This window comes from Arthrobacter sp. SX1312 (assembly GCF_002929295.1).
In the GTDB taxonomy this organism is placed as follows: domain Bacteria; phylum Actinomycetota; class Actinomycetes; order Actinomycetales; family Micrococcaceae; genus Arthrobacter_D.
On record NZ_PJIM01000001.1, the window covers coordinates 57459 to 172801 of the forward strand.

99 protein-coding genes, 1 tRNA gene and 2 pseudogenes (2 of these 102 cut by a window edge) are annotated in these 115343 nt (G+C 70.3%); 67 read left to right on the plus strand and 35 right to left on the minus strand.

Features of this window, described 5'->3' with window-relative positions; genetic code table 11:
* From CXQ92_RS00260 to dnaE, 19 genes are all read left to right on the plus strand, one after another.
* A protein-coding gene (locus tag CXQ92_RS00260; RefSeq protein WP_104164243.1) for a hypothetical protein crosses the window boundary here: on the plus strand, nt 1-305 show its 3' portion. It extends 292 nt beyond the left edge of the window; 305 of the gene's 597 nt are visible here — the last part of the coding sequence; the start codon falls outside the window, past its left edge; the stop codon is at nt 303-305.
* A 48-nt stretch (nt 306-353) separates the two neighbouring features.
* Entirely contained in the window at nt 354-2141 is a 1788-nt protein-coding gene (locus CXQ92_RS00265; protein WP_258069607.1) for a penicillin-binding protein 2, read from the plus strand.
* 57 nt (nt 2142-2198) lie between these two features.
* The gene (locus CXQ92_RS00270; RefSeq protein WP_104164245.1) at nt 2199-3800 is read left to right on the plus strand and encodes a UDP-N-acetylmuramoyl-L-alanyl-D-glutamate--2,6-diaminopimelate ligase; all 1602 of its coding nucleotides are present in this window, start codon (nt 2199-2201) and stop codon (nt 3798-3800) included.
* Between the two features lie 6 nt (nt 3801-3806).
* Nucleotides 3807-5324, plus strand: coding sequence for a UDP-N-acetylmuramoyl-tripeptide--D-alanyl-D-alanine ligase (gene murF, locus CXQ92_RS00275; protein WP_104164247.1), 1518 nt, complete (start codon nt 3807-3809; stop codon nt 5322-5324).
* Complete coding sequence (mraY, locus tag CXQ92_RS00280; protein WP_104164249.1) at nt 5321-6421, plus strand: phospho-N-acetylmuramoyl-pentapeptide-transferase; 1101 nt, start codon at nt 5321-5323, stop codon at nt 6419-6421. The genes murF and mraY overlap by 4 nt, the downstream gene beginning before the upstream one ends.
* On the plus strand, nt 6418-7998 hold the full coding sequence (gene murD, locus CXQ92_RS00285) for a UDP-N-acetylmuramoyl-L-alanine--D-glutamate ligase (protein WP_104164251.1): 1581 nt from the start codon (nt 6418-6420) through the stop codon (nt 7996-7998). Before mraY ends, murD begins: the two co-directional genes overlap by 4 nt.
* On the plus strand, nt 7998-9383 hold the full coding sequence (gene ftsW / locus CXQ92_RS00290) for a putative lipid II flippase FtsW (protein ID WP_104164253.1): 1386 nt from the start codon (nt 7998-8000) through the stop codon (nt 9381-9383). Before murD ends, ftsW begins: the two co-directional genes overlap by 1 nt.
* Nucleotides 9384-9408: 25 nt before the next feature.
* Nucleotides 9409-10530: an undecaprenyldiphospho-muramoylpentapeptide beta-N-acetylglucosaminyltransferase gene (murG, locus tag CXQ92_RS00295; RefSeq protein ID WP_104164255.1), complete on the plus strand. Its 1122-nt coding sequence runs from the start codon at nt 9409-9411 to the stop codon at nt 10528-10530.
* A complete protein-coding gene (murC, locus tag CXQ92_RS00300) occupies nt 10527-12074 on the plus strand; it encodes a UDP-N-acetylmuramate--L-alanine ligase (RefSeq protein ID WP_104164257.1) in 1548 nt (515 codons plus the stop codon). Before murG ends, murC begins: the two co-directional genes overlap by 4 nt.
* Before the next feature lie 26 nt (nt 12075-12100).
* The gene (locus tag CXQ92_RS00305) at nt 12101-12931 is read left to right on the plus strand and encodes an FtsQ-type POTRA domain-containing protein (RefSeq protein ID WP_104164259.1); all 831 of its coding nucleotides are present in this window, start codon (nt 12101-12103) and stop codon (nt 12929-12931) included.
* A 222-nt stretch (nt 12932-13153) separates the two neighbouring features.
* The gene (gene ftsZ / locus CXQ92_RS00310; RefSeq protein ID WP_104164261.1) at nt 13154-14353 is read left to right on the plus strand and encodes a cell division protein FtsZ; all 1200 of its coding nucleotides are present in this window, start codon (nt 13154-13156) and stop codon (nt 14351-14353) included.
* Nucleotides 14354-14356: 3 nt separating this feature from the next.
* Nucleotides 14357-15106, plus strand: a complete 750-nt coding sequence (locus CXQ92_RS00315; RefSeq protein ID WP_258069608.1) for a polyphenol oxidase family protein — start codon at nt 14357-14359, stop codon at nt 15104-15106.
* Entirely contained in the window at nt 15103-15867 is a 765-nt protein-coding gene (locus CXQ92_RS00320; RefSeq protein WP_104166553.1) for a YggS family pyridoxal phosphate-dependent enzyme, read from the plus strand. The genes CXQ92_RS00315 and CXQ92_RS00320 overlap by 4 nt, the downstream gene beginning before the upstream one ends.
* Nucleotides 15868-15962: 95 nt before the next feature.
* Entirely contained in the window at nt 15963-16484 is a 522-nt protein-coding gene (locus tag CXQ92_RS00325; protein ID WP_104164263.1) for a cell division protein SepF, read from the plus strand.
* Between the two features lie 57 nt (nt 16485-16541).
* Entirely contained in the window at nt 16542-16832 is a 291-nt protein-coding gene (locus CXQ92_RS00330; protein WP_104164265.1) for a YggT family protein, read from the plus strand.
* 147 nt (nt 16833-16979) lie between these two features.
* The gene (locus tag CXQ92_RS00335; protein WP_104164267.1) at nt 16980-17612 is read left to right on the plus strand and encodes a DivIVA domain-containing protein; all 633 of its coding nucleotides are present in this window, start codon (nt 16980-16982) and stop codon (nt 17610-17612) included.
* A gap of 282 nt (nt 17613-17894) precedes the next feature.
* The gene (lspA, locus tag CXQ92_RS00340; RefSeq protein ID WP_104166557.1) at nt 17895-18434 is read left to right on the plus strand and encodes a signal peptidase II; all 540 of its coding nucleotides are present in this window, start codon (nt 17895-17897) and stop codon (nt 18432-18434) included.
* Nucleotides 18424-19359 carry an RluA family pseudouridine synthase gene (locus tag CXQ92_RS00345; protein ID WP_104164269.1) on the plus strand — a complete coding sequence of 312 codons (936 nt, stop codon included), beginning with the start codon at nt 18424-18426 and terminating at the stop codon, nt 19357-19359. Before lspA ends, CXQ92_RS00345 begins: the two co-directional genes overlap by 11 nt.
* Before the next feature lie 71 nt (nt 19360-19430).
* Nucleotides 19431-22970, plus strand: coding sequence for a DNA polymerase III subunit alpha (dnaE, locus tag CXQ92_RS00350; RefSeq protein ID WP_258069610.1), 3540 nt, complete (start codon nt 19431-19433; stop codon nt 22968-22970).
* A gap of 41 nt (nt 22971-23011) precedes the next feature.
* Here dnaE and CXQ92_RS00355 read toward each other — a convergent pair whose 3' ends face one another.
* Entirely contained in the window at nt 23012-23542 is a 531-nt protein-coding gene (locus CXQ92_RS00355; RefSeq protein WP_258069611.1) for a flavin reductase family protein, read from the minus strand.
* Between the two features lie 86 nt (nt 23543-23628).
* Between CXQ92_RS00355 and CXQ92_RS00360 the strand changes: the two genes are divergently transcribed.
* The 3 genes from CXQ92_RS00360 (at nt 23629) to nrdR (ending at nt 26229) form a co-directional block, all read left to right on the plus strand.
* Nucleotides 23629-24156 carry a hypothetical protein gene (locus tag CXQ92_RS00360; protein WP_104164273.1) on the plus strand — a complete coding sequence of 176 codons (528 nt, stop codon included), beginning with the start codon at nt 23629-23631 and terminating at the stop codon, nt 24154-24156.
* A 68-nt stretch (nt 24157-24224) separates the two neighbouring features.
* Nucleotides 24225-25589 (plus strand): histidinol dehydrogenase, encoded by a 1365-nt coding sequence (gene hisD, locus CXQ92_RS00365; protein ID WP_258069612.1) that lies wholly within the window; start codon nt 24225-24227, stop codon nt 25587-25589.
* 139 nt (nt 25590-25728) lie between these two features.
* Nucleotides 25729-26229 (plus strand): transcriptional regulator NrdR, encoded by a 501-nt coding sequence (gene nrdR / locus CXQ92_RS00370; RefSeq protein ID WP_104164275.1) that lies wholly within the window; start codon nt 25729-25731, stop codon nt 26227-26229.
* Nucleotides 26230-26337: 108 nt separating this feature from the next.
* Here nrdR and ppgK read toward each other — a convergent pair whose 3' ends face one another.
* Together ppgK and map are read right to left on the minus strand one after the other, a co-directional pair.
* The gene (ppgK, locus tag CXQ92_RS00375) at nt 26338-27150 is read right to left on the minus strand and encodes a polyphosphate--glucose phosphotransferase (RefSeq protein ID WP_104164277.1); all 813 of its coding nucleotides are present in this window, start codon (nt 27148-27150) and stop codon (nt 26338-26340) included.
* A gap of 91 nt (nt 27151-27241) precedes the next feature.
* The gene (map, locus tag CXQ92_RS00380) at nt 27242-28120 is read right to left on the minus strand and encodes a type I methionyl aminopeptidase (RefSeq protein WP_104164279.1); all 879 of its coding nucleotides are present in this window, start codon (nt 28118-28120) and stop codon (nt 27242-27244) included.
* A gap of 97 nt (nt 28121-28217) precedes the next feature.
* Here map and CXQ92_RS17715 point away from each other — a divergent pair, with 97 nt between their 5' ends.
* Nucleotides 28218-28382: an SPOR domain-containing protein gene (locus CXQ92_RS17715; protein WP_146067326.1), complete on the plus strand. Its 165-nt coding sequence runs from the start codon at nt 28218-28220 to the stop codon at nt 28380-28382.
* 17 nt (nt 28383-28399) lie between these two features.
* Here CXQ92_RS17715 and panB read toward each other — a convergent pair whose 3' ends face one another.
* Nucleotides 28400-29269, minus strand: coding sequence for a 3-methyl-2-oxobutanoate hydroxymethyltransferase (gene panB, locus CXQ92_RS00385; RefSeq protein WP_104164281.1), 870 nt, complete (start codon nt 29267-29269; stop codon nt 28400-28402).
* Nucleotides 29270-29548: 279 nt separating this feature from the next.
* On the opposite strand from panB, the gene glnA (CXQ92_RS00390) reads away from it, so the two are divergent.
* Complete coding sequence (gene glnA, locus CXQ92_RS00390) at nt 29549-30889, plus strand: type I glutamate--ammonia ligase (RefSeq protein WP_104164283.1); 1341 nt, start codon at nt 29549-29551, stop codon at nt 30887-30889.
* A gap of 33 nt (nt 30890-30922) precedes the next feature.
* Nucleotides 30923-33931 carry a bifunctional [glutamine synthetase] adenylyltransferase/[glutamine synthetase]-adenylyl-L-tyrosine phosphorylase gene (locus tag CXQ92_RS00395; RefSeq protein ID WP_104164285.1) on the plus strand — a complete coding sequence of 1003 codons (3009 nt, stop codon included), beginning with the start codon at nt 30923-30925 and terminating at the stop codon, nt 33929-33931.
* An 84-nt stretch (nt 33932-34015) separates the two neighbouring features.
* Here CXQ92_RS00395 and glnA (CXQ92_RS00400) read toward each other — a convergent pair whose 3' ends face one another.
* Nucleotides 34016-35440: a type I glutamate--ammonia ligase gene (glnA, locus tag CXQ92_RS00400; protein ID WP_104164287.1), complete on the minus strand. Its 1425-nt coding sequence runs from the start codon at nt 35438-35440 to the stop codon at nt 34016-34018.
* A 251-nt stretch (nt 35441-35691) separates the two neighbouring features.
* Between glnA (CXQ92_RS00400) and CXQ92_RS00405 the strand changes: the two genes are divergently transcribed.
* The gene (locus CXQ92_RS00405; RefSeq protein WP_104164289.1) at nt 35692-36129 is read left to right on the plus strand and encodes an RDD family protein; all 438 of its coding nucleotides are present in this window, start codon (nt 35692-35694) and stop codon (nt 36127-36129) included.
* An 87-nt stretch (nt 36130-36216) separates the two neighbouring features.
* Here CXQ92_RS00405 and CXQ92_RS00410 read toward each other — a convergent pair whose 3' ends face one another.
* The 4 genes from CXQ92_RS00410 to CXQ92_RS00425 all read right to left on the minus strand — a co-directional run bounded on the left by CXQ92_RS00410 (nt 36217) and on the right by CXQ92_RS00425 (nt 39209).
* Nucleotides 36217-36969 carry a DUF4191 domain-containing protein gene (locus tag CXQ92_RS00410; protein ID WP_104164291.1) on the minus strand — a complete coding sequence of 251 codons (753 nt, stop codon included), beginning with the start codon at nt 36967-36969 and terminating at the stop codon, nt 36217-36219.
* 70 nt (nt 36970-37039) lie between these two features.
* Complete coding sequence (gene lipA / locus CXQ92_RS00415) at nt 37040-38041, minus strand: lipoyl synthase (RefSeq protein ID WP_104164293.1); 1002 nt, start codon at nt 38039-38041, stop codon at nt 37040-37042.
* A complete protein-coding gene (gene lipB / locus CXQ92_RS00420) occupies nt 38038-38766 on the minus strand; it encodes a lipoyl(octanoyl) transferase LipB (protein ID WP_104164295.1) in 729 nt (242 codons plus the stop codon). Before lipB ends, lipA begins: the two co-directional genes overlap by 4 nt.
* Before the next feature lie 65 nt (nt 38767-38831).
* Complete coding sequence (locus CXQ92_RS00425) at nt 38832-39209, minus strand: hypothetical protein (protein WP_146067327.1); 378 nt, start codon at nt 39207-39209, stop codon at nt 38832-38834.
* Nucleotides 39210-39343: 134 nt separating this feature from the next.
* On the opposite strand from CXQ92_RS00425, the gene CXQ92_RS00430 reads away from it, so the two are divergent.
* Nucleotides 39344-41479, plus strand: coding sequence for a serine/threonine-protein kinase (locus CXQ92_RS00430; RefSeq protein WP_146067328.1), 2136 nt, complete (start codon nt 39344-39346; stop codon nt 41477-41479).
* A gap of 18 nt (nt 41480-41497) precedes the next feature.
* On the opposite strand, the gene CXQ92_RS00435 is transcribed toward CXQ92_RS00430, so the two are convergent.
* The 5 genes from CXQ92_RS00435 to CXQ92_RS00455 all read right to left on the minus strand — a co-directional run bounded on the left by CXQ92_RS00435 (nt 41498) and on the right by CXQ92_RS00455 (nt 48275).
* Nucleotides 41498-42394, minus strand: a complete 897-nt coding sequence (locus CXQ92_RS00435; RefSeq protein ID WP_104164301.1) for a TIGR01777 family oxidoreductase — start codon at nt 42392-42394, stop codon at nt 41498-41500.
* Between the two features lie 143 nt (nt 42395-42537).
* Entirely contained in the window at nt 42538-42969 is a 432-nt protein-coding gene (locus tag CXQ92_RS00440) for an OsmC family protein (protein WP_104164303.1), read from the minus strand.
* Between the two features lie 136 nt (nt 42970-43105).
* Nucleotides 43106-44920, minus strand: a complete 1815-nt coding sequence (gene sucB, locus CXQ92_RS00445; protein WP_104164305.1) for a 2-oxoglutarate dehydrogenase, E2 component, dihydrolipoamide succinyltransferase — start codon at nt 44918-44920, stop codon at nt 43106-43108.
* 153 nt (nt 44921-45073) lie between these two features.
* On the minus strand, nt 45074-46456 hold the full coding sequence (lpdA, locus tag CXQ92_RS00450) for a dihydrolipoyl dehydrogenase (RefSeq protein WP_104164307.1): 1383 nt from the start codon (nt 46454-46456) through the stop codon (nt 45074-45076).
* 271 nt (nt 46457-46727) lie between these two features.
* Entirely contained in the window at nt 46728-48275 is a 1548-nt protein-coding gene (locus tag CXQ92_RS00455; RefSeq protein WP_104164309.1) for a leucyl aminopeptidase, read from the minus strand.
* A 173-nt stretch (nt 48276-48448) separates the two neighbouring features.
* Between CXQ92_RS00455 and CXQ92_RS00460 the strand changes: the two are divergent.
* The 4 genes and pseudogenes from CXQ92_RS00460 to CXQ92_RS00475 form a co-directional block, all read left to right on the plus strand.
* Nucleotides 48449-49342 (plus strand): annotated as a pseudogene (locus CXQ92_RS00460) (proteasome assembly chaperone family protein); the annotation flags it as partial.
* Nucleotides 49343-49550: 208 nt separating this feature from the next.
* The gene (locus CXQ92_RS00465; protein ID WP_104164313.1) at nt 49551-50882 is read left to right on the plus strand and encodes a nitrate/nitrite transporter; all 1332 of its coding nucleotides are present in this window, start codon (nt 49551-49553) and stop codon (nt 50880-50882) included.
* Between the two features lie 78 nt (nt 50883-50960).
* The gene (locus CXQ92_RS00470; RefSeq protein ID WP_104164315.1) at nt 50961-52361 is read left to right on the plus strand and encodes a DUF4192 domain-containing protein; all 1401 of its coding nucleotides are present in this window, start codon (nt 50961-50963) and stop codon (nt 52359-52361) included.
* A 378-nt stretch (nt 52362-52739) separates the two neighbouring features.
* Nucleotides 52740-53882 (plus strand): RNA polymerase sigma factor, encoded by a 1143-nt coding sequence (locus CXQ92_RS00475; RefSeq protein WP_258069614.1) that lies wholly within the window; start codon nt 52740-52742, stop codon nt 53880-53882.
* A gap of 175 nt (nt 53883-54057) precedes the next feature.
* Here CXQ92_RS00475 and CXQ92_RS00480 read toward each other — a convergent pair whose 3' ends face one another.
* Complete coding sequence (locus CXQ92_RS00480; protein WP_104164319.1) at nt 54058-54279, minus strand: hypothetical protein; 222 nt, start codon at nt 54277-54279, stop codon at nt 54058-54060.
* Nucleotides 54280-54521: 242 nt separating this feature from the next.
* Between CXQ92_RS00480 and CXQ92_RS00485 the strand changes: the two genes are divergently transcribed.
* Complete coding sequence (locus CXQ92_RS00485) at nt 54522-56627, plus strand: type IIA DNA topoisomerase subunit B (RefSeq protein ID WP_104164321.1); 2106 nt, start codon at nt 54522-54524, stop codon at nt 56625-56627.
* A gap of 7 nt (nt 56628-56634) precedes the next feature.
* Here the strand turns inward: CXQ92_RS00485 and CXQ92_RS00490 are convergent, their stop codons facing one another.
* Nucleotides 56635-57627 carry a M56 family metallopeptidase gene (locus tag CXQ92_RS00490; protein ID WP_104164323.1) on the minus strand — a complete coding sequence of 331 codons (993 nt, stop codon included), beginning with the start codon at nt 57625-57627 and terminating at the stop codon, nt 56635-56637.
* Between the two features lie 8 nt (nt 57628-57635).
* A complete protein-coding gene (locus CXQ92_RS00495) occupies nt 57636-58004 on the minus strand; it encodes a BlaI/MecI/CopY family transcriptional regulator (protein WP_104164325.1) in 369 nt (122 codons plus the stop codon).
* Between the two features lie 224 nt (nt 58005-58228).
* On the opposite strand from CXQ92_RS00495, the gene CXQ92_RS00500 reads away from it, so the two are divergent.
* The 5 genes from CXQ92_RS00500 (at nt 58229) to CXQ92_RS00520 (ending at nt 67086) form a co-directional block, all read left to right on the plus strand.
* A complete protein-coding gene (locus tag CXQ92_RS00500) occupies nt 58229-59803 on the plus strand; it encodes a cytochrome ubiquinol oxidase subunit I (RefSeq protein WP_104164326.1) in 1575 nt (524 codons plus the stop codon).
* 105 nt (nt 59804-59908) lie between these two features.
* Nucleotides 59909-60931, plus strand: coding sequence for a cytochrome d ubiquinol oxidase subunit II (cydB, locus tag CXQ92_RS00505; protein ID WP_104164328.1), 1023 nt, complete (start codon nt 59909-59911; stop codon nt 60929-60931).
* Nucleotides 60928-64608: a thiol reductant ABC exporter subunit CydC gene (gene cydC, locus CXQ92_RS00510; protein WP_104164330.1), complete on the plus strand. Its 3681-nt coding sequence runs from the start codon at nt 60928-60930 to the stop codon at nt 64606-64608. Before cydB ends, cydC begins: the two co-directional genes overlap by 4 nt.
* A 97-nt stretch (nt 64609-64705) precedes the next feature.
* Nucleotides 64706-65755, plus strand: coding sequence for an N-acetyltransferase (locus tag CXQ92_RS00515; protein WP_181033505.1), 1050 nt, complete (start codon nt 64706-64708; stop codon nt 65753-65755).
* Between the two features lie 179 nt (nt 65756-65934).
* Nucleotides 65935-67086 carry a TerC family protein gene (locus CXQ92_RS00520; RefSeq protein ID WP_104164332.1) on the plus strand — a complete coding sequence of 384 codons (1152 nt, stop codon included), beginning with the start codon at nt 65935-65937 and terminating at the stop codon, nt 67084-67086.
* Nucleotides 67087-67244: 158 nt separating this feature from the next.
* Here CXQ92_RS00520 and CXQ92_RS00525 read toward each other — a convergent pair whose 3' ends face one another.
* From CXQ92_RS00525 to CXQ92_RS00545, 5 genes are all read right to left on the minus strand, one after another.
* Nucleotides 67245-67664, minus strand: a complete 420-nt coding sequence (locus tag CXQ92_RS00525) for a metalloregulator ArsR/SmtB family transcription factor (RefSeq protein WP_104166565.1) — start codon at nt 67662-67664, stop codon at nt 67245-67247.
* A 47-nt stretch (nt 67665-67711) separates the two neighbouring features.
* Nucleotides 67712-69031: an MFS transporter gene (locus CXQ92_RS00530; RefSeq protein ID WP_104164334.1), complete on the minus strand. Its 1320-nt coding sequence runs from the start codon at nt 69029-69031 to the stop codon at nt 67712-67714.
* A gap of 93 nt (nt 69032-69124) precedes the next feature.
* On the minus strand, nt 69125-70744 hold the full coding sequence (locus CXQ92_RS00535) for an ABC transporter permease (RefSeq protein WP_104164336.1): 1620 nt from the start codon (nt 70742-70744) through the stop codon (nt 69125-69127).
* Entirely contained in the window at nt 70741-71694 is a 954-nt protein-coding gene (locus CXQ92_RS00540; protein ID WP_104166567.1) for an ABC transporter ATP-binding protein, read from the minus strand. Before CXQ92_RS00540 ends, CXQ92_RS00535 begins: the two co-directional genes overlap by 4 nt.
* Before the next feature lie 61 nt (nt 71695-71755).
* Nucleotides 71756-74353: a DNA topoisomerase (ATP-hydrolyzing) subunit A gene (locus CXQ92_RS00545; RefSeq protein WP_181033506.1), complete on the minus strand. Its 2598-nt coding sequence runs from the start codon at nt 74351-74353 to the stop codon at nt 71756-71758.
* A gap of 120 nt (nt 74354-74473) precedes the next feature.
* Between CXQ92_RS00545 and CXQ92_RS00550 the strand changes: the two genes are divergently transcribed.
* The 5 genes from CXQ92_RS00550 (at nt 74474) to CXQ92_RS17720 (ending at nt 80151) form a co-directional block, all read left to right on the plus strand.
* Complete coding sequence (locus CXQ92_RS00550) at nt 74474-77296, plus strand: bifunctional GNAT family N-acetyltransferase/acetate--CoA ligase family protein (RefSeq protein ID WP_104164338.1); 2823 nt, start codon at nt 74474-74476, stop codon at nt 77294-77296.
* A gap of 65 nt (nt 77297-77361) precedes the next feature.
* Nucleotides 77362-78039, plus strand: a complete 678-nt coding sequence (locus tag CXQ92_RS00555) for a DUF5998 family protein (protein WP_104164340.1) — start codon at nt 77362-77364, stop codon at nt 78037-78039.
* A gap of 6 nt (nt 78040-78045) precedes the next feature.
* The gene (locus CXQ92_RS00560) at nt 78046-79254 is read left to right on the plus strand and encodes an alkaline phosphatase family protein (RefSeq protein ID WP_104164342.1); all 1209 of its coding nucleotides are present in this window, start codon (nt 78046-78048) and stop codon (nt 79252-79254) included.
* Complete coding sequence (locus CXQ92_RS00565) at nt 79247-79987, plus strand: thymidine kinase (protein WP_104164344.1); 741 nt, start codon at nt 79247-79249, stop codon at nt 79985-79987. Before CXQ92_RS00560 ends, CXQ92_RS00565 begins: the two co-directional genes overlap by 8 nt.
* 2 nt (nt 79988-79989) lie before the next feature.
* Nucleotides 79990-80151, plus strand: coding sequence for a hypothetical protein (locus tag CXQ92_RS17720; protein WP_146067329.1), 162 nt, complete (start codon nt 79990-79992; stop codon nt 80149-80151).
* A gap of 32 nt (nt 80152-80183) precedes the next feature.
* Here the strand turns inward: CXQ92_RS17720 and sepH are convergent, their stop codons facing one another.
* Nucleotides 80184-81554, minus strand: coding sequence for a septation protein SepH (sepH, locus tag CXQ92_RS00570; RefSeq protein WP_104164346.1), 1371 nt, complete (start codon nt 81552-81554; stop codon nt 80184-80186).
* Between the two features lie 200 nt (nt 81555-81754).
* Here sepH and CXQ92_RS00575 point away from each other — a divergent pair, with 200 nt between their 5' ends.
* Complete coding sequence (locus CXQ92_RS00575) at nt 81755-82060, plus strand: DUF4193 domain-containing protein (protein WP_104166571.1); 306 nt, start codon at nt 81755-81757, stop codon at nt 82058-82060.
* A 3-nt stretch (nt 82061-82063) separates the two neighbouring features.
* Here CXQ92_RS00575 and CXQ92_RS00580 read toward each other — a convergent pair whose 3' ends face one another.
* Nucleotides 82064-82540, minus strand: a complete 477-nt coding sequence (locus CXQ92_RS00580; protein WP_104164348.1) for a DUF3093 domain-containing protein — start codon at nt 82538-82540, stop codon at nt 82064-82066.
* A gap of 154 nt (nt 82541-82694) precedes the next feature.
* Here CXQ92_RS00580 and dut point away from each other — a divergent pair, with 154 nt between their 5' ends.
* The 4 genes from dut (at nt 82695) to CXQ92_RS00600 (ending at nt 85262) form a co-directional block, all read left to right on the plus strand.
* On the plus strand, nt 82695-83192 hold the full coding sequence (gene dut / locus CXQ92_RS00585) for a dUTP diphosphatase (protein ID WP_258069617.1): 498 nt from the start codon (nt 82695-82697) through the stop codon (nt 83190-83192).
* Between the two features lie 77 nt (nt 83193-83269).
* Nucleotides 83270-84112 (plus strand): DUF3710 domain-containing protein, encoded by an 843-nt coding sequence (locus CXQ92_RS00590; protein WP_104164350.1) that lies wholly within the window; start codon nt 83270-83272, stop codon nt 84110-84112.
* Between the two features lie 5 nt (nt 84113-84117).
* On the plus strand, nt 84118-84462 hold the full coding sequence (locus CXQ92_RS00595) for a hypothetical protein (protein WP_258069618.1): 345 nt from the start codon (nt 84118-84120) through the stop codon (nt 84460-84462).
* Between the two features lie 11 nt (nt 84463-84473).
* Nucleotides 84474-85262 carry a DUF3159 domain-containing protein gene (locus CXQ92_RS00600; protein ID WP_104164352.1) on the plus strand — a complete coding sequence of 263 codons (789 nt, stop codon included), beginning with the start codon at nt 84474-84476 and terminating at the stop codon, nt 85260-85262.
* Between the two features lie 46 nt (nt 85263-85308).
* Here CXQ92_RS00600 and CXQ92_RS00605 read toward each other — a convergent pair whose 3' ends face one another.
* On the minus strand, nt 85309-86049 hold the full coding sequence (locus tag CXQ92_RS00605) for an alpha/beta fold hydrolase (protein ID WP_104164354.1): 741 nt from the start codon (nt 86047-86049) through the stop codon (nt 85309-85311).
* A gap of 73 nt (nt 86050-86122) precedes the next feature.
* Between CXQ92_RS00605 and CXQ92_RS00610 the strand changes: the two genes are divergently transcribed.
* Nucleotides 86123-86821: a YafY family protein gene (locus tag CXQ92_RS00610; RefSeq protein ID WP_104166577.1), complete on the plus strand. Its 699-nt coding sequence runs from the start codon at nt 86123-86125 to the stop codon at nt 86819-86821.
* A 30-nt stretch (nt 86822-86851) separates the two neighbouring features.
* On the opposite strand, the gene CXQ92_RS00615 is transcribed toward CXQ92_RS00610, so the two are convergent.
* Nucleotides 86852-87523 (minus strand): TrkA family potassium uptake protein, encoded by a 672-nt coding sequence (locus tag CXQ92_RS00615; RefSeq protein WP_104164357.1) that lies wholly within the window; start codon nt 87521-87523, stop codon nt 86852-86854.
* Nucleotides 87520-88194 carry a TrkA family potassium uptake protein gene (locus tag CXQ92_RS00620; protein WP_104164359.1) on the minus strand — a complete coding sequence of 225 codons (675 nt, stop codon included), beginning with the start codon at nt 88192-88194 and terminating at the stop codon, nt 87520-87522. Before CXQ92_RS00620 ends, CXQ92_RS00615 begins: the two co-directional genes overlap by 4 nt.
* 102 nt (nt 88195-88296) lie before the next feature.
* Between CXQ92_RS00620 and CXQ92_RS00625 the strand changes: the two genes are divergently transcribed.
* The 17 genes from CXQ92_RS00625 to CXQ92_RS18835 all read left to right on the plus strand — a co-directional run bounded on the left by CXQ92_RS00625 (nt 88297) and on the right by CXQ92_RS18835 (nt 107114).
* Entirely contained in the window at nt 88297-90273 is a 1977-nt protein-coding gene (locus CXQ92_RS00625) for an APC family permease (protein WP_104164361.1), read from the plus strand.
* 10 nt (nt 90274-90283) lie between these two features.
* Nucleotides 90284-91690 (plus strand): class I SAM-dependent RNA methyltransferase, encoded by a 1407-nt coding sequence (locus CXQ92_RS00630; RefSeq protein WP_104164363.1) that lies wholly within the window; start codon nt 90284-90286, stop codon nt 91688-91690.
* A 143-nt stretch (nt 91691-91833) separates the two neighbouring features.
* Nucleotides 91834-93807, plus strand: a complete 1974-nt coding sequence (gene dxs, locus CXQ92_RS00635) for a 1-deoxy-D-xylulose-5-phosphate synthase (RefSeq protein WP_104164365.1) — start codon at nt 91834-91836, stop codon at nt 93805-93807.
* A 411-nt stretch (nt 93808-94218) separates the two neighbouring features.
* Nucleotides 94219-97695: an Rne/Rng family ribonuclease gene (locus CXQ92_RS00640; RefSeq protein ID WP_258069620.1), complete on the plus strand. Its 3477-nt coding sequence runs from the start codon at nt 94219-94221 to the stop codon at nt 97693-97695.
* A gap of 366 nt (nt 97696-98061) precedes the next feature.
* A complete protein-coding gene (rplU, locus tag CXQ92_RS00645) occupies nt 98062-98370 on the plus strand; it encodes a 50S ribosomal protein L21 (RefSeq protein ID WP_043444935.1) in 309 nt (102 codons plus the stop codon).
* Nucleotides 98371-98428: 58 nt separating this feature from the next.
* Nucleotides 98429-98689, plus strand: coding sequence for a 50S ribosomal protein L27 (gene rpmA, locus CXQ92_RS00650; protein WP_028280075.1), 261 nt, complete (start codon nt 98429-98431; stop codon nt 98687-98689).
* Nucleotides 98690-98804: 115 nt separating this feature from the next.
* Nucleotides 98805-100388, plus strand: coding sequence for a GTPase ObgE (obgE, locus tag CXQ92_RS00655; protein WP_104164367.1), 1584 nt, complete (start codon nt 98805-98807; stop codon nt 100386-100388).
* A 6-nt stretch (nt 100389-100394) separates the two neighbouring features.
* Nucleotides 100395-101552, plus strand: a complete 1158-nt coding sequence (gene proB, locus CXQ92_RS00660) for a glutamate 5-kinase (protein WP_104164369.1) — start codon at nt 100395-100397, stop codon at nt 101550-101552.
* Between the two features lie 47 nt (nt 101553-101599).
* On the plus strand, nt 101600-102919 hold the full coding sequence (locus tag CXQ92_RS00665; protein WP_104164371.1) for a glutamate-5-semialdehyde dehydrogenase: 1320 nt from the start codon (nt 101600-101602) through the stop codon (nt 102917-102919).
* 106 nt (nt 102920-103025) lie between these two features.
* Nucleotides 103026-103262 carry a hypothetical protein gene (locus tag CXQ92_RS00670; RefSeq protein WP_104164373.1) on the plus strand — a complete coding sequence of 79 codons (237 nt, stop codon included), beginning with the start codon at nt 103026-103028 and terminating at the stop codon, nt 103260-103262.
* 86 nt (nt 103263-103348) lie between these two features.
* Nucleotides 103349-104014 (plus strand): nicotinate-nucleotide adenylyltransferase, encoded by a 666-nt coding sequence (nadD, locus tag CXQ92_RS00675; RefSeq protein ID WP_258069782.1) that lies wholly within the window; start codon nt 103349-103351, stop codon nt 104012-104014.
* Between the two features lie 79 nt (nt 104015-104093).
* Nucleotides 104094-104885 carry a hypothetical protein gene (locus CXQ92_RS00680; RefSeq protein ID WP_146067330.1) on the plus strand — a complete coding sequence of 264 codons (792 nt, stop codon included), beginning with the start codon at nt 104094-104096 and terminating at the stop codon, nt 104883-104885.
* Between the two features lie 27 nt (nt 104886-104912).
* Complete coding sequence (gene rsfS / locus CXQ92_RS00685; protein WP_043444948.1) at nt 104913-105323, plus strand: ribosome silencing factor; 411 nt, start codon at nt 104913-104915, stop codon at nt 105321-105323.
* Nucleotides 105320-106000: a histidine phosphatase family protein gene (locus CXQ92_RS00690; RefSeq protein WP_104164377.1), complete on the plus strand. Its 681-nt coding sequence runs from the start codon at nt 105320-105322 to the stop codon at nt 105998-106000. The genes rsfS and CXQ92_RS00690 overlap by 4 nt, the downstream gene beginning before the upstream one ends.
* 94 nt (nt 106001-106094) lie before the next feature.
* Nucleotides 106095-106167, plus strand: a tRNA-Ala gene (locus CXQ92_RS00695).
* Nucleotides 106168-106232: 65 nt separating this feature from the next.
* The gene (locus CXQ92_RS18830; protein ID WP_146067408.1) at nt 106233-106505 is read left to right on the plus strand and encodes a recombinase family protein; all 273 of its coding nucleotides are present in this window, start codon (nt 106233-106235) and stop codon (nt 106503-106505) included.
* Between the two features lie 231 nt (nt 106506-106736).
* A complete protein-coding gene (locus CXQ92_RS18835) occupies nt 106737-107114 on the plus strand; it encodes a VOC family protein (protein WP_104164381.1) in 378 nt (125 codons plus the stop codon).
* Between the two features lie 116 nt (nt 107115-107230).
* Here the strand turns inward: CXQ92_RS18835 and CXQ92_RS00710 are convergent, their stop codons facing one another.
* From CXQ92_RS00710 to CXQ92_RS00725, 5 genes and pseudogenes are all read right to left on the minus strand, one after another.
* Nucleotides 107231-108208, minus strand: a complete 978-nt coding sequence (locus CXQ92_RS00710; RefSeq protein ID WP_104164383.1) for an HAD family phosphatase — start codon at nt 108206-108208, stop codon at nt 107231-107233.
* Nucleotides 108209-108239: 31 nt separating this feature from the next.
* Entirely contained in the window at nt 108240-108494 is a 255-nt protein-coding gene (locus CXQ92_RS18785; protein ID WP_306738354.1) for an SUMF1/EgtB/PvdO family nonheme iron enzyme, read from the minus strand.
* A gap of 56 nt (nt 108495-108550) precedes the next feature.
* A pseudogene (locus tag CXQ92_RS18790) lies at nt 108551-109099 on the minus strand (SUMF1/EgtB/PvdO family nonheme iron enzyme); the annotation flags it as partial.
* A 65-nt stretch (nt 109100-109164) separates the two neighbouring features.
* Nucleotides 109165-110706, minus strand: a complete 1542-nt coding sequence (locus CXQ92_RS00720; protein ID WP_104164385.1) for an arylsulfatase — start codon at nt 110704-110706, stop codon at nt 109165-109167.
* A 54-nt stretch (nt 110707-110760) separates the two neighbouring features.
* The gene (locus tag CXQ92_RS00725; RefSeq protein WP_104164387.1) at nt 110761-111165 is read right to left on the minus strand and encodes a PLD nuclease N-terminal domain-containing protein; all 405 of its coding nucleotides are present in this window, start codon (nt 111163-111165) and stop codon (nt 110761-110763) included.
* 440 nt (nt 111166-111605) lie between these two features.
* Between CXQ92_RS00725 and CXQ92_RS00730 the strand changes: the two genes are divergently transcribed.
* Nucleotides 111606-112280 (plus strand): response regulator transcription factor, encoded by a 675-nt coding sequence (locus CXQ92_RS00730; RefSeq protein ID WP_104164389.1) that lies wholly within the window; start codon nt 111606-111608, stop codon nt 112278-112280.
* 88 nt (nt 112281-112368) lie between these two features.
* On the opposite strand, the gene CXQ92_RS00735 is transcribed toward CXQ92_RS00730, so the two are convergent.
* Nucleotides 112369-112767, minus strand: coding sequence for a hypothetical protein (locus tag CXQ92_RS00735; RefSeq protein ID WP_104164391.1), 399 nt, complete (start codon nt 112765-112767; stop codon nt 112369-112371).
* A gap of 521 nt (nt 112768-113288) precedes the next feature.
* Complete coding sequence (locus tag CXQ92_RS00740) at nt 113289-114083, minus strand: SGNH/GDSL hydrolase family protein (RefSeq protein WP_104164393.1); 795 nt, start codon at nt 114081-114083, stop codon at nt 113289-113291.
* A gap of 469 nt (nt 114084-114552) precedes the next feature.
* Between CXQ92_RS00740 and CXQ92_RS00745 the strand changes: the two genes are divergently transcribed.
* Entirely contained in the window at nt 114553-114702 is a 150-nt protein-coding gene (locus CXQ92_RS00745) for a M23 family metallopeptidase (protein ID WP_104164395.1), read from the plus strand.
* On the opposite strand, the gene CXQ92_RS00750 is transcribed toward CXQ92_RS00745, so the two are convergent.
* Nucleotides 114699-115343: the 3' portion of an MFS transporter gene (locus tag CXQ92_RS00750; protein ID WP_104164397.1), read on the minus strand. Its footprint extends 618 nt past the window's final position; the window shows 645 of its 1263 coding nt (coding positions 619-1263); the start codon falls outside the window, past its right edge; the stop codon is at nt 114699-114701. The genes CXQ92_RS00745 and CXQ92_RS00750 overlap by 4 nt on opposite strands.

Here is a 115343-nt window from a genome sequence, read left to right on the forward strand (position 1 = left end):
CCCTGAGCCAGGAGAACGAGGCGCTCGTGCTCGCCATCGAGGCGAGGGAAGCCCCCCAGAACCTGGCCGCCGCCGCGACGAAACTCGGCATGGTGTCCTCCCCGACCTTCGGGACCATTGAGCTAGATTCGATGAAGGTGACCGGCACGCCGGAGCCCGCGACCGAGGGCCCCGAACCCGAGGTCCTCATCCCTGCGCCGAACCTCGGGTCGGACCCGACCGGTCCCGCGACGGACGGGGACGCGGCGGCGAGCAGCGGGTCGGGAACGATCCCCGGTCCCGAGCAGCTCGGCTCCGGCCAGTAGCAGAACGGTTCCAGAACTTCGCCCCAGACCGATCGACAAGGATTCTCCGTGACCCCTGCACGCCTCGGCAGCCCCGACAGCATGCGTCTGGCCCTGGGCTCCAGGCGGCTCCGCGTGGGGCTCGCGTTCGTCCTCGTCCTCCTGATGGTCCTCGGGGTGCGCCTCTTCCAGTTGCAGGCCCTCGATCTCGACGGCATGGCACAGGCCGGTCTGTCCAAGCGGCTCACGACCACCGCCGTGCAGCCCGTGCGCGGTTCGATCGTCGACATGAACGGCAAGTACTTCGCACGGAGCGTGGAGCGCTACGACCTCGTGGTCGACCAGCGCCTGAGCGACGTGGAGGAGTTCCGCCGCTTCAACGACGACCTCGAGGAGTGGGAGGTCATCCCCATGGACCAGGCGGTCTCGGAGCTCTCCGCCGTCATCGGCATCGATGGGGAGACGCTGAGGGGCGCCGTCCTCGGTGACAAGAGCTTCAACTACATCCTCAAATCGGTGACACCCGAGGTCAAGAACCGGGCCCTCGCCGTGAAGATCCCCGGTGTCTACGCCGACGAGACCAGCGTGCGGACCTATCCGGCGGGCGCCGTCGGCGGGTCGATCATCGGCTTCGTGTCCGAGAACGGCGAGCCGCAGGAGGGCCTCGAGTACTCGCTCAACGATGCGCTCGAGGGCACTGCCGGTAGCAGGACCTTCGAGATCGGCGGGGACGGCATCCGCATCCCGTACGCCACGAACGAGGACGTCCCGGCGGTCGACGGCCAGAACGTGCGGCTCACCATCGATCAGGACCTGCAGTGGTTCGCGCAGCAGACGATCGCGTCGCAGGTCGAGGAGTACGACGCCGAGTGGGGGAACATCGTCGTCGTCGAGGCGGACACGGGCGCCATCCGCGCGATGGCCGAGTCCACGACGCCGGACCCCAACGACCCGACCGCGACGCCGGCCGAGCAGCGCCGACCCAACTCCGTCAGCGCGTCCTTCGAACCGGGTTCCACGACGAAGGTCATCACGATGGCCGCCGCGCTCGAGCAGGGGCTCATCGAGCCGACCTCCAGGTTCACCCTCGAGAACCGGTACACCATCGATGGCCAGACGTTCAAGGACGCCTTCGAGCACAAGACGGAGAAGCGCACCGCAGCGGGCGTCCTGGCGAAGTCGATGAACACCGGGACCGTGCAGGTGGGCCAGAAGTTGACCAAGCAGGAACGGTACGACTGGCTGAAGAAATTCGGCATCGGCGAACCGCTCGGAACCGGGCTCAACGAGGAGAACCAGGGCCTGCTGACCACCCCCGACAAGTGGGACGACCGCCAGCAGTACACCGTCCTGTTCGGCCAGGGACTCGCGCAGACCGCGCTGCACACCGCCATGGTGTACCAGACGATCGCCAACGACGGGGTGCGCCTGCAGCCGCGGCTGATCGACGCGTACATCGACCCGGACGGCACCGAGCACACGGTTCCCCAGGCGGAGGGCACGCGGGTGGTGTCCGCGGACACGGCTGCCAAGACGCGGAAGATGCTCGAGACGGTGACCGAGGAGGGCTCGGGCAAGACCGGGCAGCTCGAGCAGTACCGCGTGGGATCGAAGACCGGCACCGCCGAGGCCCCCAGTCCGGCGGGCGGCTACGATGGCTATACCCTGTCCTACGCCGGGATCGCGCCGATCGAGGACCCCGAGTACGTGGTCGTCGTCACGCTCCAGCGTCCGCAGGGCGACCTGTACTACCTCATCCCGGGGCAGTCGTTCCAGAAGGTGATGAAGCAGGTCCTCAATTCCAACAACGTCCCGGCGTCCACGATGAAGCCGGACATCTATCCGGTCGAGTACTGACCCGGAGGCCGGAGTATCGTGCAATCGAACAACTCGCGGGGAGGCGGCGCCTCCCTGATGCGACCGCGTGCCCCGCACCCGGTCGCCCTGTCCGCCGCCCTGGCCGAGATCGGGCCGCTGGCCGGATCGGCCGGTGCGCCGGATCTCCCCGTGGTCACAGGCCTCACCCTGGATTCGCGGGCGGTGCTCCCCGGGGATGTCTACGCGGCCGTCGCCGGAGCCACACGCCACGGCGCGGACTTCGCCGAGCAGGCGGTGCGTGCGGGCGCGGTGGCCGTCCTGACGGACGAGGCAGGCGCCGCGATCGTGGCCCGTGCCGCGGCGACGGCCGGCTTCGACGCCCCGCCCGTGGTCGTCGTCCCCGACCCCCGCCGGGCCGCCGGACCGCTCGCGGGCGTGATCTTCGACAGCCAGCCGGACGCCCCGGACGCCGCCCCGATCCTCTTCGGGATCACCGGCACGAACGGCAAGACGACGTCGACCTACTTCCTCAACGCACTCCTCGCCGCACTGGGCCGGACCACGGGGCTCATCGGCACCATCGAGATCCGGGCCGGCGAGGACGCCATCCCGAGCGCGCTCACCACGCCCGAATCACCGCAGGTCCACTCGCTGCTCGCCCTCATGCGGGAGCGGGGCCTCCACGCGGCCTCCATGGAGGTCTCCTCGCACGCCCTCGAGTTCGGGCGGGTCGACGGCGTCCGGTTCGACGTCGCCGGCTTCACGAACCTCACCCAGGACCACCTCGACCTCCACGGGACCATGGAGGACTACTTCGCCGTGAAGGCGACGCTCTTCACGGCGGACCGCTGCCGGCGCGCCGTCGTCCTCGTCGACGACGCCTGGGGGCGCCGCCTCGCCGGCACGGCAGGGGTGCCCGTCCTGTCGCTGCGGACCGAGCAGGACGCCGACGGGGCGCCGGCGGCCGACTGGACGGTGACGGACGTGCGGCCCAGCGGCCTCGGGCACGCCTTCGCCCTCGAGGGTCGGGCCGGGGAGCGGCTGCTGGTCCGCACGGGCCTCCCCGGGACGTTCAACGTCTCCAACGCCGCCCTGGCCACGGTCATGGTCCTCGCGTCGGGCGTCGCCGTCGGGGACGTCCAGCGCGCCCTGGACGACCACGACCCGTTCACCACCGAGGTGCCGGGACGCATGCAGCTCGTCGGCGAGGAACCCGCAGCGATCGTCGACTTCGCGCACAATCCCGACGCGCTCGAACGGACCCTGGCCTCGGTCCGGCGACCCGGCGGCCGGGTCATCTCCGTGTTCGGCGCCACCGGGCAGCGCGACGAATCCAAGCGACCCGTGATGGGGGCCGTCGGAGCCCGCCTGTCCGACATCCTCATCGTCACCGACGACGATCCCCACGACGAGGACGAAGCGGTCATCCGCCGGGCCGTCCGGGCGGGCGCCGACGCGGCGGTCCGCGCCGAGGGGCTCACGTGCGAGGTACTGGAGGTCTTCCCCAGGGCGGAGGCGATCGAGCGCGCCGTGGCCCTGGCCCGCCCGTCCGACACCGTCATCGTCGCGGGCCGGGGCCACGAGGTCTGGCAGGAGGTCAAGGGCGTGAACCTGTCACTCGACGACCGGGAGGAACTGCGTTCCGCGTTGACAAGGCACGGATTCTCTGGGCTTTCCCGCCCCGGGATAGAGTCCTGAACCGTCATGATTGAATTCACCGCAGCCGAGATCGCGGCACTCACGGGCGGACGACCGGTCGGGATCGATCCCGCCGGCCCCGCCATCACCGTCACCTCCGCAGCCACTGATTCGCGGGAGTGCGTCCCCGGGGCGCTCTTCGTCGCCAAGCCCGGCGAGGAATCCGACGGGCACCTCCACCTGGGAGGTGCCTTCGCCCGCGGGGCGGTCCTGGCGCTGGCCGAGCGCGAGGTCACCGGACCGGACGACGCCCCCTACCCCTCCGTCGTCGTCCCCGATGCGATCCTCGCGATGGGCGAACTCGCCGCGGAGACGGTCCGCCGGCTGCGGGCCGCCGGCGACGTCACCGTCATCGGCATCACCGGCTCCGCCGGGAAGACCACCACCAAGGACCTCCTCGCGGGCATCCTCGCCCAGGCAGGCCCCACCGTTGCTCCCCGGGGTTCCTACAACGGCGAGGTCGGCGTCCCGCTGACGGTCTTCGAGGCGACGTGGGAGACGCGGTACCTCGTGATCGAGATGGGCGCCACCAAGCCCGGCCACATCGCCTACCTCGCCTCGCTGGTCCAGCCGGACGTCGGCGTCGTCCTCGGCGTCGGTTCGGCCCACGCGGGGGAGTTCGGCGGCGTCGAGAACATCGCCCGGGCGAAAGGGGAGCTCCTCGAGGCCCTCGCCGCGACGGGTACCGCCGTCATCAACGCCGACGACGAGCGCGTCCTCGCGATGCGGTCCCGGACCGGTGCGCGCACCGCGTTCTTCACCTCCTCGGAGGACTTCGCAGCCGAAGGAGACGTGGTCCGGGCGAGGAACAGTACGACGACGCCCGAGGGGAACCCCTCGTTCACCCTCACGTTCCCGGACGGCAGCGACCACGACGTCGTGTCCCCGCTCCTCGGACTGCACCACACGACGAACCTGCTGGCCGCAGCGACCGTCGCCTACGAGGTCGGATGCGCCCCCGACCGGATCGCGGAGGGCCTCCGCAGCCTGGCGGCCGCGAGCCGCTGGCGCATGGAGCGCTCCGAGCGCGCCGACGGGGTGACCGTCATCAACGACGCCTACAACGCCAACCCCGAGTCGATGCGCGCCGCCCTGCGGACCCTCGCCGAACTCGGCCGCGGTCGCCGGCGGACGTGGGCCGTCCTCGGCGAGATGCTCGAACTGGGCGAGAGCAGCATCGAGGAGCACGACCTCCTGGGCCGCGTGGTCGTCCGGCTCAACATCTCGAAGCTCGTCTGCGTGGGCCCCAACACGCGGGCGCTCTTCAACGGCGCCGTGCTCGAGGGATCATGGGGCAGCGAAGCCGTGCACGTCGACGACGTCGAGGCGGCGGAGCGGCTGCTCGCCGCCGAGCTCGAGCCGGGCGACATCGTCCTGTTCAAGTCCTCGAACGGGGCCGGGCTCCGGTTCCTCGGAGACCGGATAGCGCAGCAGCCCAACCCGGACCACAGCCCGAACCACACTGCAGCAGACTCTGAAGCGGTCGGCACGCCAGACGCTTCCGGAAAGGCCCCCCAGCCGTGATAGCAATCCTCATAGGCTCGGCCGCCGCCCTGATCTTCGCCTTCGTCGGAACACCCCTGTTCATCAGGCTCCTCGTGAAGAAGAGCTACGGCCAGTTCATCCGCGACGACGGACCGACCGCGCACCACACCAAGCGCGGGACGCCGACCATGGGCGGCGCCGTGATCGTCGGATCCGTGCTGCTGGCCTACTTCCTCACGCACCTGCTGATGATGGCGATCGGGGCTCCCGCCTCCGGGCCCAGCGCCTCGGGCCTGCTGCTCCTCTTCCTCGCCGGCGGCATGGGCCTCGTGGGCTTCGCCGACGACTACATCAAGATCTCCAAGCAGCGCAGCCTCGGCCTGTCGGCCCCGGCGAAGATCGCCGGCCAGACGGGCGTCGGCGTCGCGTTCGCCGTCCTGGCCCTGATGTTCCCCAATGAGCAAGGGCGTACCCCGGCCTCCACGGCCATCTCGTTCATCCGCGACACCCCGATCGACCTCGCCTTCGCCGGGACGGTCCTCGGAGCGATCCTCTTCGTCATCTGGTCGAACCTCATCATCACCGGGGCCAGCAACGGGGTGAACCTCGCGGACGGCCTCGACGGGCTCGCCGCCGGCGCCTCGATCCTCGTCTTCGGCGCGTACATGCTGATCGGCATCTGGCAGAGCAACCAGAGCTGCGGCTCGCCGGGCGCGGGCAGCGTCTGCTACGAGGTGCGGGACCCCCTGGACCTCGCGCTGATCGCCGGGTCGATGTGCGGTGCGCTCGTCGGGTTCCTGTGGTGGAACACCTCACCCGCCAAGATCTTCATGGGGGACACCGGGTCCCTCGCGATCGGCGGCGCGATCGCCGGGTTCGCGATCCTCTCCCGCACCGAACTGCTCCTGGTGATCCTGGCCGGCCTGTTCGTCATGATCACCCTGTCCGTCATCATCCAGGTGGGCTACTTCAAACTCTCGGGCGGCAAGCGCGTCTTCAAGATGGCGCCGCTCCAGCACCACTTCGAGCTCAAGGGCTGGCAGGAGGTCACCGTGGTGGTCCGGTTCTGGATCCTGGCGGGCCTGTTCGTGGCCGCAGCGCTCGGCATCTTCTACGCGGAATGGGTCGTGGGATGAGCGCACCGGACGGGAAGGGCGTGCCCAACACCTGGGAGACACCGCGCCTCGCGGGTCTCACCTCGTGGGACGCCGACTGGGCCGGGCTCAGGGTCGTCGTCGCCGGCCTCGGAGCCTCAGGCTTCTCCGCGGCGGACACCCTCATCGAGCTCGGCGCTGTGGTCGTCGTCGTCGACGCCGGGGTGACGCCCGCGAACGAGGCGAAGGCCGACACCCTGCGGATCGTCGGTGCACGCGACGTCCTGCTCGGCGCGGACCATGCCGCAACCCTGCCCCTGGTCGACGGCGAGCGGCCCGATCTCGTCGTCACCTCGCCCGGGTGGCCTCCCACGCAGCCGCTGCTCGCCGACGCCGCGGCCGCCGGGATCCCCATCTGGGGCGATGTCGAGCTGGCGTGGCGCGTCAGGATCCGCGAGGGCCGCACCACCGCCGAATGGCTCACGATCACCGGGACCAACGGGAAGACGACCACGGTCGGCCTGACGGAGTCCATGCTGATCGCCGACGGCAGGCGCGCCGTCGCCGCAGGCAACGTCGGCACCCCGATCCTCGACGTCATCCGCGACCCCCTGGGCTACGACGTCCTCGCCGTCGAACTGTCCAGCTTCCAGCTGCACTGGGCCCATTCCATCGAACCCCTGGCGAGCGTGTGCCTCAACATCGCCGAGGACCACGTGGACTGGCACGGCAGCTACGAGGCCTACCTCGCGGCCAAGGCCTCGGTCTACGAACGGACGAAGATCGCCTGCATCTACAACGTGGAGCAGCGCGAGACGGAGACCATGGTCGAGAACGCCGAGGTCATGGAAGGCTGCCGCGCCGTGGGGTTCACCACCGGCATGCCGTCGATCAGCATGATGGGCGTCGTCGAGGACCTGCTGGTCGACCGCGCGTTCATCGAGCAGCGCAAGGACTCGGCCGCCGAACTCGCGTCCATCAGCGAACTCGGCGAGGTGGTGCCGCGCCACCTCGTCGCCAACGCGCTGGCCGCCGCCGCGCTTGTCCGGGCCGCCGGCGTCCCCGCCGCAGCGGTACGCGACGGGATCCGCGCCTTCCAGCCGGGCGACCACCGCATCCAGGTGGTCGCGAACGAGGACGGCGTGCTGTGGATCAACGATTCGAAGGCCACCAACCCGCACGCCGCCTCGGCATCGCTCGCCTCCTTCCAGTCCGTCGTCTGGATCGCCGGTGGCCTGTCCAAGGGAGTCTCCTACGAGGACCTCGTGCGGGAGCACGCCGGGCGCCTCCGCGCCGTCGTCCTGCTCGGCGAGGATCCCGCACCCCTCCAGGGGGCGCTCTCCCGACACGCGCCCGATGTTCCCGTCTCCCTCCCGCCGAGCCTTCACACTGGACGGGGGCCCGGCTCCGGCGGGCCACCCGACCCGCCGGCCGGAGACGCCCTGATGCGGTGGGCGGTCGCGGAAGCAGGGCGGCTCGCCCGGGACGGCGACACGGTACTCATGGCGCCGGCCGCCGCGTCGATGGACCAGTTCTCCTCCTACGCGCACCGGGGGTCGGCCTTCATGGCGGCCGTCCGGGCCCGCGGCGGACAGGGCATCACCGCTAAGGAGTCGTAATGAGCACGCCAACCCGTCCGGGAGGACGCAAGCCCTCCGTCCGGTCCGGCCGGACCACGGGGGCGGGGCGGCCGGCCCCTTCCGGAGGGACGCCCTCCTCGCCGTCGACGCCCCGTCCCGCGATCACCGGGCGTACCGTCCGGGGCGGTGCCACCACGGCGGCCCCCGGCGGGCGAGCAGGCGCGCCCGCCGACGAGCCGGCGAAGGGCCTGCGCGCCCGGGTGCGGCGCGGCTGGGAGGTCCTCGAGGGCTCGGACCACTCGCCGTCCGGCTCCAGCTACTACCTGATCCTGGGCGCGGCCCTGGCGCTCACCGCCATCGGCCTCATGATGGTGCTCTCGGCGTCCTCCGTCGAGGCGATCTCCGAGGGCAAGGACACGTTCGACCTCTTCCTCAAGCAGGCCGTCTGGGCCGGTGCCGGCCTGATCCTGATGCTGGTGCTGTCCCGGGTCGGACCCCGCGCCTACAAGGCGCTCGCCTGGCCGAGCCTCGGGCTCGCGATCGTGCTGCTCGTCCTCGTGCTGGTCATCGGCGTCGAGATCAACGGCAACAAGAACTGGATCCGGATCGGCTCGCAGACGATCCAGCCCTCCGAGCCCGCGAAGCTCGCGCTGGCCCTGTGGTTCGCGGCGGTGCTCGAGCGCAAGAAGGCCCTGATCCGCGACTGGAAGCACGCCCTGATCCCCGCACTGCCGCTGGGCGGGCTGCCCATCGGCCTGGTCCTGATCGGCGGGGACCTGGGGACCGGGCTCGTGCTCATGATGATCGCCGCCGCGGCGCTCTTCTTCGCCGGCGCGCCGCTGAAGATGTTCACCCTGGTGGGCGCCGTGGCCGTCGTCGGGTCTCTCCTGATGGTCGCGACGAGCTCGAACCGTGGCGGGCGCATCGCCGCGTGGCTCCGGCTCAACTGCGACGACGGGACGGACCTGTGCATGCAGTCCGACAACGGGCTGTTCGCCATGGCCTCCGGCGGCTGGTTCGGGGTCGGGATCGGCCAGAGCCGGCAGAAGTGGAACTGGATCCCCGAGGCCCACAACGACTTCATCTTCGCCATCATCGGTGAGGAGTTCGGGCTGATCGGCACCTTCGTGGTCGTGCTGCTGTTCGGCATCCTCGCCGTGGCGACCATCCGCGTGGCGATGCGTTACACCGATCCGTTCGTGCGGATCCTCATGGGGTCCATCCTCGTCTGGCTGATCGGCCAGGCGTTCGTCAACATCGGCATGGTGACGGGCCTGTTGCCCGTCATCGGCGTGCCGCTGCCCTTCATCTCCTACGGCGGGTCCGCGCTGACCTTCACGCTCGCCGCCGTCGGTGTCCTGCTCTCCTTCGCGCGGAAGACCCCGCACTCCGCCGTCGCGGCACCGGACCGGTCCGCGTCCTAACCTCCGGAAGAGGCCCCGTACTTCCATGACACACCCCACCACCGACGACCGCGCGGTGTCCGTCGTCCTCGCCGGCGGCGGCACAGCCGGCCACATCAGCCCGCTGCTCGCCATCGCGGGGGCCATCACCGAGGACCGTCCGGGCACCCGCATCACGGCGGTCGGCACCGAAACGGGCATGGAGACGCGCCTCGTCCCGGCGGCCGGCTACGAGCTGCGGACCATCGACCGGGTGCCCATGCCACGACGGCCGTCGACGGACCTCCTCAAGCTCCCGGTGCGCCTCCTCCGGGCCGTCCGGCAGGCGCGGGCGATCGTGACGGACGCAGGGGCCGACGTCGTCGTCGGGGTCGGCGGGTACGTGTCGACGCCCGTGTACCTCGCCGCGTGGACCCGGCGCATCCCCGTCGTGATCCACGAGGCGAACGCCCGCCCCGGGATCGCCAACCGGGTGGGCGCGCGGATCGCGGCACGCGTCGCCGTCGCGTTCGACGGCACCGGCCTCACGGACGCGGTCCTGGTGGGCATGCCCATGCGCCGCAGCATCGCCGACCTCGACCGCGCCGCCGGACGCGCCGACGCCCGCACCTCCCTCGGGCTCCACCCGGACCGGCCCACGCTCATCGCCACGGGCGGGTCGTCGGGAGCGGCGAGCCTGAACCGCGCCGTGGCCGGCGCCGTGCCCGAGCTCACCGCGGCGGGCATCCAGATCCTGCACATCACCGGCAGGGGCAAGCAGGTCCCCGGTGACGACGGCGCGCCGCTGGCAGTGCCCGGGTACCACCAGGTCGAGTTCGTGGACGGGATGGAGCGCGTGTACGCGGCCGCCGATCTCCTGGTCGCGCGCGCGGGTGCCGCGACCGTGAGCGAGGTGGGCGCCGTGGGTCTGCCTGCCGTGCTGGTCCCGCTGCCCCACGGCAACGGTGAGCAGCGGCTCAACGCGGCGGGGCTCGTGGAGTGCGGCGGGGCGATCGCCGTCGACGACCAGGCCTTCACCGCCGACTGGATCCGGAGGAACGTCCTGCCGCTGGTCTCCGACGCCCCGCGGCTCGCCGCGATGTCGACGGCGTCCTACGCCCAGGGCGTACGGGACGCGGACCGGCGCATGGCGGAGCTCGTCCTGGCCCTCGCAGAGTCCCGCCGATGAGCGCCGGACACGACAGGACCGCCGGACACGACAGGACCGCCGGCGACGGGACCTCCACACCCGCGAACGGCACGACGGAAGGCACCAGCATCACCACGAGCATCACCACGACCAGCACCGGAGCCGCCCACGCGGTCCTGGCCGAACCCGTCCACTTCATCGGCCTGGGGGGAGCCGGCATGTCCGCCGTCGCCCGCGTGCTCCTCGGGCGTGGACTGCGCGTCTCGGGGTCCGACGCGGCGGAGTCCCGGGGGCTGCGCGCCCTCGCCGCCCTCGGCGCCGACGTGCAGGTGGGCCACACCGCGGCCGCGGTCCCGGAGCACGGGACCGTCGTCATCTCCTCGGCGATCCGCGACAGCAACCCGGAGCTCGCCGAGGCCCGGCGCCGCGGTCTGCCCGTGCTCCACCGGTCGGAGGCACTGGCCGCGGCGATGAGCGGCCGTCTCGCCGTCGCGGTCGCCGGGACCCACGGCAAGACGACGACGACGGCCATGATCACGGTCCTGCTGCGGCAGGCAGGGCTCGACCCGTCGTTCGCGATCGGGGGTGACGTGGCGGCACTCGGCGTCAACGCGGAGTGGGCCGGCGGGGACGTGTTCGTCGCCGAGGCCGACGAATCCGACGGCTCCTTCCTCAACTACTCGCCGCGCATCAGTGTCGTGACGAACGCCGAGGCCGACCATCTGGACCACTACGGCACCGCCGACGCCGTCCATGCCGCGTTCCGGCGGTTCGCGGACCGGCTGCCCGAGGACGGACTGCTGGTCGCCTGCGCCGACGACCCGGGGGCCGCCGCGCTGGCCGCGGCCATCCCCGGGACGCGCCGGGTCCGGACCTACGGCTACGCCGACACGGCCGACATCCGGATCGGCGCCACACGGGCGGTCGGCAGCACCACGAACAGCGTCCTGTCCTTCGCCGTCGACGGCCTGGACGCCGAGCAGGACCTGCAACTGAGCGTGCCCGGGCGCCACAACATCCTGAACGCGGCGGCGGCGTTCGCGGTCGCGCTGGAACTCGGCGTCGACCCGGCCGTCGCCGCGACGGGCCTGTCCCTGTTCTCGGGTGCCGCACGCCGGTTCGAGGCGCGCGGCGAGGGCGACGGCGTGCGGGTCTTCGACGACTACGCCCACCACCCGACCGAGGTGCAGGCAGCGCTCACCGCGGCGCGGACGGTGGCCGGGGACCACCGCGTGCACGTCCTGTTCCAGCCGCACCTGTTCTCCCGCACCCGGGAATTCGCCGCAGGGTTCGCCGACGCGCTCTCGCTCGCCGACACCGCCGTCGTCCTGCCGGTCTACGCGGCGCGGGAGGACCCCGTCGACGACGTGGGAGGCTGGACGATCACCGACCTCATGCGCGGCTCCGGCGGGGCGTACGTCCCGGACCCGGACGAGGCCCTGCAGGCCGTGGTCGGCGGCGCCCGGTCCGGTGACATCGTCCTCACGATCGGCGCCGGGGACGTCACGCAGTACGGCATCCGGCTCGTCGGCCTGCTGACGGACCGGGCCGCCGGTGCGGGCCCGGCGGGGGCCGCCGGATGACGCCGCGGAAGCCTCCCGCGACGCGGGTGCCCGGCGCGAGAGGCACCCGCGCCCCGGGCGCGAGGAACAGCACCACCGGCAGCACCGCCCGTGGCGGCACCGCCACGCTCGCCGGGCGACCGGAGCGGGGCGCCTCCGGGACGGTCCTCGACTTCCCGGCCCCGCGGCGCTCCCACCGGCTGAGGAACACCCTGATCGCCGTCGTCGCCCTGATGCTCGTCCTCGGAGGGCTGGTCGCGTACGTGATCTTCTCGCCGGCCCTCGCCCTCCGCACGGTCTCCGTGCAGGGCAACACGCTAATCACGACCGCCGAGGTCGATGCGGCCCTCGCGCCCCTGACCGGGACGCCGCTGACCCGGATCTCACGCGAGCAGGTGGCGGACCTGCTCGCCGACAAGGCACCCATCGAGGACGTCGGGATCGCGGCGGAGCCGCCGTCCACGCTCGTGGTCACGCTGAAGGAGCGCGTGCCCGTCGCCGTCCTGCAGAACGGCCACGAATTCGTGCTCATCGACGCGGAGGGCCGGCAGCTCGAGCAGGTCGCCCGGCGCGACGACGTCAGGCTGCCCCTGATCGACGGCGGCGCCAACGCCGTCAACTCCGAGGTGTTCTCCTCGATCACCGCCGTCCTGGTCGAACTGCCCGCGGGCATCCTGTCGCGCCTCAACAGCGCGTCGGCGTCGAGCGTCGATTCCATCCAGCTCTCGCTCTCGGGGGAGCAGAAGATCTTCTGGGGCAGCGCCGAGCGCAGTGCGGAGAAGGCGAGGGTCCTCGAGGCGATGCTGTCGGTCCCCGCGACCGACCCGCCCGTCAAGGTGTTCGACGTCAGCACACCGGACCGGCCGGTGACACGATGACGCCGCGGCGGCCTGCGACACGGGGGATCGGGGGCCGACACGCCGACACACTGTGCCCGGTCTTTGCAACGGGATGCGTATGCACCTAGCGTCGAACATAGAAGTTACTTGACATAACGTTAACCCTCAACCTGAACGTTAACGTTATTTCGGGTGAAGGTCGACGCCGGAGCACCGGCGGACCCCCGTACAGCACACAGATTCGAACAAGGGACACAGGACGTGGCAGCACCTCAGAATTACTTGGCCGTCATCAAGGTCGTCGGCATCGGCGGCGGCGGCGTCAACGCCGTCAACCGGATGATCGAGGTCGGACTCCGTGGCGTGGAGTTCATTGCCATCAACACCGACGCCCAGGCCCTGCTCATGAGCGACGCCGACGTCAAGCTCGACGTCGGCCGCGAACTCACGCGCGGGCTCGGCGCCGGAGCGGATCCGGAGGTCGGCCGCCGCGCCGCCGAGGACCACTCCGAGGAGATCGAGGAGGTCCTGCGCGGGGCCGACATGGTCTTCGTCACCGCCGGTGAGGGTGGCGGAACCGGCACCGGTGGTGCGCCCGTCGTCGCCCGGATCGCCCGCTCCCTCGGCGCCCTGACCATCGGCGTCGTCACGCGTCCGTTCACCTTCGAGGGACGTCGCCGGTCGAATCAGGCGGAGAGCGGCATCGACACGCTCCGCGAAGAGGTCGACACGCTCATCGTGATCCCGAACGACCGCCTGCTGTCCATCAGCGACCGCAACGTCTCGATGCTCGACGCGTTCCGCTCCGCGGACCAGGTCCTGCTCTCGGGCGTCCAGGGCATCACCGACCTCATCACCACTCCGGGCCTGATCAACCTCGACTTCGCCGACGTGAAGTCCGTCATGCAGGGCGCGGGCTCGGCCCTCATGGGCATCGGTTCCGCACGCGGCGAGGACCGTGCGGTCAAGGCGGCCGAACTCGCCATCGCATCGCCGCTGCTCGAGGCCTCCATCGACGGTGCCCACGGCGTCCTGCTGTCCATCCAGGGCGGCTCCGACCTCGGCCTCTTCGAGATCAACGAGGCGGCGCGCCTCGTCCAGGAGGTCGCGCACCCCGAGGCCAACATCATCTTCGGCGCCGTCATCGACGACGCCCTCGGTGACGAGGCCCGCGTGACGGTCATCGCGGCAGGGTTCGACCAGGTGGACGCCACGTCCCAGCCCGTCGCTGCAGCAGCACCGGCGGCACGGCCCGCCGTCGCCCCCCGCGTGGGCGGCGACCAGCAGCGCATGGCCGGTGCGGCGACCGCGGGCCTCGGTGCCTGGTCGCAGCAGCGTGCGCAGAACGTCCAGGCCGTCCCGGCGGACTCGGGCTTCGACGTCGACCTGCCGGCCATCGTCGAGCCCGACCTGTCGGCCGGCCGCTCGGACGACCTCGACGTGCCCGACTTCCTCAAGTAGTCGGTGGACACGGACGGCGTGCCCGGGCCGACCTCCGCGTTCCACTGGCACGAGGAGGTCGGCGCGGGGCTCAGGGTCGCATTCACGGCCGTGGGGGCGGGCAACCTCGCCCTCCACGTCGGTGATGAGCCCGACGTCGTCCGCGGCAACCGCCGTCGGCTGGAGTCCGCGATGGGCATCCCCGGCGGCGCGCTGCGCTTCATGGGCCAGACCCATTCGGACCGCGTCGCCGTCGTCGGCCCGACCACGCAGGACGCGCCCGACGCGGACGGCATGGTGTCGCCGGACGGGAACGAGCCGCTCGCCGTCCTCGTCGCCGACTGCGTGCCGGTCGTCCTGGCGGACGCTCCGATCGCGGACGGCGGGACGGGGGCCACGGCCGTGGTGCACGCGGGCCGCGTGGGTGTCGGCAACGGCATCGTCGAGCACGCGGTCAGGACGCTCCGCCGCCACGGAGCACGCGAGCTCACGGCGTGGATCGGTCCGTCCGTGTGCGGCTCCTGCTACGAGGTGCCCGACGACATGATGAGGACGATGGCGCGCGTCCTGCCCGAGGCCGCGTCGCGGACGCGGCAGGGGACGCCGGCACTCGACCTGCCGAGGGCCGTCCACCTGCAGCTCGCACGGGCCGGCGCCAGGGTCGAACCCCTGCGTGGGAGCGGCCCCTGCTGCACGGTCGAGAACCCCCGGCTGTACTCCCACCGGCGGGAGCCCGGAGCCGGGCGCATCGCGGGCCTCGTGTGGCGGACGTGAGCCCCGAGGTGTCACCGGGTTCCGCCCGGGACCGCGAGCTGGCGGAACGCCTGCGGGCCGTCCGGACCCGCATCTCGTCCGCCGCGGCGTCGGCCGGACGCGGCGAACCGGAGCTGATCGTCGTCACCAAGTACTTCCCGGCGTCCGACGTGCGGATCCTCGCCGGACTCGGCGTCACCGACGTCGGTGAGAACCGCGACCAGGAGGCCGCGGCGAAGGCGGCCGAACTGCAGGACCTCACCCTGGCGTGGCACTTCATCGGGCAGCTGCAGGCCAACAAGGCCCGGTCGGTGGTCCGCTACGCCCACAGCGTGCATTCCGTGGATCGCCTCCCGCTCATCGCGTCGCTCGGCAAGGCCGTCAGGGCGGAGCAGGAGCGGCGGGCCGCTGCGGGGACCGGTGCCCGGGAGGACCTGCGCTGCTTCCTCCAGTTCACCCTCGATGCCGGAGCCGGTCCCGCGGAGGCATCCGCGGGCAGGGGAGGGGCCCACCCCTCCGAGGCGGCCGGACTGGCGGAGGCCTGCGCGGCGACGGACGGCCTCCAGCTCGCAGGGGTGATGGCCGTGGCGCCCCTGGGCGCCGACCCGGTCGAGGTGTTCGAACGGCTCCTGCGCATCTCGGCCGAGGTCCGCGGCGTCGACCCTGCCGCATCCGCCGTCTCGGCGGGGATGAGCGGGGACCTCGAGGAGGCCGTTGCCGCCGGGGCGACACACCTCAGGATCGGGTCTGATGTCCTCGGTCCGCGTCCGGCGGTGGGGTAGCGTCGACGCTAGAACGGCGGTACGACGGGCACCGGGGTCGGTGGCCTATGGCAGGACCCCGGACCCACCGATCCACTCTCAGAACAGGAGTCACCATGGCTGGCGCACTGCGCAAGACAATGATCTACCTTGGGCTCGCCGACGGTGATGAGCACTACGAGCCCGAATCGAAAAGCGCGCAGAGCAGGAACGAGGACTACACGGTGGATTACGATCGCGACGAGCGTCACCTCGAGCCGGCTCCGGCCGCCGTCCGCGTGGCCCCCGCCGAGGAATACCGGGCCCCGGTCACGCCGATCAAGCGCGCGCCGTCGTCCCGCGAGGACTCCGCCGCCCTGCGCCAGATCACCACGATCCACCCCCGCTCGTACAACGACGCGAAGCTCATCGGCGAGAGCTTCCGCGACGGGATCCCCGTGATCATGAACGTCACCGACATGGGGGAGTCCGACGCCAAGCGCCTCGTCGACTTCTCGGCGGGCCTCGTGTTCGGCCTGCACGGGAGCATCGAGAGGGTCACGAATAAGGTGTTCCTGCTCTCGCCGTCGTATATTGAAGTACTCGGCGAGGACCTGAAGGCAAGCGAAGGACAGACCAGCTTCTTCAACCAGAGCTGAGCTGCGGCCCTCCGGTCGCGCAAGACCCTCCAAGGCACGAAGGACTGAAACTGCTCTGTGAGTCTGGTATTCGCCCTGATCTACCTGGTACTGATGCTGTTCCAGCTCGCCCTGATCCTGCGCATCATCTATGACGCCGTCCAGGGATTCGCCCGCGACTGGCGTCCCCAGAAGTCGGCGCTGGTGCTGGCTTCGGGCATCTACTCGGTCACGGATCCCCCCATCAAGGCCCTGCGCCGACTCATTCCGCCCCTCCGCCTGGGCGGGGTCCAGCTCGATCTGGCATTCCTGGCACTGTTCGTGGTCGTGCTGATCCTGATGTCCGTGTCCGCGAATCTCGCACGATAGCCTCCCGGGCCGTTTCGGCAATGACACCCGGGAAGATATACGCTGATGCACAGTTCGACGTGAGTCCAGCGGTTCATGTCCACAATCCGGTACCGCAGCCATGACCGCCAGTCGGCGGGCCGGCTCCTATCAGTATGAGGTGACCACATGGCTTTGACGCCAGAAGACGTTGTCAACAAGAGGTTCCAGCCGACGAAGTTCCGCGAGGGCTACGACCAGGACGAGGTGGACGACTTCCTCGACGAGATCGTCGTCGAGCTCCGCCGCCTGAACTCCGAGAACGAGGAACTGCGCCGCAGGCTCGGGGACGACCCCTCGGACGCCTCGCAGGCCACGACGATCCCCGCCCCCGTCGCGGCGAGCACGCACACGGAGAAGGCGACCGACGAGGAGTCCGCCCAGGTCACCCAGGCCGACGACGAGACCAGCCCCGCTGCGATCCCCGCGACCGCGGCCTCCGTCACCTCGGCAGAATCCGCCGCCGGCGTCCTCGCCATGGCGCAGCGCCTGCACGACGAATACGTCAACGCGGGCGTCGAGCAGCGCGACAAGATCATCGCCGAAGCCCAGCTCGAGGCCACCGGCCTCGTCGACGCGGCCGAGGAGAAGAGCCGGAAGACCCTCGGGGACCTCGAGGAGCAGAAGACGGTCCTCGAGAGCACGGTCGAGCAGCTCCGCGGCTTCGAGCGCGACTACCGCGCACGCCTCAAGGCCTACATCGAGGGCCAGCTCCGCGACCTCGATGCCCGCGACTCCCTCGCGACCGAGTCCGCCTCCTAGCGAGACGTCCTGGCCCGACCCGCGTCGGCGCAGCAGTGGAAGGGCCGGTTGCCGGGGCACGACCCCGGGAGCCGGTCCTTCCGGCGTCGGGAGCCACCGGGCCCGCCCCGATAGCCCCGACGACAGACCACACAGCCCCGACACCCTGGATGGACCGTGAACGAGCACCAGCCCGCCGACACCACCCCCGAGCCCGACGGCGATCCGTCGGCCGCAGCGGACAGCATCCCGGCGGATGCCCCGGGACCCGCGCACCGCATCCCGGCGCGCTACGGGCTCCTGATGCTCGCGTGCGCGCTGGTCATCTATGTGGCCGACCAGCTCACCAAGTGGTGGGTCGTGTCCACGATGACCGAAGGGCAGATCACGCCGGTCCTCCCGCCCCTGCTCAGCTGGCGTTTCTTCCGTAACCCGGGGGCCGCGTTCTCGATCGGGACGGACTACACCTGGGTGTTCACGATCATCATGGTCGTCGTGTCCACCGCCCTCATCCTGCAGGTGAGGAAGGTCGCCTCCCGCGGGTGGTCGGTGGCGCTGGGACTCGTCCTCGGGGGCGCCCTGGGCAACCTGACGGACCGCCTCCTGCGCGAACCCTCGTTCGGCCAGGGCCACGTGGTGGACTTCATCGCCCTGCCGAACTTCGCCATCTTCAACATCGCCGACTCGGCGGTCGTCAGCGGCGTGGTGCTCATCTGCATCCTGACCCTGCGGGGCATCGGCCTGGACGGTCGCCGCGACGACGAGCCGACCGACCCGGTAACCGACCCGGCAACGGGCCCGGCGGCCGACCCGACCCAGGACCGGGACGATCATGGCAGGTGACCGCCGGGAGCTCATCATCCCGGAGACCGAGGACGGGAACAGGGCGGACGCCGTCCTCGCCCGCCTGCTGGACGCCTCCCGCTCCGCCGTCGCGCAGTGGTGTGCGGACGGGCGGGTGCTGCGCGGCGGCGTGCCGCTGGCGAAGTCGGACCGCGTCCACGCCGGTGACGGCATCGACGTCGACCTGCCGGATCCGCAGGACAGGCACCGCGTCATCCCGGAGGCTGTCGACGGCATGGGCATCCTGCTCGACGACGAGGACTTCGTGGTCGTGGACAAGCCCGTCGGCGTCGCCGCCCACCCGTCGCCCGGCTGGGTGGGGCCCACGGTGGTCGGCGCACTCGCCGCGGCCGGCTACCGCATCTCCACGTCGGGAGCCCCCGAGCGCGTCGGCATCGTCCATCGGCTCGACGTCGGCACCTCGGGGGCGATGGTCGTCGCCAAGACCGAGCCCGCCTACACGGCCCTCAAGCGCGCCTTCAAGGAGCGCACGGTCGACAAGGTGTACCACGCCGTCGTGCAGGGGCTGCCGGAGCCGCTGAAGGGCACCATCGACGCGCCGATCGGACGCCATCCGCACCACGAGTGGCGCTTCGCGGTCATGGAGGGCGGCCGCGACTCGGTGACGCACTACGAGGTGCTCGAGGCCTTCGGCCGGGCCAGCCTGGTCGAGGTGCACCTCGAGACCGGACGGACGCACCAGATCCGCGTCCACTTCTCCGCGCTCCGCCATCCCTGCGCGGGGGACCTCACGTACGGGGCGGACCCCCGCCTGGCGGCGGAACTCGGCCTCACCCGGCAGTGGCTGCACGCCCACCGCCTAGGCTTCGCGCACCCGCGCACGGGTGAGCCGGTCACCGCGACGAGCCCGTATCCGGTGGATCTCGCGTACGCCCTGACGGCCCTGTCCGACGGCCTGGTGTGACACGCCGGGGCGACCCCGGACGACACGCCCCGGGGCCCGCCGCGGGGTAGGGGGAGCACTAGACTCGGGGGGTGGCTACTCCTGCATCAACAGATTCGTTCGTCCATCTCCACAACCACACCGAGTACTCGATGCTCGACGGCGCCGCCCGGCTGACGGACCTCTTCAGCCACACCGAGGAACTCGGCATGAAGGCCCTCGCCACCACGGACCACGGGTTCGTGTTCGGGGCCTTCGACTTCTGGAGCAAGGCCACCAGCGCCGGCATCAAGCCCATCATCGGCGTGGAGGCCTACCTCACCCCGGGGACCGCCCGGAACGACCGCACCCGGGTGCAGTGGGGCGGCGGCGGGCGCGACGACGTCTCCGGTGCGGGCGCCTACACCCACATGACCCTCTGGTCGGAGACCACCGAGGGCATGCACAACCTCTTCCGGATGTCCTCCCTCGCCTCCCTCGAGGGCTACCTCTACAAGCCGCGCATGGACCGGGACCTCCTGCAGACCTACGGCAAGGGGCTCATCGCCACCACGGGCTGTCCGTCCGGCGAGGTCCAGACCAAGCTCCGGCTCGGCCTGTACGACGAGGCGCGGCAGGCGGCGTCGGACTTCCGCGACATCTTCGGGGCGGAGAACTACTTCTGCGAACTGATGGACCACGGGCTCGACATCGAGCGGAACGTCAAGGCGGACCTGATCAGGCTCGCGAAGGACCTCGGGCTGCCGCTCGTGGCCACCAACGACCTGCACTACACGCACGCCGAGGACTCCAAGGCCCACGCGGCCCTGCTGTGCGTCCAGTCCGGGTCCACCCTCGCGGACCCGAAGCGCTTCAAGTTCGACGCCGACGAGTTCTACCTGAAGTCGCCCGCCGAGATGCGCGCCATCTTCCGCGACTACCCGGAAGCCTGCGACAACACGCTGCTCATCGCCGAACGGTGCGACGTCGAGTTCAACACCAAGGCCAACTACATGCCCCGGTTCCCCGTGCCGGAGGGCGAGAACGAGCAGTCCTGGTTCGTCAAGGAGGTCGAGACCGGACTGCAGTACCGCTACCCGGCGGGCGTACCCGACGACGTCCGCAAGCAGGCGGAGTTCGAGGTCGGCGTCATCACGCAGATGGGCTTCCCCGGCTACTTCCTCGTGGTCGCCGACTTCATCAACTGGGCGAAGAACAACGGCATCCGGGTGGGGCCGGGCCGCGGCTCGGGTGCCGGGTCCATGGTGGCGTACGCGATGCGCATCACCGACCTCGACCCCCTGAAGCACGGCCTGATCTTCGAGCGCTTCCTCAACCCCGAGCGCGTCTCGATGCCCGACTTCGACGTCGACTTCGATGATCGGCGCCGCGCGGAGGTCATCCGGTACGTGACCGAGAAGTACGGCGACGAGCGCGTGGCCATGATCGTCACGTACGGCACCATCAAGGCCAAGCAGGCGCTCAAGGACTCCTCCCGCGTCATGGGGTACCCGTTCTCCACAGGGGAGCGGCTCACCAAGGCCATGCCGCCGGACGTCATGGGCAAGGGCCTCGCCCTGGCCGACGTGCACAACAAGGACGCCAAGCGCTACTCCGAGGCGGAGGAGCTGCGTGAGCTCCTGAAGACCGACGCCGACTCCGAGAAGGTGTTCGAGACGGCCCTCGGCCTCGAGGGCCTGAAGCGCCAGTGGGGCGTACATGCCGCCGGCGTCATCATGTCCTCCGACCCGCTGATCGACATCATCCCGATCATGCGCCGTGAGCAGGACGGCCAGATCATCACCCAGTTCGACTACCCCACCTGCGAGGGCCTCGGACTGATCAAGATGGACTTCCTCGGCCTGAGGAACCTGACGATCATCACGGACGCCGTCGAGAACATCAAGGCCAACAAGGGCGTCGACCTCGTCCTGGAGGACCTGGAACTCGACGACAAGGAGTCCTACGAACTCCTGGCACGCGGCGACACGCTGGGCGTGTTCCAGCTCGACGGCGGGCCCATGCGGTCGCTGCTGAAGCTCATGCGCCCCGACAACTTCGAGGACATCTCCGCCGTCCTGGCGCTGTACCGGCCCGGTCCGATGGGCGTGAACTCGCACACGAACTACGCCCTGCGCAAGAACGGCCTGCAGGACATCGAGCCGATCCACCCCGAGCTCGAGGGGCCGCTCGAGGAGATCCTCGGCGGCACGTACGGCCTCATCGTCTACCAGGAGCAGGTGATGAGCGCCGCCCAGAAGCTGGCGAACTTCACGCTCGGCCAGGCGGACATGCTCCGCCGCGCGATGGGCAAGAAGAAGAAGTCCGAGCTGGACAAGCAGCAGGCCGACTTCTTCGCGGGCATGCAGGCCAACGGCTTCTCGCAGGCCGCGATGGACAAGCTGTGGATCGTCCTCGAATCCTTCTCCGACTACGCGTTCAACAAGGCACACACCGCGGCGTACGGGCTCGTGTCCTACTGGACGGCGTACCTCAAGGCGCACTTCCCGGCCGAGTACATGGCGGCACTGCTCACGAGCGTCGGCGACGACAAGGACAAGCTGGCGATCTACCTCAACGAGTGCCGCCGAATGGGCATCACCGTCCTGCCGCCGGACGTCAACGAGTCGAGCGTGAACTTCACCCCGGTCGGCAAGGACATCCGCTTCGGCATGGGCGCGATCCGCAACGTCGGCGCGAACGTCGTCGGCGCGATGGTGGGGGCGCGGGAGGAGAAGGGGGCGTTCACCTCGTTCAGCGACTTCCTGCAGAAGGTGCCCGCCGTCGTCTGCAACAAGCGCACCATCGAATCCCTGATCAAGGCCGGCGCCTTCGACTCCCTGCGGCATCCGCGGCGGGCCCTCGCGATGATCCACGAGGAGGCCGTGGATTCCGTGATCGTCCTCAAGCGCAACGAGGCGGCGAACCAGTTCGACCTCTTCAGTGCGTTCGACGACGCCGGAGGCGTCGTGGGCGGCCTGTCCGTCGAGGTGCCGGACCTGCCCGAGTGGGACAAGAAGGACAAGCTGTCCTTCGAACGGGACATGCTCGGCCTGTACGTCTCGGACCACCCCCTCCAGGGGCTGGAGGGCATCCTCGGCCAGCACGCCGACTCCTCCATCCCGTCCATCATCAGCGAGGAGGGGCCGGCGGACGGTGCGATCGTCACCATCGCCGGCATGATCACCTCGCTCCAGCGCAGGATCGCCAAGAACAGCGGCAACGCCTACGCGCGGGCGGAGGTCGAGGACCTCGCAGGGTCCATGGAGGTCATGTTCTTCGGCCAGGTCTACGGCCCCATCTCGGCGGTCCTCGCGGAGGACCTGATCGTCGTGGTGCGCGGCCGTCTCCAGCGCCGCGACGACGGCGCCGTGATGCTCAACGCGCAGGAACTGACGGTGCCGGACCTCAGCGAGGGGCACTCCGGGCCGGTGGTGATCTCCATGCTGCAGCACAAGGCGACGGAGACCGCGGTCACGGCGCTGGGTGACGTGCTGAGGACACACCCCGGGACCAGCGAGGTGCTGATCCGGCTCAACGGCTCGCGGAAGGTCGAGGTGATGAAGCTGGGCGTGGACCTGCGCGTCAACCCGACACCGGGACTCTTCGGGGACCTCAAGATCCTGTTCGGGCCGGCCTGCCTCGACGCCTGACCGGCAGGTCCGGGCGGGTGCCGGCGTCAGATGACGTTGCGTCAGATGACGTAGTCGGTGGCCGTCGGCGTCCCGTAACTGCCGCCGTGGTACAGGAGGGGAGCGCCGTCGCGACCGATGGTCCCCGCGACCACCTCCGCGACGACCACGGCGTTGTTCTCGAAGGACAGGCGCATGCTGATGCGTCCCACGAGCCAGCCGGCGACGTCCCGGAGGATCGGGACGCCCTCCGGTCCCGGCTCCCAGTGGTCGCCCGTGAACCGGTCCTTCGTGCGCGCGAAGCGGTTCGCCAGGCCCTCGTTCTCGGTGCTGAGCATGTGGACGCCCACGAAGCTGGTGTTCGCGACGGCCGGCCACGAGGACGAGGACCGCGCCATGTTGAACGAGAAGCGCGGCGGTTCGGCGGACAGCGACGCCACGGACGTCGCCGTGAAACCGTAGGGCACGCCGTCGTAGGTGGCGGTGATGATGGCCACGCCGGCGGCATGGCGGCGGAAGACCTCGCGGAAGGACTCCGCGTGCACGCCCGTGGGCGAGGTCGATGGCGGCGCGGCGGTGCCTGGGTTGCTCACGTGGTTCCTCCGGGGGCTCTCGGCGTTGGACACCCCAACCCTAGGCGCGCACCCCGGGGGCGGAGCGGTTTGTTAATGTAGAAGTCATGCGTGCCAGCAGGGAACCGGCCACCGGACCGAGCAACTACCCGCCTCCCGTCTACTCCGTGGCCGAGGACCGGCGATCGGTGCCGCCCGCCGGGGTCTTCTGGTGGCTCGGGTCCACGATCCTCCTGGGCGCCGTCGTGGGCGCCGCATGGTGGCTCCTCGCTCCCACCGGACGCCTGTTCGGCGATCCGTCCTCCGCCGACCAGTGGCTCCTCCGGGACCTCACCCTCGCCGGCCTCGAACTCGTCGCCGGGATCGCCGTCGGCACCGTGGTGGCCCTGCGGCTCATGCTGCCCGCCGCGGTGGCGCGCATCCTTGCCGCCGTCGGCGGGTCCGCCCTCGGCTCCCTCCTCGCCCTCGCCGTCGGGGAGGGCCTCGCGTACCTGCTCGGACCGCACGGGCAGGACGGGCTGCCCGGATCCGACTTCCTGCTGCACTCCTACGGCGCCCTGGCCATCTGGCCGGCCGTCGCCGCCGTCATCATCTTCGCCACGGCCCTCATCGGCCTCGCGCGCCGCCGGACCTGACCACGGCGCCTGTCGGGAGGGACGCCCGTGGGTGAGCGGGCGTACGGCACTCCCGATAGACTCTCAGGGTGAATCCACCGTCCAGCACCTCCCCGACCGTCGGCTTCCGCACCATCGACCTGCGCGGCCGGACCTTCTCGCCGGGCGACCTGAAGAGGGCTATGCCGCGCGCCGCCGCGGATGCCCGCTCCTCGGAAGCCGCCGTGCAGGCCATCATCGACGATGTCCGTGCCCGCGGCATCGAGACCCTCCGGGAACTCGCCCTGCGCTTCGACGGCGTCGAGCAGGAGCACCCGCGGGTGCCGGCCGAAGTCGTGGACGCCGCCCTCGCCGGCCTGGACGACGACGTCCGGGCCGCGCTCGAGGAGGCCATCCGGCGGGCGCGCGTCTTCGCCCGGGCCCAGGTGCCGGACGACGTGGACGTGCAGGTGGCGCCCGGAGCGCACCTGACGCACAAGTGGATCCCCGTGGACCGGGTCGGCCTCTACGTGCCCGGCGGGCTCGCCGTCTACCCGTCCTCCGTGGTCATGAACGTGGTGCCCGCGCAGGCCGCCGGCGTCGGATCGATCGCCCTCGCCTCGCCCCCGCAGAAGGAGTTCGGCGGCTGGCCGCACCCCGTGATCCTCGCCGCCGCCGCCATGCTCGGTATCACCGAGGTGTACGCCATGGGCGGCGCCCAGGCCGTCGCCGCCCTCGCCTACGGGATCCGGGACCACTCGGGGACCGGCCGGGACATCGATCCCGTGGACGTCGTCACCGGGCCCGGCAACGTGTTCGTGGCCACGGCCAAGCGGCTGGTCCGCGGCCAGGTCGGCATCGACTCGGAGGCCGGCACCACGGAGATCGCCGTCCTCGCCGACGCGAGCGCCGACCCCGACCTCGTCGCCGCGGACCTCGTGAGCCAGGCCGAACACGATCCCCAGGCGGCGTCCGTCCTGGTGACGGACTCCGAGGAGCTCGCGGCCGCCGTCGTCCGGGCACTCGAGGCCCGTGCCGCCCGGACGCGCCATGCGGAGCGGGTGCGGACCGCCCTGTCCGGGCCGCAGTCCGGCGTGATCCTGGTCGACGACGTCGAGCACGGGATCGCCGTGTGCGACGCCTACGCGGCCGAGCACCTCGAGATCCAGACCATCGACGCGGCGGAGGTCGCCGGGCGCATCCGCAACGCCGGCGCCGTCTTCATCGGCGCCTACAGCCCGGTCAGCCTCGGGGACTACTGTGCGGGGTCCAACCACGTCCTGCCCACCAGCGGGACGGCCGCCTTCGCCTCCGGGCTCAACGTGACGACCTTCCTGCGTGCCGTCCAGCTCGTGCACTACGACCGTGAGGCGCTGCGTGAGGTCGCGTCCTCGATCCTCTCGCTGGCGGAGGCCGAGAACCTCCCCGCGCACGGGGAGGCCGTCGCGGCCCGTTTCGAGGCCGGCGCATCCTGATCCGCGGCCGCACCCACGCCGCACCCCCTCCTGCGGTCGGCCACTACATCTGGTAATTACAGTGTTGTTGTTTCACTACATGTAGTCCTAAACTGGTCACGGCACGTTGTTGGAACGGCCTACGGAGCGGGAGGGACCCATGTACTGTCCGTACTGCCGTAACCCCGACTCCCGCGTCGTCGACAGCCGCCTCGCGGACGACGGATCCGCGATCCGGCGCCGTCGCCAGTGCCCGCAGTGCGGCCGCCGCTTCAGCACCGTGGAGACGACGAGTCTCAGCGTGGTCAAGCGCTCCGGAGCCGGCGAACCGTTCAGCCGGTCCAAGATCATCAACGGTGTCCGCAAGGCCTGCCAGGGCCGCCCGGTGACCGAGGACGACCTCGCCCTCCTGGCGCAGGAGGTCGAGGAGAACGTCCGGGCCAGCGGCGTCGCGGAGATCGACGCGCACGAGGTGGGGCTCGCCATCCTCGAGCCGCTCCGGAAGCTCGACCAGATCGCCTACCTGCGGTTCGCCAGCGTGTACCAGGGGTTCGAGTCCCTCGAGGACTTCGAGGAGGCCATCGGCACCCTGCGCCGGCAGAACGAGGACCACGGGCAGCGCGTCCCCACCGGGATGCAGCGGCCCTTGACGGCGCACTAGCGCCCTACAGACCCCGGTGGTGGCTGCGGAGGGGAAGCCGACGCCACCACCGGTTCCACGTCCCTCCGTCGCCGAGGCGGGGGAGCAGGCGTCTGGGGTTCTCCGACATCAGGCCTTCGGGCCGGAGAGCAGTGCGGCCTGCAGCGCCCCGCCGACGATCCCCGCCTGGTTCTTCAGCTGTGCCGGGATGATCGGGGTGCGCAGCTCCAGCGACGGCAGGTACTCGCTGCTGCGCTTCGAGATGCCCCCGCCCACGATGAACAGTTCGGGGGAGAAGAGGAACTCCACGTGCGAGAAGTAGCGCTGGAGGCGGACGGCGTACTCGTCCCAGTCGATGCCGTCCCGCTCACGGGCGACGGCGGACGCCTTCGTCTCGGCGTCGTGCCCGTCGATCTCGAGGTGGCCGAGCTCCGCGTTCGGCACCAGCTTCCCGTCGAAGATGAACGCCGAACCGATACCCGTACCCAGGGTGATCACGAGGACCGTGCCCATCCTGCCCTTGCCGGCCCCGTAGCGGACCTCCGCGAGACCGGCGGCGTCGGCGTCGTTGATCACGTGGACCTCCCGGCCGAGGACCTTGCTGAAGAGGCCGTCGACGTCGGTGTCGACCCAGCTCTTGTCCACGTTCGCCGCGGACCGGGCGATGCCGTGCTGGATGATGGCGGGGAAGGTGACGCCCACCGGGACGTCGGCAGCAGGGCCTTCGGGCCGGGAGGAGAGCTCCGCGACGATCTGGGCGACCACCTCGGCGACGGCCTCGGGCGTCGACGGCTTCGGCGTCGGGATCCGGTACCGTTCGCCGACGATCACACCCTTCTCGAGGTCGACGATGCCGCCCTTGATGCCCGTGCCGCCGATGTCCACGCCGATGACCGTGGCGGGGAGCTTCTTCGATTTCTTCTTCTCGGTGTCCTTGGGCATGACTCTCTCTCGACGGATGGGTTGAGGCGTCGTCCGGCGCGTGCCGGACATGGTCGTGGTGCAGCGTGCGGAGTGGACCGCCGAGGCGGTACTACGGGAGGGTCAGGACCTCGGCGCCGCGATCGGTGACCAGGAGAGTGTGCTCGAACTGCGCCGTCCTCTTCCGGTCCTTCGTCACGACGGTCCAGTCGTCCGCCCACATGGTCCAGTCGACGGTCCCGAGCGTGAGCATCGGTTCGATCGTGAAGACCATCCCCGGCTCGATCACGCGGTTGTACGCCGGGGCGGCGTCGTAGTGCGGGATGATCAGCCCGGTGTGGAACGCCTCGCCCACGCCGTGCCCGGTGAAGTCACGGACAACACCATAACCGAAGCGCTTCGCATAGGACTCGATGGTGCGGCCGATGACGTTGATCTCGCGGCCCGGTGCGACCGCGCGGATGGCGCGGTTGAGGGATTCCTGCGTGCGCTCGACGAGCAGGCGGGACTCCTCGTCGACGTCGCCGATGCAGAAGGTGTAGTTCGTGTCGCCGTGCACGCCGTCCTTGAAGGCCGTGATGTCGATGTTCAGGATGTCCCCGTCCTCGATCACGGTGGAGTCCGGGATGCCGTGGCAGATGACCTCGTTCAGTGACGAGCACAGCGACTTGGGGAACCCCCGGTACCCGAGCGTCGAGGGATAGGCGCCGTGGTCGAGCAGGAATTCGTGGCCGACCCGGTCGAGCTCGTCGGTGGTCACGCCCGGCTTCGCGTGGTTGCCGACCTCGACGATGGCCTGGGCGGCGATCCTGCCGGCCACACGGATCTTCTCGATCGTCTCCGGCGTCTTCACCTCGGATCCGGTGAAGGGGGCGGGCGCCTTGCGGCCCACGTACTCCGGGCGTGCGATACCCCGGGGAACGGGGCGCTGGGGCGAGATGGCGCCGGGCGTCAAAGTCCCAAGGGGCGCGGCGGCGGAAGTCTGGGGCATACCCTGATTCTATAGCGGGCGCTGGTCGGCGGCCGAAAAGGCGCTGCCGGACCGGCCGGCGGACACCACGTTCCGCGCCCGGATCGAGGAGGTCGACATGACGGAGTACTGGTTCAACGTGCGCACGCACGAGATCGAGGAGGACCGGCAGTCGGACTGGTCGCAGCTCATCGGACCGTATGCGACCAGGGCCGAGGCCGAGAAGGCCCTCGAGAAGGTCCAGCAGCGCAACGAGGCCTGGGACCGGGACGACGACGCGTAGGCCCCCGGGCAGTACAGCTAGAACGAATGCTCGGGGCCGGGGAACGTGCCGGCCCGGACGTCGTCCGCGTAGGCGCGGGCGGCATCCGTGAGGACCGTCCGGACGTCCGCATACTGCTTGACGAATCTCGCCTGCCGGCCGCCGCGCAGCCCCGCCATGTCCTGCCACACCAGCACCTGGCCCGTCGTGCCCGGGCCGGCCCCGATGCCGATCGTCGGTACGCGCACGGCGGCCTCGACGGCGTCCGCGGTCCTGCTGGGCACCATCTCCATGAGGATGCAGAAGGCCCCGGCGTCGGCGAGGGCGACGGCATCGTCGACGATGCGCTGCGACGCGTCCCCGCGCCCCTGGACCCGGTACCCGCCGAGCGCGTGCTCGCTCTGCGGCGTGAAGCCGATGTGCGCCATGACCGGGATGCCGGCGCGCACGAGCGCCCGGACCGTCCCGGCGTACTCGGCGCCACCCTCCATCTTCACGGCGTGCACCAGGCCCTCCTTCAGGAGGCGGACAGAGGACTCGACGGCCTGCTGGGGGGACACCTCGTAGCTGCCGAAGGGCAGGTCGGCGACGACGAGGGCCCGCCGGGCCGCCGTGCTCACCGCCCGGCTGAAGAGGATCATCTCGTCCAGCGTGATGGGCAGCGTCGTGGCGTGTCCGAGGACGTTGTTGGCGGCCGAATCGCCGATGAGGAGCACCTCGATGCCGGCCTCGTCGAACACCTGCGCCGCGTACTGGTCGTACGCCGTCAGCATCGCGAACCGCGTGCCGTTCTCCTTGGCCTGCTGCAGGTGGTGGATGCGGATGCGGCCGGTCGGGCTGGCTGCGGGCGGGGCCGGCGTCGTGCCTGCGCCCGCTCCGTAGGGGGCGGGCAATTCGGCGGAAGTCATGACACGAGACTATCGGACGGCGCTGCGCCGTCCCGGGGCCGCTCGAGGCGGGCCGCCCGTCGTAACCGGCCGTTAACACGGGCGCGCGAGAATGGCGAGGCGCGGCCGCGCGTGTTCCGGGCCCGCGGATCAGTAGAGTGATGACGGCGCCTCACGCGCGCCCCGGACGGCCCTGAGCCGTGCGGGCGGCCCGCGGCGCCGGAGCAGGGCGTCCCGGGCAGGTACTGCCTGCCGACCCGACCGAGCGGTCCGGGCATCGATTCGAGGAATGAGGTTGTCATGGACCGGCAGCAGGAATTCGTACTGCGCACCATCGAGGAGCGGGACGTGCGCTACGTACGGCTGTGGTTCACCGACGTCGTCGGGTCCCTGAAGTCGGTGGCGCTCGCCCCGGCCGAGGTCGAGGGTGCGTTCGAGGAGGGCCTCGGGTTCGACGGATCCTCCATCGAGGGACTCGCGCGGGTGTACGAGTCCGACATGCTGGCCCAGCCGGACCCGTCGACCTTCCAGATCCTGCCCTGGCGCGGCGAGAAGGAGCAGACGTCCCGGATGTTCTGCGACATCCTCACCCCGGACGGCCGGCCGTCCACCGCCGACCCGCGCGGGGTCCTCAAGAAGACCCTCGCGAAGGCCGCCGACATGGGGTTCACCTGCTACACGCACCCGGAGATCGAGTTCTACCTGCTGAAGTCCGCGGAACCGGGCGCGGACGGCCAGCCCGTGCCGGTGGACCAGGCAGGCTACTTCGACCACGTGCCGGGCGGCGTGGCCCAGGATTTCCGGCGGACGGCCGTGGCGATGCTCGAGTCCGTGGGCATCTCCGTGGAGTTCAGCCACCACGAGGCGGGGCCCGGGCAGAACGAGATCGACCTGCGCTATGCCGACGCGCTGCAGACCGCGGACAACATCATGACGTTCCGCACCATCATCAAGGAGGTCGCCCTGACCTCGGGCAGCTATGCGACCTTCATGCCGAAGCCCTTCTCCGAGCATCCCGGGTCCGGGATGCACACCCACTTCTCGCTGTTCGAGGGTGACACGAACGCGTTCTACGAGGCGGGCGCCGAGTTCCAGCTGTCGAAGACCGCACGGCAGTTCATCGCCGGCATCCTCCGGCACGCCCCCGAGTTCACCGCCGTGACCAACCAGTTCGTGAACTCCTTCAAGCGGCTCTGGGGTGGCGGCGAGGCGCCGAGCTACCTGTCCTGGGGCCACAACAACCGCTCCGCCCTGGTGCGGGTGCCCCTCTACAAGCCCAACAAGGGCCAGTCCGCGCGCATCGAGTACCGTGGCATCGATTCCGCGAGCAACCCCTACCTCGCGTACTCGGTGCTCCTGGGCGCGGGCCTGAAGGGCATCGAGGAGGGCTACGACCTGCCGCCGGCCGCCGAGGACGACGTCTGGAGCCTGACTGCCGCCGAGCGCCGCGCCATGGGACACGACCCCCTCCCCGCCAGCCTGCACGACGCCATCCGCGTCATGGAGGAGTCCGAGCTCGTCGCCGACATCCTGGGCGAGCAGGTCTTCGAGAACTTCCTGCGGAACAAGCGCGCGGAGTGGCACGACTACCGCATCCAGGTGACACCCTACGAGCTGCGCCGGAACCTCAACATCCTGTAAGGCCGTCCCGGAGGACATGGCTAGGGTTGGGGCATGAGCCTCAACCGCAAGCTGATCAGCTACGGCTTCACGGACCTCGAGAAGAGCCGGCGTTTCCTCGACGCCCCGGAACTGCGTGGCCTCGACGACGACGACCTCTTCGCGGGTCTCGCCCTGTCCGCCAACCCGGACATGGCGCTGCAGTCCTTCGTGAGGCTCCTGGCGGTGGATCGCACGGCGGTCACGGGGGCCTTCTCTGACGAAGGCCGGCGCGGTCTCCTGTTCCGGCTGCTGGGCGCCACCGAGGCGCTCGGGGAGTTCCTCATGCGCCGCCCCGAACACCTGGACGTCGTGAGGACCAGGCCGGCGACGCCGCCGGTCGTCGCTCCCGAGGGGCTGCGCGCCGAGTTGCTCGGCTCCGTCGACGCCGATCCGGCCGCGGCCAATCCCGTCGCGGGCGTCGTCGGCGTCGATGCGTACTGTCGGCTCCGGGTCGCCTACCGGAGGCTCCTCACGGACCTCGCCGTCCGCGACCTCGGGCACTGTGCGCCCGTCGACTACCTGCCCGTCGTCGCGCGTGAACTCGCGGACCTCGCCGCCGCCGCGCTGGAGGCGTCGCTCGCCGTCGCGCGGGCGGAACTCGGCGAGGTGTACGGGCCCGACGTCGTCGCCCGGGTCAGGCTCGCCGTGATCGCGATGGGCAAGTGCGGTGCCCGCGAACTGAACTACATCTCCGACGTCGACGTCGTCTACGTGGTGGAGGGGGAGGACCTCGACGACACGACGCTCACCCGGATCGGGACGGGACTCGCGTCCGGCATGTCCCGGGGCGTGTACTCGCCCGGTCCGGAGCCGGCCCTGTGGGAGGTGGACGCGAACCTCCGGCCGGAGGGCAAGGACGGCCAGCTCGTGCGGACGCTGCAGTCACACGTGTCCTACTACGAGCGGTGGGCCAAGACCTGGGAGTTCCAGGCCCTCCTGAAGGCCCGGGCCGCGGCAGGGGACGCCGACCTCGGCCGGCGGTACGAGGAGGCCATCGCCCCGCTCATCTGGGCGTCGTCGCAGCGGGAGGGTTTCGTCGAGGGCGTCAGGGCCATGCGCCGCCGCGTCACGGACAACATCGCGCGCGACGAGGAGGCACGCCAGCTGAAGCTCGGCCCGGGCGGCCTCCGCGACGTCGAGTTCACCGTGCAGCTGCTGCAGCTCGTCCACGGACGGCTGGACGAGTCGCTGCGGGTCCGCGACACCGTCTCCGCCATCGCCGCCCTGAGCGCCGCCGGGTACGTGGGGCGCTCCGACGCGCTGGACCTCGACGACTCCTACCGCTACCTGCGGGTCCTCGAGCACAGGATCCAGCTCATGCAGATGCGCCGCACCCACCTGATGCCCGAGGACGAGACGTCGCTGCGCGCCCTCGCGCGGTCCTCCGAGGGATGCATGGTGCGGGTACGTCCGAGCGCCCAGAGCCTCCACGACAAGTGGCAGTCCACGCGGCGCCTCGTCCGGCGGCTCCACGAATCGATCTTCTACCGGCCCCTGCTCAACACCGCGGCGACGCTCCGGCCCGAGGACGTGCAGCTCACCGCGGAGGCGGCGCAGGCACGCCTCGCGGCGCTGGGCTACCAGGATCCGCGGGGCGCGATGCGCCACATCGAGGCGCTCACCGGCGGGCTCCGGCGACGCGCACTGCTGCAGCGGCAACTCCTGCCCATCCTGCTGGGCTGGTTCGCCGACGGCGTCGATCCCGACGCCGGGCTCCTCGGGTTCCGTCGGCTCAGCGAATCGCTCGGCGAGAGCCACTGGTACCTGGGCATGCTGCGCGATTCCAACGCTGCGGCGGAACGCCTCTGCGCCGTCCTGTCGAGCAGCCGGTTCATCACCGATCTGCTGGAGGTGTCCCCGGAATCGACGCAGTGGCTGGGCTCCGACGCCGAGCTCGTCCCGGAGACCTTCGAGGCCCAGTGGCACGAGATCCGGTCGAAGATGTCCAGGCACCCGGAGCCCGAGGATGCCATCCGCCTGATCCGCCTCATCCGGCGCCGCGAGCTGCTGAGGATCGCCGTCGCCGACAGTTCGGGCCTGCTGTCCCAGGCGGAGGTAGGGGAGGCGCTGTCCGACACCGACCGGGCGGCGGTCCTCGGTGCCCTGCACGTGGCCGAGAACCAGGTGTTCGCGCGCGAGGAGCAGCTCACCGACGTCGTCGTCATGGCGATGGGACGCCAGGGCGGCCGCGAGATCACGTACGGGTCCGACGCCGACGTCATCTACGTGCACCGGCCACGACCCGGGGCGGACGAGTCCGCGGCGCAGAAGCAGGCGGAGACGATCGTCGCACGGCTGGTCGCGCTGCTCACCCAGCCCTGCAAGCCCGCCGTGCTCGCCGAACGCGTGCTGGAGATCGATGCCGCCCTCCGCCCGGAGGGCAAGCAGGGCCCGATGGTCCGCTCGATCGGCTCCTACCGCGAGTACTACCGCCGCTGGTCGCTCGTGTGGGAGGCGCAGGCGCTCCTGAGGGCCCGCCCGCTGGCGGGCGACGACGGCCTCGCCACCGAATTCCTGGACCTCATCGACCCCGTACGGTATCCCCGCGACCTCGCCGAGAGCGACGTCCGCGAGATCCGGCGCATCAAGGCGCGCGTCGAGGCGGAACGGCTACCGCGCGGGGCCGACCCCTCGCGGCACCTGAAGCTGGGGCGCGGTGCCCTCAGCGACGTCGAGTGGCTGGTGCAGCTCCTCCAGCTGCAGCACGCGCACGCTCTTCCGGCCCTGCGCGTGCAGTCCACCCTCGCCGCGCTGCAGGTGATCGAGGCCGAAGGGCTGGTCCCGGCGGAGGACGTCGCCATGCTGCGCGGCAGCTGGACCCTGGCCACCCGGATCCGTGCGGCGAACCTCATCTGGAGCGGCCGGGGGTCCGACCTGCTGCCGTCCTCACGCCGCGACCTCGAGGCGGTGGCGCGCTGGTGCGGCTACGGTCCGGACAGCGGCTCCCACCTGGAGGAGGACTACCTCCGGATGACGAGGCGCAGCCGAAGCATCTTCGAGCGGCACTTCTACGGGTACTAGCGCTCCCGTTCCTGCTGCGGGACCGGCGACGGCGGCCGCCCCCGCAGTGGGGACGACCGCCGTCGCATGTGGTGCGGGGTGCTGCTAGACGCCGTAGTAGAGCTCGAACTCGTAGGGGTTCGGGCGCAGGGAGAGCGGCTTGATCTCCATCTCGCGCTTGTACTCGATCCACGTGTCGATCAGGTCCTGCGTGAAGACGTCGCCCGCCTGCAGGAACTCGTTGTCCGCCTCGAGGGCCAGGAGGGCCTCCTCGAGCGAGCCGGGAGCCTTCTGGATGTCCTTGGCCTCCTCGGCGGGGAGCTCGTAGAGGTCCTTGTCGATGGGGTCAGCGGGCTCGATGCGGTTCTTGATCCCGTCGAGGCCGGCCATGAGCTGCGCGGCGAAGGCGAGGTACGGGTTCGACGACGGGTCCGGCGCGCGGAACTCGATGCGCTTGGCCTTCGGGTTGGACCCGGTGATCGGGATCCGGATGCCGGCGGAGCGGTTGCCCTGCGAGTAGACCATGTTGACCGGGGCCTCGAAGCCCTTGACCAGGCGGCGGTAGGAGTTGACCGTCGGGTTGGTGAAGGCCAGGACGGCGGACGCGTGCTTGAGCAGGCCACCGATGTACCAGCGGGCCATGTCCGAGAGTCCGGCGTAACCGCGCTCGTCGTAGAACAGCGGCTGGCCGTTGCTCCACAGGGACTGGTGGCAGTGCATGCCGGAGCCGTTGTCGCCGAAGACGGGCTTCGGCATGAAGGTGGCGGACTTGCCCCAGGCGTTCGAGACGTTCTTGACGATGTACTTGAACTTCTGCAGGTCGTCCGCAGCGTGCGTCATGGTCGTGAACTTGTAGTTGATCTCGGCCTGGCCGGCGCCGCCGACCTCGTGGTGGGATCGCTCGACCTCGAGGCCCGCCTTGTCCAGTTCGACGCAGATCGCGTCGCGCAGGTCCGCCTGCTTGTCGACGGGAGACACCGGGAAGTAGCCGCCCTTGAACGGCGTCTTGTTGCCGAGGTTACCGCCGACCTCCTCGCGGCCGCTGTTCCAAGGTGCCTCGATGGAGTCCACCTTGTAGAAGCTGCCCTGGGGGGAGGACTCGTACTGCACGTTGTCGAAGATGAAGAACTCGGCCTCGGGGGCGAAGAACGCCGTGTCCGCGATGCCGGTCGAGGAGAGGTACGCCTCGGCCCGCTCGGCGACGCTGCGCGGATCGCGGTGGTAGGGGTCGCCGGTGCGCGGGTTGACGATGGAGAAGTTCAGGGCGAGGGTCTTCTCGACGCGGAACGTATCGATGAACGCCGTCGTCACGTCCGGGATCAGCTGCATGTCGGACTCGGCGATGCCCTGGAAGCCGCGGATGGAGGAGCCGTCGAAGAGCTGCCCGTGGATGAAGAAGTCCGCGTCGACCGTCTTGGCGGGGACGTTGAAGTGCTGCTGCACGCCGGGCAGGTCGGTGAACCGGACATCGACGAACTTGATGTCTTCGTCGGCGATGAATTTGAGGACTTCGTCCGCATTCTTGAACATTCATGCTCCTATCGCAGGGCTGGGGGAAAGACTGGGCGCCAGCGCGTGCCCCTGCACCGCGCGGGAAGTCACGAGCTCCGGCGGAGTGGGACGCTGCCGCCGTCTCGCTCCAACTGTAGGAGCGGGCAGTTTCTCGCTGGTGTCGCCGTTGTTTCCGGGACGTTACATGAGGGGAAGTGCGTCTCCCACCCTAGCGCGTCCCTGAGGTGGCGGGCATAATGGGGCCGCTCACCGCCGGGTACGCTGGAGGCGTGGTAAGTAGACATGACCTCGGCTCGTGGATGGAAGGCCCCTCACCGTCGGGCAACCAGCAGTGGCCCGGCCAGCGGCTGGGACGGCCCGAAGCGGGTCCGGGGTCGATCGCCCGATTCGGGCCGAGGGCCGCGGCGCTCCTGATCGACTGGGTCATCTGCTCACTGCTGTCCGCAGCGTTCTTCGGGTACGACTCCTTCGCCACGCTGTACCTCTTCCTCGCCGAACAGATCCTGTTCGTCGGGTTCTTCGGCTACAGCATCGGGCATCGCATCCTGCGCATGCAGGTGCAGACCCTGGACGGCAGGCCTGCGGGCTATCTCACCGCGATCATCCGGAGCGTGCTCCTGTGCCTCGTGATCCCGGCGCTCATCATCGACACGGACCAGCGTGGAATCCATGACCGGGTGCGCCGGACCGGGCTCTTCCGCATCTAGCCGGCACGACGGACCGGACGACGAGGAGCCCCTCCCGACGGGAAGGGCTCCTCGTGTGTCAGCGGGACCGGCACGGCGACCCGCGGGTCAGCGCCCGCGCATCGCCTTCCGGTCGGGCCGGGCCTTGAACGGGTCCACGCCCTTGGGGATCGGGAGCTTCGTACCGAGGGCGCTCAGCCGCTTGTCCACGGCCGACACCTCCTGCTTGGTGAGGGTCTTCTTGAGCTTCTGGACGGTCTTCGGGAGCTTCGACAGGGGGACCTGACGATCGTCACGGCCGGTCTCGATCACGTGGACGGGCACGTTGGGGATGATGCGTGCCATCTTGCGTTTCTCGCCGTCCACGAGCTGCTTGACCCGGGTGGACGGACCCTCCGAGACGAGGATGACTCCCGGGCGACCGATCACGCGGAACACGGCGTCCTGGGTGCGCGGGTTCACGGCGACGGGCTGCTCCTGGAGGATCCAGCCGCGACGCAGGACGCTCAGGGCGGCTCCGGCCGCGCCCGGCTTCCCCTCGATCTGCGAGAACGCCGCACGTTCGGCCCGGCGCGACAGGATGAAGATCGCGGCGAGGAACGCGAGCGGGATGGCGATGATCATCAGCGTGACGACGTTGTCGATCAGCAGCCCGATCAGCAGCCCCAGGGCGACGATGCCGACGAACGCCAGCAGCATGGACCAGACGACGCTCGGATCGTTGCGCCGGGTCATCTTGAAGACCTCGGAGACCTGCTTCATCCGCCCGGTCTTCTTCGGGCCCTTCGCGGCCTTCGGCTTGCGGGAGAACAGACGGCGTTTGGGCGTGGGGGAACCGGAAGGATCGATCGTGTGCGACATAGTTCTTCGATTCTACGGGATGGCGGGGGAGCGGCGGCCGGACTGCCCGCCGTCGTGTGCGGCGGGCAGGTCAGCCGGCGAGGAGCGAGGACGCTTCCTGCAGGGCGGTTCCGGACTCGTCCAGGTGGGCGAGTTCCGGGGGGAGCTCGAGGCCCTTCTTGCGCATGGCGCGCGCCCAGAGGCGGCCGGCGCGGTACGACGAACGCACGAGGGGGCCGCTCATGACGCCGAGGAACCCGATCGCCTCGGCTTCATCGCTCAGTTCGACGAACTCGCCGGGCTTCACCCAGCGGTCCACCGGGAGGTGGCGCTCGCTCGGGCGCAGGTACTGCGTGATCGTGATGAGGTCGCAGCCGGCGTCGTGCAGGTCGCGGAGGGCTTCGGAGATCTCTTCCCGGGTCTCGCCCATCCCGAGGATGAGGTTCGACTTCGTCACCATGCCGCGGTCGCGTCCCTGGGTGATGACGTCGAGGGAGCGCTCGTAGCGGAATGCCGGCCGGATCCGCTTGAAGATGCGGGGGACCGTCTCGACGTTGTGCGCGAAGACCTCCGGGGCCGCGTCGCAGATCGCGGCGATGTGCTCGGGGCGACCGGAGAAGTCGGGGATGAGGATCTCCACGCCCGTGCCCGGGTTCATGCTGTGGATCTGCCGGATGGTCTCGGCGTAGAGCCACACACCCTCGTCGGGCAGGTCGTCGCGCGCGACGCCGGTGACGGTGGCGTAGCGCAGGTTCATCGACTGCACCGACTGGGCGACCTTGAAGGGCTCGCTGCGGTCGAGGGGCTGCGGCTTGCCGGTGTCGATCTGGCAGAAGTCGCACCGCCGGGTGCACTCGGAGCCGCCGATCAGGAACGTGGCCTCCCGATCCTCCCAGCACTCGAAGATGTTGGGGCAGCCTGCTTCCTCGCAGACGGTGTGCAGGCCCTCCTTCTTCACCAGGTTCTTCATGGACACGAATTCCGGGCCGATGTTGACCTTGGCCTTGATCCAGTCGGGCTTTCGCTCCACCGGTGTCTCGGCATTGCGCGCCTCGACGCGCAGCAGTCGGCGGCCCTCGGGTGCAAGACTCACAGGGAAGCTCCTTCTGGCTGGTTCTGGGCGGGGCCGGACGTGCCGGCACCGGCAGGGTGGGGTGTCCCGGTGTCATCGTTGCCCACCAGCACCGCCTCATTCTTGCGCAGTCCCGCCTCGATCGACGAAACGAGATCGGCCGGGGTGACCGTGCGGCCGCATTCGGCGGAGATGGAGGTGACGCCGGCGTCCGCGATGCCGCAGGGGACGATCTGCTGGAAGGGCGCGAGGTCGTTGCTGCAGTTGACGGCGAAGCCGTGCATGGTGACGCGGTTCCTCACGCGGATGCCGATGGCCGCGATCTTGCGCGCGGGTCGCGCGCCGGTCTCCGCGAGCCAGACCCCGGAACGCCCGTCGATCCTGATGCCGTCGATCCCGAGGGGGCGCAGGGAGGCGATGATGACCTCCTCCAGGGTGTGGACGTAGTCGGCGACGCGCGCCGGATCCCGCAGCGCGAGGACCGGGTATGCGACCAGCTGTCCTGGCCCGTGCCAGGTGAGTTTGCCGCCACGATCGACGGGCACCACGGGTGTGCCGTCGAAGGGCCGCTCGTGATCTTCGGTGCGTTTGCCTGCCGTGTAGACGGGGCTGTGTTCGAGGAGCAGGACGGTGCTCGGCGCGGTGCCCTCCACCACCCGGGCGTGGAGTGATTTCTGCATCTCCCACCCCTGTATGTACTCGATGAAATCCGGAGCGAGGCCGACGCGTGAGAGCACAAGGGTCATGGCACAAGCCTAGTCCTGCCCGGCGACACCGTCCTGCCGCCGTCCTCCGGGCCGGGCCTGCACGGTCAGCACGGCGATCCGCGCCGGTCCTCGGAGCGATCTGGGAGGTCGAAGGTCGCACCGAGGCGGACCAGTCGCCAGTCCGTCCCCGCGCGCCGCACCTCGAAGTGGAGGATCGGGGAGACGGGGCCGGTCTGGGCCTGGAACCGCCAGAAGTCGGCCCGCCACGGGTGGACCGGCCGCACGTCCTCCCTGTCCGCCCGCGTCGAGGGCAGTGCCCGCCACGTGGACCAGTGACGACGGGGACCCACCACCTGCCACAGGGAGCCCCGCCAGCGCAGCCGGCAGGGCTGCGGGAGGCCGTCGACGTCCTCGAAGGTGAGTCCGACGGCCTCGTCCACAGGACGCCAGGCCTCGGTTGCATCAGGGGGAGTGCGTTTCATGACTACCTGCCTCGTCCGGAACTGTGCATTAAAAATAGAACAAATGTTCTAGTGCTGCAATCGGGTCTGGAGCGCGTCGCCGGCTGGGCTGTGGATAACCCCTGCGGACGGCTCGCGTGCCCTAGAACTGGACCATGGACGATGACACCGGGTCGATGGCGGCGAGGCCTTCAGCAGGCACGACGACGGGCACTGCGGCGGGGGATGCCGCATTCCCGCCCAACAGACCGGACGGGACGGTGAGCGCGGATCCCGACGACGCAGAGCGGCCGGCCGTCCCGGGACTGCGGGTCGGGCGTCTTCTGGGACGCGGCGGATCCTCCGCGGTATGGCTGGTGACAGACGACGAGGGTCGGCGTCTCGCCCTGAAGGTGCTCGCACCGGTTCCTGCAGGTGCCGCGGAGGGACGAGGCGCGGAGCGGGCCGTGGTGCCGAGCCGTCGCGGGAGGCGCGCTGCCACCGGCGCTGCGCCGTCGCCCGCCTCCGGTGCGGGGTCGAACGGTGCTGCGGCGCCCTCCCCGTCATCGGGCGTCGGGGGCGGCGTGGGCATGAGCGTCCTCGTGCGCGAACTGAGGTTCCTGCAGCGGTTCACCCATGATCACCTCGTCAGGGTGCACGGCGTCGTCGAGACGGACCAGGGCCCCGGCCTGCTGATGGACCTCGCCCCGGGCGGCTCGCTCCTCGCCCTCGTCACGAGCCGTGGACCGCTGCCGATCCCCGAGGTCGTGACAGCCCTGGTCCCGGTGGCGCAGGCTCTCGGCTACCTGCACGGCGCCGGCGCCCTGCACGGGGACGTGACGCCGGGGAACATCCTCTTCACGGCCGAGGGCAAGCCACTCCTCGGTGATGTCGGGACCGGACGCCTCCTGGGAGCCGGGCGGGACGGCGTCGCGGGGACCCCCGGCTTCCTCGATCCGCTCCACGACGGATCGTTCGACGCCGGCGCCGACGTCTTCGCCCTGGCGGCCGTGGCCTGGTTCGCCCTGACCGGCCGGATCCCCGGACCCGCCGAGCAGCGGCCGCCGCTCGCACTGATCGTCCCGGAGGTACCCCTGGAGCTCATGCAGCTCATCGAGGATGCATTGAGCTCCGACAGGGACCGACGCCCCACCGCGGACCACTTCGCCCGCGGCCTGCTGGCCGGCTCGGCGCCGGCTCCCGTCGACCTCGTGCCGGCGGTGCATGCGAGCGTCCTGCCGGAGCTGCTGACCCGACGGGCCGACCCGCCTCCCGGCGATCCGCCGTCCCGGTGGAGGCGGCCGGGCGGCATCCGCCCGTCCGCCGGTGGGGGTGGACCGGGGGCCGTGCGCGCAGAACGCCTGCCCGGAGGTAGCTCCCGGGGAGCACGGCTCCGGGGACCACGCAGTCCAGGAGGATCCGTGCCGGGAGCACGGCCACGGGGAGGACGCCGTCGGGGTCGAGGACAGGCCCCTGCTTCCCGTCGAGCGGGCCCGGTGTCCCGGCAGCGGGGCCGCTCCGGTTCGCGGGAGCGGCGTACCCGGGGCGTGCTGGCGCTCCTGGCCGGGGTCGCCGCCGTCGTGCTGCTCGTGGCAGGGATGGCCCTGACCCTCGACGTCGTCCGTTCTACGGAGCCGGCGGCCGGTCGTGCACCCGACGCCGCACCCGACGCCGTGCGCGGCGCCGCTCCCGGTGCCGTCCCCGGCGGGGCCCCGGCGAATCCCGGGCCGGACCCTGCGGACCCCGGCCCGTCGGATCGGAGCGAGACCGGCGGGGGGAAGGAGCGGCCGGGCGCGGACCCGGCCCGGGACGGGACGGGCACCGGCAGCCCCGACACGGACCGGGCAGCACGACCCGGTGATCCCGCCGTCGCGCTGCATGGACTGGCCGACGCGAGGGCACGGGCCTTCGCCGAGGCGGATCCGGACCTGCTCACCATGGTCGACGTCGCGGGGTCGCCGGCGATGGCGGCGGATCGGGAAGCGGTCGGTGCGCTCGCCGGGACGGGCAGGGCTCTGCGCGACCTGTCGATCGACATCCGGGACCCGGCCGCCCTGACGGACGCGGAGCTGGCAGACCTCCCGGCGCTCGCGACCCTCCCGGCGGTCACCGATCCGCCGCGATCCACCGAGGTGTCCGTGGTCCGGGCGACGGCGGCGCTGTCCTCCTACACCGAGACGGCGTCGGCACCGGCCCTACAGGGATCCGGGCCGGGCCCGCTCATGGCGGCCGACCGGCAGGAGCTGATCTTCATCCTGTGGGGGTCCGCCGACGGGTGGCGGATCCACTCCGTCGTCGCGCCGCCCGCCTGAGCCGTGCCGTCCGCGGGGTCAGGACGTCACGGTGCGGTGCACCCAGGAGGCGAGGGCCTCCGGAGTGGGCTCGTCGAAGGTGAAGCCGGCCCGGGTCAGCGCGCGGGGCTCCATGCGGACGCTCGCCAGCAGGAGGTTCGTGGCGAGCTGCCCCATGACGAGCTTCAGGAAGATGCCGGGGACGCGGAACCACACCGGTCGGTGGAATGCCTGGCCGAGCTGCAGCGTGATCGTGTCCACGGTCGACGGCGTCGGCGCGTTGACGTTGACGGGACCCGACAGGGGCGCGGTGAGGAGGAACTCGACGGCGCGGACCTCGTCGTCGAGGCTGATCCAGGGCCACCACTGGCGGCCGGAGCCGAGCGACGTACCGGCGAAGAAGCGGATCGGGGTCAGGAGCGCGGGCAGGGCCCCGCCCTGCTTCGCCATCACGACGCCCGTCCGGGTGAGCACGACGCGCACGGCATCGGGAGCGCGCAGCGCTTCCGCCTCCCAGCGCCGGCAGATATCGGCCATGAGGGAGTCACCCGAGGTGGAGCCCTCGGTCAGCACCTCGTCGCCCCGATCCCCGTAGTAGTTGGACCCCGACTGGCTGATGAACACCGTGGGTGGGGTGGCCGCCTTCCGCATCGCCTCGACGAGGGTCCTGGTGGCAGTGATGCGCGACGAGTACAGCGTCTCGATATAGCGCCTCGTCCAGAGTCCGCCCGCGATGCCCGCCCCGGAGAGATTGATGACGGCGTCCGCCCACTCGACGGCGTCGACGTCGAGGTCCCCGGCGGACGGGTTCCACCGGACCTCCTGCGGACCCTTCGGCGCCCTGCGCACCAGGCGTCGGACCTCGTGGTCCGTCTCGAGCTTGCGGGCGAGGGCAGTACCGATGGTCCCGGACGCGCCGGCGAGGAGGATACGCATGCTCCCATCGAACCACTTGTCACGGGGGAACGGTACCGGAGCCGCCGTGCGGGGGCGGCCTCGCCGGGACGACGGCAGGCGCCGCAGGACGAGGGACCCCCGGACGCCGTCCGGGGGTCCCTCGTCCTGCGGGATGGAAGGGCTCAGCCCTGCAGGGTGGCGGTCAGCGAGATGTCCTTCACGGCGGCGAGGGCCTGCGAGACGGGGCAGCCCTCCTTGGCGGCCTGCGCGAGGCGCTGGAAGTCCTCCTCGGACAGGCCCGGCACCGTGGCGTCCACCGTGAGGCGGATGGCGGTGATCCCGGTGCCGGGCTGGAAGTCGACCTCCGCCTTCGTCTCGATGCGCTCGGCAATGTTGCCCTCCTCGCTGAGGGCGAGGCTGAACGCCATCGAGAAGCAGGCGGAGTGCGCCGCCGCGATGAGCTCCTCGGGGCTCGTCTTGCCGCCCGACTGCTCTGCGCGGGCCTTCCAGGTGACGTCGTAGGTGCCGAGGCCGGACGAGTCGAGCGTGACCTGGCCTGAGCCGGTGGGGAGGTCCCCGCTCCAGACGGTGTGGGCTGTACGAACGGTAGCCATGGTTCTCCTTGCTGTGGAACGGACGCGGAGGTCGCATCCGGTGCTTCGGTCCCATCCTAGGGAGCGGGGGAGAACAGGAGAAGCCGCCTCCCTCACGGGAAGCGGCTTCTCCTGCGACCGGGTGGCCGGTCAGGCGCTACAGACCGAGGTCGGCCTCGAACGCGCCGGCCTCCAGGCGTGCCTTCAGCGTCTGCAGGAATCGACCCGCGTCCGCGCCGTCCACGAGGCGGTGGTCGTAGGTCAGGCTCAGGTACATCATGGAGCGGATCGCGATCGTGTCGTCGCCGTCGGGGCCGGTGATGACCACGGGACGCTTGACGATGATGCCGGTCCCGAGGATGCCGACCTGCGGCTGGTTGATGATCGGCGTGTCGAACAGGGCTCCGGCGGAGCCGATGTTCGTGATCGTGAACGTGCCGCCCGAGAGCTCGTCCGGACCGATCTGACCGTTGCGGGTCCGTGCGCCGACGTCGGCGATCTTCTTGGCGAGACCGCCGAGGTTGAGGTTGCCGGCGTCCCTGATGACCGGGACGAGCAGACCCTTCTCGGTGTCGACCGCGATCGCCAGGTGCTCGGCGTCGTGGTACGTCACTTCCTTCTTCTCCTCGTCGAACGAGGCGTTCAGCTTCGGGTGCTGCTTGAGCGCCTCGGTGACGGCCTTGGAGAGGAAGGGCAGGAAGGTCAGCTTCGCGCCGTTCTGCGCCTGGAAGGTGTCCTTGGACGCGGTCCGCAGCTTCGCGATGCGCGTCATGTCGACCTCGACCACCTGGGTGAGCTGGGCGGACACCTCGAGCGACTCGCGCATGCGCTTGGCGATCGTCTGCCGGATGCGAGGGGCCTTCTCGACCGTGCCGCGCAGCTTCGAGGGCTCGACGGCGGGGGCCGCGGGCTTCGACGGTGCGGCGGCAGCAGGGGCCGGGGCGGACGCTGCTGCCGCGGGCTCCGCCTTCTGGGCCTTCCTGGCCTCCGCCGCCTCGAGGACGTCCTGCTTGCGGATCCGTCCGCCGACGCCGGTGCCCTTGACGGTCGAGAGGTCGACGTCGTTCTGGTTGGCCAGACGACGCACGAGGGGGGTCACGTAGGCTGCGGCGTCCGAGGTTCCGGATTCCTGCGCCGGCGCGGATTCGGGCTTCTGGGCGGCCTTCTCGACGGGCTTCTGGGCGGGCTCGTCCTCGGAGGGGGCGGGCTTTGCTGCGGGCGCGCCGTCGTCGTCGGACGGGGCGGCCTGCGGGGCCTTCTCGACCGGAGCGTCGTCGCGTTCCTCGGCGGGTGCCGCGGCCAGCGGTTCGCCTGAAGCGGCTTCGACCTTCTTGGGCGCGGCAGCCCCGGAGCCGATCACGGCGAGGACCGCGCCGACCTCGGCGGTCTCGTCCTCGTTGACGCGGATCTCCTGGAGCTTGCCAGCGACGGGGGACGGGATCTCGGTGTCGACCTTGTCGGTGGAGACCTCGAGGAGCGGCTCGTCGACCTCGACGTCGTCACCGACGGCCTTGAGCCAGCGGGTGACGGTGCCTTCGGTGACGCTTTCGCCGAGAGCGGGGAGGGTGACCTCGGTGCCCTCCGACGACTCCTCCGAGGATCCGGCGGACGACTCCTCGGCGGGGGACTCGGCGGCCGCAGGAGCCGACTCCTCCTCGGGCTCTGCCTCGGCGGGGGCTTCCTCGGAGGCCGGGGCGGCGCCGGAGTCGGCGCTGCCTGCATCGCTGCTCCCGGAGCCGTCACCGATGCGCACGAGCGGGGCGCCGACCTCGGCGGTCTCGTCCTCGGCGACCAGGATCTCCTCGATCACACCGGCGATCGGGGACGGGATCTCGGTGTCGACCTTGTCGGTGGAGACCTCGAGGAGGGGCTCGTCGACCTCGACACGGTCACCGACCTGCTTCAGCCAGCGGGTCACGGTGCCTTCGGTGACGCTTTCACCGAGAGCGGGCAAGTTCACGGATTCAGACATAGTGCGCCCGTTTCTCCTTCGTAGATCGTTCCTTTGGCAGCTGGTCGACGTGCGGGCCTGCTCAGCTGGACGTGCTCGGTTTTTCTGCTTCCGAGCTTAGTCCACGCCCTCGGGGCGTGGACCAAGCCGGTGCGGTGCCTGCAGGGTTGTGCGTCAGCCGTGCAGCGGCTTGCCGGCCAGGGCGAGGTGGGCCTCGCCGAGGGCCTCGTTCTGCGTGGGGTGCGCGTGGATGAGCGGGGCGACGTCCTCGGGGTAGGCCTCCCAGTTGACGATGAGCTGCGCCTCGCCGATCTGCTCGCCCATACGGCTGCCGAGCATGTGGACCCCCACGATCGGGCCGTCCTTCTCGCGGACGAGCTTCACGAGTCCGCCCGTGCCGATGATCGAGCTCTTGCCGTTGCCGGCGAGGTTGTACTCGTGCGTCTCCACACGGTCGTCACCGAACTTCTCGCGGGCGGCCTTCTCGGTGTAGCCCACGGAGGCGATCTCGGGATCACTGTAGGTGACCTTGGGGATGTTCAGGTCGGCGACGACGACGGGCTTCAGGCCGCCGATCTCCTCCGCCACGAAGATGCCCTGCTGGAAACCGCGGTGGGCCAACTGCAGGCCGGGGACGATGTCGCCGATCGCATAGATGTTCCCGACGCCGGTGTGGAGGCGCTCGTCGGTGATGACGAAGCCGCGGTCCAGGGTGAGGCCGGCCTCCTCGTAGCCGAGGTCCTGCGTGACGGGTCCGCGTCCGACGGCGACGAGCATGAGGTCCGCCTCGAAGGTCTTGCCGTCCTCGAGCGACACCACGACGCCGTCCTCGTTCTGCTCGACGGACTTGAAGCGGGTGCCGGTGTTGAACTTGATGCCGCGCTTCTTGAACGCCCGCTCGAAGCTCTTGACGATCGAGGCGTCCTCGTTCGGGACGAGGGAGGGGAGGGCCTCGATGATGGTGACGTCCACGCCGAACGACTTCCAGACGGACGCGAACTCGCACCCGATGACGCCGCCGCCGAGGATGATCGCGGTCTTCGGCACGAAGTCCATGGTGAGGGCCTGGTCCGAGGTGATGACCTTGCCGCCGATCTCGAGGCCGGGGAGGCTGCGCGAGAAGGAGCCGGTCGCCAGCACGATGTGCTTGCCGGTGTAGACGGTGCCGTCGACGTCGATGGTGTTCTCCGACGCGAGCTTGCCCGAACCCTCGATGACCGTGATGCCCTTGGACTTGATGAGTCCCTGCAGGCCCCGGTACTTGCCCGCGATGATGCCGTCCTTGTACGCGTTGACGGCGTTCATGTCGATCGACTCGAACGTCGCCTTGACACCGTACTTCTCGGCATCGCGGGCGCCGTCGGCGATCTCGGCGGAGTGCAGGAGCGCCTTCGTGGGGATGCAGCCGTTGTGGAGGCAGGTGCCGCCGAGCTTGCCCTTCTCGATGAGCCCCACCGTGAAGCCCAGCTGCACCGCGCGGAGGGCTGCAGCGTATCCGCCGCTGCCTCCACCCAGTACCAGGATGTCGAATTCTTGCGCAGTTGCCGATGCGGCCACTTGGACGCTCCCTCGCGTGGTCTGTTGACGCGCAGGGCGCGTCGGTTGATAGATCGGTTGATGAATCGATGACTGATGCGGTCGCGGTGCGGTCGCAGGTGCTTCGTACCCTCGTTTTTCACCCTATCCCCAGATGTGGTCCGCATCCACCTCAAGCGCGGGCGCTGCACGCCGCAGTTCGCGGATGTGCGCATTCTCACCCGGCCCGGGGAGGGGCGGGGACCAGACACGCGGGGCGCCGGACCGGCGTGCGGTCCGGCGCCGCGGGGTGCTATGCGGTGCGGGCGAGGACGTCCTCGACGTACGCGAGCAGGGTGCGGACGCCGACGCCGGTGCCGGCCTTGGGGGTGTACCCGTACGGCGCGCCCTCGTTGAAGGCCGGTCCCGCGATGTCCAGGTGCGCCCAGGGGATCTTCTCGCCGTCGACCTGCCCGACGAACTCGCGGAGGAACACCGCGGCGGTCATCATGCCGCCGTTCCGCTCGCCGATGTTGGCGATGTCCGCGACCTGGGAGTCGAGGCTGGGGCGCAGTTCCTCGGGCAGGGGCATGGGCCAGAACTGCTCGCCCGCCCGGTCCGCCGCGGCCTTCACGGCGTCCCGCACGCCGTCGTCGCCCATGACGCCGGAGACGCGGGTGCCGAGGGCGACCATCTGTGCGCCCGTGAGCGTCGCGATGTCGATGATGGCGTCGGGTGCCTCCTCGCTGGCGGCCGCGAGGCCGTCGGCGAGGACGAGGCGGCCCTCCGCGTCGGTGTTGAGGACCTCGACGGTCCGCCCGCCGTAGATCGACAGGACGTCCTCGGGGCGCTGCGCGGTCCCGGAGGGCATGTTCTCGGCGAGGCACAGCCAGGCGGTGACCTTGGCGGGCAGGCCCAGTTCGGCGACGGCGAGGAGCGTGGTCAGGACGACGGCGGCGCCCGCCATGTCCAGCTTCATCGTCTGCATGCCCGCGGCGGGCTTCAGCGAGAGTCCGCCGGAATCGAAGGTGATGCCCTTGCCGACGAGGGCGAGGTGCACGGCGGACCTGGCGGGGGAGTACTCCACCTTGACCATGCGCGGGGGCCGGGAGGATCCCTTGCCGACGCCGAGGATGCCGCCGTAGCCGTCACGCTCGAGGCGCTTCTCGTCCATCACGGTGACCTTGACGGGCAGGCCGCGCGTGAGCTCCTTCGCGGCCTGCGCGAACGTCTCCGGGTAGAGGTGGCTCGGCGGCTGGTTCACGAGCGTGCGCGTGGCGTTGACGTTCTTGCCGAGGATGACGGCGCGCCGCAGCGCGGGGACGAGCCCGGCGTCGTCGGCCACGGGCGTGTACACGACGACGCTGCGGACGGCGTCCCGGTCCTTGGCCGGGGCGACCGTGCCGTCCGGTTTGAGCCCGGACTTGTGGCCCTCGTAGCTGTAGGCGCCGAAGGCGGCGCCCTCCGCGACGGCGGTCGCGGCGACGACGGTCTCGGCCGGCAGGGCGAGGACGACGGTCTCCAGTCCGGTCAGCTGGCGGATCGCGGCGCCCGCGGCGCGGCGGAGGGTCTCGGGAGGGAGCACCGCTCCGGCGGACACCGGTCCGACGCCGGAGAGCACCAGCGAATCGGCACCGGTCTCGGGGAGGCCGGGGAAGCGGCGGACCTCGTCCGCGGCACCCGTGATGCCGAGGACCTGCAGGGAGTCCCCGAGCGCACGCGCGGCCTTCGCGGGGAGCGGGCTGTCGAGCAGGACGGGCCCGTCGGCCCCCTTGGCGACCGCGATCACGAGCGCGTCGCTCGGAATCTTCTTGAGGTCCTTCGCGGAAGCGGTCAGGTGTAGTTCGGTGGTTCTGATCACGGAATCTGTCTCCTCGTGTCCGGATGCGTGTCCGGATCGGCGTCGCAGGTGGTCCCGGTATCCGGTGGTCCGGGAACCGTCCTGACGATCGTAGTCTCTACGCCGCGGCGGCCCGGAATGAAGGCGGCGCGGGTGGTGTTGAGGAGAGCAGGACCTGACCGGAGGAGAGAGCCATGCTGGATCCACGAACCCTGTACACCACCGACACCGACGTCTTCGACGACCCCGGGAGCAGGGGGCTGCCCCTGCTGGTGAGCCTGACCGGCTTCATGGACGCCGGGCAGGTCGTCTCGCAGGTCAGCGAGGAACTCCTCGAGGTGCTCGAGCACGAGCCCGTCGCCGAGTTCGACGCCGACCAGCTCATGGACTACCGCGGACGCCGCCCGAGGATCACCTTCGCCGAGGACCACCTGACGGACTACCGGCCGCACCGGCTCGAACTGCACCGCCTGTACGACGGACTCGGTGAGCCCTTCCTGCTGCTCACCGGCGCCGAGCCGGACCTCCAATGGGAGCGCTTCGCGAGCGCGGTCGTCGGACTCGTCGAGGACCTGGACGTGCCGATGACCTCGTGGATCCACGCGATCCCGATGCCCGTCCCGCACACGCGGCCGATCGGCGTGACGCTGCACGGAAACCGTTCCGACCTCATCGACGGCATGAACGCCTGGCGTCCCACCGCCGAGCTGCAGGCCTCCATCGGGCACGTGCTGGAACTGCGCCTGATCGAGGCCGGGCACGACGTCGTGGGGCACGTCATCCACGTGCCGCACTATCTCGCCGAGGCGGAATACCCTCCAGCCGCCGTGGCGGGCCTCGAATACCTGGGCGCGACCGCCGGACTCGTGCTGCCCACCGACCGCCTGCGGGAGACCGGGCGCGACGTCGAGCGGCAGATCGCCCGGCAGGTCGGCAATTCCACGGAGGTGCAGTCCGTGGTTTCCTCGCTCGAGAAGCGCTACGACGAGTACGCCGACGGCGTCGCCCGGAAGTCGCTGCTGGTCAAGGACAACAGCGAGCTCGCCAGCGCGGAGGAGCTGGGTGCCGCGGTCGAGGCCTACCTCGCGAGCCCGCAGGCGGAGGAGGAGTCCACGCTGCTCTGGGACACCGAGTTCCTGGGGACCACGCCCATCGACTACGACCGCTCCGGCGCCGAGGACGGTGGCGCCGACCACGAGGACGCCTCTCCCGGGACCGGCGCCGCGCCGAAGCCCGGCGCCTCCGACCGGCACGACGACGGACCGGACGGCGCATCTCCCACGGGATAATGGGCGGGTGAATTCTTCGCGGGCACTCCTGGTCTGGGCGGCAGGGGTCGCGGCCTACCTCGTCGCCGTCACGCAGCGCACCACGTTCGGCGTGGCCGGCCTCGAGGCGACGGACCGCTTCAGCGCCTCGGCCTCGCAGCTGTCGATCTTCACCGTCGTCCAGCTGCTCGTCTACGCCGGACTGCAGGTGCCGGTCGGCGTCCTCGTCGACCGTTGGGGCCCCCGGACGCTGATCGTCACGGGCGGCGTGCTCATGGCGCTGGGGCAGGCGCAGCTGGCCTTCGCGGATTCCGTGGGGGCCGGCATCGCCGGCCGCCTGTTCGTGGGGGCGGGGGACGCCATGACGTTCATCAGCGTGCTCCGGCTGCTTCCCGCGTGGTTCGAACCGCGCCGCATCCCCGTCCTGACGCAGTGGACGGGGATCATCGGCCAGCTCGGGCAGGTGGTCTCGGTCATCCCGTTCGTCGCGGTGCTCTCCGCCTTCGGCTGGCAGTCCGCGTTCCTCTCCGCCGCCGCGCTCTCGGCCCTCGCCGTCGTCCTCTCGGTCAGCCTGATCCGGGACTCGCCCGTCGTCCGCCCGCGGAGCGCCCAGACCATCCGGGAGACCGGGACCTCCCTCGCCGCCGCCTGGAAGCAGCCCGGCACACGGCTCGGCCTGTGGGCGCACTTCACCATCCAGTTCCCCGGCACCGTCTTCGTCCTGATGTGGGGCTACCCCTACCTGGTGCGGGCCGAGAAGGTGGGAGAAGGCGCGGCGTCCGCGCTGATGACCCTGTTCGTCGCCGTCGGGATCGTCTGCGGCCCGTTCCTCGGCCGCTACGTGGGCCGGCATCCCCTGCGTCGCTCCACCATGGTGCTCGCGATCGCCGCCCTGATGGCCGGGGCCTGGCTGGCGGTCCTCCTCTACCCGGGACCCGCGCCCCTCCCGCTCCTGACCCTGCTGGTGGTGGCGCTCGCCGTCGGTGGGCCGGGGTCGATGATCGCGTTCGACTTCGCCCGCACGTTCAACCCTGCCGCACGCATGGGTACGGCCATCGGCATCGTGAACATCGGCGGCTTCATGGCGTCCCTGCTGACGATGTTCGCCATCGGGACCGTCCTCGACGTCCTGCTCGCCACCGGGTTCTCGCAGGGCGACCTGTACGCCCTGCCGTCCTTCCGCCTCGCGATGTCCGTGCAGCTCCTCGTCGTCGCGGTCGGCGCCATCGCCGTCGTCATCGCGCGGCGGAGGGTCCGCCGGAGGATGGCCGAGCAGGGGGTCGTCGTCCCGCCGCTCCGTGATGCCCTGGCCCGCGAACGCCGGCGACGCCGGGAGCAGAGAGCCGCCCGGAACCAGTAGGAGGGCAGCCCCGCGGCAGTTGTCCACATAGTCCCGGACCCCCGTGCGCCCCGCAGGCGACCCGAGGACGCTGGCGGCATGTCATCTCCCACGAGCCCCGCGTCGGGCACCCCGGCGTCACCGTCCTTCGTCGTCACCTCACCGGCCGACATCCTCTCCTACATCCCGCACGCCCTCGGTTTCATGCCCGACGAGAGCCTGGTGGTCCTGACGACCAGCGGCAGGAGGCTCGGGGCCACGCTGCGCGTGGACCTCCCCGGCGCCGGGACGGATCCGCTCGGGTTCGCCGACGGCGTGCTCTCCTTCCTGCAGGGCGACGTCGACGCCGACGGCACGCTGATCGTGGTGTACACGGAGGAGCACTGGGAGAGATACGCCCCGGCACCGCGCAGCGGCCTGGTGCTGACCATGGAGACGGTCCTCGGCACCGCAGGCCTCCCCGTCCGCGGCGGCTGGTTCGTCGGGCGGTCAGGGTGGCGCGACATCTTCTGCACGGACGAGGAGTGCTGCCCCTGGCCGGGCCAGCCCCTCGACACCGTGGCGCACAGCGCACTGAACGCAGAGCTGGTCTTCGGGGGGAGTGCGTTCGACGCATCCGCGCCCGACGCCGTCCTCCGTGCCGCGCCCTCCGTTGCCGCACGGGACGTCCCGGGCGCGGCTGCCCCCGACCCGGCGGTCCGGGCCGTCGAAGGCGCGCGGGCGCACTATGCCGCGTGCTGCGCAGGCCGGTGGACGGCGCCCGGGCAGTTCCGCGCGACGTCGGCCCTGTGGGACGCCGTCCTGCCCGGCGCGGGGGGCTTCGACGTCGAGGCCGAGCCCGACGTCGCGGGCTTCCTGCTGGCGAGCGTCGAGTCGCGGGCGGTCCGCGACTTCCTCCTCGCCAGTGCGTGCCTCGGGTCCGCGGCAGCCCTCGACGGCGCGACGGCCTGCGGGTTGCTCGCGTCGGAGGCGTGGGCCGACACGCCGTCGACAGCACCGGAGGGGGAACGGCCCGGCGCTGCGCGGGTCCTGCCGGAGGTGCGGAGCGCCGGTCCGCTCCAGGGCGCCATCGCCGCCCTCCGGACGGACGGGGCCGGCGCCGGAGGGGACTCCGGGTCCGAGGCGACGCCGACGGCAGGACCTGCTCCCTGTGGCGCCGAGGCGCTGCTCTATGCGGATGTGCTGGCCGGCAGGTACTCCGGCGCGATCGCCTGGGGCCGCGTCGATGCGATGAGCGTCCTCCTCGCGCGGCGCGCGGCGGTATCGGAGGGCGAGTCCCGTGCCGCGGCCCTGACCATGAGCGCCTGGTTCGAATACGCACGGGGCCGGGGATCGCGCGCGGCCGTCTTCCTGGATGCGGCGGAGCAGGCGGTGCCCGGCTACCGCCTCGCACGCCTGCTGCACGAACTCCTGCGCCGCGGCGGGCTGCCGGCGTGGGCCCGGAGCCGTGCGACGGCGTGGACGGCGGGGGCCGCGACGGCCCTGCATGACGCGGCCTGAGGCCGTCGGCCGGACCCTCGGGAACGGCGGCAGGAGCCGGCCACCGGCGGCCGGGGTGATTTCCGGCGGAACGGCGAGCCGTGAGACAATGAAAGTTGAGACCCGGTTGGGTCCGTGCACCAGAACTTCACCGAGCGTTTCCACGCGGGTTGTTGCCGAAGGGCGGCTCCCGAGGAATAGCGAGGGCTGCAGGACTGTTCCCTTGGGAACTGACCCGAGCAGTATCCGTCTGGTATCGAGCGCGGACTTGACAGGGTCATAGTGGTGTTGTCCCTCTGACGATGCCACACACCGCCGTACGAAAGGTTCTCTGTGTCGGTCAAGAAGACAGCAGCACCGGCGTCGCCAGACGCTGGTACCACCACTACCAAGCGACGGGTGGCGGCCAAGAAGCCGGCGACCAAGGCCGCTTCGGCCGCTGCAGCGAAGGCCTCGGCAGCGGATGCCCAGGGTTCCGTGGACGCCGTCGACACACCGGATCCCGCCGTCGAGGTCGACGTCGACGCCGAGGACGCGAAGCCCGAGACCCCCGAGGTCGGGACGAGCACCGGCTTCGTCTACTCCGATGCCGACGACGACGACGCACCCGCGCAGCAGGTCGTGTCCGCCGGCGCGACCGCGGACCCCGTCAAGGACTACCTGAAGCAGATCGGCAAGGTCGCCCTGCTGAACGCGGAGCAGGAAGTGGATCTGGCCCTCCGCATCGAGGCCGGTCTTTTCGCGGAGGAGAAGATCGCCGCGGATCCGGACATGGACCCGAAGCTGAAGCGCGAACTCGAGTTCGTCATCCACGACGGCAAGCGTGCCAAGAACCACCTCCTCGAGGCGAACCTCCGCCTGGTCGTGTCGCTGGCCAAGCGGTACACCGGGCGCGGCATGCTCTTCCTGGACCTCATCCAGGAAGGCAACCTGGGGCTGATCCGTGCGGTCGAGAAATTCGACTACACCAAGGGCTTCAAGTTCTCCACCTATGCGACCTGGTGGATCCGCCAGGCGATCACGCGTGCCATGGCGGACCAGGCGCGTACCATCCGCATCCCCGTCCACATGGTGGAGGTCATCAACAAGCTGGCCCGCGTCCAGCGGCAGATGCTGCAGGACCTCGGCCGCGAACCCACCCCCGAGGAACTCGCCCTCGAACTCGACATGACACCGGAGAAGGTCGTCGAGGTCCAGAAGTACGGCCGCGAACCCATCTCCCTGCACACGCCGCTCGGCGAGGACGGCGACTCGGAGTTCGGTGACCTGATCGAGGACTCCGAGGCCGTGGTCCCGGCCGACGCCGTGAGCTTCACCCTCCTGCAGGAGCAGCTCCATTCGGTGCTGGACACCCTCTCCGAGCGGGAGGCGGGCGTCGTGGCGATGCGCTTCGGGCTGACCGACGGCCAGCCGAAGACGCTGGACGAGATCGGCAAGGTCTACGGCGTCACGCGTGAGCGCATCCGCCAGATCGAGTCGAAGACGATGTCGAAGCTGCGCCACCCCTCCCGGTCCCAGGTCCTGAGGGACTACCTCGACTGACCATCGAGCCTCCTTACGCCAAGGGCCCTTCCTGCGGGAGGGGCCCTTCGTCATGGGGCTGGGAGGCCCCATGACAGGGAAAGGCCCGCTCCGTCCGGAGCGGGCCTTTCCCTGTACGTCAGCGCCTGTACACGGGGCGCCTCATGGTCTTCGTGGTCGGTGGTCCCTGCGGCGGTCAGTCGCCGATGAGGGCCGGCTTCGCGTGAAGCCGCTGCGTCTCGTCCTGCCACTCGGACGTGAGTGGCTTGAGGTTAGCTTCGACGGCGCGCGCATGGTGGCCGCAGAACAGAAGCTCTCCACCGGAGGACTGAAGGACTGCCCGAACGTAGGCCTGGGCGCCGCAGCGATCGCAGCGGTCCAGGGCAGTGAGCTCGCGAGTGGCTACTGCAGTGGTCATGAATGCCTCCTCATGTGGATCGTGTATTCATATAACCACTATTCGTCGCCGCTCCTTCGCAGGCTGGGCCCCCTTTCGCTGGCGGCGTATCAGAGGTATGGGTCACGTCCGGGGGACGCCGACGACGGCTCCTGCCGGTTCCTGTCGGTGCGAGGTAATAAACTGGGGCCACCCATCCCGGCAACCACCCTCCTGACGCCTGTCCGGGATCGTGCCCGTTCCGCCAAGGAGACTGATACACCGTGACCCCCACCTCGGACTACACCGCCCGGCACCTCTCGGTCCTCGAGGGCCTCGAGGCGGTGCGCAAGCGTCCCGGGATGTACATCGGGTCCACGGACTCCCGGGGCATCATGCACTGCCTGTGGGAGATCATCGACAACTCGGTCGACGAGGCACTGGCCGGCCACGGCCAGAGCATCACGGTCATCCTGCACGCCGACGGCTCCGTGGAGATCCACGACGACGGCCGGGGCATCCCCGTGGACATCGAGCCCAAGACCGGCCTGACCGGCGTCGAGGTGGTCTTCACCAAGCTGCACGCCGGCGGCAAGTTCGGCGGCGGCTCCTACACGGCCTCGGGTGGCCTCCACGGCGTCGGCGCCAGCGTGGTCAACGCGCTGTCCTCCCGCCTGGACGTCTTCGTCGATCGCGGCAGCAAGACCTACGCCATGTCCTTCCGCCGTGGTGAGCCGGGCATCTTCAAGGACGGCAGGACGCCGTCGCCCACCGCCCCCTTCGAGCCCTTCCTCGACGGGTCGCGCCTCGAGATCGTCGGGACGGCCAAGCGCGGTGTGACGGGGACGCGGATCAGGTACTGGGCGGACCGCCAGATCTTCACGCCGGACGCCACGTTCTCCTACGAGGAACTGCAGACCCGCGCCCGCCAGACGTCCTTCCTGGTGCCGGGCCTGCGCATCACGCTCCGGGACGAGCGGAGGCTCCCGGGCACGCCGGCGGAGTCCGGGCCCGTGGAGGAGGTCTTCCAGCACGACGGTGGCATCTCCGAGTATGCCGAGTTCCTGGCGCTCGACGCTGCGGTGACGGATGTGTGGCGCTTCCACGGGTCGGGTCGCTTCAAGGAGTCCGTGCCCGTCCTCGACGACCGCGGGCACAGCCACATGGCGGAGGTGGAGCGCGACTGCGAGGTGGACATCGCGTTGCGCTGGGGCATCGGCTACGAGACCACGGTCCGCAGCTACGTGAACATCATCGCGACCCCCAAGGGCGGCACGCACCAGAGCGGCTTCGAGCAGGCGCTCCTGAAGACCTTCCGCAAGGTCATCGAGGCCAACGCGCGCAAGCTCAAGGCCGGTAGCGACAAGATCGAGAAGGACGACGTCTTCGCCGGCTTGACGGCTGTCCTCACCGTGCGCCTCGCCGAGCCGCAGTTCGAGGGCCAGACCAAGGAGATCCTCGGGACCTCCGCCGTCCGGGCGATCGTCGCCAAGGTCGTCGAGAAGGAGCTGCAGGCGCGGCTGTCCTCGACGTCCCGGAACGACAAGGCGCAGTCGGCGCTGCTGCTGGAGAAGGTCGTCGCGGAGATGAAGTCCCGCATCTCGGCGCGGGTCCACAAGGAGACCCAGCGGCGCAAGAACGCACTCGAGACCTCCTCCATGCCGGCGAAGCTCGCGGACTGCCGCATCGACGACGCCGAGCGGTCGGAACTCTTCATCGTCGAGGGTGACAGCGCGCTCGGTACCGCGAAGAACGCCCGTTCCTCCGACTACCAGGCGCTGCTGCCGATCCGGGGCAAGATCCTCAACGTGCAGAAGGCCTCGGTGGGGGACATGCTCTCCAACGCCGAGTGCGCCGCCCTCATCCAGGTCATCGGGGCGGGGTCGGGGCGGAGCTTCCAGCTGGACGCGCGACGCTACGGCAAGGTCATCCTGATGACCGATGCCGACGTCGACGGCGCCCATATCAGGACGCTGCTCCTCACCCTGTTCTTCCGGTACATGCGTCCGCTGGTGGAGGCCGGCCGGGTGTACGCCGCCGTCCCGCCATTGCACCGGGTCGAGGTGATCAACGGGGGCTCCAAGGCCAACGAGATGATCTACACCTATTCGGAGGCGGAACTCACGCGGCTCCTCGCGTCCATGGAGAAGCAGGGAAAGCGCTACAAGTCGCCGATCCAGCGCTACAAGGGGCTCGGGGAGATGGACGCGGACCAGCTCGCGGAGACCACCATGGATCCGCGGCACCGGACGCTGCGACGCGTCCGCATCCAGGAGGCCGAATCCGCCGAACGCGTCTTCAACCTGCTGATGGGCAGCGACGTCGCGCCCCGCAAGGACTTCATCGTCGCGGGAGCGGCCTCCCTCGACCGGGATCGCATCGACGCCTGACGGGCACTCAGCCCAGCAGCTCGGGGGCCACCAGGAGCAGCGGAGGAATCACCAGCAGCAATCCGGCGGAGGACAGGGCGAGTCCCTGCTGGATCAGGCTGAGGGGCGGCAGGGGGCTCAGCAGGCGGCGCAGGCGCGGCACCGTCGAGGTCACGTCGGAGGTCCCGCCGGATACCGCCCTGGCGGTCGTCAGGGGGATGCCGCTCTCGTCGGCCAGCGCATCATCGAGGGCGTCCGGCGTCGACGGCGCAGCTCCCGCGCCCACGATGGCGATCGCACGGACGAGCGTCGGCTCGTCCACATGGCGCAGGGCCTCGTCGTCGGCGAGCATCTCGATCAGTTCGCTGACGGCCTGCTGTGCGAGGCGTGAGGTGGGCAACCACGGCAGCGCCGCCCGCCAGGCCGCGAAGGCCCAGAGCAGCAGATGGTGCCGCTGGTGCAGGTGCGCGTTCTCGTGCGTGAGGACGGCGTCGAGCTCCGCCTGGCTGAGGAGGTCCATCAGTCCGTCCGACATGACGGTGACGGAGCGGGCACCGCCGGGCAGGCAGTAGGCGACCGGCGCGGGGTGCTTGATGACGAGCGTCGCGGGCTGACCGGCCGCGGGGGAGCTGAGCAGGGTGAGCATGTCCCGATGCCGCCGGCGCTGCCGGTGGATGCGCACGAAGGTCAGGGCCAGGGTGAAGACGAGGTGCCCGAAGAGGAGGATCGCGGCGCTGATCGCGAAGACGTGGATGACGCCGAGGGATTCGGCCGACCCGTCGGCGAGCAGGATGTCGAGGAACGCCGCCGAGGCCGTGACGAGATTGTCGCCGAGGGGCTCGAGGCCCCAGACCAGCATGGCGCCGATCATGGACAGGCCGCCGGCCAGGGCTATCGACTGCCACAGCACCATGGCCGTGAAGGGCGCCCTGGCCGGCCAGCCGGCCCGCGAGAGCGCGATGGGTGCGGGCCACGCGAGGATGATCGCGAGCGCCGCGAGCAGGTAGGAGGCCCAGAACACGGGGCGGGTCAGCTGCCGCCGAGCAGCTTGCGCAAGGTCTGGGCTTCGGCCTCGGACACGCTGCCGATGAAACGGGCGAGCACGGCTTCGCGGTCCGGTGCGGTCACGAGCACTTCGTGCATGAGTTCCGCCGTGTGGTCCTCGCGGCTGGTGACGGACATGTACCGGTGCGGGCGGCTGTCGCGCTCCCGCTTGACGAGGCCCTTCTTCTCCAGCCGCGACAGCACGGTGAGGACCGTCGTCACGGCCAGTTCACGCCCCACTTCTCCCGACGGCGCCTCGGCGATGGCATCCCGCAACTCGTTGGCGGTCATCGCCTCCGGCGTCGTCCACAGCAGGTCCATCACTGTGCGTTCCAGGTCTCCGAGCGTTGCCATGTTCGTTCCTTCGATCAATCGCGATCCGCGCCCGTCGGGGGACGAGGCTGCATTCCCGGGAGGGAGATGCTGAAGCGTGGTAGCTCTAACGTACAACCTCCCGTCCAACGATTCTACTCCGTGTAGAAGTGTCGTCGGCATGTTCTACGATATGTAGAAGAACAAGTTCTACAGACCGTAGAAGTTTCGTCGACATCGGCGCGACGCACTGCTGAAAGGGCCCGATGGAAGCCTTGGAGATTGCCCGCTGGCAATTCGGAATCACGACCGTCTACCACTTCGTCATGGTCCCCCTGACCATCGGACTCGGCCTGCTCGTGGCCGTCATGCAGACCCTCTGGTACCGCACCGGTCAGGAGCACTACCTCCGGATGACCAAGTTCTGGGGGAAGCTCTTCCTCATCAACTTCATCGTGGGCGTCGCCACCGGTCTGGTGCAGGAGTTCCAGTTCGGCATGGCGTGGAGCGAGTACAGCCGCTTCGTCGGCGACGTGTTCGGCGCGCCGCTCGCGATGGAGGCGCTCCTGGCCTTCTTCGTCGAGTCCACGTTCCTGGGCCTCTGGATCTTCGGCTGGGGACGGCTTCCGCGCCTGGTCCACCTGCTCTCGCTGTGGGCCGCGGTGCTCGCGTCCGTCTTCTCGGCCTACTTCATCCTCGTCGCGAACTCCTGGATGCAGCACCCCGTGGGCGTCGAGATGGTCGACGGCCGGCCCGTCATGGTCGATGCCTGGGCGGTCTTCACCAACAACACCGCCCTCGTCGCCTTCCCGCACACCCTCTTCGGCTGCCTCGCCGTCGCCGGTGCCTTCCTCCTCGGCATCAGCTGGTACCACCTGTGGAAGAGGCGCCACGACGGTCTGGACACACTCGGCCCCGACGGGACGGTCGTCGTCGGTGACGGCGGCGGTGCACGGGACACGGCGGATCACACCGTGTGGCTCCGCTCGGCACGGGCCGGCGCCGTCGTCGCCATGATCGCCTTCGCCGGCACCGGCATCACCGGCGACCTCCAGGGCAAGCTCATGTTCGACCAGCAGCCCATGAAGATGGCGGCCGCCGAAGCGGCCTGCCATGACGGCACCGGGTTCTCCATCCTGTCGGTCGGCAACCTCGGCGCGCAGAGCTGTGAGGACATCACCGCGGTCATCGAGGTGCCCGGCGTGCTGTCCTTCCTCGCCAACGGCGACTTCACCACCGAGGTCAAGGGCGTCAACACCCTCCTGCCCGAATACCAGGAGAAGTACGGCACGCACCTGCCGGACGATCCGATGTACGGGGACCTGGCGGGGTCGGAGATCGACTACCTGCCGGTCATGGAGGTCACCTACTGGGGATTCCGCATCATGATCGGGTTCGGGGCAGTCGCCGCCGCGGCGGCCGCCGCCGCCCTGTGGGTCCTGCGGAAGGGCACCGTCCCGGAATCGCGGTGGCTCATGCGGCTGGCGGTCTTCGGGATCCTCGCGCCGTTCGGGGCGAACATCGCGGGATGGGTCTTCACCGAGATGGGTCGCCAGCCCTTCGTCGTCGCACCCAATCCGGACCCGACCGGCATCGACGGCGTCTTCATGTTCACCGCAGCGGCGGTCTCGCCCGGCGTGTCCCTCCCGGAGCTGGTCACCTCGCTCGTCCTGCTGACCCTCGTCTATGCCGCCCTGCTCGTGGTCGAGGTGAAGCTGCTCGTCACCTACGTCCGCGGCGGCACCGCCTCCGCGATGCCCGAGCTCGCCCGTCCGGAGGGCGACCCGGGGGCCGACGGCGGCAGGAAGGACGACGGCGATGTCCTCGCTTTCGCCTACTGACCGGCCCGCCGGGCCCGCGGTCGCGAGCCGCCCGCACCACCCCGGCAACGCCACCGCCCCGCACCCCGACTCCCTGCCCCTCTCGACCGCCCGGAAGGATCCCCGATGACCGAGGCCCTGCCCACCCTCTGGTTCGTACTGATCGCCGTCCTGTGGTCCGGCTACCTCTTCCTCGAGGGCTTCGACCTCGGCGTGGGGATGCTGATGAAGCTCATGGCCCGTGACGACACCCAGCGGCGCGTGCTGCTCAACACGGTGGGCCCGGTGTGGGACGGGAACGAGGTCTGGCTCGTGACGGCGGTGGGCGCAACGTTCGCGGCCTTCCCCTACTGGTATGCCTCCCTCCTGTCCGCGCTCTACCTGCCGTTCCTGCTGGTCCTGCTCGGTCTGATCTTCCGGGCCGTGGGGTTCGAGTGGCGTGGCAAACGGCACAGCGACACCTGGCGCAACGGCTGGGACCGGGCCATCGCGCTCGGGTCGTTCGCCGCGGCAGCCGGGATCGGCGCGGCGCTCGCCCTGACGACGACCGGCCTGCCGCTCGACGCGAACGGCGACCGCGTGGGCGGTGCCTTCGCCTGGGCCACTCTGCCGGCACTCCTCGGTGCCGCCGCCGTCGTGCTGTTCTGCCTCGTCCATGCCGCCGCGTTCATCGCCCTGAAGACCGACGGCGGCGTGCGCATGCTGGCGGACCGCCTGTTCCGCCGGCTCCTGCCGGTCGCGATGCTCCCGTTCCTCGCGTGGGCGCTCCTGGTGCAGCTGGACACGGGATCGGTGCTCACCTGGCTCGCCGTGGTCGTCGCCGTCGGCGCGCTGACCGCCGCCCACCGTTTCTCGTCGGTGGGCCGTGACGGCCGCGCGTTCGCGGCGCTGGGCCTCGGGATGCTGGCGCTGGTCGGGTCGATCTTCGGGGCCGTGTTCCCCGTGGTCCTCCCGTCGACGATCGACCCCGCCTTCGACCTGACCGTGCAGAACGCGTCGTCCTCGCCCTACACGCTCGGCCTGATGAGCATCGTCGCCTGCTTCGGGGTGCCGCTCGTCCTCGCGTACCAGGCGTGGACCTACTGGGTCTTCCGACAGCGGGTCTCGGAGTCGAGCATCCCGGCGGCGCACGCCGTCACCGCACTGTGAGCGGCGCCCTCGGGACCGCCGTGTCCCGGCCGGATGCCGGACGCGTTCCGGTCACCCCGGAGGAAGGCGACGCCGTACCGGCGGGCCGGCGCGTCTCGCCGCTGACCACGCTGAGGGCAGGAGGGCCCGCGGGCGCCGCGGGGTCGACGTCGGCGCTATACCTTCTCGGCGTCCTGGCCGCCGTCCGCGCGGCCGGGCTGGTGCTCCTGGCACAGGCCCTCGCCCTCGGTATCGGCTCCCTCGCCGCCGGCTCGCTCGACGTCCGCGGCGTGCTGCTGCAGGGTGTCCTCGGTGCCGGACTGCGCACCGTCGCGGCGTGGGGGCAGGACGCCACCGCCGCGCGCCTCGCGCTCGGTACCAGGGAGCGGATGCGCGAGGCGGCGCTCCTGCGCCTGCTCGACGACGGCGGCACCACGCGTGCCGCCGCGGGCAGCGGCACGGGCTCCCTCGCGGTGCTGCTCACCCGAGGGCTCGACGGGCTCGACAAGTACTACACGCAGTACCTGCCCGCGCTCGTCACATGCGCCGTGGTCCCGCTGCTCATCGGGGCGCGGATCCTCGCCGCGGACTGGGTCAGCGCGCTCGTCGTCGTCCTGACGGTGCCGCTCGTCCCCGTGTTCATGGTGCTGATCGGCCTCCACACGCAGGAGCACACGCAGCAGGCCACCACCGCGCTGGGACGCCTGTCCGACCACCTGCTCGAACTCGCGCGGGGTCTCCCCGTCCTCGTCGGGCTCGGCCGCGCCGCCGAACAGACCCGCGCCCTCCGGGACATCGCCGACACCTACACCTCCCGCACCATGACGACCCTCCGCACGGTCTTCCTCTCCTCCCTCGCCCTCGAGCTGATCAGCACCCTCTCGGTGGCGGTCGTCGCGGTCTTCGCGGGCGTGCGCCTGATCCACGGTGACCTGGGCCTGGAGACCGCGCTGATCGCCCTCATCCTCGCGCCCGAGTGCTACGGCCCCCTGCGCGACGTCGGTACGGCCCACCACGCCAGCGAGGACGGGGAGGAGGCCGGCGCCCGCGTCCGTGCGGTCATCGACGCCTCCGCGGCACCGCCGGAGGACCTGCCGGTGCGCGCGGGCCAGGCGGACGGCGGGGCGGGTGGACCGGACGCCATCCGGGTGGAGGGCCTCACTGCCCGGTACGACGGCCTCCTCGAGCCGGTCCTCCCAGGCATCTCCCTCGTGCTCGAGCCCGGGACGGTGACCGCGCTCCGGGGCCCGAGCGGTTCCGGGAAGTCCACCCTGATGCGCGCCCTGGCCGGGGGAGCGGCCCTCCCTCCCGGGCTCCGCCTCGGGGGCCGGGTGTCAGGGCTCCGGCCCGGCGCGGTCGCCTGGGTGCCGCAGCACCCCGAACTCCTGCTCGAGACGGTTCGCGCCGAACTCGCCCTCTATGCCGGGCTTCCCGCGGGATCGCCCATCCTCGACGCCCAGCTCGCCGCCGTCGGTGCCACCGGACTCGCCGACCGCCGCAGCACGGAACTGAGCCCGGGCGAACTGCGGCGCGTCGCCGTCGCCCGCGCCCTGCTGCGCGCACAGGATCCGTCCGTCACCCTCCTCCTCCTCGACGAGCCGACCGCCCACGTTGACGACGACGCCTCCCGCGCCATCCGCGCAGCCGTCATGGAGCGCCGGACCGGCCTGACCGTCCTGCTGATCGCGCACGACGACGAGACGGCGCGCCTCGCATCGGCCGAGGTGCGCCTCGGCGGGCCGCCTTCGCGCGGTGTTGCGCCCGGCCCGATGCCCCGCTCCATGGCGGAGATCCCGGAGATCCCGGACATCCCGGACATCCCGGACATCCCGGACATCCCGGACATCCCGGACATCCCGGAGAGGGCGGGGATGCCGGAGGTCCGGTCCGGCTGCGTGCCGGCGGAGCCCTACGCAGGGACCCGGCCCACCACGCGGGCCCATACCGTTCCCGGCACCTCGCCCGGATCCGCGGTATCCGGAACCCCCTCCGGGGATGCGGTCGGGCGCCGGTCGCACGCCCCTGCGGCGTCGTGGCCGCACGTGGCCCGTGACGTGCTCGCGCTGGTCCGGCCGTGGGACCGGCGGTTCCTCGCCGCAGCCGTGCTCGGGCTCGGCGCCTCGGTCTTCGCCGTCGCCCTGACCGCGCTCAGCGGCTGGCTGATCGTCCGGGCCGCCGACCAGCCGCCCATCCTCTACCTGCTCACCGCGATCGTCGGCGTCCGCTTCTTCGGCATCGGCCGCTCCCTCCTGCGCTACGAGGAACGTCTCTGGCTGCACCGCGCCGTGTTCCGCCGGGCGGACGATACGCGGCTGCGCCTGTGGACCGGTCTGCTCGGCACCGGGCGGTCGTGGCGCACGATCGCCCGGGGCTCCGGGGGCATCGAACGGCTGGTCGGGGACATCGACGAGCTCCGGGACCTGTCCTCGCGCGCCCTGCTGCCCTTCCTGGTCTCGGTGCTGACCGGCACCGGCGCGCTCCTCACGACGGCCGTGCTGCACCCGGCCTCCCTCGGGTGGCAGGCACTGTCCGTCGTCGCGGCCCTCGTCGTCGCACCGGCCGTCGCCGTCCTGCGTGAGCGGGCCGCGGGCGCAGCCGCGGTCCGGTTGCGGGCCCAGGGCCTCGAACGCGTCACGAGCCTGCTGCGGGCCGCCCCCGATCTCCGGGTGAACGGCGTCCACCGGCCCGCGCTCGCCGAAACGCGTGAGCTGGGGGAATCGGTCGCGGCGGCGGCGCGTCGTTCGGCCGCGGCGGCGGGTGCGTCGACGGCCGTGATCGTCGCCGCGTGCTGTACCGCCTCCCTCGGCATCCTCGTCGGCGCGGGCGGTCTGCCGGCGGACCTCACGGCCGTCCTGGTGCTCATGCAGCTCGCCCTGATCGAGCCGTTCGTCGCCGGCACGTCCGCCGTGCAGCACTGGGGTCCACTGGCGGCCGTGACGGGCCGGATCCTCCCGCACCTCAGCCCTGCCGGCTGGGAGGAGGGCCTGCAGCACACGGACGGCAGCATCGGCGGCCCGCCCGCGCAATCCGCCGCGCTCCGCCGGGCGAGCATCGGCTACGAGCCCGGGCGCCCCGTGGTCGCCGGCCTGGACCTCGAGCTGGCACCGGGGCGCTGGACCGGGCTCACGGGTCCCTCCGGCAGCGGCAAGTCCACGGTGATCGGTGCCCTCCTCGGCTTCCTCCCCCTCGAACGCGGGACACTCCTCGTGAACGGGGAGCCCGGGAACGACGGCGATACACCGCGCATCGCCTGGTGCCCCCAGGAAAGCCATCTCTTCGATTCCAGCCTGCGCTCCAACCTGCAGCTCGCCCGTGCGCCCGGCGACCCGGCCACGGACGCCGAGCTGGACGCCGTCCTCGGTGCCGTGGGACTGACCGGCCTGGTCGAAGGGCTCGACGACGGGCTGGATGCACCCGCCGGGGCGGGAGGATCCAGGCTCTCCGGCGGGCAGCGGCAGCGGCTCGCCGTGGCGCGCGCCCTGCTCACGCGGTCCGGCGTCGTCCTCCTGGACGAACCCACCGCCCATCTCGACGCCGACGGCGCCCGGTCGCTGCTCGAGGATCTGCGGCGGGGACTCCCCGACACCGCCGTACTCCTCGTGACGCACGACCCCGCGGAGGCCGCACGGTGCGACGACGTCGTGGCGCTGGACGCCCGCGCCGTCCACGACCGGACGTCCCGGGGGGTGGACGCCTGACCGGCGGGGCCACGCCAGGCCGGCCGGGTACGCCACGGACTGCTCCGTCCTACCCCGGGTGAGGGTGGGCGCGCTCCTCCTGGAATACGCTGGGGCCATGAACACGCCCTCCACGCCCGGCCACGACGCCGGTGCGGACACCCCGGCACCGGATGCTCCACAGCTGCCCGACGGGCTGCAGTGGCGGGCGCTCACCTACGCCGACATCCCCCGCTGGCATGCGCTCATCCGGCGCATCGCGGAGCAGGACCAGCCGGACTGGGTGGAAGAGCGCGCCGACCTCGAGCAGGCATTGCGGGCCTCGAAGAACGATCCCCGCAGGGACACCGTCGCCGGGTTCGACGGCGACGGCGAGCCGCGGGCCTTCGGGCGCCTGTCGCGGAATCCCGGCTCGTCGCTCATCCACGGCGCCGGCGGGGTCGACCACGCGTGGCGCGGCCGCGGTATCGGCCGGGCCGTCCTCGCCTGGCAGGCCTGGCGCGCGGAGATGCGGCTGCGGGAGACCGGACACACGGAGGGGGTCTTCCGGAACTACGTCGAGGAGCGCAACCCCTCGCACCTGGCGCTGCTCACCGCGAGCGGCAGCAGCATCGTCCGCTACTTCACGGAGATGACAAGGCCGCTGGACCAGCCCATCCCCGACCTCACCTTCCCCGAGGGGCTGCAGCTCCTCACCTTCGCCGAGGGCGCGGACCGCGGCATCTCCGAGCTGGTCCGCCTCGCCCACAACGACGCCTTCCAGGACCACTGGGGGAGCGAGCCGCGCGATCAGGAATCGTGGCAGTTCACCGTCAGCCACCCGGAGTTCCGTGCGGACTGGAGCCTCGCGCTCCTGGACCCCTCGACGGGCGAGGTCGTCGCCTACCAGCTGTCCAGCTACGATCCCGATTCCCAGCGGCTGCTCGGCCGCACGGAGGGCTATACCGACCTCCTCGGTGTCCGGCGGACCTGGCGGGGTCGCGGCCTCGCCCCGGCCCTGCTGGCCGAGGCGATGAGGCGGTACCGCGCGGCGGGCATGCAGAACGCAGGGCTCGGCGTCGACACCGAGAACCCCTCGGGGGCGCTCGGCCTGTACGAGCGCATGGGCTACGTCCCGACCCAGCGGTCGATCGTGTTCGACCTGCCGTTGCACGTGCGCCCCGCCTGACCCTTCCCCCACCTCTTCCCCTCGGCGCGCGGACTGTGGTTCACTCGTAGGCACGGAGGGGAGTATCCCCACATCCGGTTCGTCGTCACTACGAGGGTCCCGGCACCCTCCGGCGGACAGGGCCACCCGGGTGGCCGGGAGAGACCTCCAGTTGGTATCCACTGACTGGAAGGCACTTCATGGACGTCCCCCTCTGGGTCTGGTTCGCCGTCATCGGCTTCATCCTCCTCATGCTCGTCGTCGACCTCGTCGCACACCGGTACGCCCACGTCATCAGCGTCCGCGAGGCGGCCGCCTGGTCCGGCGTGTGGGTGTTCTGCGGCATCGTGTTCGGGATCATCGTGTGGCGGGTCTGGGGCGCCGGGTTCGGGCAGCAGTACTTCGCCGGCTACCTCATCGAGAAGTCCCTCGCCGTGGACAACGTCTTCGTCTGGGCGATCATCTTCACGTTCTTCGCCGTCCCCCGCGAGTACCAGCACCGCGTCCTGTTCTTCGGGGTCCTCGGCGCCCTGGTCTTCCGCGGGATCTTCATCGCCGCCGGGTCGGTGCTGATCCAGAACTTCTCCGGGGTCCTCTACGTCTTCGCGGCCTTCCTGCTCTTCACCGGGTACCGGATGCTCGTCCAGCGCGACGAGCACATCGATCCGTCGAAGTCGCGGGCCCTGAAGCTCTTCCGCCGGTACGTGCCCACGACGGACGCCTTCCACGGCCAGCGGTTCCTCATCCGGAAGAACGGGATCCTGCTCGCCACCCCCTTGCTCGCCGTCCTCGTCCTGGTGGAAGTCACCGACATCGTCTTCGCCGTCGACTCAATCCCCGCGATCTTCGCCGTCACCGACGAGGTGTTCCTCGTCTTCACCGCGAACGCGTTCGCGATCCTGGGCCTGCGCGCCATGTACTTCCTGCTGGCCGACCTCATCCACCGCTTCGTGTACCTGAAGGTCGGGCTCGCCCTGGTCCTCGTCTGGGTGGGCATCAAGATGGCCCTCAAGATCGACCTCTACTACATCCCCACGCCGATCTCCCTCGCAGTGATCACCACCATCCTCACCGCCGCCGTCGTCGCGAGCCTGGTCGCCACCCGCGGCCAGGCACGGCGGGACCTGCCGGGACCCGCCGTCGCCCCCTTCCGCACCGCCGGCGAGGAGGAGATGGCCGCCCTCCAGCCGCTCCAGGGCGGGCGCCGCGGCTCGACGGCGCGGGCTCGGGCCGGCCGGGACGGCGGGCCGGAGATGTCCACGGGCGACGACGCGCAACCGACGCCCGGCCCGGGGCCGGATCAGGGCGAGCCCGCGGACGGCGGGACGAGCGGCATGGACCGCCGGTCATGACGCCGGAGCGGAGGGCTGCCGAGCGGGTGGGGGTCAGCGCGCCGCGCGGCCGCGCCAGGGCCGGCAGCACCAGCGAACTCATGGCGCATCCTCCCCGCCTTCGTCCTGCGCCGCGGGCTCGCCCTGACCGTCCCGTCCGAGGACCCGGTCCCGGGTGGCTACTCGTGGACGGGCTCTCCGGTCACGCGGTGGTCGGCGTGGTTCATGCCCTCGAGGATGAGGCGGGACAGATGTCCGTCCACGATGCTGTAGATGACGTTGCGCGCATCCTTCCGCGTGGAGACCAGCCCGGAGAGCCGGAGCTTGGCCAGGTGCTGGCTCACGGCCGTCCGGTTCGCGCCGGTGGCAGCAACGAGGCTCCCGACGTCGGCGGGCCCGCCGGTGAGGATCCAGAGGATGTGCAGGCGGGTCGGATCCGACAGCATCCGGAAGGTCGCCGCGCCGGCCTCGAGGCGCTCGGCGTCCGGCTCCACCGGGTGGACGAGGCTCGGCCCGCCCTGCGGGCCGTCGTCCGGAGCGGCGGGCCCCCGGGGGTCGGCGGACTCCCCACCCAGATGTCCGCCCGTCTGTCCGCCCATGCCGACCACGTCCCTTCCCTTCCCGGCGCCTGCGGTGGTGTCCTGACCTACCGTCCGCCGCCCGCGGGCCGGGCCGTTCGCCCGTCCGGCGTCGTCGACGTCGGAGCGTGGCCGTCCCGGGCCCCCGACGTCGGAGCGTGGCCGTCCCGGGCCCCCGACGGCCACACCACGAAGGCGACGACGGTGCCCGCGAGCGCGAGTGCCGCGAGGGTCAGGGCGGCCACGGCCTGGCCCGCGGCCGCGCCCACCCAACCGGCGACGGGGTAGGTGAGCATGAAGCAGGCATGGGACAGGGAGAACTGGGCGGTGAAGAGGTAGCTCCGGGTGCTGTCGGTGGCGGCGCGGCGCAGCAGCCGCGAGGAGGGGGTGCTGATCATGGAGGTGCCGATGCCGAGGACGGACCACAGGCCGAGCAGGATCGCCCACGAAGTGCCGGTGAGGGGCACCCGGCTCTGCTCGGTCAGGGCGAGGAAGGCCGCGGCCGGCAGTCCCGCCGTCAGGACCGCTGCGCCGATGAGCATGAAGGTCCGGTCGGGCGTGCGCTCCAGGACGCGCGGCGCGAGGAAGGCGACGAGCATGGAGCCCGCACCGAAGGACGCCAGGGCGATCGCCACGTCGGTGTTCGATCCGCCGAAGAGGTCCCGCGCGTAGACGACCGTATTGACCAACACGAGGGCCGTGGCGGCCGCGACGACGAGGTCCAGGGCCAGCAGCCCGCGCAGGGGTGGCTCCCGCAGGAAGATCCGGCTGCCGAGGGTGGTGCGGTGCAGCAGGGAGCCCTGCTGCACCGCCGGCGGGATCGCCGGCAAGGCGGTCGCGAGGACCATGGCCGCGGACACCAGGAAGCCGAGCATGGTTCCCACGAACAGGGCGTGGAACGTCATCACCGTCAGGAGGGCCGCAGCGAGCAGCGGGCTGACCAGGGACTCGAGATCGTAGGCGAGCCGGGACAGTGACAGCGCCTTCGTGTAGTCCTTCTCCTCGGGCAGCACCACCGGGATGAGGGCCTGGAACGCCGGGGTGAAGGTCGCCGACGCGGACTGCAGGACGAACACCAGAACGTAGACCTGCCAGACCTGGTCGATGAACGGCAGGCTCAGGGCGATCGCCGCGCGCACCAGATCCGCGCCCACGAGGACCGCCTTCCGGGGGAGGCGGTCGACGAGCGCCGCCATGACGGGTGCCACGAAGACGTAGGCGACCATCTTGATCGTCAATGCCGTGCCCAGGACCGCGCCCGCCCGACCGGTCGCAAGATCGAAGGCCAACAGGCCGAGCGCCACGGTCAGCAGGCCCGTCCCCAGCAGGGCGACGACCTGGGCGGTGAAGAGATTCCGGTACGCGGGACGGCGTAGGACGGACAGCATGGCGGAGGACCCGTCTCGAGCAGGAGTACGTTACCTCAGCATAAGTGCACCAGTACGCACGTGGTCACATGTCGTGCATGATCGTCGGTCCGTTCAGCCCGCCGGGGCGAGGTCCCGGCGGCGCATGAGACCCAGCGCCAGAACGCCGCCCGCCGCGACGGCCGCGACCAGCCACCACAGGCCCTCGACATCGACGCCGTCGCCCGTCACCGTGGGCGTGACGCCCATGGGTGACAGCTGGACCACCCAGTCCGGGAAGCCGAACAGGGGCCCGAACAGCCCGAGCATCATGCTGACCAGCACGAGCGCCCACCCGAGCGGGATGGTCAGCCGCGGGGCGACGACGAAGATCACCGCCGTGACGACGAGGAACACCGAGGCCGCGGCGATCTGCCCCGCACCGGTGATGGCCACATCACCCAGCAGCGCCCAGTCGCCGTCGCGGGAGGCGAGGCCCGCCGCGGCGCCCGCCAGGGCCGCCCCGATCACCACCAGGATGCCGACGAAGGCGATGACGAGGAAACTCGCGAGCCACCGGACGCGGTCCACCGGGGTGCTCAGCACCAGCTCCGCCGTGCCGCGCGTCTCCTCCTGGCGTGCCCTGCAGACCGTCTGTACGGCGCAGCACGCGGCGAGGATGCCCAGCATCGTGAAGAAGACGACGACCGTGCCCTGTTCAACGTCCGCGCCGCCGGCTATCGAGCGGATGACCTGCTCGACGGCGGGGTTGTCCGTCCCGATGTCACGGATCACCGCGGCGAGGGTGGTTGCGAGGATCCCCGTGACCAGGCCCCCGACACCCCACCCGAGGATCGAGGCCCGGGTCTGATGCGCGACGAGACCGAGCGGGGTCGACAGCGTCGCGGGGGCGCTGCGCCTGCCCCGCCGCTCGGGGACGAAGCTCCCGCCGAGGTCACGGACCGAATGCAGGGCGACCGCGACGCCGGCCAGCACCATCCCGAGTGCTGCACACCAGAGGATCGGCCACAGGTTGTCCTCGGCGAACGGCCGGGTCTGCTCTCCCCACCCGAACGGTGACAGCCAGGTCAGCCAGGAGCTCTCGATGCGCTGCAGATCGTTGCTCGGCGTGCCGAGGGCGTTGCCGACCCCGGCTGTCAGGAACGAGACCATCAGGACCCAGACGGCCAGGGAGTTCGCGCCCGACGACGTCCTCATGAGCTGGGCGGAGACGAGACCCACACCGAGGAAGGTCAGCCCCACGGCGCCGGCGCCCAGGCCGGACACGACCGAGCCCCGGACCCCGAGTCCGGCGGCGGTCAGTGCGACGGCACTGAGGGCCGCCAGCACGACATTGGCGAGGATGCCGTGGGTCAGCGTGGCACCGAGCGGCGCCCGGCGTCCGGCCCGGGTGGCTGCCACCAGTTCGGCGCGCCCGGTCTCCTCGTCGCCGCGTGTGTGCCGCACGGCGAGGAACGAGCTCATCAGGGCTGCGAGGAGCGCCAGGAACGGGAAGATCAGGAAGAGCATGAAGGCGCCCTCGCCGGCTCCCGACGGCAGTCCACGGAAGAGCAGGATCACGGGATTGGCCATGACCACCGCCAGGATCGAGGCGCGAGCCTCCTCGGTGCCGTACGCCTGCGCGACACTCACCTTCGTCAGGTAGGCCAGCAGGGCGGTGCCGGCCGTCCACAGCAGCAACTGCACCCCGTCGCGCCGCACTCGCTGGCCGAGGAGCGCCGGGAACGTCGTCATCGGGCCGCTGTCCTGTGCCGCTCGCGAACGGTCCCGTCCTGACCGGTCGGGGCTATGTCGTCGCCGTAGTGCCGGAGGAACAGCTCCTCCAGGGAGGGTGGTTCGATGCGGAGCCCCTCGACCTGCAGTGCCGTGAGCGCCGGCAGCACCGAGGAGACGTGGTCGCTGTCGACGGTGAACCGGGCCCGTCCGTGCTCCAACCGCACATCGTGGGTGTCCGGGATGGACTCGAGCGGCGAGGCGTCCGCTGCCGCGAAGGAGACCTCGGTACGGGTGAGGTGGCGCAGGTCGGCGAGGGTGCCGGACTCCACGACCTTCCCGGCACGCACGATGCTCACGACGTCGCACAGCTGCTCGACCTCGGAGAGGACATGGCTCGAGAGCAGGACGGTGGCGCCGCCCTCCCGCACCCGGGTGATCTCGTGCTGGAACACCATCGCCATCAGGGGGTCCAGGCCGCTGGTCGGTTCGTCGAGGATGTAGAGCTCGGCGGGCACCGCGAAGGCCGCGATCAGCGCCAGCTTCTGGCGGTTGCCTTTGGAATAGGCCCGGCCCTTCTTGCGCGGGTCGAAGAGGAAGGCCGCCATCAGCCGCTCCCGCTCGAGGCGGTACCCGCGCTCGTGGCGTCGGACGCCGCGCAGGCGGGAGAGGAAGTCGATCGTCTCCCCGCCGGACAGGTTCGGCCAGACACTGACATCGCCGGGGACGGACGCGATCCGGCGGTGCAGGGAGGCGGCCTCACGCCAGGGGTCGGCGCCGAAGACCTCGACGGTGCCCGACGTCGCGCGGGCCAGGCCGAGCAGGACGCGGATCGTCGTGGACTTCCCGGCACCGTTGGGCCCGAGGAAACCGTGGATCCGGCCCTCTCCGACGTCAAGGTCCAGCCCGTCGAGTGCATGCACCCGACCGTAGTACTTGGCGAGATCACGGGCCGAAAGGACGCTGGCCATGCAGGGGAGCATACGCCCGCTGCGAAACCTTGGGAACGGTCCTCGGGCCCGGTGGCCGGCCCTAGAGCAGCGTGCCCTGGGCGTCGTCGTCCGGGAGTGCGTCCCGTGCCGGATCGCCGGGCTGCGACGCCGCGGCCGTCGGTCCACCGACCTCCGGCACCGCCGGCCGCGTCGCCTCGATGAGACCCACCAGGTTCGGTCCGACGGCGTCGATCTGCTGGGTGAGGGGGACACCGGAACCGTCGCGCCGCCCGTGTTCGGTGGGCAGGGCGCGGGCCACGCCGTTGGCGGAGGCGGCACGCGCGGGGCCATGGCCCGCCCATGCCAGGGAGAGCGACTCCTCGCCTCGGAGGAAGCGGTGCGCGCGCACACCGGCGGTGGCACGGCCCTTGACGGGATACTCGGAGAACTCGGTGACCTTCGCCGAGCCCGCAGCCGTCCCGGGCAGCGCGTCGCCCGCCGCGGCCACCGTCACCACCACGCCCTGCCCGTCCCCGTGGGACACCGCCCCGAAGTGCAGGACGGCGTCGCCGGCCGCGAGCTTGATGCCGGCCACCCCGCCGGCCGTCCGGCCCTGCGGCCGCACGACCGAGGCCGGGAACCGAAGGAGCTGGGCCAGGCGGGTGATGAAGACGAGGTCGTCGGCATCGGAGGCCGCAGCGATTCCCACCACTTTGTCCTTCGGCTTGAGCGAGATGATGCCCCAGTCGTCGCGGTTCAGCGGGTAGTCGGGCTGCACGCGCTTCACCACGCCCTGCGCGGTGCCGAGGGCGACCACCGCCCCCAGTGGGGCGAGCCCCACGAGGCTCTCGCCGCGCTCCAGCGTGATGAACTCCGACGACGGCACTCCGCCCGCGAGGTTCGGCACGCCGGCCGTGGGCGGCAGGGCGGGCATGTCCATGACCTGGAGGCGGATCATCCGGCCGGCCGAGGTCACGGCACCCACCTCGCCGCGCGCCGTGGAGGCGAGGACGGACCGGAAGGCGTCGTGCTTGATCCGCTGCCCGTCCCCGAAGGGCTGCCGATCGGAGGTACGGGCGAGCTGGCCGGACGCCGAGAGGAGGACCCAGCAGGGATCGTCGGCGATCTCGAGCGGCATCAGCGCCTTCGCACCCCTGGCAGCGGGCGCCGGGAGGGTGGAGCCCTTCAGCGGGGCGGCCGCCTCGGACTCCAGCAGGACGGTGCGCCGGGGTGTGGCGAACTGGTCCGACAGCGCGGCGAGCTCGTCGGAGACCAGGGTGCGGAGCCGTTCCTCCGACCCGAGGACGGCGTCCAGCTCGGCGATCTCGAGGCGGAGCTGGTCCTGCTCCTTCTCGAGCTCGATGCGCGAGTACTTGGTGAGCTGGCGCAGCCGCAGCTCGAGGATGTGGTTCGCCTGGACCTCGGAGAGGTCGTAGATGGACATCAGGCGCTCCCGCGCGGCGGAGGTCTCGTCCGAGGAGCGGATGATCTGGATGACCTCGTCGATGTCCACGATCGCGACGAGCAGGCCCTCCACGAGGTGCAGGCGGTCGCGCTTGCGCTGCAGCCGGTAGGAGGTGCGGCGGCGGACCACGAGGATCCGATGGGTGATGTAGACCTGCAGGAGCTCCAGCAGTCCGAGCGTGCGGGGCTGCCCGTCCACGAGGGCCACGTTGTTGATGCCGAAGGAGTCCTCCATCGGCGTGAAGCGGTACAGCTGCGCGAGGACCGCGTTCGGGTTGAAGCCGTTCTTCAGCTCGATCACGAGGCGCAGGCCGTGCTTGCGGTCCGTGAGGTCGACGATGTCGGAGATGCCCTGGAGCTTCTTCGCGGTGACGGCGTCCTTGATCTTCTCGATCACCTTCTCCGGCCCCACGGTGTAGGGGAGTTCGGTGACCACGAGGCCGGTCCGGCGGGCGGAGAGCTGCTCCACCTTCACCGTGGCGCGGGTCTTGAAGGAGCCGCGTCCCGTCGCGTAGGCGTCCCGCACGCCGTCGAGCCCCACGATCTTCCCGCCGCTCGGGAGGTCCGGTCCGGGCACGAAGCGCATGAGGTCCTCGAGCGAGGCCTCCGGGTGCGCGATGAGGTGGCGTGCTGCCGCGACGACCTCGCCGAGGTTGTGCGGCGGCATGTTCGTCGCCATGCCGACGGCGATGCCGCTGGCACCGTTGACCAGGAGGTTCGGGAAGGCGGCGGGGAGCACCTCCGGCTGGGTGAGCTGGTTGTCGTAGTTCGGGACGAAGTCGACGACGTCCTCGTCGAGGTGGTCGGTCAGCGTCAGGGCGGGGGCCGCCAGGCGCGCCTCCGTGTACCGGGCGGCCGCCGGGCCGTCGTCGAGCGAGCCGAAGTTGCCGTGCCCGTCGATCAGCGGCAGGCGGAGGGAGAAGTCCTGGGCCATGCGCACCATGGCGTCGTAGATGGCGCTGTCGCCGTGCGGGTGGAGCTTGCCCATCACCTCGCCCACCACGCGGGCGGACTTCACATGCCCGCGGTCCGGGCGCAGGCCCATGTCGGTCATCATGTAGAGGATGCGCCGCTGGACGGGCTTCAGGCCGTCGCGGGCGTCGGGGAGTGCACGCGAGTAGATCACGGAGTACGCGTACTCCAGGAAGGAATCCTCCATCTCGGTCTCGACGTCGATGTCGATGATCTTCTCGGTGAAATTCTCCGGCGGTGCGGAGTTCTGGCGCCTGGCCACGTGGCGGTTCCTCAACAACTCAGGGGTACGGTTCGGGGTGGTCGAGTGGCATCCGCGACCCGGGGACGGTTCCGACCGCGGTCCCGGCCCGGCCCGGGGGATGCCGACTACCCTGAGTCTATGGTGGCAGACGGACAATACCCCGAATACTGGGAAGCTGATGTCGTCCTGCGCGACGGCGGGACGGCCCATCTGAGGCCCATCTCACCCTCCGACGCCGACGCCGTCCAGGCGTTCCACGTCCGCCAGTCGCAGAACTCCATCTACCTGCGGTTCTTCACCTACAAGGCCAGGCTCAGCGCCAAGGAGCTCCGGCGCTTCACCGAGGTGGACCACCGGGACCGCGTCGCGTTCGTCATCACGCGGGGCGGGGACATCATCGGGATCGGCCGCTACGACCGGCTCGACGACCCGCTCGAGGCCGAGGTGGCGTTCAACGTCTCCGACCACCACCAGGGGCGCGGCGTCGGCTCCATCCTGCTCGAGCACCTCGCCGCCGCCGCCCGCGAGAACGGCATCGGGCGGTTCTCCGCGGAGGTCCTGCCCGAGAACCGGAAGATGATTACGGTCTTCGCCGAGGCCGGCTACGAGGTGGAGCGGCACTTCGACGACGGCGTCGTGATGCTCAGCTTCGACATCGACCCTACCCGGAAGTCCCAGGCGGTGATGGAGGCCCGTGAGCACCGCGCGGAGGCGAGGAGCATGGCGGAACTCCTGACGCCGTCGTCCGTGGCCGTGATCGGTGCCAGCCGCGAGTGGGGGACCGTGGGCTACGCGCTGCTCGACCACCTGGTGGACGGCGGTTTCACCGGGCGCGTGTACGCCGTCAACCCCGAGGCCTTCGAGCTGCACGGCATGGTCTCCCACGCCTCGCTCGCCGAGGTCCCGGAACCCGTGGACCTCGCGGTCGTCGCCGTACCGCAGGACCAGGTCGAGGCCGTCGTCGACGAGTGCGGGCGTGCCGGGGTCAAGGGCCTGCTCGTCGCCACCGCCGGCTACGGGGAGGACGACGGCGACGGCCTGGCGCGGCAGCGCGCCCTCGTGCACAAGGCCAGGGCGCAGGGCATGCGCGTGGTCGGGCCGGCGTCGCTGGGCCTCGTGAACACGGATCCCGCGATCCGGCTCAATGCCTCGATGGCGCCCGGGCTGCCGATGCGCGGGGCGCTGTCCCTCTTCAGCCAGTCCGCAGGCCTCGGCGTGCTCCTCTACGCCAGCGCGTACCGGCGCGGGCTCGGCGTCTCCTCGGTGATCTCCGCCGGGAACCGCGCCGACGTCTCGGGCAACGACGCCATGCAGTTCTGGGAGGACGACCCGACCACCCGCGCCGTCGGCCTGTACTTCGAATCGATCGGCAACCCGAGGAAGTTCTCGCGGATCGCCCGCCGCCTGGCCCGGACCAAACCCGTGATCGTCGCGAAGAGCGACGTCACGGGCCTGCAGCTCCCCCCGGGCCACGCCGTCCGCACCAGCCAGGCGCCCCCCGGCGCCCTCGACTCCATGCTCCGGCAGTCCGGGGTGATGCGCGTCGAGACGACGGAGCAGCTCATGGACATCGCCCAGATCGTCGCGAGCCAGCCCCTGCCGCAGGGCCCGGGCGTGGCGGTGTTCAGCAACTCGTCCGCCCTCGGCAAGGTGGTGGCCGACGGCGTCGTGTCGCAGGGCATGACCGTCGCGCGGCTGGAGACCGGGCTGCTGCTCGACACGGGGCAGTCGGTCGCCCTGCCCGCCCTCACCGCGGCCGTGGCGGATGCACTGCGCGACGACGCCGTGCACACGGCGATCGTCACCACGCTGCCCGCCCGCGGGCTCACCGCCGAGGCCGTGGCCGCGTGCCTGCAGCGGTGCGCCGAGGCCGCGGGCAAGCCCGTCATCGCGTCCTTCACGGGCATCCTCGATGCCGGGGTCCAGCTCGACGGGCTGGTGGCCGCGCCGTCGTCCGGCGACGCGCCCGCACCCCCCGCTGCCCCCGCCGCAGCCGATGCATCCGCGGCGCCTCCCGACCCCGGTCCCGTCCGGGCGCCCGCCGCGCCGGCCCCCGCCGGGCAGGCCACCACCGACACCGGGCGCGCGCTGCCCCTGCAGCGCGGACTGCCCTGCTTCCCCAGTCCGGGAGCGGCCCTGGCCGCGCTCGGCGCCGTGGTCCGGTACGCGCACTGGCGCTCCCGCGACCACGGGGAGTTCGTGGATCCCGACGGCGTCGACGTCGACGCCGCGACGCGGGTCCTGGCGGGCGTGCGGGCCAGGGTGGCCGACGTCGAACTCACGAGGCTCACCGCCGGGGAGAGCGCCGCGCTGATGGGCTGTTACGGCATGCACCTCCAGCCGTCCGCCCGCTTCTCCTCCGCCGACGAAGCGGTCGAGGCTGCCGGACGCCTCGGCTGGCCGGTGGCGCTGAAGACCATGGACGAGAACCTGCGCCACCGCCTCGACCTCGGCGGCGTCCGGCTGAACATCGACGACGCCGAGTCGCTGCGCAGGAACATCACCCTGATGGAGAAGGTGCTCGCCCCGTTCGGCAGCTTCGGCATGGAGGTGCAGTCCATGGCTCCCTCCGGTCAGGCGTGCAGCCTCCGCGCCATCGAGGATCCGCTCATGGGCCCGGTGATCTCCTTCGGTCTGGCGGGCGACGCCGTCAACCTGCTCGACGACTGGGCCCACGCCGTCCCGCCCCTCAGTACCGGCGACATCGCGGACCTGGTGCGCGCCCCGCGGGCGTCCCGCAAGCTCTTCGGCTACCAGGGCCTGCCTCCCGCCGATGTCGCGGCCATCGAGGACCTCGTGGCGCGCGTGGCACTGCTGAAGGACAACCACCCGGAGATCGCCCGGCTCGAGTTCAACCCCGTGCTCGTCGCCGCGTCCGGCCTCTCGGTGCTCAGTGCCGCGATCGACGTCGGCAATCCGCAGCGCCGCACCGACAGCGCACGGCGTGCGATGCGCGACTGACGGCGCCCGTGCCGCGTGCGCGGGTTGGTTAGGCAGGAAGCGGGCCGGTGGGGGAAACTGGGGATATGACCCCATCGCTTTCCGTACAGTGGCGCGACCTCGATGCATCGCTCGAGCGGGCAGGCTTCTATCCCCGGCTCGTGGCCGACGTCGTCCATGACGCCCTCGACGGCCGGGAGCCGCTCTCGCACGTCGCGCACCTCGAGACGCACTTCGAACGGACCGAGGTACACCGCCACATCACGGTCCTGGTCCTCACCGAGGACATGCTGGTCATCACGCACGTGGACGACCAGCAGCTCGACGACGCCGGCGAGCAGGTCATGGCGCAGATCTCCACGGAGTCCGTCCCCGTCAGCCAGATCCGCTCCGTGGTCCTCAGCTACCTCTACGCGCAGCCGCAGGACTACAAGCCCACCGACCAGGTCCGCGAGATGACCCTCGCCATCGCCTGGTCCGGCGGGCAGCGCCTGGACATCGGCCCCGCCAGCTGCGGGGACCCGCAGTGCGACGCCGACCACGGCCTCACGGGGACGATGGCGCAGGAGGACATCGTCCTGCGCGTCAGTGCCGAGGCGGACGGTGCGCAGGCGGTGCAGAACGCCAAGGGGTTCGCCCGGGCGCTGCGCAAGGTCAACACGGCGAGCCCCGTATCGGGCGGGTACGTCGCCGCCCCGGACGTGACGCCGCGCCGGCAGCCCGGCTTCGGCGCGCGGTTCAACAGGCCGCACCACCAGCGGTAGCGCTTGATGCCTTTCCTCCACAGGGAGCCCCTTCCCGCCCCGCCTGCCTACGGCGCGTCCACGGTGGCCGAGGTGATGACCAGCTCGGCCGCCGCGCTCGGCGTGGACGGCTTCACCAACTCCCTCGGCCTGCCCGACGCGCGGCGTATCGCCGTCGTCATGGTGGACGGGCTCGGCATGGCGCTGCTGCGCAGATACGCGGCGCATGCCCCGTTCCTGCGGGAGAGCCTCGCGTCGGCGCGGATCCTCTCCTCCGCCTTCCCCTCGACGACGGCGGCATCGCTGGCCAGCCTGGGTACCGGCCTCGCCCCGGGCCAGCACGGCCTGGTGGGCTACGACGTCCTCGATCCCGCGCAGGACACCGTGGTCAACATGCTCGGCCGGTGGGACGACGCCGTCGATCCGCTCGCCTGGCAGCCGCACCCGACGGTCTTCGAGAGGGTGTCCGCGCACGTCCCCGTCGTCACCGTGAGCCACCCCCGCTTCGAGGACTCGCCCATGACGCGCGCGGCACTGCGCGGCGGCGCCTTCGCCGGGGCGAGCACCATCCACGCGCAGATCGACGCCGCCGCCGTCCGGCTGGCAGCGGCGCCGACCATGCTGATGTACTTCTACGTCAACGACCTCGACAAGGCCGGTCACCGATGGGGCGTCGACTCCCAGCACTGGCTGCGGGCGCTCGAGGATCTCGACGCCGCCCTGAAGCTCCTGGCCCGCCGCGTGCCGTCGGACACCCTCCTGCTCCTGACGGCGGACCACGGCATGGTGGACATCGCGGCACCGCAGCGGATCGACTTCTCCGAGCAACCGGACCTCCTCGAGGGCGTCGCCCACACGGGCGGCGAGCCGCGGATGCTCCACCTCTACCTCGACCCGGACCTCCCCGCCGGGGAGCGGGACGCCCTGGCACTGCGCTGGCACGAAGCCTTCGGGTCCCGGGCCTGGGTCCTGACGCGGGACGAGGCCGTCGCCGGAGGCTACTTCGGGCCCGTGCGCGAGGACGTGCTGCCGCGCATCGGCGACCTGCTCGTGCTGGCACGGGAGGGGATCGCCCTCATCGACGGGCGGCGCGTGCAGCCGACCGCATTCGAGCTGGTGGGACAGCACGGCTCCCTCACGCGGGCCGAGCGCGACATCCCCCTCATCACCCTGGCGACGCCCGCCGGTCCCGGCCGCCCCAGGGGGAGCCGCGGCAAGGGGGTCCGCCGTGGCTGAGCTCCTGTTCTTCTCGGGCACCATGGACTGCGGGAAGTCGACCCTCGCGCTGCAGATGGACCACAACCACAAGGCCCGCGGCCGCCGGGGGGTGCTCTTCACCTCCCACGACCGGGCGGGGGAGTCCATGATCTCCAGCCGCCTCGGGCTCCGGGTGCCGGCCGTCGAGGTCTTCCCGGACACCGACTTCTGGACCGAACTCACCCTGCGGCAGACCATGGGCGCGCGGATCGACTACGTGATCTGCGACGAGGCCCAGTTCTACACCATCGACCAGATCGACCAGTTGGCGCGCGTCGTGGACGAGATGGACATCGACGTCTTCGCCTTCGGGATCACCTCGGACTTCCGCACGCGGCTCTTCCCCGGGTCGCAGCGCCTGATCGAACTCGCGGACCGCGTGCAGGTGCTGCAGGTCGAGGCGCTGTGCTGGTGCGGCAGGAGGGCCACCCACAACGCCCGGACGGTGGACGGCGTCATGGTCGTCGAGGGGGACCAGATGGTGGTCGGCGACGTGGACCAGCCGATCGACGACGACGCCCCGGCGCTCCTGCGGCGTCCCGAGGACCATCCGCTGTCCGGCGGACGGGACCGCGAGCCCGTGGTCGGGTACGAGACGCTGTGCCGACGGCACCACATGCGCCGCCAGACCTCCAGGACCTCGCCGTCGCTCTACTCCAACGAGGTTCCGCTGCCCTTCGAGGCACGGGAGCATGAATCTGGCAGAATCTGACCATGCCACATACAGACGATCATGCAGAGCACAGGCAATACCACGACGCCGACACGCTCCGGGTCCCGTTCTGGATCCCTCTGGCCGGAGTCGGGGCCGGCGCCTTCTGGGCACTGGCCGGGGTGGTCGTCGGCGTCGCGATCACCCGCCGTCGGCGCGCCTGACCGGGACACTCGGCCGGGCCGGCGGGGGAGGGTCAGTCGTTCTTGCGCCCGAACACGATGTCGTCCCAGCTCGGCACGCTCGAGCGCTTGGGCTTGACCCGGCGTTCGGCCGCGACCTCCGCCCCGTCCTTGCCGGTGTCCTTGCTCGATTCCGCGGCAGCGTCCCTGCCGGTGCCCTTGCCCGCACCCCTGGGCACGTCCCGGCCCCCAGGGCGGGCAGCCCGGCCGCTGCCGTCGGGACCGGTTCCGGCCGGCGGCTGATCCCGGCGTGAGGGCTGCGCGAAGATGCTGATCTCGCGGGTGTCCGTGCTGACTCCGTCGTAGAGCCGCGGTGTCCCGTCCTCGTGCTGGGCCGTCCCCTCCTCGGACCCGGCGTCTCCGGCGAGCACGTCGTCGTCCCCGAAGCGCGGCGCGAGCGCGAGCCCGGGGGCTGCCGCGTCCCGTTCCGTCGACCCGTCCTGGTGGGCGCCGGCCTCGTCCGTCCCGGTGCCGCTGGTCCCGGTGTCCTCGGTCCCGTCGTCGACCCTCGGATGGGCGGCCGGGATGCCGCCTCGGGTGAGGAGCTCCGCGAGGGCGTCGTCGCCGTCCTCGTCCGCGCCGAGGCGCTGGCCGCGGCGCGAGCGGAGGACGTCCAGCAGGCCGTCCTGGTCGGCGGGGGTGGGTTCGGGTGCCTCGTCGGCCTTCTCGGCCTCGAAGTCGAACACGCGATCCGCCACGGCGCTGAGTCGCCGGGCGGGGAGCGGACCGTCGAGGGGTTCGAGCTCGCTGAGCACCTGCGCCCACCGGTTGCCGTTGACGACCGTCTTGCGGGTGGGGTTGTAGGTCCACTGCGCGGGCGGTTGCTCACCCAGGTCGACGGTCGAGCCCTCGGGCAGCTCGAACGACGCCTCCACGTGCCAGGTCCCGTCCTGTCGCCGCCATGAGTCCCATTCGAGCGACGCCGGGTCCACCCCGTAGCTCTGGACCCGGTAGGCGACCATGTCGCCGAGGAGGGCGGGGTCGTCGCCGAAGGCGGACCGGTAGCCGTCATGGCTCGGAAGCGGCGAGGCGACCTCCACGCGCTGCGCGAGGTAGGCGAGGTAGTCGCGCTCGGCGCGTACAGGACCTTCGTAGCGCTGCACGTGGGCGAGGTCGAGGTCCGATTCGGCGGCGACCTGCTCCGCCGTCGCACCCATCCGGATACGGGCCTGGATGTCACGGGGGGTCAGGTGGACCGGGGCTTTCGGCGGCTTCGTCCGGGTCTCCTTCGGCGACGCATCCCGCGCCGGGGCCGGAGCGTCGGCCGGGGTGGTCGCACGGCGCAGCGCGTCGTCGATGGGCAGCCGGTAGGACGTGCCCTCCTCGCCGCTCAACAGCAGATGTCCGCCGTCCTCATGGACACCCACCAGGCGTAACTCCTGCATCAATTCCTCCAGCCGACAATGATTCCTAGATGAAACTGTGCCACTGAATGGCGGCCATTCCTACTACGTGATCAGGCGTGGCGGGCCGCAGCGCGGCAGCGGGCACAAATGGGGAGGCAGTAGCGTTATGGCAGCCGTGGGCAGACGACCCGCGGATGGCCGGACAGAATCCGGACGGTATGGAGCGTGAGAAGGCGGATATGGCGACAGACTACGACGCGCCGAGAACGACGGTGGACGACGACGGCGACACCCGCAGCGACCGACTCGAGGCGCTCGGCACCGGCGCGACGCTGCAGACGGCGGTGATCGACGACGACGAACTCGAGGCCGCCGATTCCTTCGACCTGCCCGGCGCCGACCTCTCCAGCGAGGAGATCTCCGTGCAGATCCTCGCGGCCCAGGCCGACGAGTTCACGTGCGCCTCCTGCTTCCTCGTCCGGCACCGCTCGCAGATCGCCCTGGACCGGGGCGGGCAGTTGTACTGCGTGGACTGTGAGGGCTGAGCCTCAGCCGTCGAGGGCGGCGACGAGGCGCTCGGGCGTTCGGGAGGACGCGAGCCAGTAGGGAGTGCGGTCCTCGGGATCCGTGACCTCGATCTTCACGACCGGCGAGATCCAGCCCCTGATGCACAGGTAGGCGAGGCCGTGCAGGCCCGGGCCGCGCTGGTAGGTCGCGTCCTCGCCGCCGTACCAGTCCACCGTCCCGAGGTACTGCCGCTCGATGGTCGCCCGGCCCACCGACAGCGTGGTCGGGGTGACCGTGATCCGCGGCGTGGACAGGATGAGCAGGGTGAAGATGATGATCGCGACGACGACGGCGACCGCGTAGCCGACGACCATCGAGATGGGCGCGAACATGATGATCGTCGCCGCGGAGAACCCTGCCGCGATCAGCCAGATCCAGGGTGAGGGCCACAGGCGCTCGTCGTAGAGGACGGTCTGGTCGGGTGTGTTCTGGGGTGCTTCCCCGGGCGCGCTGGACATGACACCAGCATTCCACCCTTTGGCCCCCGTCTCATCCCCGCCCCACCTGACAGGTGCGGCCCACGGAGGGTCCCGCCACTGTCAGGTGGGGCTCGGGCAAAGGGGCTAAAGTGGGGTGCTGGTCACCGGATAGCTCGCGTTGGAGATGCAGTTCATGGGTACACAGCAGGACCTCCCGGTCCAGATCTTGATGCTCGACGATGGCCTCGAGCCCCCCGCGTACGCCACCGACGGCGATGCGGGCGCGGACCTGCGCTCCGCCGTCGACCTCGTCCTCGCGCCGGGCGAACGGGCGCTCGTCCCCACGGGGGTCGCGATGGCGCTCCCGCCGGGCTACGTGGGCCTGGTGCACCCGAGGTCGGGGCTCGCAGCCCGGCACGGGCTGACGATCGTGAACGCCCCGGGAACCGTCGATGCCGGCTACCGCGGAGAGATCAAGGTCTGCCTCCTCAACACCGACCGGCAGGACGCCGTCCGCCTCTCGCGCGGCGACAGGATCGCCCAGCTGGTCATCCAGCGTGTGGAGCGTGCCGTGTTCGCCGTCGTCGACCAGTTGCCCGACAGCGCCCGGGGCGCCGGGGGCTTCGGCTCGACCGGAGGCTTCGGGACTCCCGCCCCGCCGGCGGGCGTCGCGACGCCCGCCGGCGGCTGACGCCCCACCCCGCGTCGCAGCAGCGACCACCGAAGATGTCACCACCTCGACCACGTCACCAGGAAAGGAACCCGGACATGGCTTTTGGGCGCCCCAGGAAGAAGAAGCAGGACGACGCCGCCGACGCGTCGGAGCACCAGGACCACGACGGCACGGCCGCGCCGGCTGCGCCGGAGGAGACGGCCGCGACGGCCGGGACCGCCCCTTCCGCTGAGGCGGTGGTGCCCGCTGACGACGCAGCGTCCGCACCCGGGATCCCGCAGGCCGCCGCGCTCGTGTCCAGTGCGGACTACGACCGCACCACCCTCGGGCCCTTCGACCTCTCTGAGCAGGACACCGCGCACGGCTACATCGACCTCGGCGCCCTGCGGATCAACGCGGCCGAGGGGCTGCAGCTGCGCCTCGAGGTCGAGGAGCGCAGCAAGCGCGTCATCGCCGTGACCCTGGACCTCGGGGGATCCACCCTCCAGCTGCAGGCCTTCGCGGCGCCGAAGACGGAAGGCCTGTGGGACGAGATCCGCGAGCAGATCGGCGCGTCGGTGGGATCCCAGGGCGGCACGGTCGAGGAACGGCCGGGCAGGCTCGGCACCGAACTCTTCGCCAAGCTCCCCGCGCAGACACCCGACGGCCAGGCAGGCTACCGGGTTGCACGGTTCGTGGGCATCAACGGCCCGCGCTGGTTCCTGCGGGGAGTCTTCGGAGGACCCGCAGCCCTCGAGCCGACCGCCGCTGCACCCATGGAGCAGCTCTTCCGCGGCGTCGTCGTGGTCCGCGGCGACCACCCCCTCCCGCCGCGCGAACTGCTGCAGCTCAGGCTGCCCAAGGACGCCTCGGCAGGGGCTCCGGCCGCTCCCCCCGCTCCTGCGCGTCCCGATCTGAATCCGCTCGAGCGCGGTCCCGAGATCACCGAGATCCGCTGACCGTCATGCAGGCGCTGCCGTCAGGGTCAGGTCCCGCCGACCTGGCGGGGCGTTCTCCCGCACCCGCCGCCGCGTTGCCGCAGCGTGGCAGGATCAAGGCCCACGGTGTGGTGACCAGCCTCACCATCGCACCCGTCATGGCCGCTCCCTCCTTCAGCGTCCTCGTCAGGATCGACCGGAACGGCGCGCGGGTGGCCGTCCGGATCATCTGGATGGGTCAGCGGCGCGTGCCGGGCGTCGAGGCAGGAGTCGCCCTGCGGTTCGAGGGGATGCTCACCACGGTGGACGGCACGCCCACCGTGTACAACCCCCGCTACGAGATCATCGGCCGCCCGGACGAGAACGGATGAGGAACCCCGACATGAGCCACCCCATCGAGGACCCCGACGCCCCCCGGCGGCCCGCGGACCAGGAGATCCTGCCGGACGGCGAAGCCGGCCCGGTCGAGGACCGGCCGGGAGGCCCGCAGGCCGGGCCGACGGCGGCGGACCTCGCCCTGCAGTACGCCGCGAAGTCCGGGGTGAAGCGCTCCGATTCCGGCCAGATCGACGTCCTCTCCTCGATCGGAGGGATCCAGGGACTCGCCGAGAGCATCGCCCCCGGGCTGGTCTTCACCGTCCTCTTCACCCTGACGAGGGACCTCACGGTCTCGCTCGTCGCGGCGCTGGCGGTCTCCGCCGTCTTCGCCGTCCTCCGGCTCGTCTCGAGGACCCCGCTGACGCAGGCCCTCGCGGGACTCATCGGTGTGGCGTTCTGCGCCGTCGTGGCACAGCGCACCGGCAACGCGGAGGATTTCTTCCTCCCGGGCTTCTTCATCAACGGCGGCTACATCATCGCGCTGACCGCCTCCGTGCTGTTCCGGTGGCCCTTCGCCGGGCTGCTCTTCGGCTTCATCCGCAACGAGGGCATCGAATGGCGGAAGGACCCCGCACGCGTCCGCGCCTACGCGGTCGCCACCTGGATCATCGTGGCGGTGCTGGCGCTGCGCCTGGCCGTCCAGGTGCCGCTCTACCTGGCCGGGAACATCGCCGCGCTGGGATCGATGCGCGTCGCCATGGGCCTGCCGCTGTACGCGCTCGGCCTCTGGCTCGCGTGGCTGGTCTCGCGCCCCCGCCCGGCCGCCGCCGCCGGACCGTCCGCCGTCGGGTAGCCGTACTCACCGGATGCGGCCGGCCCTCTCAGGTCGTACGTGCAGTTCAGCCGGTTCGGGAGGCCTCCGACCGGATCGCCTCGGCGAGCTCGCGGGGACGGCTCCACATGGGCCAGTGCCCCGTCGGGAGGTCGATGACGTCGAGGTGCTCGATGGTCGCGACTTCGGCGAACATGACATGGCCTGTACGGGCCAGCTCCAGCACCTGCGCGCTCGGGATCGAGCAGCACACCAGGGTGGTCCGGACCTTGCGGCGGGCATCGTTCGTGAGCTCGACGGGCTGACGAAGCACGGGGCCGGGCTCGGGGACGGCCCGGGCCCGGAAATGCTCGAGGACCTCCGCGCTCAGGCCCTCGAGGCTCGCCTGCTGTGCGAGGACGTCGAGGGGCGGCAGCGGAAGCTCCTCCAACCCCTCAGGGAGGTCCGGGGCGGAGACGCTTCCCGTCGCCACAGGGCCGGAATCGACCCACACCACCCGGTGGACGAGCTCGGGGTGCCGGTCGAGGACGAGACTGACGGGGGCATTCGCCCCACTGTGAGCGACGATGGTCGCCGGCTGATCCTCGGAGACCTCGAGGCCGGCAAGGACGTCCAGGACCGCTGCGGCTTGATCGTCGAGAGTCCTCACCGCACGCTCGGGATCGTCCCCATCGAGACCGGGCAGCGTCATCGCGACTGCACGGGAGTGGTCGGTCCCCAGGTGTTCGAGGACGTCATCCCACGCCCAGGCACCCAGCCAGTGACCCGGGATGAGAAGAATGGTCGGACTGCTCGTGGTAGTTGTCATGTCGACATCCTCGTGGGCGCTACGGGCAGGTGTATGTCACTGTTTATGGCATGAATATGTGGTGGGTGGGTCGGTGAAGCGAGCAGAACGACTCCATGCCCTGTCCGAGATGCTGCGCCGTAACGGATCACGGGGTTGCTCCGCCGAGCGGCTGGCGGGAGAGTTCGGCGTGTCCGTGCGCACGGTCAAGAGAGACCTCGCTGCGCTCGGGAACAGCGGCGCGCCCGTATGGTCGCGCCCGGGTCCGGGCGGTGGCTACGGATTGGCCGCAGGCGCCTCCCTGCCGCCTGTCAGCCTGTCCCCGGCGCAGGCCGTGGCGCTCATGGCGGCCGTGTCCGCCGCACCCGACGCCCCCTACGCCGATCTGGCGGCAGCCGGGATCCGGAAGATCCTGGACGTCCTCGATCCCAGGACCCGAGCACGAGCCGACGAGCTGGCCGGCCGCGTCTGGGTCGACGCCATGCCCTCCTCCTCGCGCACCATCAGGTCGGCACTGGAGGAGGGGATGGCCGAGCAGCGGGTCATCCGTCTCCGCTACACATCGGGAGACGGGACCACGACCATCCGCGACGTCGAACCCGTGCTGTTCGCCTCCACGAACGGCCAGTGGTACCTCGTCGGGTGGTGCCGACTGCGCAACGCGATGCGATGGTTCACCGTGTCGCGCATCGAGCGGGCCGACGTGACCAGGACGGCCTGCGGCGGCCATACCCTCCACGAGGTCGGAGAACCCCCGGCGAACGCCAGACCGGTGCATGGTCGGGACGGGTGAGCCACTCGATCGACGCTCCGGCCGGGACAGCTAGTCGTCGTCGTTCCGGGCGGAGAGTGCCACCCGGAGTTCGTCCTCCGCCGCGATGGCCGCGAGGAAGAACAGTTCGTCGCCACCCTCCACCAGGTCGTCCGGGCTGGGCGTGATGGGGGAGTCGTCGCGCAGGATGGCGACGGCGGCGCAGTCCTGCGGGAGGTCGAGGGAGCCGATCGTCTCGCCGATGAGGGGGGAATCCTGGGGGACGGTGAACTCCACGATCGAGGACACCCCGGTCTGCAGCGTCAGCAGGCGCACCAGATCGCCGATCTCCACGGCCTCCTCCACGAGGGCCGTCATGAGCCGGGGCGTGTTGACGGCCACGTCCACTCCCCAGGAGTCGTCGAACATCCAGTCGTTCTTCGGGTTGTTCACCCGCCCGACCGTGCGCCCCACCCCGAACTCGCTCTTGGCGAGCAGCGACACCACGAGGTTGACCTTGTCGTCACCGGTCGCGGACACCACCACGTCGGCCTCGTCGAGCCGCGCATCCTTGAGCGTCGTGAGCTCGCACGCGTCCCCGATCAGCCACTTCGCACCCTTGAGCCCGCTCCGGCCGATCGCCTCGGGCTTCTCGTCGATGAGCAGGATCTCGTGCTTGTTGCCGAGCAGCTCCCGTGCGATCGACGAGCCGACGCTCCCTGCCCCCGCGATGACGACCCTCATTGGTTCTCCTCCTTCGGTGCGGCGGCGAGGATGCGCCCGATCTCGCCCGTCGCGGTGGTCTTCATCATGGCGTGCAGGATGTCGCCCTGCTGGTAACTCGTCTCACCGGTGGGCAGGATGCCCTCGCCGAACCGCGTGAGGTACGCGATCCGCACGCCGCTCGCGGCCTCGATGCTCCTCAGCGACCGCCCCAGCCATGCGTCGCTCAGCGCGAGTTCGGCGAGGATCAGGCGGCCGGAGGTCTCGCGGAAGTCGCCGTTGATGGTCTGCTCGGGCAGGATCCGGCGGAGCACCTGATCGGCGCTCCAGCGCACGGCGGCGACCGTGGGGATGCCGAGGCGCTGGTAGATCTCCGCACGTCCCGGGTCGTAGATGCGCGCCACCACGTGCGGGACGTGGAACGTCTCGCGCGCCACCCGGGTGGCGAGGATGTTCGAGTTGTCGCCGCTGGACACGGCCGCGAAGGCGTAGGCGTCCTGGATCTCGGCGTACTTCAGGGTCTCCCGGTCGAAGCCGACACCCGTGACCTTGCGGCCGCCGAAGGACGAGCGGAGGCGGCGGAACGCGCGGTCGTCCTGGTCGATGATCGCTACCGAGTGGCCCGATTCGTCGAGTGTGTGGGCGAGGCTGACGCCCACCCTGCCACAACCCATGATCACAAAATGAGCCACCGAGGGCACCCCTGATTCTTGGTGTAGATCCTGCCGTTCCCTGCCGTACCAGCACCAAGCCTAGTGGCTGGGCGGACGCCCGGACGCGCTAGTGTTTGGGCTGTGCTGACATTTCTCGAGGCCGTCAAGCGGGTGCTGGTGGGCAAGCCCTTCGCCAGCGACAGGCTGAGGAACAGGAGCCTGCCGAAGCGCCTCGCCCTGCCCGTGTTCTCGGCCAGCGCGCTGTCGTCGGTCGCCTACGCGCCGGACGAGATCCTCCTGACACTCGCCCTCGCGGGGGTGGCCTCCGTCGCCATCTCGCCGTGGGTGGGCCTCGCCGTCATCGCCGTCCTGCTCGTCGTCGTCGCCTCCTACCGGCAGGCGGTCCACGCCTATCCCTCCGGCGGCGGCGACTACGAGATCGCGAAACGGAACCTCGGACCCCGGGCGGGCACCACGGTGGCCTCGGCGCTGATGATCGACTACCTGCTCACCGTCGCCGTGTCCGTCTCGGCGGCTGCGCAGTACGTCGTCTCGCTCGCCCCGGCGCTGGAGGACGTGCGCGTGAGCCTCGCCGTCGCCGGCGTCGCGGTGCTCGTGCTGCTGAACCTGCGCGGCATCACGCGGGGCGTCCGCGCGCGCGCCGTCGTCACGTACGGCTTCCTGACCGGGATCCTCGCCCTGTGTGTCACGGGCGCCGTACAGGCGCTCACCGGGACCCTGGCGGAGGCCCCGAGCGCGCGCTTCGAGATCGTCCCGGATGCCGCGTTCGACGCCGGCCTGGTGGGTCTCGCGGGCGGCCTCCTGATCCTCCGGGCGTTCTCCGCGGGAGCTGCCGCCCTGACCGGGCTCGAAGGCCCGGGCTCCAACGTGCCGCGCTTCGAGAAGCCGCGCTCACGCAATGCGGCGACGACGCTCCTGGTCCTCGGCCTGATGTCCTCCGCGATGCTCGCGGGCGTCATCTACCTCGCCAACGCCGCGCGCGTGCACGTGGTGCAGAACCCCGCAGCACAGCTGCTGCTCGACGGCGGGCCGGTCCCGGAGGGCTACATCCAGGCGCCCGTGGTCAGCCAGCTCGCCCGCACCGTCTTCGACGCCGGCTCGCCGGCCTTCTACCTGGTCGTCGCCGCGACGGCGCTCATGCTGATGCTCGCGGGCCACGCGGCCTTCAATGCCTTCCCCGTCCTGGCGTCCATCCTCGCCACGGACGGCTACCTCCCGCGGCAGCTGCGGACCAGGGGGGACCGCCTGACCTTCAGCAACGGCATCATCGCGCTCGGACTCGGCGCCGTCGTCCTCATCCTCGTGTTCCGGGCCGACGTCACCGCCCTGGTGCAGCTGTACATCGTCGGCGTGTTCGTCTCCTTCACCGCCGGCCAGCTGGGGCTCATCCGGCACTGGAACAGGGCGCTCCGCAGCACCGTGGGCAAGCAGAACCGTTGGACCATCCACAAGTCCCGAGCCATCAACACGCTCGGCTTCGGCCTCACGGCGGCGGTCCTCGTGGTGGTCCTCGTCACCAAGTTCGAATACGGGGCCTGGATCGCGGTGCTCGCCATGGCGGTCCTGTTCGTCCTCATGCGTGCCATCAAGAAGCACTACGACGCCGTGGCGGCGGAACTCGCGATCGACGACGCCGTCCGTCTGCGCGCCCTGCCCTCGCGGGTCCACGCCGTGATCCTCGTCTCCCACGTGCGGAAGCCGGTGCTGCGGGCCCTGGCCTTCGCCCGTGCCTCCCGGCCCTCACGGCTCGACGCCATCACGGTCGACGTCGACGCCGACCAGACACGCCGTACCCTCGCGGACTGGGACAAGTACGAGATCCCGGTGCCGATCACCGTGCTCGCCTCGCCCTACCGGGACACCATCTCCCCGATCCTCGAGTACATCCGTTCGATCCGCAGGGACTCGCCCCGCGACCTGATCGTGGTCTACATCCCCGAGTACGTGGTGGGAAAGTGGTGGGAGCAGCTGGTGCACAACCAGACCGCCCTGCGCATCAAGGCGCGGCTGCACTTCGTGCCCGGGGTGATGGTCGCCAGCGTGCCGTGGCAGCTCGCGTCCTCCGACGCGGCCCAGATCTATCAGGACATGAAGTAGGAAGAAACCCATGAGCGACGCCGCCCCAGCCTCCGATCCCGCGACGCCCGGAGGTCGGCCCGACCCGGCTGCCGACGAGGGCGCCGAAGCGACCGGTGAACCGACCGCGGAACCGACCGCCGAACTGACCGCCGAACTGACCGTAGGGAAGGCCGCGCATGGGGGCCACTTCGTGGCCCGGCACGAGGGTCGCGTCGTCTTCGTCCGGCACGCCCTGCCGGGTGAGCGCGTCAGGGTCCGCTTCACGGAGACGGACGACGCCGCGAGCTTCTGGCGCGCGGACGTCGTCGAGGTGCTCGAGGCCTCACCCGCCCGGGTCACCCATCCCTGGCCCGTCGCGGACGCCCTGAGGGCCGCGGCCCGGGGGCGCGCGGCGGTCGGTGGCGCGGAGTTCGGGCACATCGCCCTCGACGAGCAGCGCCGGCTCAAGGGTGCCGTCTTCGAGGAGCAGCTGTCCCGCCTGGCGAGGGTCGACCGCCCGGTGACCGTGGAATCGGCACCGGGGGATTCGGCCGACGGTCTCGGCTGGCGCACCCGCGCCGCGTTCGCCGTCGACCGCGCCGGGCGGCTCGCCATGCACCTGCACCGTTCGCACGAGGTCGTCCCGGTCCGCGAGATGCCCCTCGCGGTCGCAGCCGTCAACGATCTCCGCCTGTGGACGCTGGACCTGACCGGCATCGAGCGGGTCGACGTCGCCGTACCGTCCGGCGGGGGCGAGCCGCTCGTGCTGCTCGTGCCGGCCGCGGCGACCTCGCCGCGTCGCGTCGCGGCCGTCGCCTCCTCCATCGACGGCGCCTCCGTGGGCGTCCTCGAGCCCGAGTCGGGGCAGGTGCAGCGGCTGACGGGCCGCACGTGGCTCCAGGAGAGCGTGCTCGGCCTCGACTACCGCGTCACGGGCGCGGGCTTCTGGCAGATCCACCGTGGAGCGCCCGAGGCCCTGGTCTCCGCCGTCCTCGACGGACTACAGCCGGCGGCGGGCGAACGCCTCGCCGACCTCTACGCCGGCGCCGGTCTCTTCACCGTGCCGCTCGCCCGCGCCGTCGGACCGGACGGCAGCGTGCTGTCCGTCGAGGGATCACCGGGCACGAGCCGCGACGCGAAACGCAACCTCCACGGCCAGGACCACGTCTCGATCGTGCAGGGACGGGTGGACACCGTGCTCGGGCGCTGGAACGAACCGCTCGACGGCGTCCTGCTCGACCCGCCGCGCGCCGGGGCCGGCAAGAAGGTCGTCCGGCAGATCGTCCAGGCCCGCCCGAGGGTGGTCGGCTACGTCTCCTGCGACCCGGCGTCCTTCGCCCGCGACCTCGGCTACTTCCTCGCCGCCGGATGGTCGCTCGACGCCCTGCGGGTCTTCGATCTGTACCCGCACACGCACCACATGGAGTCGTTCGCGCGCCTCCTGCCGCCCGCCTGAGCCGGAGCGTGCCCCGACCGGGCCGGAGCGCCCACCGCTGCGCGGACGCCTGTCAATGGCACCCTCCCCGGACCCCGAACGTTAGAGTTAAGGACCACTCGGGGCGGCCACGCCGCCCCGCCGAACGAATCAAGGAGGCGCGGATGGGACTCTTGGAGACGATCCACGGCCCACAGGACCTCAGCAAGCTCAGCCACGCGCAACTGACGGCACTCGCGCGGGAGATCCGCACCTTCCTGGTGAGCAACGTCTCGCGCACCGGCGGCCACCTGGGCCCCAACCTGGGGGTCGTCGAACTCACGCTCGGCATCCACCGCATCTTCGACTCGCCGCGCGACAGCATCATCTTCGACACCGGCCACCAGTCCTACGTGCACAAGCTCGTGACCGGACGCCAGGACTTCAGCACACTCCGGCAGGAGGGCGGACTGTCCGGGTACCCCTCGCGGGCGGAGTCGGTGCACGACATCGTGGAGAGCTCGCACGCCTCGTCCTCGCTCTCCTGGGCCGACGGCATCTCGCGGGCCCGCGTCCTCAGCGGTGAGGGGGACCGCTACACCGTGGTCCTCGTGGGCGACGGCGCCCTCACCGGCGGCATGGCGTGGGAGGCGATCAACAACATCGCCGCGGACAAGAGGCGCCGCGTGGTGATCGTGGTCAACGACAACGGCCGCTCCTACGCACCGACCATCGGCGGCGTCGCCGACTACCTCGCGTCCCTGCGGCCCACCCTCGACTCGGTGCGGACACACCGCATCTACGAACGCACGCTGGACCGGTTGAAGAACCGCATGCAGAACGGCGGGCCGGTCGGGGAGTTCAGCTACAAGAGCCTGCACGCGATGAAGAAGGGCGTCAAGGACTGGTGGGCGCCGCAGGGCCTCTTCGAGGACCTCGGCATGAAGTACGTGGGTCCCGTCGACGGCCACGACCAGTCCGCCGTCGAGCAGGCCCTGCAGCTCGCCAAGAACTACGAGGGACCGGTGATCGTGCATGCGATCACGGAGAAGGGCCACGGCTATGCGCCCGCCCGCGCCCACGAGGCCGACCAGTTCCACGCCGTCGGCATCATCGACCCCGAGACCGGCGAACCCGTGGACGGCGCCGGTTCCCAGTCCTGGACCTCGGTCTTCGCGAACGAGATCGCCGACATCGCCGACGAGCGCCCCGACATCGTGGGCATCACCGGGGCCATGCTGATCCCCGTGGGACTGCACCGCTTCGCGGCCCGGCACCCCGACCGCGTGTTCGACGTCGGCATCGCCGAGCAGCACGCCGTCACCAGTGCGGCGGGCATGGCCTACGGCGGGCTCCACCCGGTCATCGCCCTCTACGCCACCTTCCTCAACCGTGCCTTCGACCAGCTCCTCATGGACGTCGCGCTGCACAAGGCGGGGGTGACGGTGGTCCTCGACCGGTCCGGCGTCACCGGACCCGACGGCGCGAGCCACCACGGCATGTGGGACATGGCCCTGCTGCAGGCCATCCCCGGTCTGCACCTCGCCGCGCCCCGGGATGCCTCCCGGCTGCGCGAGGAACTGCGCGAAGCCGTCTCCATCTCGGACGCCCCCACCGTGGTGCGGTACTCCAAGGGTTCGGTGGGCGCAGAGGTGGAGGCTGTCGAGCGCCTGGACGACGGCGTCGACGTCCTGTCCCGCCGGCCCGCCGGCTCACGGACCAACGACGTCCTGATCGTCAGTGTCGGTGCCATGAGCGAACTGGCGCTCGACGTGTCGAACAGGCTCGGCGCGCAGGGCATCAGTTCCACCGTCATCGACCCCCGCTGGCTCCTGCCGGTCCGCCGATCGGTGATCGACCTCGCCGCGGAGCACCGGATCGTGATCGTCGTCGAGGACGGCGTCCGGGCCGGCGGCGTGGGGTCCAGGATCCGCCAGGAGATGCGTTCGGCGGGCGTGGACACCGCGCTCAACGAGGTGGGTCTCCCGGTCGAGTTCCTCGACCACGGCTCGCGCAGCCAGGTCCTCGAGCGGGTGGGACTGACCGCCCAGAAGATCACGCACGACGTCGTCGCGCAGGTTCTCGGCACGAAGGTTCCCGTGGCCCGTCCGCTCGCCGTCGACCACGCTCCCGCCACGGATCGGTTCCCGCGGAGCTGACAGGTCCGGGAGCAGTTCCCGGGGGCGTCCCGAGCGCGTCCACGCCGCACGGGACGCCCCTTTCGGGGGGGTGGTGTGAGACAATGACGAAGGCTGGCGAGGGAACCACATTCCTCCGCCGGTCCAGTGACAGGCTTCCGTTCCGCAAGCGATGCTTCCGTCCTACCGAGTCCGCCCGTCGGCGGAAGTAGGCGGAATCCGCCGGCGGGACCCACCGTCCACCACGGCGGCTGAGTTGGAAAAGCGCCACTGGTCGTCGAGTGATTCAGCACCCCCATGACGGTGCGACCTCGGACGACATGACATCGACTTCCGGTCAGCCGCCGGGCGAAAGGCCCGCGGTCGGCCGACAGACCGCCCTCGAGGGCGCTGGAATGTGGCCGGTGCCGCAGGGGCTTGGAGCGAGCACCCATGGATCAGTCAGAACAGCAGGGCAACGACCAGACCGCAGCGGAAGCATCCGTGACCACGCAGGCACCCGAGGCCCAGGCCGCACCGGCGAGGGCGCCGAGGAAACGCCGCACGGCGAGTGCCCCGGCCGGGGCGCCGCCCTCGGCGACGCAGGTGATGCCCGACGCCGGGACCGCCGCGGACACCGCTGCAGGGGCCGCCGCCCCCACCGAGATCACCACCGATACTCCAGCCGAGACCGCCGCGCCGGTCCGCAAGCGGGCCCCGCGCGTCCGCAAGCCGGTCGTCGTGACCGACCAGACGACCTCCCCCGGGATCACGGCGGACGCCGGGGAGGCGACGCCGGCAGCAGCCGACGACGCCCCGGCCGCCCCCGCGCGGGCGCCCCGCACCCGCCGTCGTGCCGCCAGCGCCGAGGCAGGACCCGCGGGCGTGGCATCGGCCCCCGTCGAGCCCGTAGCGGTCCCTGCCGTCGGAAAGACGGCGGAGCCGGCCGCGATCGAACCGGCCGACGCCGTGGACACCTCGACCGGGACGGCGTCGCCCGCCGCCGGCGATCCCGCCGAGGCTCCCGCCGCCCCCGCGCGGGCATCCCGCACCCGCCGTCGTGCCGCCAGCGCCGAGGCAGGACCCGCCGGCGCCGTCGACACCGCTGTCGACAGCGCGATCGGGCAGGCCGCGCCGGTCGCCGCCGACGCGCCTGCCGTCGACGCCGAGGCGGCAGCCGAGACCGCCGTGGAGGAGAAGCCGGTCCGCGCCCGCCGCACCTCCGCGCGGACCCGCAGCCGCCGTGCCTCCGAGCCCCCGCAGCAGGACGAGCAGGCGGGGATCGATCCCGCAGCAGCAGAGCCCTCCGCCACGAGCGGTGCGGCCGCAAGGGCCGCCGACACCGCCGACGACACCGCCCGCGGATCCGTCGACGCAGCGGAGGATGCAGAGTCCGGGGAGACCCCGGACGGCGGCCGCCTCGATCCGTTCGCGATCCCGGAGTCGCCGCTGTCCCTCCTGTTCCACGCGCCGGACCTCACCACGGTCTCCGTGCCGTCCGTGAAGGTCGCACCGCCGCGCGAGGAGGAAGCGGGCGAGGACGAGACCGAGGAATCCGGCCGCCGCTCGCGCCGCAGCCGCCGCAGCAGGGGCCGCGGCCGGGGCGACTCCGGCCAGGCCGAGGCCGCCACCGAGGACGCCGACAGCCCTGATGACCAGCCCGACGGCAATGGTCCCGAGGAGGGCGCCAGCGTGACGTCCCGTCGTCGCCGCCGTCGCCGTCGTGGTGACCAGGACCTGGAGCTCACCGGCGGCGAGGACGACGATCCGCCCAACACCGTCACCCGCGTCCGGGCGCCGCGGCAGGCCAGCGAGCCCGTCTCCGACCGCGTGACCAGCGTGCGCGGGTCGACGCGCCTCGAGGCGAAGAAGCAGCGCCGCCGCGAATCGCGCGACACCGGGCGCCGCCGCACGGTCATCACCGAGGCCGAGTTCCTCGCCCGCCGCGAGTCCGTCGACCGTCAGATGATCGTCCGCCAGTCCGACGACAGGATCCAGATCGGCGTGCTGGAGGACGGCATGCTCGCGGAGCACTTCGTCTCCAGGACGCAGCAGGATTCGCTGATCGGCAACGTGTACGTCGGCAAGGTCCAGAACGTGCTGCCGAGCATGGAGGCCGCCTTCGTCGACATCGGACGGGGACGGAACGCCGTGCTGTACGCCGGTGAGGTCAACTGGGACGCGGCGGGCCTCGACGGCCAGCCGCGCCGCATCGAGCTCGCCCTGAAGTCGGGGGACCCCGTCCTCGTCCAGGTCACGAAGGACCCGGTGGGACACAAGGGTGCCCGGCTCACGAGCCAGATCTCCCTGCCCGGCCGCTACCTCGTGTACGTCCCGGGCGGGTCGATGACGGGCATCTCCCGCAAGCTGCCCGACGTCGAACGCAACCGGCTCAAGCGCATCCTCAAGGACCGCCTGCCCGAGAGTGCCGGCGTGATCGTCCGCACCGCGGCCGAGGGCGCCAGCGAGGAGGAGCTGACCCACGACATCAACCGCCTCCGCGCGCAGTGGGAGGAGATCGAGCGCAAGGCCGGCTCGACCAAGACCCTCGCGCCCGAACTGCTGTACGGCGAGCCCGACCTCACCATCAAGGTGGTCCGCGACGTCTTCAACGAGGACTTCTCCAAGCTCGTCGTCTCGGGCGAGGACGCGTGGGACACCATCGAGGCCTACGTCATGTACGTGGCGCCGGACCTCGTGGGCCGGCTGGAGAAGTGGACCAGCGAGGAGGACATCTTCGCGGCGTCCCGCATCGACGAGCAGATCTCCAAGGCCCTCGAGCGCAAGGTCTACCTGCCCTCCGGCGGGTCCCTCGTGATCGACCGCACGGAGGCCATGACCGTCGTCGACGTCAACACCGGGAAGTTCACCGGCAGCGGCGGCAACCTGGAGGAGACCGTCACCAAGAACAACCTCGAGGCCGCCGAGGAAGTGGTGCGCCAGCTGCGCCTGCGTGACATCGGCGGCATCATCGTCATCGACTTCATCGACATGGTGCTCGAGGCGAACCGCGACCTCGTCCTCCGGCGTCTCGTGGAATGCCTCGGCCGGGACCGGACCAAGCACCAGGTCGCCGAGGTCACCTCGCTGGGCCTCGTCCAGATGACGCGCAAGCGCATGGGCACGGGCCTGCTCGAGGTCTTCGGAGAGGACTGCGAGCACTGTGCGGGACGCGGCGTGGTCACCTACATGGAGCCCGTGGAGCACCGCCGGTCCACGACCGCCGAGAGCCAGCAGCAGCCCCGCCAGGACAAGCCGTCCCGGAGCGAGCGCAAGCGCAACCGAGGCCGCGGGGGCCCGCAGGACGAGGGCCTGGCACTGCCCCCGGTGCCGGTCGCCGAGAGCCCCGACCGTGCGGCGAAGGCCGAGGCCGCCCGCGCGGCCCTGGCGAGCATCGCCGCCGCGACCCATCACGCCCACGAGGAGGCGTCCGAGCAGGAGGTCCCCGCCTCGGACGTCCAGGTGACGGAAGCCGTCCTGACGATCAACGGCGAGACGGTCACCCTGCCCCGGGCGGACGGCCGCCGTCCAGCCGTCGAGGAGGCCGTCGAGGCTCCGGCCACGCGTCTGACCCTCGACAGCCTGAGCGAGGCCTTCAACCGGAAGCCTGCCGCGGCGGGCGGCAGTGAGGAGCCGTCCGGGCCGGTGCCGGCGGAGACGCCGCGCACCGATCCGACGACCGCCCCCGCGGTGGTCTCCGGACCGCCGTCGGACGGCACTCCCGCCCGCGCATCCCGTCCGCGCCGTCGCGTGGCGCGCAGCGCGCAGGGAGCGGCGGACACGGCCATCGAGACGCAGGGTGCGGAGCCCGCCGTCGAACCGGCCGGGACCCGGCACGTGGCGAAGGCCGCGGCACCCGCGCGGACGCCCGATGCATCCGCCGCCGAGCCGCTGATCTTCGGCGTCGGGGTGCCTGCCTCCGAGCTGTAGGGATCACCCGGCACGGCAGGACCGTTCCATCCGGGAGGGCCGGAGTCCGCAAGGGCTCCGGCCCTCCCGTGTCTGCCCGGGGCACCACGGCCCGTGCACCGGACCCGGAGGCGCTGCTGATTTGCGGGAAGAGGCGGTACTGCCGTAATCTTGACCCTCGGTGCATCCGCCTGTTAACCGGCATGTCCGTGGATATCCGTCAGGGGTTCTGACCCGTCAGATCCTGAAGACACCAGCAGCCCCAGGGTTCGGTGTCTTGGACACACGGAGCGGGGCAGGCGCGAAGAGCAACCTCAGGATTGCTGCCGAGGCGCACCCTAGTTTTTTCATCAGAAGTCAAGATTGTCGAGAGAAGTGAGTTCCCAAGTGGTGTACGCGATTGTCCGCGCAGGCGGCCGCCAAGAAAAGGTTTCTGTAGGAGACCTCGTTACCCTTGACCGCGTCACCGGTCAGGCTGGAAGCACGTTCAAGCTTCCTGCCCTCCTTCTGGTAGACGGCGCCAAGATCACCTCCGCAGCGGAGGACCTCGCAAAGGTCTCCGTCACTGCCGAGATCGTCGAGAATCTTCGTGGACCGAAGATCGTCATCCAGAAGTTCAAGAACAAGACCGGCTACAAGAAGCGCCAGGGTCACCGTTCGGAACTGACCCGCGTCAAGATCACGGGCATCGCGTAGTCCCTTCGGACCACCGATCTCCTCACGTAGAACATTCCAGCGAAGGCAGGCATAACCCATGGCACATAAAAAGGGCGCGAGCTCCACTCGCAACGGCCGCGACTCGAACGCACAGTACCTCGGCGTGAAGCGCTTCGGTGGCCAGGTCGTCAAGGCCGGCGAGATCATCGTCCGCCAGCGCGGCACCCACTTCCACCCGGGCGCCAATGTCGGCCGCGGCGGGGACGACACCCTCTTCGCACTCGAGGCAGGTGCCGTGGAGTTCGGCACCCGCCGCGGACGCAAGGTCGTCAACATCGTGGGCGCTGCAGCAGAGTAATTCTGCGCACGGTACACCAGGCATTTCGGGTGGGGTGAGCCTCTACGGCTCGCCCCACCTTTCTTTTAAGCCGATTAGACTCGGCACAGTGAAGCATTTGTAGAAGGAGATCAACGTGGCGAGCTTCGTTGACCGCGTAGTCCTGCACGTATCCGGCGGCACCGGCGGCCACGGCTGCGTTTCCGTCCACCGCGAGAAGTTCAAGCCCCTCGGCGGGCCCGACGGCGGCAACGGCGGCGACGGCGGCGACGTGATCCTCCGCGTGGACCACCAGACCACGACCCTCCTCGACTTCCACCACGCCCCCCACCGTCATGCCACCAACGGCGGCAACGGCATGGGCGACTGGCGCGGCGGCAAGAGCGGCGAGACCCTGATCCTGTCCGTCCCGGACGGCACCGTCGTCAAGACGAAGGACGGCGAAGTGCTCGCGGACCTCGTGGGCGAGGGCACCGAGTTCGTGGCAGCGGCCGGCGGACAGGGCGGACTCGGCAACGCCGCCCTGTCCTCCCAGAAGCGCAAGGCCCCCGGGTTCGCGCTGCTCGGCATCCCCGGGGACCAGCGCGACGTCGTCCTGGAGCTCAAGTCCATCGCGGACATCGCCCTCGTCGGTTTCCCCTCCGCCGGGAAGTCCAGCCTCATCGCCGCCATGTCGGCGGCCCGCCCGAAGATCGCGGACTACCCCTTCACCACCCTCGTGCCGAACCTCGGCGTCGTCGAAGCGGGCTCCACGCGCTTCACCATCGCCGACGTCCCCGGCCTCATCGAGGGTGCGAGCGAGGGCAAGGGCCTCGGCCACCACTTCCTACGCCACGTGGAACGCTGTGCTGCCCTGGTCCACGTGCTCGACTGCGCCGCGCTCGAGACGGACCGTGATCCCCTCAACGACCTCGCGATCATCGAGGGCGAACTGGACAAGTACGCCGTCGACATGAGCTTCGCTGGACCCGACGGCGACGTCGTCCCCCTGAACGAGCGCCCCCGCCTGGTGGCGCTGAACAAGGTGGACGTGCCGGACGGCAAGGACATGGCCGGCTTCGTCCGCCCCGAGCTCGAGGCGCGCGGCTACCGCGTGTTCGAGGTGTCCGCCTCCAGCCATGAGGGCCTGCGCCAGCTCGGCTTCGCCATGGCGGAGATCGTCGAGAACGCACGCAAGGCCGTGGCGACGGCCCCGCCGAGGATCGAGCCCCCGGTGCTCCGCCCCCGCGGCGTCAACGCCGCCTCGTTCCGGATCCGCCACGAGGAGAAGGACGCCCTGCCGCTCTTCCGCGTCCTCGGCGAGAAGCCCGAGCGCTGGGTCAAGCAGACGGACTTCACGAACGACGAGGCGGTCGGCTACCTCGCGGACCGCCTCGCCAAGCTCGGCGTGGAGGAGCAGCTCTTCAAGACCGGCGCGAAGCCCGGCGACACCGTGGTGATCGGCGAGGGCGACGGCGTCGTCTTCGACTGGGAGCCGACCATGATGGGCGGCGCCGAACTGCTCGCCGGTCCGCGCGGGTCCGACCTGCGCCTGGCCGAGTACGTGCGGCCCACGCGCGAGCAGAAGCGCGAGGAGTACCAGGAGCGCAAGGACGCCAAGGCGGCGGCCCGCGCCGAGCTCGAGGCCGACCGCAAGGCGGGCGTCTGGACCGAGTCCGTGCAGAACCGCAAGCAGGCTGCCTCCGCCCAGAAGGGCGCAGACACCGAGTCCGAGGACTAGGCCCCCTTGGCTGTGGACCACTCCCGGCACCCCCTCGCGTCCCGCGCGGGGCTCGCCGCGGCCGGAAGGATCGTCGTCAAGGTCGGCTCGTCGTCCCTGACCTCGGTCTCCGGGGGGATCTCCGGAGAAGCCCTCGTGCGGCTCGCCGATGTCCTCGCCGAGCGGCGTACGGCCGGGACCGAGGTCATCCTCGTGTCCTCCGGCGCCATCGCCGCCGGCCTCGCGCCCCTGGGGCTGGCACGCCGCCCGTCCCAGCTGTCGGCGCAGCAGGCCGCGGCGAGCGTGGGGCAGGGCCTGCTGATGGCCCAGTACTCACAGGCCTTCGCGGCGCACGGCGTCACCGTGAGCCAGATCCTCCTGACGGCTGACGACCTCATCCGGCGGTCCCACTACGCCAACGCGCACCGCGCCATGGAGCGGCTGCTGAATTTCGGCGTCGTGCCCATCGTCAACGAGAACGACACCGTCGCGAGCCACGAGATCCGGTTCGGCGACAACGATCGCCTCGCCGCGCTCGTCGCGCACCTCGTCAAGGCGGAGGCGCTCATCCTGCTGTCCGACGTCGACGCCCTCTACGACGGACCTCCGGGTGCCGGGGCCAGCCGGATCCCGCACGTCGGGTCGCCCGCCGACCTCGAGGGCGTCACCATCGGGCGGGCGGGCCGGGCCGGCGTCGGGACCGGCGGCATGGTCACCAAGGTCGAGGCCGCGACGATCGCGGCGTCCTCCGGCATCCCCGCGCTGGTCACGTCCACGGCGAACGCCGCGGCGGCGCTGCGCGGTGACGACGTCGGGACCTGGTTCACGGCCACGGGCAAGCGCCAGCCCATCCGGCTGCTCTGGCTGGCCCACCTCGCGCGGGTCCTGGGCACGCTCGTGCTCGACGACGGTGCGGTGCGTGCGGTGGGGGAGCGGCGCCGCTCCCTGCTGGCCGCCGGCGTCGTGGACGTGGCCGGCGTGTTCGAGGCCGGGGACCCGGTCCAGCTCGTGAGCGGTGACGGCACGGTGGTGGCGCGGGGCCTCGTGAACTACAGTTCCGCCGAGCTTCCCCGCATGCTCGGCCGGTCCACGCATGATCTCGCGGAGGAACTCGGCACCGAGTACGAGCGCTCCGTGGTGCACGTCAACGACCTCGTGGTGCTCCAGGCGGCCCCCGCGTCATGAAGGGCCGGTCCCCGGATGCCGGGGCGGCTCCTCGCTAGACTGGGACGATGACCGACCTGCAGGCCGAGCCCACCCATCGGAACGACACCCCCGTGGCGCTGTCCCCGGGCCAGCTCACCGACGCCGTCCACGCCATCACCGACCGCTCCCGTCAGGCGTCGCGCATCCTGGCCCGCGCCACCCGGGCCCGCAAGGACCGCGTGCTCCTGGCGATCGCCGACGCCCTCGTCAGCCGACGCGACCTCGTGCTCGCCGCGAACCGGACCGACGTCGACCGCGGCCGCGCCGCCGGCACCTCCGCGTACCTCCTGGACCGCCTGAGCCTGGACGCCGAGCGCGTGGGGAAACTCGCCGAGGCGCTGGCACAGCTCGCCGCCCTGCCGGATCCCGTGGGCACCGCCGTCCGCGCGGAGACCCTGCCCAACGGCCTCCGGATGAGCCAGGTCCGCGTTCCCCTCGGGGTGGTCGCCGCGATCTACGAGGCACGCCCCAACGTGACCGTGGACATCGCCGGCCTGGCCCTCAAGAGCGGCAACGCCGTGATCCTGCGCGGCGGCAGTGCAGCCGCGGCCACCAACGCGGCCCTCGTCGGGATCATCCGCGACACCCTCGAGGACCACGGACTGCCCGACGACGCCGTCCTCACCATCGACGAGTTCGGCCGGGAAGGCGCCCAGGTCCTGATGAAGGCCCGCGGCCGGGTGGACGTCCTGATCCCGCGGGGCGGGCGGGAGCTGATCCAGTCCGTCGTGACGACGGCGCGCGTCCCCGTGATCGAGACGGGGGAGGGCAACGTGCACATCCTGCTCGACGAGAGCGCCGACGAGGAGATGGCGGTGGAGATCCTGCTCAACGCCAAGACGCAGCGTCCCAGTGTCTGCAACACCGTCGAGACCCTGCTCGTCCACGCCCGGTCGGCGGCCGCGCCCGGCGTCCTCGCCGCGCTCGTCCGCGCCGGCGTCACGCTGCACGTGGACGAGCGGTCACGTGGTCTCCTCCCGGCCGGAACGGACGCGCCGACGGCGACCGACGAGGACTGGGGGCGCGAGTACATGCAGCTCGACCTCGCGGTGAAGACGGTGGACAGCGTCGACGACGCCCTGCTGCACATCCGCCGGTGGAGCACCGGCCACAGCGAGGCGATCATCACGAACAACCTCGCCTCCTCCGAGGAGTTCGTGGCAGGCGTCGATTCCGCTGCCGTGCTGGTCAACGCCTCCACGCGCTTCGTGGACGGCGGTGAGCTGGGCCTCGGCGCCGAGGTGGGCATCTCCACCCAGAAGATGCACGCCCGGGGTCCGATGGGCCTGGCCGAACTCACGACCACCAAGTGGATCGTGCAGGGCGCAGGGCACGTCCGGCGCTGACGCCCCCGGCGTAAAGGGCCGACCCTCCTTTACGCGTACCATGGGACCTGATGACCGCGCCGGTCCGCAACGGACCGGCGGACCCTGAACCGACAGAGGAACGACGATGCTCTACTCCCTCGGCAGTACGCTGCTGGCCACCGAAGCCATGGAACACCACACCGAACTGCCGATGCCCGCCCTCGCGTACGGGTTGATCGTCATGGGCATCCTGCTCACCCTCATGCTCGTCACAGTGTCCTTCTCCAACGTGCGGAACCGCCACGAGGCCGTCGAGGAGCACCTCGACCCCCACAAGCAGCACACCAACAAGCACGACCACGGCGAAGCGAACCGGCACTAGCGGTCCAGATGGCAGCAGACATCACCGAGCGGGACGTCCTGGGCGGCTTCAGGCAGCGGCATGACGGATCGTCCTGGCGCCTCGGGGTGATGGGTGGCACGTTCGACCCCATCCATCACGGGCACCTGGTCGCCGCGAGCGAGGTCGCTTCGGTGTTCGACCTCGACGAGGTGGTCTTCGTCCCGACCGGCCAGCCCTGGCAGAAGGTCGACAAGGAGGTGACGGCCGCCGAGCACCGCTACCTGATGACGGTCATCGCGACGGCGTCGAATCCGAGCTTCACCGTGAGCCGCGTCGACATCGATCGCCCCGGTCCCACCTTCACGATCGACACCCTGCGCGACCTGAAGGCGGAGCGTCCGGATGCGCAGCTGTTCTTCATCACCGGTGCCGATGCCATGGCCCAGATCCTCACCTGGAAGAACGCGGAGGAGCTCTGGTCCCTTGCCCACTTCATCGGGGTGACACGCCTCGGGCACGAGCTCGACGGCCGTGGCCGTGACGTCAGCCTGCTGGAAGTGCCCGCCATGGCAATCTCGAGCACGGACTGCAGGCACCGCGTCGGCGAGGGGAAGCCCGTCTGGTACCTGGTGCCCGACGGCGTGGTGCAGTACATCGCCAAGCACCGCCTCTACCGGCAGGTGGGACTGCCCGGGGCGGGACCGGCGTCGAAGCAGGGCGACGAGCGCGTCCCGCCGACGGAACGAGAGCACCGGGACAGCCCGAGCTCCATACAACAACCAACCGGATGAATCAGCGATGAGCAAGGTAGATGACGACGCACCGATGACCGGGTCGACCGCGGACCGTGCCGGGTCAAGGGGATCGGGGATGCCAGTGGAGGACAGTTCGACGGGCACCGGTCCGCACGGCGCCTCGGCGCACGACGACGGCGTGGCGCGGGTGGAGACTCCCACGCGGCGTCAGCTGCGGTTGCAGCAGGTCGATGGGCGGGCGGTGGCGCCCGAGCCGGCGACCGACCAGCGGCCGGACGGCTTGAAGGCGCCGCTGCCCGGCGGGCGCCGGGACCGTCGCCGTCGGCAGTCCGAGGCACGGCAGGCGTTCGCCGAGGACGCGAGCGGTCACCTCGCCGGCCTGCAGGCGGCCGGAACGGATGACCCCTTCGTCGTGGACCCCGCGGTGCTCGCGCAGCAGAAGGCGCTGGCCGCCCGCGCGGCGGCCCTGAATTCCCGGGCGCGCCGAATGCAGGAGCCATCGGAGCGGGACGGGCAGCGTACGCCCCCGCCGAACGACCCGACCGCGGCCCACAACCTGTCAATCATCACCCCGCCCGAGTTCGTCCGGGTGCCCGGCAGCGCGCAGTCCGTCCTCCGGGCACCCGCGACGTCCCACATCCCTGTGGTCCTGCCGCGTCCCGGACAGCCGGCGAGCGTCCCGCGGCCTCAGGTGCAGGGGAGCGGATCTGCCGGGAGCCCGGATCCAAGCACGGTCACCGAGCCCGTCGGGGCGCGGGATGCCTTCGGCCTGGACCCCCTCGACGCGATGACTGCGGGACTCGGAAGGCTGAGACGCGTGCGGTACCTGCAGTACTCGTTGCTCGTCGTGGGCGTGACCGCCCTCGCGACCGGGATAATAATGACAGTCAGCTCCCTCAATGGGTGAAAATGCTGGCCACACACAAGGAGATCAGTGAGCGCTACCGAACAGTCCATTGGCATAGCCCGCACGGCGGCGCATGCTGCAGCGGACAAGATCGCCCAGGACATCGTCGCCATCGACGTCAGTGACAGGCTTGCGATCACGGACATCTTCGTGATCGCCTCCGCGCCGAGCGAGCGGCAGGTCAACGCGATCGTCGACGGCATCGAGGAGGAGCTGTCCAAACAGGGCCTGAAGCCCGTGCGCCGTGAAGGCCGCAGCGAGGGCCGCTGGGTGCTCCTCGACTACGCCCAGGTCATCGTCCATGTGCAGCACGAGGAGGACCGCGTGTTCTACGCCCTCGACCGGCTGTGGAAGGACTGCCCCTCCGTGGACCTCCAGCTCGAGGAGGCCCTGCAGAGCTCGCCGCAGGTCGCCGCGTCCGACGTCGTCCCGGAGTGACGCGGTCCCCCCACGCCCATCCCGCGGCCCGGCGCATCGTCTTCTGGCGCCACGGCCGCACCGAATGGAACCACTCCGGCCGCTTCCAGGGCCAGGAGAACATCGACCTGGACGAGACCGGCCGTGAGCAGGCCGTGCGGGCGGCCGAGGTGCTCGCGATGCGGGAGCCGTCGCTGATCGTCTCCTCGGACCTGCGTCGGGCGGCTGATACGGCCCTGACGCTGGGGGAGCTCACAGGGCTGCCGGTCCTCTACGACGAGCGCCTTCGTGAGACGAACGCCGGCTCGTGGCAGGGTTTGTCCTTCGCCGAGATCGACGAGCGGTTCCCGGACGATAACGCCGCCTGGCGGGGCGGGGACCCCGAGGTACGTGCCGGCGGTGCCGAGAACCGTGTCGAGGTCGGGGACCGCATGCTCGCGGCGGTGACGGAGGCCGTGGAGCGGATCGGCCGTGCCGAGACGCTCGTCGTGGTCAGCCACGGTGGGTCCATCCGGGCGGCCCTGGCGGCCCTGATGGGGTTGCCGCCGGAACGGTGGGGGGCACTCGCGGGGTTGTCCAACTGCCACTGGTCCGAAGTACACGAGGTGGTGGACAGGGCCGAGGCCCTGTTCTCGTGGCAGCTGACCGAGCACAACGTAGGGCTCGGTTCCCTGCCCGAGGAGCCGCTGGAGGGTTGAGCGGGCCCATCGGCCGATTTGGCGAAGCCGCCAGAATTTACTAGACTGGTCGAGTTGCTTCGGCCGGTTCGCCCGGAAGAAGCAATGCACATTCGGGGCTATGGCGCAGCTGGTAGCGCACCTGCATGGCATGCAGGGGGTCAGGGGTTCGAATCCCCTTAGCTCCACAACGAACCGCCGGACCAAGGCAAAAGCCTTGGTCCGGCGGTTTTTTGTTGCCCTTCGGGAGTCGATGGGTCAGGCCATGCTGACCGTGAGGTCTGCGTTCGCTCAGCTCGAGTGCGACCAGCTCGCCGGGCGGACCAGGGCCGGTATGGCCGTGGCTGCGGAACATGGGCGGAGGGCCGGTCGGCGGGAAGTCACGACTGACCATGCAAAGGTGAAACGAGCGCGGGATCTTGGAGCTCAAGGGCTTGCTCGGGCTGACATCGGGAAGATCATCGGGGTCAGCCGGGCGACGGTGTACCGCTATCTCAGCATTCCAACGGCGAACGGCGGGTTTTGAGCTGGGGAGGAAAGACGCACGTGGGCTCCGCATTTCCCGAAGAAGCGGGAACGCAGAAGTGCATAGATGCTGCCATCGTTCCCTCCGGGGGTCGTCCAGTGTGGACGGCAATTGATATATGAGCCAGATCCGGGGAGGTAAGTCTCAGTGGAGTCCTCGCCTCAGTACGCTTGTTGAATACAGCATGGTGAACATCGTTGCGTCACGCAGTCCGTCACGAGGAGCCCGGTAATGCACAGAAGTCGCTTGTCCACTCTGCTGATCGACGCCCCGTCGGGTGAGGTTGGAGCCAGTGCGGCCTTTTGGGCAGGCGCACTCGGCGTGCCTGTCGAGAGTCCGCCTGGTGAGCCGCAGTTCCACACACTGCTGAATTGCGTCCCCGGCCTCGTCGTTGCCGTCCAGTCTGTCGAAGACGCCACTCGGTACCACGTCGACATTGAGACCGATGACGTGTCGGCGGAGGTCGCCCGACTGAGTGCGTTGGGTGCCGTTGAGATAGCCGAATGGCAGGGGTGCCACACACTCCGTGTCCCTGGCGGACATTTGCTTTGCGTTATCCCCGTCCACAGCAACGAGGAGACGTTCAAGGCTCTCGCCCATACCTGGTGACTACCAGCCCCGCTGCTGGAACCGATCAGACCTAATCAGGGCACCAGGCCATGAACCAAAAGGCACTGGCTCGGCGAGGACAAAGTGACGAATTGAACTTTCAGGGTGTCGCAGGTTCAAGTCCCGTCTTGGCTGGTGCCTCGGCGGCTTTCGTCGCTGGGTGCGGCGGGGAAGACGGATGTCCAATCGTTCATGACGCTGATGACTGTGAAGTGAGAGGCCTCAGCTATACGCAGGGCTTCCTCGGCTCCCTTGTCGTAGGGCTGATCGCCTCTATCGGTGTCGTCATCGTGGTGGACGAGGAGGCTGAGGGAGCGCGGATGCTTCTGAACATACCGGAGCATAGGGATGTCGCCGTTCGAATTGCCGGCGGCTAACACCGGCCGCCGTCCGATTCGACTCCAGATGCGGGCGGGCTTTTCGGGGCCGTCATCGAGGAAGCCGAAGTCTGCCCCGTATCGGATGTCGTTGCTGCCGGCGTCGTAACGGAGGCCGACGGCGGACCCGATCACCCGCTCAGGGGAGATGCCGTAGTAGTCCAGCGTCATGGGGCGCATGAAGTCGCGGTCGCCACCGGAGACGATGTAGCAGGTGAAGTCGTGAGCTTCGAGATAGCGCAGCAATTCGATCATGGGTTGGTAGACGGTGGACGAGTATGCCCGACCCAACGTCAGGTGTTTCGCTTCCCTGTAAAAGGCGGCGACAGCGCTCTGGTAGTCGTCGACACTTTCGTCCAGAGTAGTGCTGAGGAGGGCGGCGAGCAGAATCTTCAGGTCCGAGTCATCGCCGGCGTACTGCTGGTCGAGTGCGTTGCCCAACCAGGACAGGTCGCCGGTGACGGCGGACATATAGGGCTGCTGGTCGGCCAGCGTCGGGTCGGCACGGGCCGCTGCGGCCCACTTCCCGACCACATAGTGCAACTCCACGGGCATGGGTTTCTCCGCCCACAGCGTGCCGTCGTTATCGAACACGGCGATGCGTTCGGCGACCGGCATGGCGTCGGGACCGGTTGCGAGAGCGTCGATGAAGTCCACGATGGCCTGACGGGTCGCGCCGTCCCGCCAGGAGGTGAGCGGGTTGCTTGTCGAATCCATGGACCGTGTCTCCTTGAGTGGGCGGGCGGTACTAGGGCAGGACCACCCGGAAGCCGATGTGGCTCATCCCGGTGTCGATCATCTGGGGTCGACGGGCGGCCGGTCGGTAGCGCCTGCAGTAGCCATCCGCGCAGAGGAACGACCCGCCTTTGACGACCTTGCGGGGCACGCCGAACTGATCTGCCGGGTCGATGCTGGCCTGGCGTGTTCCACCGGTCGGGTTGGCGGGGGCGCAGCATCCGTGCTCATCTCGATGTCCCTGATACCAGTCGGTGGTCCACCCCATACGTTTCCGGCCATGTCGAAGAGCCCGTACCCGTTAGCGGGGAAGGAGCCGACGGGGGCTGTGGACCCGTACCCCCGCGTGGATCGCCAGGGAAAATCGCCATGCCAGCAATTCGCCATCCGTTCCCCGGGCAGCTCGGGATCGTGGCCCCAGGTGTACGGCTGGCCTTCCAAACCCCCACGCGCGGCGAACTCCCATTCCGCTTCGCTGGGCAGTCGGACGCCGGCCCACGTGGCGTACGCCTCGGCGTCTTCGTAGGCCACGTGCACGACGGGATGATCCGCGCGGTCCCGGATGGTGGACCCGCGCCCGAAGGGTCGCCGCCAGTTCGCTCCCGGTGTCCACTCCCACCACTGGCTGAGGTGCTTGAGGTTGACCGGCCCGCTGGTGCCCACGAACACCATCGAGCCCGGTTGCAGGTTTTCCGGTGGTGCGTCGGGAAACTCGGCGGGATCGAGGGGGCGCTCAGCGACTGTGCGGTAGCCGGTCGCTCTGACGAAGTACGAATACTCCCGATTGGTGACCGTGGTGCGGCTGATCGAGAAGGCGTCGACGGGAACCCCGTGCGCTGGCGCTTCTTCCGGGTAGTGCTCTTTAGAGCCCATGACGAAGTCGCCACCACCGATGTGTGCGAAATCGGTGGTGGCGATCGCCCCGGCCGAGTAGGCGGTCAATGTCCGCTGGTCAGGAACACCTGCAGCTTCTCCACCGCCTGATCGATACCGAAACTCGCGGGACGCTGGCGGGGCGGGAACTCCTCGAACGTATGCAGGAACTGCACCACGAGCGCTTGTGCCGCGAGCACCATGAAGGAGTTGTCGAAGACCCAATCCCAGTAGGTATTCGACGTCACGTCGGCGCGTTCGAACGGGTCGGTGCGCAGGTTGTAGAGCTTCGGTGCCCGCAGTGGAACGAATGGGTCCAGCCACACGGCGAGGGTGCCCAAGGTGCGCTGCTCCATGAACACGGCTTTCCAGTTGTCGTAGCGGATCCCGAGAACGTCTCCGTCGTCGGAAAAATACACCATGCCCTTCCGGGGACTCTCCGCGACCTCTCCGGTGAGGTAGGGGAGGAGGTTGAACCCGTCGATGTGTACTTTGTAGGTGCGGTCGCCGATGGTGGCGCCCTGCTTGAGTTCGTCCACGGTGGTGGTATCGCCCGCGGCGGCGAGGAACGTCGGCAGCCAGTCGTGATGCTGGATGATCTCGTTCGACACAACGCCGGCAGGAATATGCCCGGGCCAACGGATCATCTCAGGAACGCGGAACCCGCCTTCCCAGTTGGTGTTCTTCTCGCTGCGGAAAGGCGTCATTCCTCCGTCGGGCCAGGTATTCATCTGAGGTCCGTTGTCGGTCGAATAGACCACGATGGTGTCATCGGCGATGCCGAGCTCCTCCAGGTGATCCAGGAGCCCGCCCACGATGTTGTCGTGGTCGATCATCGTGTCGTGATACGGCGATTGCCAGCGGCCGGCCTGCCCGACGCTCTCGGGTTTCGGGTGGGTGCGGAAGTGCATGTGCGTTGTGTTCATCCAGACGAAGAACGGGTCGCCCGACCCGGTGGCGCGCCCGATGAAATCCTTCGCCGCGGCGGCGAACTCGTCGTCGATGCTTTCCATCCGCTTCTTCGTCAACGGGCCGGTGTCCTCGACCCGCTGCTTCCCGAGCCGACCGTACCGTTCATCGACGGTGTCATCCTCGTCCTCACTGGCCCAGGAGTGAATCACGCCGCGGGGCCGGACTCGCTCATTGAAGGCCGGGAACTCCCCGCGCGAAGGCCAGTTCGCCGATTCCGGCTCCTCTTCGGCGTTGAGGTGATAGAGGTTGCCGTAGAACTCGTCGAAGCCGTGCACCGTAGGTAAGAACTCGTTCCGGTCGCCAAGATGGTTCTTGCCGAACTGACCCGTCAGGTAACCGTGTGGTTTCAACACCTCGGCGATTGTCGGGTCCTCAGCACGCAACCCGACGTCGACCCCTGGCATGCCGACCTTGCTCAGGCCGGTGCGGAACACGCTTTGGCCGGTGATGAACGACGCGCGCCCCGCGGTGCAACTCTGTTCACCATACGAATCGGTGAAGCGCATCCCTTCGTCGGCGATACGGTCGATATTCGGGGTTCGGTAGCCCATCAGGCCATCGCTATAGCAACTCAGGTTCGTGATCCCGATGTCATCTCCCCAAATGACCAGGACGTTGGGCTTTCCGTTCGGCATTGTTACCTCTCCGAAGCGATTGACGAGACAGAACCTTCGACCACGCCGTGCAGATCAGACGGTCATCCGAGCAGGGTGCGCCGACAGTGCCTGCTGCTTGAGCGCGTCGAATTCGTCCTGGTTGATCGTTCCGGTGTCGAGGAGGGCCTTGGCTTTGACGATTTCGTGGGCCGGTGAGGGGTTGGCGCCGGCGACGTCGCGAATGTACTTGTCTGTCTCTGTCTGCGCTTCGCGCACTGCTTGTCCCTGGCGTTCGTTCATCCCGGGTCCGCGGGCGATCAGATAGATCACTGCGGTGAGGAACGGTACGAAGACGAGGAGGAGTATCCAGGCGGTTTTCGTCGTCCAGTTGAGAGCGCGATCACCCATCACGTCCCCGATGACAGCGAACAACACCATGAGGTAGGAAATGAACACAGTGGTCCAGAAGAAGTACGCAACGATGTCCCAGAAGTTCATGAGCTGACCCGTTCTGTAGGAGGATGCCGGCGGCGTCGCAGTGCCCCGACGGTAGCCTCACAGCGCTCCTGCTCACGTCATCCAGAGTGGGTGACGACTCCGCCGGGCAGTCGCGCGTCCGTTGCGCGATGACGCGACAGCGCACCAGGAGTGACACGTCGAAATTCAGGCTGAAGAAACGAACGTCATATTGCTGCACCCGATGACCGCAAGGTCGTCGTCGATCGACCGGCCGATGACCCTTGGCCAGGGAATCGAGAAATGCAGTCTCGTCGGGCCCGCCGCCGTGGCAGAGCCAACTCCAGCCCATTCAGGTAGTGCCATACGTCCCTTTCCCTTCAAGAAAACGTATGGCGCTGGTGGGCGCGACAGGTGAGGGCCATCCTGAGGGTAGGTCTCGCGAAGGATTCGTCAAGTGTCAGTCGGAGGACGGGGGAAGCATGCCGGAGGCAGGCAATCAGGATCAGCAGGTGAGGGACATCACGGTGTTCCTTCTTGATGACCACGAACTGGTACGGCGAGGATCGCGGGAACTGCTGGAAACCCAAGGATGTGCGATCGTCGGGGAAACCGGTTCCGCCGAGGACGCCACACGTCGGATCCCGGCCCTGGCACCGGACGTCTCGATCCTGGATGTGAGGCTCCCGGACGGGACGGGGATCGAGGTGTGCCGGAATGTGCGCTCTATCGACCCTTCCCTCTCCTGCGTCATTTTGACCAGTTACGACGATCGCCAGGCCGTGCGCGGGGCGGTACTCGCCGGTGCCGCGGGGTACATCCTGAAGGAGATTCTCGGCTCGGATCTGGTCGGGAAAGTCCTCCGGGCCGCCGCGGGTGAGTCCCTGTTCGAGCCCGGCATGAAGGAGCGCATCATTGCCGGGCTGCACGACATACCGGAGGAAGATGCCCGCCTTGCCCGTCTGACGACGCAGGAAAGGAAGATCCTGACCCTGATCGGGAAGGGCATGTCGAACCGGGAAATCGCCGGCGAACTGTTCCTGGCCGAGAAGACCATCAAGAACCATGTGTCCTCGATCCTGGCGAAACTGGGCTTCCAGCGGCGGACCCAGGCCGCCGTCTACGTTTCCAGGTTGGTCGATCTCTCGCCCTGTTAGCTGTTGTGGGTCGTGACCGCTGGTGACACGCAACAACTAGCCGCCCACGGGAAGGCTATGGGGTTGGCGTGCGATGCCGGTCATGACCTCATGTGTGCGGCGGGAGGCACGATGCGCCGGACCGGCCTGACCGAAGAGGAAAGGTTGCAGGGCGGCGACCGGGCCGCCCGGCAACCGTCAATGAGACCCATGCTGCCAGCTGCCTGATGCACTGAGCCTCACCCTGTTGTCCTGCTTCGCTTCCGCGGCGGCTCCGTGTTCGGGCGTACCGGCGGGCGATGTCGTTCAGGGCGAGGGTGGCGATGATGATCGATACCGCGACGGCGGCCAGGCCGATGTAGAGCCCGGTGAGCATCGTCATCGGTGAGCTCGCGTCGGTCAGGAATCCGATCCCGCCGATCGCTCCGGCCACCCAGAACATGGCGACTGCGACGACCGCGATGATGAACGGACACGTCCCGGAAGGGTCACGGTTCGTGCGGCCCATGACCAGTGTTCCGCACCCCGATCCCCAGGTGGGGCGCCTCTCGCATGCCGGAAGGAAGCGGCAGCTCACCCAGAGGTGGACGGCTTCGAGCTCCACCCTTCGGGCTCCACCCGCCTACAAGTGGATGACCGGCACGACGAGTGCTGCCGGTGCCACTCAAACCTGTCACAGACACCGGTCGCAGTCATGGGGCTCGGTTCACCGTCCCCCTTGCCACTACTGGGTCTCTTGGTCTCATAAGGACTGGCTTCTGGTGTACGTCACCACGCCGATGAGGAGGCTGTGCACATCCACCGCCCGCTCGAGTGCGAGCTATCAGCGTGTCGCGGCGTGGTGGGTGTGCAGGCGGGCCCTTTGGTTTCTGCTGTCCATCTGGGTGCGGGACAAGCAGCGGAGCGGGGGGAGCTTGTGCCGTGCCCCTGTGGTCAGGAGGTCAGCTCCCCTTGAGACCTGTCGCCTGACCGGACCGCGACTGCCGGCATCACCAGCTGGATCCTGAAACTCAGCGTCCCGACGTATGACTAGGTCTGCCGGTCTGTTGTGCTGGCCCACCGCGTCTCCATCGATTCGACCACGCTGAGTGTGGGTAGCTTGGCTGTCCGACCATCTCCCGATGAGCGCCCGCGTACACGGCGGTTGACCCAGGGCAGCACATAGAACCACCACCACTGAGCTTCTGTGCGCAACGATCGTGAAGGCCGTGCGCCTTCCAGCGCCGTGTTCCAATGAGAGGCCTCGGCAAGTCCTAGGGCGTCAGCTGCACCAAGGGCCAGGCGTTCGTGACCGAGTTCGGAGAGGTGGAGCCGATCAGCCGCCCATGCTCGGGGGTCTTCGAAAACTGTTCCGTCGGTGCTTGCGAGCGGGACGACGCCCATCTGATCAGCTAACTGCTGGTAGATGGTGTTCAGGCGTCGACGGCGGGAATCGATGACGCTCCCTGCTGGTGAGACACCGGTCAAATCCGGGATCGGAACGAACATCACCGTGGTGTCCGACTTTCTGAAAGCTGCGACGAGCCCCGCGAGGCTGACCTGGAGAGCATCGAAGTCGACACGGGGCCGCAGAATATCGTTCATGCCAGCCGTGATGGTGACGAGATCTGGAGCGAAACTCAAGGCCTGATCCAGCTGATGATCGCGAATTTGGTCGGTCTTATATCCGCGGACAGCGAGATTCGCATACTCGACCGGCCCGTGGTGGACAGTGAGCAGACCTGCAAGGCGGTCCGTCCATCCGCGTGGTGTCCCGTCCGGCCACGGGAGGTCGCCAACCCCTTCGGACAAACTGTCCCCGATGGCGATGTACCGATAGCTCATGGTGATTCCCTTCGCCTGCGATGAACTTCCTGAAGGAGCGTAACCTCGCCGCCGAAGGTGTCGCACTGAGTATGTCCTGCACAACACTGGTCGCACACAAAGGAATCGCTCCGCGCGCGGGCGGCGTCCGGTCCGTCGGTGTCCGCGCCGTCGGACCTTGGACGGCTATACTCCGCGGAAACACAGACACAGCTGAGACCTTCCTTGCCTTTGCCTGCTTGATCATGGCCGCCGTCGCCCTTTCTGCGGCAACGAGCGCTACGGACGTTACGGACGCTGCGACGACGGGCCCCGCTGTCGTCCCCCCCCCTTGTCGCCCTCGTGTCGGATCTCTTGGACCGCGCGATGGCCGCTCCGTCGGCACCCACGTCACCTTCGGGCTCGAGAGCGCGGGGCCGGCGGCGGACGGCATCGCGCCCAGCATCGTCAGCGCGCGCTCTCGAGCTCGGAGTCGTCGACGCCGAACCACATGAGCGTGCTCGGCGTGACTGCAGGCACCACGGTGAGCCGCGGCGAGTTGATCGGATTAATCGGCAGCGCGGGGGACTCGACCGGCTGTCACCTTCGCTTCGAGGTCTTCGTCAACAACGACATGGTGGATCCCGAGCCCTGGCTCTAGCCGGTCGGTGCCTCTGACTCGAGGGCGGGCGGGGCTGCGGAGATGTTCGAGATGGCCTTCCACAGGAGGGCCAGGGTGATGGCGGAGCCCGCGAAGGCGAACCACCACGGCCCGGTCAGCCCCCACACCTGGGCGATCAGCCCCCCGAGCAGCTGTCCGATCACGAGCCCACCGAATACGCCCACCATGTTGACGGAAGCGATGCGCCCCTGCAGGGACAGGGGAACCAGGCGCTGCCGGACCGTCGTCGAGATGGTGCCCCAGATGAAGGCGTAGATACCGAACCCGAACATGATGACGAAGGCGAGCACGGCCGACGTCGTGAGAGCGAAGCCCAGGTGCATCACCACCTCGAGGCTGAGGCAGACCCGCATCATGGTTGCCAGGCGAACCCGCCGTTCGAGCCAACCGAAACAGCTGATTCCCACGAGTCCGCCGAGAGCCGCGGAGGTCGCGAGCAGGCCGTAGCCGACGGCGCTGAGGCCCAGGTACTCCGTGGCGTAGAGCACGAGGACGGACCAGGGGGCCGCCCACGTCACGTTGAAGATCAGGATGATGAGGATCAGCGTCCGGACGGGCGCGTTGCCACGCAGCCAGGAAAGACCCTCCCGGATGGGCCGAGGCTTGATGCCGCCGTCGAG

Excerpts from the sequence above, each read along its gene's own strand:
- CXQ92_RS00270 (WP_104164245.1), top strand. The coding sequence starts at position 2,199 with ATGCGACCGCGTGCCCCGCACCCGGTCGCCCTGTCCGCCGCCCTGGCC.
- murF (WP_104164247.1), top strand. The coding sequence starts at position 3,807 with ATGATTGAATTCACCGCAGCCGAGATCGCGGCACTCACGGGCGGACGA.
- murD (WP_104164251.1), top strand. The coding sequence starts at position 6,418 with ATGAGCGCACCGGACGGGAAGGGCGTGCCCAACACCTGGGAGACACCG.
- ftsW (WP_104164253.1), top strand. The coding sequence starts at position 7,998 with ATGAGCACGCCAACCCGTCCGGGAGGACGCAAGCCCTCCGTCCGGTCC.
- murG (WP_104164255.1), top strand. The coding sequence starts at position 9,409 with ATGACACACCCCACCACCGACGACCGCGCGGTGTCCGTCGTCCTCGCC.
- murC (WP_104164257.1), top strand. The coding sequence starts at position 10,527 with ATGAGCGCCGGACACGACAGGACCGCCGGACACGACAGGACCGCCGGC.
- CXQ92_RS00325 (WP_104164263.1), top strand. The coding sequence starts at position 15,963 with ATGGCTGGCGCACTGCGCAAGACAATGATCTACCTTGGGCTCGCCGAC.
- CXQ92_RS00335 (WP_104164267.1), top strand. The coding sequence starts at position 16,980 with ATGGCTTTGACGCCAGAAGACGTTGTCAACAAGAGGTTCCAGCCGACG.
- lspA (WP_104166557.1), top strand. The coding sequence starts at position 17,895 with ATGCTCGCGTGCGCGCTGGTCATCTATGTGGCCGACCAGCTCACCAAG.
- CXQ92_RS00345 (WP_104164269.1), top strand. The coding sequence starts at position 18,424 with ATGGCAGGTGACCGCCGGGAGCTCATCATCCCGGAGACCGAGGACGGG.
- CXQ92_RS00360 (WP_104164273.1), top strand. The coding sequence starts at position 23,629 with ATGCGTGCCAGCAGGGAACCGGCCACCGGACCGAGCAACTACCCGCCT.
- nrdR (WP_104164275.1), top strand. The coding sequence starts at position 25,729 with ATGTACTGTCCGTACTGCCGTAACCCCGACTCCCGCGTCGTCGACAGC.
- ppgK (WP_104164277.1), bottom strand. The coding sequence starts at position 27,150 with ATGCCCAAGGACACCGAGAAGAAGAAATCGAAGAAGCTCCCCGCCACG.
- map (WP_104164279.1), bottom strand. The coding sequence starts at position 28,120 with ATGCCCCAGACTTCCGCCGCCGCGCCCCTTGGGACTTTGACGCCCGGC.
- CXQ92_RS17715 (WP_146067326.1), top strand. The coding sequence starts at position 28,218 with ATGACGGAGTACTGGTTCAACGTGCGCACGCACGAGATCGAGGAGGAC.
- panB (WP_104164281.1), bottom strand. The coding sequence starts at position 29,269 with ATGACTTCCGCCGAATTGCCCGCCCCCTACGGAGCGGGCGCAGGCACG.
- glnA (WP_104164283.1), top strand. The coding sequence starts at position 29,549 with ATGGACCGGCAGCAGGAATTCGTACTGCGCACCATCGAGGAGCGGGAC.
- CXQ92_RS00395 (WP_104164285.1), top strand. The coding sequence starts at position 30,923 with ATGAGCCTCAACCGCAAGCTGATCAGCTACGGCTTCACGGACCTCGAG.
- glnA (WP_104164287.1), bottom strand. The coding sequence starts at position 35,440 with ATGTTCAAGAATGCGGACGAAGTCCTCAAATTCATCGCCGACGAAGAC.
- CXQ92_RS00410 (WP_104164291.1), bottom strand. The coding sequence starts at position 36,969 with ATGTCGCACACGATCGATCCTTCCGGTTCCCCCACGCCCAAACGCCGT.
- lipB (WP_104164295.1), bottom strand. The coding sequence starts at position 38,766 with ATGACCCTTGTGCTCTCACGCGTCGGCCTCGCTCCGGATTTCATCGAG.
- CXQ92_RS00425 (WP_146067327.1), bottom strand. The coding sequence starts at position 39,209 with ATGAAACGCACTCCCCCTGATGCAACCGAGGCCTGGCGTCCTGTGGAC.
- CXQ92_RS00430 (WP_146067328.1), top strand. The coding sequence starts at position 39,344 with ATGGACGATGACACCGGGTCGATGGCGGCGAGGCCTTCAGCAGGCACG.
- CXQ92_RS00435 (WP_104164301.1), bottom strand. The coding sequence starts at position 42,394 with ATGCGTATCCTCCTCGCCGGCGCGTCCGGGACCATCGGTACTGCCCTC.
- CXQ92_RS00440 (WP_104164303.1), bottom strand. The coding sequence starts at position 42,969 with ATGGCTACCGTTCGTACAGCCCACACCGTCTGGAGCGGGGACCTCCCC.
- sucB (WP_104164305.1), bottom strand. The coding sequence starts at position 44,920 with ATGTCTGAATCCGTGAACTTGCCCGCTCTCGGTGAAAGCGTCACCGAA.
- CXQ92_RS00470 (WP_104164315.1), top strand. The coding sequence starts at position 50,961 with ATGTCATCTCCCACGAGCCCCGCGTCGGGCACCCCGGCGTCACCGTCC.
- CXQ92_RS00480 (WP_104164319.1), bottom strand. The coding sequence starts at position 54,279 with ATGACCACTGCAGTAGCCACTCGCGAGCTCACTGCCCTGGACCGCTGC.
- CXQ92_RS00495 (WP_104164325.1), bottom strand. The coding sequence starts at position 58,004 with ATGGCAACGCTCGGAGACCTGGAACGCACAGTGATGGACCTGCTGTGG.
- CXQ92_RS00500 (WP_104164326.1), top strand. The coding sequence starts at position 58,229 with ATGGAAGCCTTGGAGATTGCCCGCTGGCAATTCGGAATCACGACCGTC.
- cydB (WP_104164328.1), top strand. The coding sequence starts at position 59,909 with ATGACCGAGGCCCTGCCCACCCTCTGGTTCGTACTGATCGCCGTCCTG.
- CXQ92_RS00515 (WP_181033505.1), top strand. The coding sequence starts at position 64,706 with ATGAACACGCCCTCCACGCCCGGCCACGACGCCGGTGCGGACACCCCG.
- CXQ92_RS00520 (WP_104164332.1), top strand. The coding sequence starts at position 65,935 with ATGGACGTCCCCCTCTGGGTCTGGTTCGCCGTCATCGGCTTCATCCTC.
- CXQ92_RS00525 (WP_104166565.1), bottom strand. The coding sequence starts at position 67,664 with ATGGGCGGACAGACGGGCGGACATCTGGGTGGGGAGTCCGCCGACCCC.
- CXQ92_RS00530 (WP_104164334.1), bottom strand. The coding sequence starts at position 69,031 with ATGCTGTCCGTCCTACGCCGTCCCGCGTACCGGAATCTCTTCACCGCC.
- CXQ92_RS00535 (WP_104164336.1), bottom strand. The coding sequence starts at position 70,744 with ATGACGACGTTCCCGGCGCTCCTCGGCCAGCGAGTGCGGCGCGACGGG.
- CXQ92_RS00540 (WP_104166567.1), bottom strand. The coding sequence starts at position 71,694 with ATGGCCAGCGTCCTTTCGGCCCGTGATCTCGCCAAGTACTACGGTCGG.
- CXQ92_RS00550 (WP_104164338.1), top strand. The coding sequence starts at position 74,474 with ATGGTGGCAGACGGACAATACCCCGAATACTGGGAAGCTGATGTCGTC.
- CXQ92_RS00555 (WP_104164340.1), top strand. The coding sequence starts at position 77,362 with ATGACCCCATCGCTTTCCGTACAGTGGCGCGACCTCGATGCATCGCTC.
- CXQ92_RS00560 (WP_104164342.1), top strand. The coding sequence starts at position 78,046 with ATGCCTTTCCTCCACAGGGAGCCCCTTCCCGCCCCGCCTGCCTACGGC.
- CXQ92_RS17720 (WP_146067329.1), top strand. The coding sequence starts at position 79,990 with ATGCCACATACAGACGATCATGCAGAGCACAGGCAATACCACGACGCC.
- sepH (WP_104164346.1), bottom strand. The coding sequence starts at position 81,554 with ATGCAGGAGTTACGCCTGGTGGGTGTCCATGAGGACGGCGGACATCTG.
- CXQ92_RS00575 (WP_104166571.1), top strand. The coding sequence starts at position 81,755 with ATGGCGACAGACTACGACGCGCCGAGAACGACGGTGGACGACGACGGC.
- CXQ92_RS00580 (WP_104164348.1), bottom strand. The coding sequence starts at position 82,540 with ATGTCCAGCGCGCCCGGGGAAGCACCCCAGAACACACCCGACCAGACC.
- dut (WP_258069617.1), top strand. The coding sequence starts at position 82,695 with ATGGGTACACAGCAGGACCTCCCGGTCCAGATCTTGATGCTCGACGAT.
- CXQ92_RS00590 (WP_104164350.1), top strand. The coding sequence starts at position 83,270 with ATGGCTTTTGGGCGCCCCAGGAAGAAGAAGCAGGACGACGCCGCCGAC.
- CXQ92_RS00595 (WP_258069618.1), top strand. The coding sequence starts at position 84,118 with ATGCAGGCGCTGCCGTCAGGGTCAGGTCCCGCCGACCTGGCGGGGCGT.
- CXQ92_RS00600 (WP_104164352.1), top strand. The coding sequence starts at position 84,474 with ATGAGCCACCCCATCGAGGACCCCGACGCCCCCCGGCGGCCCGCGGAC.
- CXQ92_RS00605 (WP_104164354.1), bottom strand. The coding sequence starts at position 86,049 with ATGACAACTACCACGAGCAGTCCGACCATTCTTCTCATCCCGGGTCAC.
- CXQ92_RS00615 (WP_104164357.1), bottom strand. The coding sequence starts at position 87,523 with ATGAGGGTCGTCATCGCGGGGGCAGGGAGCGTCGGCTCGTCGATCGCA.
- CXQ92_RS00630 (WP_104164363.1), top strand. The coding sequence starts at position 90,284 with ATGAGCGACGCCGCCCCAGCCTCCGATCCCGCGACGCCCGGAGGTCGG.
- dxs (WP_104164365.1), top strand. The coding sequence starts at position 91,834 with ATGGGACTCTTGGAGACGATCCACGGCCCACAGGACCTCAGCAAGCTC.
- CXQ92_RS00640 (WP_258069620.1), top strand. The coding sequence starts at position 94,219 with ATGGATCAGTCAGAACAGCAGGGCAACGACCAGACCGCAGCGGAAGCA.
- rpmA (WP_028280075.1), top strand. The coding sequence starts at position 98,429 with ATGGCACATAAAAAGGGCGCGAGCTCCACTCGCAACGGCCGCGACTCG.
- CXQ92_RS00665 (WP_104164371.1), top strand. The coding sequence starts at position 101,600 with ATGACCGACCTGCAGGCCGAGCCCACCCATCGGAACGACACCCCCGTG.
- CXQ92_RS00670 (WP_104164373.1), top strand. The coding sequence starts at position 103,026 with ATGCTCTACTCCCTCGGCAGTACGCTGCTGGCCACCGAAGCCATGGAA.
- CXQ92_RS00680 (WP_146067330.1), top strand. The coding sequence starts at position 104,094 with ATGCCAGTGGAGGACAGTTCGACGGGCACCGGTCCGCACGGCGCCTCG.
- CXQ92_RS18830 (WP_146067408.1), top strand. The coding sequence starts at position 106,233 with ATGGGTCAGGCCATGCTGACCGTGAGGTCTGCGTTCGCTCAGCTCGAG.
- CXQ92_RS18835 (WP_104164381.1), top strand. The coding sequence starts at position 106,737 with ATGCACAGAAGTCGCTTGTCCACTCTGCTGATCGACGCCCCGTCGGGT.
- CXQ92_RS00710 (WP_104164383.1), bottom strand. The coding sequence starts at position 108,208 with ATGGATTCGACAAGCAACCCGCTCACCTCCTGGCGGGACGGCGCGACC.
- CXQ92_RS18785 (WP_306738354.1), bottom strand. The coding sequence starts at position 108,494 with ATGGGGTGGACCACCGACTGGTATCAGGGACATCGAGATGAGCACGGA.
- CXQ92_RS00720 (WP_104164385.1), bottom strand. The coding sequence starts at position 110,706 with ATGCCGAACGGAAAGCCCAACGTCCTGGTCATTTGGGGAGATGACATC.
- CXQ92_RS00725 (WP_104164387.1), bottom strand. The coding sequence starts at position 111,165 with ATGAACTTCTGGGACATCGTTGCGTACTTCTTCTGGACCACTGTGTTC.
- CXQ92_RS00730 (WP_104164389.1), top strand. The coding sequence starts at position 111,606 with ATGCCGGAGGCAGGCAATCAGGATCAGCAGGTGAGGGACATCACGGTG.
- CXQ92_RS00735 (WP_104164391.1), bottom strand. The coding sequence starts at position 112,767 with ATGGGCCGCACGAACCGTGACCCTTCCGGGACGTGTCCGTTCATCATC.
- CXQ92_RS00740 (WP_104164393.1), bottom strand. The coding sequence starts at position 114,083 with ATGAGCTATCGGTACATCGCCATCGGGGACAGTTTGTCCGAAGGGGTT.
- CXQ92_RS00745 (WP_104164395.1), top strand. The coding sequence starts at position 114,553 with ATGAGCGTGCTCGGCGTGACTGCAGGCACCACGGTGAGCCGCGGCGAG.